Source organism: Limnobacter sp. (genome assembly GCF_043511195.1).
In the GTDB taxonomy this organism is placed as follows: Bacteria; Pseudomonadota; Gammaproteobacteria; order Burkholderiales; family Burkholderiaceae_B; genus Limnobacter.
Genome location: NZ_CP121330.1, coordinates 114521 through 229863 on the forward strand (window position 1 = coordinate 114521; position 115343 = coordinate 229863).

Here is a 115343-nt window from a genome sequence, read left to right on the forward strand (position 1 = left end):
ATCCAGCTCAAAATGACAGACCAAACCCCCGACATTCCGTTTCGCGACCAGCACATTAAAAGTTTTGTGAAACGTCGGGGGCATATTTCACGCGCCCAAGAACGTGCTGTAGAAGACGGCATGCCCAAATGGGGCATCGCCTACAGCGCACAGGCTCAAATTGATTTCAGCAAACAATGGGGCACCACCGGCCAGCCCAATTGGCTGGAAATTGGTTTTGGCATGGGCGAAACCACCGCCAAAATAGCCAAGGCACATCCCCATGTGAACTACCTGGGCGTAGAAATTTATACCGCTGGCGTAGGTTCGCTGATCAAGAAAATCGAAGAAGACGGCATTGAAAACATTCGCATCATTTCACACGATGTGGTCGATGTGTTGCGTGACATGATTCCCGACGCCAGCCTGGACAAAGTTCTGCTGTACTTCCCCGACCCTTGGCGCAAAGCCCGCCACCACAAACGGCGCCTGATTCAACCTGAGTTTGTCGCCAAGCTTGCAAAGAAAATGAAACCAGGTGGTGTTTTGCACTGCGCCACCGACTGGGAAAACTACGCCCACCACATGCACGATGTACTCAGTGTGGCGCCCGACTGGCAAAATATAGCTTCAACGCCTTTTGCACCACGCCCCGACGACAGGCCACTGACCAAGTTCGAAAACCGAGGTCTGAAATTGGGCCATGGCGTTTGGGACCTCCTGTACCGGGTACGCTGAAGCACAAACAGACCTCCCCTCTTGCGGTATGCCTTGCCGAGCCTGAATTTGCTTTAATCAGGCTCAACCTCGCAAATTCTATACGGCATGCTTTCATCGCAAAAAAACGGACTGGTGCGTGCATTCATCTCCAACAGCGCCGTCATATCGCTCAATTCACGCACGCTATTGGTTTGCGTCACCGCCTTGTTGGCCCTGTCGCTCTGCATTTACGCCATTTTGAACAATCAGTTCAGCGCACAGCATGCTGAACACATCGACCAATTACTCACGGCCAAAGCGCAAGCCATCGACCACAGCGACCACACAGGGCACGACCACGCCCTGGCCATGACACCGGTCTATTACCACTCCGGCAATCTTGAAGGTGCACAGGGTACGTCGCATTGGCCCAAAGGCTGCGAATTGGTGCCCACATTACCCGGGTCTGAAATTCGTCGTTTTCAATGCGGAAATGGCATCCGTCTGCATGCCCTTCAGGCCATGCTTCCGCCTGAACACGCGGCAGGCCAGGTCATCACCTTGTGGGCAACACACATTCCCAATGCCTCATTGTTGAACATGCAGCTGGAGGATCTCCTTGGTCTCGCCGCCCTGATGCTGGTCATCAGCACTTTGTGCAGTCGCTGGATCAGTCAATCCATAACCCAACCTTTGGGCGAAATTACCGCCAGTGCGCAACTGATGGCCGACGGTAACTACGATTGGCGGCTTTCCGAGAGCTCAATTGGCGAAATCAACCAACTGGCGTTCACATTCAACCACATGGCCAAAAGCCTGCAAGAACGCGACAAAGTCATTCGGCGAACCGCGTACAAAGACCAGCTGACCGGACTGGACAACCGCGCGTATTTGACGCTCGCATTAAGGGAACGAACACAAAGCGCCCGCGAGCCATTGAGTATTGTGATTTGGGGCATCGACAACCTGGACAATATCAATGAAGTGCTGGGACATGATGTTGCCGACAAAGTGTTAATCAAAGTGGCGCGCAAGGCCAGTCGCATTTGTCAGGAAAACCTGGTGATTGCACGGCTTGAAGGCAATATTTTCTGCATGTTGTTGCCGCGAGAGCTGCTTGAAAACATGTTGAAAAAGCACACCCTGAAACGCATGCTTCACGGTTCACTGCGGGTGCAAGACTACCAGCTGGATATTCAAAGCCACGCTGGCCTTGCGCATTACCCCGAGCACGGCCAATGCCCCGAGACACTGATGCGCAGGGCAGAAATCGCCCGCCAACTGGCCAAGAAAACACGCCAAACCAGCATTGTGTTCGAGGCCCGGCTTGAACAACGCTCAGCCAACCGCCTTGAGCTGATTGCCCAACTGCGCAGGGCCATCACCGACGACGAGTTTTGTCTGTACTTTCAGCCCAAGCTAAACCTTCGAACCAACAGCATCAATCAGGCGGAGGTGTTGTTGCGCTGGAATCACCCTACCCACGGTTTGATTGCGCCAGGCGCGTTTATCGAACTTGCAGAGCAAACAGGCATGATTCGCGACATTACCCGCCTGGTCCTCAAACAAACCTACGCCATCATCAATCTGTGCGCGAATCAAAACATCAGGCTGTCGGTGAACCTGTCCGCCATGGATCTGGAAGACTTCAGCCTGATTGATTTCATGCAACACATGCACAGCAAGCAACCCGACGCCTCACGCCATATTGTGCTGGAAATCACCGAAAGCGCTGCGATGCGAGACCCCGAGCAAGCGCTGGACATACTGAATCAACTGGCCGCCATGCATTTTCAGATTGCGGTAGACGACTTTGGCACGGGCTACTCCTCCCTGGCTTATTTGAAACGCTTTCCGGTGACTGAACTTAAAATTGATCGCTCCCTGGTACAGGGCGCAGACATTGATACCGATGGACAAATCATTCTTGAATCAACCATTGAAATGGGACACATCATGGGTCTGCTGGTGACGACCGAAGGCGTAGAGACACAAGCCGAATACGAACTGGTCAAAAAACTGGGGGCCGACTATGTTCAAGGCTTCTGGTTGTCCAAACCCATGTCATTTGACGAATTCAAATTGAAACACCTGATTGGCAATCACGATCAGATGGTTCATCAACTCTAAACGCTTCAAATAGCACCTCAAATCTGGCTGTATTTGACCCGAGCGCGCTCTGCTTCGATATGATGTTGACATGACAATTCACACACCCAAAGCATCACCGTGAAAATGAAACAGTTCGACGTCGCCATCATCGGCAGTGGTTTAGCAGGACTCACCACAGCCCTGCAATTGGCTGACAAACTCAAAGTGGCCATTATCTGCAAACGCTCGGTGTCTGACTCTGCCAGCCGCTGGGCACAGGGTGGCATTGCCGCTGTACGCGACCCCGCAGACAGCGTTGCCGAGCACGTGCAAGACACGCTGGTGGCAGGTGGCGGCCTGTGTGAACGTGATGCGGTGCAATTCATTCTTGAAAATGCATCGAAATCCATCGACTGGCTGGTGGAACAGGGCGTGCCTTTTTCTCGTGAAGATGAAGAAGGCCCGAGTAACACCGAACCCAACGGCTTTCACCTGACACGCGAAGGTGGCCACAGCCGCCGGCGAATTCTGCATGTGGCCGATGCCACAGGCGATGCCGTACAAACCACGCTGGAAGCCAAGGCACGCAACCACCCGAACATTCAATTGTTTGAACACCACATGGTGATCGACCTGATCACCGGAGACAGGTTGAGCGAGAAAAAAGCCGGCATTTTGGGTGCGTACATACTGGATGAGCAATCACAGCGCGTGCTCACCCTGACCTGCCCCTACATTGTGTTGGCCTGCGGTGGCGCGGGCAAGGTGTACAACTACACCACCAACCCCGACACGGCAACCGGCGACGGCATTGCCATGGCCTGGCGTGCTGGCTGCAGAATTTCCAACATGGAATTCATTCAGTTTCACCCCACCTGCCTGTACCACCCTTACGCCAAAAGCTTTTTGATCACCGAAGCAGTCCGTGGTGAGGGCGGCCTGTTGAAACTGCCCGACGGCACCCGTTTCATGCCTGAACACGATGAACGTGCTGAACTGGCACCGCGTGACGTAGTGGCCCGCGCCATCGACTTTGAAATGAAGAAACGCGGTCTGGATTGCGTGTACCTGGACATCAGCCACGAACCAGCCGATAAGCTGAAAAAGCACTTCCCGACCATTTACAAGCGCTGCCTTGAACTGGGCATCGACATCACCAAGCAAGGCATTCCTGTGGTGCCCGCCGCGCATTACACCTGCGGTGGCGTGGTCACCGACCACAACGCCCGCACCGACATTCCCGGCCTGTACGCCGTGGGCGAAACCGCCTACACCGGCCTGCACGGCGCCAACCGCCTGGCCAGCAATAGCTTGCTGGAATGTGTGGTGTTGGGGCAAGCCGCCGCCAACCACATTTTGACCAAACCCCACCGCGAAACCATGGGCTTGCCCGACTGGGACGAAAGCCGGGTGACCGACCCCGACGAAGAGGTGGTGATTTCCCACAATTGGGCAGAACTGCGCCAAACCATGTGGAACTACGTGGGTATTGTGAGAACCGACAAACGCCTGGAGCGCGCGCAGCACCGCATTCAATTGCTTCGCGAGGAAATTCTCGAGTTTTACAGCAATTTCCGGGTCAGCCGGGATTTGCTGGAACTGCGCAACCTGGTGGACGTGGCCGACCTGATTGTGACCAGCGCACTAAGCCGAAAGGAAAGCCGTGGTTTGCACTTCAGTGCCGATTATCCAGGCACATTGCCAAAAGCATTCCCCACGGTGTTGCAGCGACCCAAGAAAAAGTGAGTGCGGCAGCGACTGCTTGTCGCTTGCCGGGCTGCCGGTTTGGATCAACCGGCTCTTAATCCAGAACCCGCAACGAGTAATCCACCGCCGTCACGTCTTTCGTCAGCGATCCAATCGAAATGCGATCAACGCCTGTTTCTGCAATCGCGCGCACCGTGTGCTCATTCACTCCGCCCGAGGCTTCCAGAACAGCCCTGCCCTTGTTCAATTCAACCGCCACGCGCATGGCTTCAAGGCCAAAGTTGTCCAGCAGCACCGACTTGGCACCGGCCTGCAACGCCTCCTCAAGCTGCACCAAACTTTCCACTTCAATTTGCACACTTACATGCGGCGCACCCAGCGCGTCGGCACTCGCCAACACCTGTGAAATACCACCCGCTGCTGCAATGTGGTTTTCCTTGATCAAAATGCCATCGTACAAAGCCAGGCGCTGATTCAAACCGCCACCCACACGCACTGCATACTTCTGCGCCAAGCGCATGCCTGGCAGGGTTTTACGGGTGTCCAGAATGGACGCGTTGGTGCCCTCAATCAAATGTACAAAATGGCGGGTGCGGGTGGCCACGGCAGAAAGCAGCTGCAAATAATTCATCGCAGAACGCTCGGCCGTCAACAAAGGGCGGGCATGCGCATCAATTTCACACACCACCGTGCCAGCTTGCACCTCGTGCCCCTCTGGAACCTGCCAGCGCACCAAAGAATCCGGGCACAGCGCATTGAACACGCCATTGAACCAGTCTTGGCCACACACCACAGCCTTGTCGCGGCACAGCAGTTGCGCTTTGCAACGCTTTCCTTCGGGTACCAGCAAACCAGTCCAATCGGTGTTGCCCATGTCCTCGGCAATGGCATCGTGTACATTTTTCAGCAACGCCAGTTCAAGCGCGGGTCCAAAAGATTGAAACAATTCCGAACGACTCATGCTGGCCCCACTCCCTTGTGCGCCTGCTCAAGGCGGCCTTGGCCACGTGGCCCTGAAATACCATGTGTTTTGGCAAAATCCAGCATTCGGTCAATGCAACGGTAAGCTTGCTTGCCCAGTGCCAGGTCCACCTGCACCTCGCCCACACCACTATCAAACCCGGTTTTCAACACATCGCGCAGATTCTGCAAACCATTCATGGCCATCCACGGGCAGTGGGCGCAACTTTTACAGGTGGCTGAGTTGCCGGCAGTGGGCGCTTCGATCAAATGTTTACCTGGCGCAAACTGTCGCATTTTATGAAGAATGCCGTTGTCAGTGGCCACAATGTAAGTGTTCACACCCGGGGTTTGAGTGGCCTTGATCAGTTGCGTGGTGGAACCCACCACATCGGCCAGCGCAACCACGTCGGCTGGTGACTCTGGGTGCACCAACACCATGGCTTCGGGGTGCTGGGCCTTCAACAGTTTCAGTTCCTCCGCCTTGAATTCGTCGTGTACAAGGCACGAGCCCTGCCACAGCAACATGTCTGCCCCGGTCTGTTTTTGAATGTAATGGCCCAAATGCCGATCGGGTGCCCAAATCAGCTTTTGACCCTGCGCATGCAAGTGCCCAACAATGTCCAAAGCAATACTTGAGGTGACCATCCAGTCTGCGCGCGCTTTCACGGCTGCACTGGTGTTGGCGTACACCACCACCGTGCGATCGGGGTGCTGGTCGCAAAAAGCATTGAACTCATCCGAGGGACACCCCAGGTCGAGTGAGCATGTCGCATCCAGATCAGGCATGAATACCCGCTTCTCGGGATTCAAAATTTTGCTGGTTTCACCCATAAAACGCACACCAGCCACCACCAGGTTCTGCTGCTTGCTCTCGCGTCCAAAACGCGCCATTTCCAGCGAATCGGACACACAACCGCCGGTTTCTTCGGCCAAATCCTGCAGTTCAGCGTCCACATAATAATGCGCAACCAGCACGGCATCGCGCGCTTTGAGCAAAGCCTTGATTTCCGCTTTCAGTGCAGCCCTTTCTTCAGGCCCGGGCTGCTGGGGCACGCGGGCCCACGCTTGGGATGGTTTACAACTTGTGGCAGGGCTGGCCTGTGATGGCAAATCGAACTCAACAGGCTTGATGTCTACTTGATTCACGGAACGCTCGGTTGGTGACAAGGAAAGTCCATATTTTACTCCCTTGGCCCTCGAAAATCCTGTGAACCCAGAACGAAGGGCGATCTGAACTTTTAGGTAACCCCCGTCACTCAAAGGGAGCATTTTGATTAATGCGACAACGCTCGTCGCCCAACTGCCCGATCCCCGTTGTCTTTTCTAGCCCTCATCAATATTCCTGGAGCACTCTTCATGTTGAAGCAATCCCTAAAATCGTTATCCATTCTGGCTGCCTTGCTGTCCATGCACTCCGTTGCATCTGCCACCTGTCAAGGCAACGACTGTCAAGTTGAAATCGACGCCAACATTGACTTTGACAGCAGCTATTATTTGAGCGAAAACCACAACGGCATTTTCATTCAAAGCAACACCGGCACCAATGCTGCAATCGTTGACCTGCAAAACGTGGTCATGCGCGACAACGGCAATATCACAGGCTCCGCGCAAGCAGTGGGCAACAACATTGCCATTTCACTCAGCGCCTCCTCGACCGTGCCTGTTCGTCACGTCTCACAGAGCAATTACGGCGATCAACTGGCCTCCGTCAATGTGTCCCAGCGCAGCACCTCCAAAACTGGCGAAGTACTGATCGAAGCCGTTTCAATTGGCAACAACTTCAGCCTGAACCTGGACAATGCCAGCCTGGCTGAATTGTCAGTGGCCCAGTGCAACGTGAGCGACAACGTGGCTGTGGCCGAATACCGTTGGGACCCCACCCGCCTGACCGCTTCTGCTACAGCAGTAGGCAACAACATTTCAATTGGCAGCGCACGTCCTTAATTGAACTTTTTCCCCCAAGCGACAACCTACAGCCAAAGGTCGCTTGGGGTGAATTCCTACCCAAAGCCCCCTCAAGAAACCAAGGAACCACTCGAATGAAATTACTCAAAATCTGTATTGCCACACTGGCCTTCAGCTTTGGCGGCGCATTCGCCCAAACCTTTGAAGGCAACGTCAGCTCATTCGAAACACCCTATGGCATGCGCAGCGTAACCGACATTGACTCCCCCGCAGGCACCCGCCGCGACGCCAATTTCAACCGCACCCAAGTTGACTCTCCAGGCTGGGGATTCGCATCCACCGCCATTGGCAACCTGATCAATGTGCAAACCGAAGGCAACAACAACACCGTTGTCATTAATGCGACCCAAATCAACAATGGCTCTCAAAACGCCACGATTGACGGCGGTTTCTGAGAACCCACGTCACGCACTGATACTGAATAAACAAAGGCCCACTATGTTCTGCTACCCGCTTCCAAAATTTGCATTTATTTCGGTGCTTGCTGCATCGGCCAGTGCATGCACAACACTACCCTCCTTCAGTGAAGCGGAGTATGTCAGCCCCTTCGACGGCGCAAGCGTGGTGGAAAACACAACCCGCTACAGTCCCGCGCTTGAATGCCTCAAGCCCATGGTGGGCGGGCGCGGCCCCAATTCAAAACGATTCGCGGTTGGCCGGGTCAGCGACTTCACGGGCAAGGAAGATTTGGTCAACGGCAGGCGCATCACACAGGGCGCTGCCTTGATGGTCATTTCCGCTTTGGCAAAAACCGGGGTCCCAATCGTTGAACGATTCGACACCACCATCGCCGACATGGAACTGAAGTACGCCGACAACAAGTTGATTACAGACAACCCCGACAGCAAAGCACACCGGCAAATTTTTTCAGGCACCCTGCCGGGTTCGGATTATCACATTGTGGGAGGCATCACAGAAGTGAACTACAACATTCGCAGCGGAAGCGTTGAATCGTCCATTCGCTTCATTGGTGCCGCAGCCCGCTACTTTGTCATGAACGTGGCGGTCGACCTGCGCGTCGTGAATACAAAAACGCTTGAAGTTGTGAACATACAAAGTCTTCAGAAACAAATTATCGGCACAGAATTAAATGGCGGCTATTTCCGACTATTCAGTGATGGTTTGGTCGATATCAATTCAGCCGAGCGCACCCAAGAACCCATTCAAAAAGGCGTTCGCATGGTGATTGAACACGCGGTATTCAATATGCTGACCGAGATGAATAATTTGTCGGCGCAAAGTTGTGCGCGGCTAAGTACCGCTGAATCAACTGCCAAATCACCCACTAAATCACCCACTCAATCACGTGCGAACAACCCAATCGTACTTACCCCGCCACCGGCAGAAACATCATCAAAACAAGACCCCAACATTGTGATCGACCCATACACCGGGGAAATCATTCGCGAAGCGAGCAATCGCAACACCGCGGGCTCATCGCAAAGTGAAGTGACTGAATTGAAAGGCTTGTTTGGCAATGGCAACAACGCTGCAACCGCGCCACAAGAATCAACAAGCAACACCACCCGCGAAATGCAGGAAAAACTACTGTGGGGCAATCGCCCACAAATTCGATAGAAAAACACACACCCAACAAAAAAGCCTCAGCATGTGCTGAGGCTTTTTTGCTGTCGGCTTGGCGATCAGGCCGATTCGTCGGTTTGTTCTTCTTCGCGAATCGGTGAGGCCAAAATCTTGTCGATTCGCTTTTGGTCCATGTCCACCACTTCAAAACGCCAACCGTCCCAATCAACAGTGTCGCCGGTGGCAGGCAAACGCCCAGTCAACAGCATCACCATGCCACTCAAGGTGTGGTAGCGCCCCTTCTCTTCTTCCGGAACGCTCTTGATATTCAAGGTGTCTTTCAATTCCAAAATGGCAATTGCGCCGTCCAGCAGCCACGAGCCATCGTCTCGCAACACCGCCCACGAGTCTTCCTTGTTGTGCGGGGTAAATTCACCAGTCAGGGCTTCCATCAAATCGTGCAAGGTCACAATGCCTTCAAGTTCACCGTACTCGTCAATCACAAAGGCAATGTCCATGTTGTTGCTGCGGAACTGGGTCAACAGCTCCATACCCGTCAAGGTTTCAGGAACAAACACACATTGCTGCAAGTTGGTGGAGAAGTCAGGCATTTTGCCCTGTGCAGCATAAGCCAGCGCCTGCTTGGCATGAATGACACCAATCAGGTTGTCCAGGCTGCCATCCACCACGGGGAAGCGCGAGTACTCCGACTCAATAACTCGCTTCAGGTTCTCTTCCTGAGGCAGGCGAATGTCGAGGTACAGCACATCGGAACGGGGAATCATGAGTGAACCCAGCTGCCGGTCATCCAGACGGAATACGTTGCGCAGCATGGTGTGTTCGCTGCTTTCAATCACGCCAGAAACAGAGCCCTCATCGAGCATGGCATGAATTTCTTCCTCGGTGACGCCGTTGTCTGTGTTTTCCTTGACACCCATAATGCGCAGCAAACCACGGGTAGAAAAAGACAAAAACATCACGAAGGGGCGTGTGGCAATCGCCAGAATTTGCATGGGTCTTGCAACCAGGCGGGCAATCACCTCGGGGCTGATCTGCCCCAAACGCTTGGGCACCAGTTCGCCGACTACAATGGACACATATGTCACGCCCACCACCACAATGGCTGTGGAAACAACATCGGTCAGCGCCACTTCCAGTCCGAAAGTTTGCAGCCAAAGGGCGAGTGGCTTGGCCAATACGGCCTCGCCCACAATACCGCTCAACACGCCGATCGATGTAATGCCAATTTGAACGGTGGACAAAAATTTTGTGGGATCTTCAGACAACTTGAGCGCAACTGCAGCAGATTTGTCGCCTTCTGCTGCCAATTTCACCAAACGCGCCTTTCTGGCTGTCACCAGTGCGATCTCGGACATGGCAAACAAACCATTGGTCACGATCAAACCCAGCAGAATCAGCACTTCCATGAGGAATCTCCTTGACCCATAGGCGAAGCAAGGGCGGCAAACGCAAGGCTTGATCGAGCATTTTTAGGCTGGAAGGACTTGGAGAACTGGTGCGCTACATGCGCTTTGAAAAGGTTTGCCACTGACGGCGAGTTGAAGTTTGAACAACTTCGACAACTGGAACTATCCATAGACGGTCGGGAAAGGCCCGAGCACTCCTGTAATAAAAAAACACCGCCTAATCGTACAAAGACGACGGGGCGGTGTCAATTTATCTTTTAAAAATCAGGTCTTGTGGTAAATCTCAGACCCTTTCTTGATGAACTCGATGGATTTCTCTTCCATCCCCTTGCTCAGGGCGTCTTTTTCAGAAACACCCAGCTTTTCGGCGTATTCGCGTACGTCCTGGGTAATTTTCATGGAGCAGAAGTGCGGACCACACATGGAGCAGAAGTGCGCCACCTTCATGCTCTGTTTGGGCAAAGTTTCATCGTGATACTCACGAGCCGTGTCTGGGTCCAGACCCAAATTGAACTGATCGTCCCAGCGGAATTCGAAACGTGCTTTCGATAAGGCATTGTCCCGAATTTGAGCACCAGGGTGCCCCTTGGCCAAATCGGCGGCATGTGCAGCAATTTTGTAAGTGATGATGCCGTCTTTCACATCCTTCTTGTTTGGCAAGCCCAAGTGTTCTTTGGGCGTGACATAGCACAGCATGGCACAGCCATACCAACCAATTTGTGCCGCGCCAATGCCACTGGTGATGTGGTCGTAACCGGGTGCAATGTCAGTGGTCAATGGGCCCAGCGTGTAGAAAGGCGCCTCGTGGCATTCTTTCAACTGAATATCCATGTTTTCTTTGATCAGCTGCATGGGCACGTGGCCCGGGCCTTCAATCATCACCTGCACATCGTGCTTCCAGGCCACCTGGGTCAACTCGCCCAGAGTACGAAGCTCGCTCAATTGGGCCTCATCGTTGGCGTCCCACACGGAACCGGGGCGCAGACCATCGCCCAGCGAGAAGCTGACGTCGTAGGCCTTCATGATTTCGCAAATGTCTTCGAAGTGCTCGTACAAGAAGCTTTCTTTGTGGTGAGCCAGGCACCACTTCGCCATGATTGAACCACCGCGCGACACGATGCCGGTCATGCGGCTGGCTGTCATGGGCACATAGGCCAGGCGCACACCCGCGTGAATGGTGAAGTAGTCCACGCCCTGCTCCGCCTGTTCGATCAAGGTGTCGCGGAAAATTTCCCAGGTCAGGTCTTCAGCCTTGCCATTGACCTTTTCCAAGGCCTGGTAAATGGGCACGGTACCAATGGGCACGGGGCTGTTACGCAAAATCCATTCGCGGGTTTCATGAATGTGCTTGCCCGTGGACAAGTCCATGACCGTGTCACCGCCCCAGCGAATTGACCAGGTCATTTTTTCCACTTCCTCGCCGATCGAGGAAGAAACAGCCGAATTGCCAATGTTGGCGTTGATTTTCACCAGGAAATTTCGGCCAATGATCATGGGCTCAACTTCAGGGTGATTGATGTTCAAGGGGATAATGGCGCGGCCACGGGCAATTTCATCGCGCACAAATTCAGGCGTGATTTGCTCAGGAATCGAGGCACCAAACGATTCGCCTGGGTGTTGACGGGTCAGCAGGTCAACCATTTTGGCGCCAATTTTACCGCCAGCGTGTTTCAGGCTTTCAATGTATTCCTGGCGGCGCATGTTTTCGCGAATGGCCACGTATTCCATTTCAGGCGTAATAATGCCTTGGCGTGCGTAATGCATTTGCGTCACGTTCTTGCCAGCCATGGCTTTGCGGGGTTTGCGCTGCAAGTTAAAACGCAACTCGGTCAGCTTGGGGTCGTTCAAGCGCTCAATGCCGTATTCGGAACTTGGACCGTCCAGCATCTCGGTGTCACCGCGCTCGTCAATCCAGGCGTTGCGAATGGCCGGAAGACCTGAACGAATATCGATTTTTGCATCGGGGTCGGTGTAAATGCCCGAGCAGTCGTACACATAAATTGGCGGGTTCTTCTCGCCACCGAATGAGGTAGAGGTGTCGTCTTGCGAAATCTCACGCATCGGCACCTGAATGTCGGGTCGAGAACCCTGCACATAGACCTTGCGGGAATTGGGAAGTGGCTTGACCGCAGCTTGGTCAACCTTGGCGGTTGCGGCTAGAAAATCTGGATTGGCGCTCATGAATACTCCTGTTGGGCGTGTATCGTGTTCGTGCCGGGTGCATGATCATTCCACCCGACCACCCACAAGGAGAAAGGCCAGTGAAACGCTTCCTGCAAACAGCATTATCTGCACAGGTGTGAGGGTTTTTCTCACCCGGCAACAATTTGCCAGGACCCCTGCGTTAAACTCAAACAAGCTCAAAGTATAGGCCCGCGCCAGCAACACCTCAATACGCGGTTTGCACAAGACGCTCTTTTTGTTCAACTTTCTCGGATCACGCAATTTTATGGGCAACAGACTCAGTTCAATCACCACCCGCACCGGCGACGATGGCACCACTGGCTTGGCCGATGGCAGCCGTTTGGCCAAAAACGATCTTCGCGTTCATGCCATGGGCGATGTCGATGAACTGAACAGTCACATTGGCTTGATCTTGACCGAGGCGCTACCTGAACGCCTGGCCACAGAACTGACCCGCATTCAGCATGATTTGTTCGATTTGGGTGCAGCCCTGTGCATGCCCGGCTTTGATGTATTTCCGCAGCAAGCCGTGAGTAGGCTTGAAGACCTGATCAAGGAATTCAATGAACCCCTGCCCCGCCTTGAAGAATTTATTCTGCCTGGCGGCAGCAAAGCCTCTGCTTACGCCCACATTGCCCGCACGGTGTGCCGCAGGGCAGAGCGGGTGCTGGTGGATTTGAACCAGCAACAAAAACAGCCTGAAGACCTGCTGCTCTACATGAACCGCTTGTCCGATTTCCTGTTTGTGGCCTCACGCTGGATTCACCACAAAAAAGGCGTGCGGGATGTGCAATGGAAAAAAGGGTTTAACCGGCCTGAATCAGTTTAGTTGCCCGCGTCCGTAGACTGCTGATCGTCCACTGGGCCTACTTTCTTTGGTTTTGGCGGGAAGAAAAATGCGCCAGGATTTTTCAAAAAATAACCAGCAACCTTGCGCGTCAGCAGAAAGACCCCAAGGTGGTGAACGCCGCGCGCCTTCACCGCAGTGTATAAAGCAAGCGCAAAACTGACGGATAGATTACCCGCACCGATCAAGGCCACGCCGCCCAACGCAAATAACAAGCCATACACCCCATACTCAAATCCACCCGCCTGCATGGAATATCCCACCTGGGCTGAAGAAAACGCAAAGTGAGTGGTATCAATCGGCAAACCCAACAAAAAGCCGATAAAACCGAGAGAGCCCAACATGAGCCCTAAAAAGAGGCTTCCCATGATGGCTCCAAGGTTATGCTCCGCGTAGTCAGCGAGCCTCGCAAGTTTTTGTACACCCAATAGTTTTCGTAACCAGATTACTTTTCGAATGCGCAGGGGAACCCTTTCGTAAATACACAGGTTGTCATAATAACCAGAGACCACACCGGTTAAAAACAAGGCAATACCAGCCATGGCGGCATGAGGAATGGCCATAGACATGATCGGGTTAACCTGATGCAGAAAGAGCTCGCGCTTTTCTTCATCAATCGGTGGAGAGCCGAACAACATAGTCCACGCATATCCAATCAAGAGCGCTGTTGAAAATGCCAGCAACATATTTCCGGCAATCGCAATAAACTGAGTTCTTGCCACTTGAGCAATCAGATCCACCACGCTATCCATGGACCTCAAGCGCCCATTGCGTGAATCAATTGCGGAGGCTATTCGAGCCGCTGTCATAGCGGGCTGTTTGGTAGCCACGGTACCATGCAGCAAATGAATCACGACGAAACAGGCACCATAGTTCAAACTGAAGATCATGGCTTCCCAAAACGGGGGCAACTTAAGGGCAACCATCCACACTTTGATAAATGCAAATATTGCGATAACAAAGCCACCGATCACGGCTGCTTTTCCCATCTGCCAGTATTCGGCCGGGGATTCTGCTGTGTAGTGTTCTCCCGCTTTGCTGGCATGTTCTGTTATTCGCAAAGCCAGCTTGTCAGTTAAACCCTCCCACAAGTCAGCAATCGAATGCTTTCTATTTTCTTCCCGGGTCAGAGTACAAAAAAAGCCCACACAACTTTGCACCCGGTTCTCGGTGGGCAAGGCTCCAGTCAGCTGAAGTAATTTACGCATACGTGCGATTGACTGCTCCAGTCGAATCAAATGCATACTTAATGTGACCGAAATACCCAATACCTTGGCTTGTGCGTAAGCCCGCTTGATTTGGTCCGTGCATTGATCCAGCAACACATCCAGATGATCACCTAAATCCGCCAATGACTCGTGCTGGTTCAAGCGTTCGTGAGCCTGCGCTATCATGGCGCGGAGTTCCAGGTGCTGCTCGACGAATGGAGATGTATGGCGATCGGACATGCCAAGGCAGCGGACCACCTCGGCCTCAATGCCCAAAGCCGCAATCCGGACTGCGAGCATTTCCAGAGCCTCGAGCATTTCATGTTGAATTCGCAGCCAGATGGGCAACTTTGGATCAAGCCATTCAAGCAGAAAGAAGAGTCGCGTCCAGCTCTCGGTGCTTATGGACTCAAGCCATTCGTGGTCATCGGCTTTCGGGAACATTAAGTTGAGCGACTCTCGAACGGTCTTGTCGTCCACAGTGGCAGGCAAAAGGCGCTGAAAAATCCTGCTTTTCATCGCCTTGCCAAACGTCTCGCTTCCGAGGATACCCAGCTCCGCAAAGGTATAACGGTAACGGGATTCCTTCAGGAACTGCTCAACGTAGCCCTTGACCTGCACACGCAGGTCATTGGACTGCTCAAGCGCTTCCACCAGCATGGAAAATCGCCGCTCAATTTCGAAGTCGGAGCCGGGAGCCCCTTCTCTAAACCATTCCATAAGGTGGCACAGGTGGGCAATGTCCGCCTCGTGCTCGGTGTCTGGGCTCATCCCGTTCAGGATGGTCAGCAGCGCACCTCGAATGTTGTAATTTGGGTTCGTTGCCATATTCTGAATACCTAGTCCGAGGGCTAGTGTACCCGATGAATTGGCTATTTACTCCAACTGTCCTTCAGGGTGGTGGCCCGGTTAAACACCGGGTTTTCCAGAGTATGGTCTTTCAAATCGGGCACAAAGTAGCCATGGCGCTCGAATTGATACACCGTGCCTGACCACGCATCTTTCAAGCCCGCTTCCAGATAGGCTTTCACTTCGGTCAATGAATTGGGGTTCAGGCTGTCCATGAAGTTCTTGCCGCCAGAATCAGGATGCTCTTCGGTAAACAAACGATCGTAAAGGCGCACGGTTGCTGGCAGGCAATCCTCTGAATCGACCCAGTGAATATTGCCCTTTACCTTGTAAGTGTCGGCGCCGGGGGTACCCGATTTGCTGTCCAGAAACACCTGGGCGTGCACGGCAATCACCTTACCGTTTTCATCTTTGTCGCAGCCTGTGCACTCGATCACATAGCCATAACGCAGGCGCACCTTGTTGCCGGGGAACAAACGGAAAAACTTCTTCTCGGGATTCTCCTGAAAATCTTCCGCCTCAATCCACAAGCGCTTGCCAATCGTGAACTGGCGTGTGCCCCAATGCGGTTGGTGCGGGTGAACAGGTGCGGTGCATAAATCAGCCCAGTCATCGTCGACGTTGTCCAGAATCAACGGGATGGGGTCAAGTACCGCCACCGCACGGTGAGCCACGGGGTCGAGCGTGTCGCGCAAAGCGCCTTCCAGCACTGAGTAGTCAATCCAGGAGTCGGACTTGGACACACCAATGCGGGCGCAAAACAGCTGAATGGCCTCAGGCGTATAGCCACGGCGGCGCAAACCCACGATGGTGGGCATACGGGGGTCGTCCCAGCCACTGAGTTTGTTTTCAGTTACCAATTGCTGCAATTTGCGCTTGCTGGTCACCACATAACTCAAGTTCAAGCGGGCAAACTCCACTTGCTTGGGTAGCGGGTGGCTCAATATGGGTTTGATCAGGCTGCCATCCGCTGCCGTGTGCTCTGCCGCAAGATTGCGGAGAAGCCAGTCGTAGAACGGCCGCTGATCTTCAAACTCAAGCGTACAAAACGAGTGGGTAATGCGCTCAAGCGCGTCTTCAATGGGGTGCGCGAAGGTGTACATGGGGTAAATGCACCATTCATCGGCCGTGCGGTGGTGAAAAGCACGGCGAATGCGGTAAATGGCCGGGTCGCGCATGTTCATGTTCGGGCTGGCCATGTCAATTTTTGCACGCAGCACGGCGGCGCCATCGGGCAACTCGCCTGCACGCATGGCACGAAAGCGGGTCAGGCTTTCAGCCACAGGGCGATTGCGGAACGGAGAATCCACACCAGCTTGCGTTAACGTGCCACGATTGGCGCGCATGTCATCGGCATTTTGTTCGTCCACATAAGCCAAGCCAGCCTGAATCAGAAATTCAGCAGCCTGGTACATGAAATCGAAGTAATCGCTGGCGTAATACAGATTGTCGTCGCCGAAGTCTTCCCACCTGAAGCCAAGCCAATACACGGCATCCAGTATGGAATCGGCGAATTCTTCGCTTTCCTTCTCGGGGTTGGTGTCGTCAAACCGCATATGGCAGGCGCCGCCGTATTCTTTGGCCAAGCCAAAGTTCACGCAAATGGCTTTGGCATGGCCCACATGCAAGTAGCCATTGGGCTCGGGCGGAAAACGCAAGCGTATTGCTGCAGGGTCGGCAGGTGCGCCCTCATGTACGTCTGCACCACCTGGCTTACCAGCCCATGGGCGCGACTGATACTCGGGCTTTTTCAAGTCCGCATCAATGATGTTGCGAAGGAAATTGGAAGCTGGGGCGTTGTCAGCCCCGGCATTGGTGGTTTTGTTTGCAGAATCAGACATCAGCACATCCTGTTGGCGAATGCGCTGATGTTAGCAAAAACAAGCCTTAGGCAACGGCCAAGGCCTCGCCCTTCTTGGAAGAAATTCCAGTAAATGCGAAATCCAGCTCAGGCTGTTTGCCGTTCATGATTGAAGCAATTGAACGACCTGAGCCACAAGAGTGAGTCCAGCCGAGCGTGCCATGGCCAGTATTGAGGTACAGGTTTGAAATTTTGGACACGCCAATGTAGGGCACGTTGGATGGCGTAGCAGGGCGCAAACCGGTCCAGTACACGGCCTTCTCGGGGTCGGCCATGCCGGGGAACAGTTCCATGACGCGGCGGGTAATGGCCTTGCAACGCACATCGTTCAATTCCGTGCTGTAGCCATTCAATTCGGCGGTGCCGGCAATGCGCAACTTGTCGCCCAAACGGCTGAACACCAGCTTGTACTCGTCGTCGGTCAGGCTAACCTGGGGCGCCTTGCTCGCATCGTCGATCTGCAAAGTGGCTGAATATCCCTTGGCAGGGTAAATCAACAAATCCACGCCCAAGTCTTTTACCAGCATTGGGCTGTAACTGCCCATGCACAGCAAGTACTTGTCGGCTTTCAGTACTTGAACCTGACCATCAGCGCCGCGTACACGCACACCGCTGATTTGGCCACCTTCAGTGTCCAGGCCCAGAATGGCTGTGTCGTACTTGAACTCAACGCCTTTGGCTGCACACAGCTTGGACAGGTTTTGCGTAAACACGTGTGCATCGCCGCTTTCATCTGCATCGGTGAATGTTGCACCGGCAATTTTGTCTTTCACAGTGGCCAAGGCGGGCTCAAGGCGGACAGCTTCTTCAGCGCTGATCACTTTGCGATCACAGCCGAATTCACGCATGATTTCAGCAGGTTCCAGGGCATCATCAAATTCTTGCTGGTTGGTGTAAAAGTGCAGAATGCCCTTGGTCAGGCAGTTGTATTCAATACCAGTCTCGGTACGCAATTCTTGCAGGGTGTCGCGGCTGAAAGTGCCCAAATTCACCATTTGAATGATGTTGTGACGAGTTTTTTCAGGGGTACATTCGCGCAGAAACTGCATGCCCCAGCGCCATTGGCGCGCATCTGCGCGCAAACGGAACAGCAGCGGCGCATCTTCGCGCATTAGCCACTTCAGCACTTTTTTCGGCGCACCGGGGTTGGCCCAGGGCTCGGCATGAGAAACTGAAATTTGGCCGCCATTGGCAAAGGAAGTTTCCATGCCGGCTGCAGGCTGACGATCCACCACGGTGACGTCAAAACCTTCTTTTTTCAAAAACCAGGCGGAAGTAATGCCGGTAACACCAGCACCAAGAACAATAGCTTTCATGAGAATAGGCTCCACGAACAGTAAAAAGGGCTTTCGGCAAACCATTTGCCTTGTAGCCCCTCTCTGTCCGTTTGCCTGAAAGATTCACAACGGGTTGCGTTGCTTGCCTCTTCGGCGGCTGTACTTACGCGGCGATTGGCCGCGCACAGCGCTCTCCAGATTTGAATTTCTGAACCTGTACTGAAGCCTGAGCGTTCATGGGGATTGCGCCTTCGGCGAACCGGCAAACATACATGCCAGTTACTCTCCAGATTCAACCTTCGATTGTACTCCTGTGAATCTGGAGAAGCCAGTCTAAATTACTTCTTCAATGAGTCACGAATTTCACGCAACAACAGAACGTCCTCGGGCGTGGGGGGCGGTGCAGCAGGCGCTGCAGGCTCTTCTTTGGCCAAGGAAGCAGTGAGCTTGGCCACCTGACGTACCATCATGAAAATAATGAAAGCCAAAATGATGAAGTTGATCAATACAGACACAAAGTTGCCATACGCCAACACAGGAATACCAGCAGCTTTTACCGCAGCCAGTGTAGGCTCTACTCCCGCGGGCAGTTCTGTCAAGGGAAGGTACAAGTTTGAGAAATCAAGCTTGCCAAAAATACGCCCCACGATCGGCATGATTACGTCGTCGACCAGGCTTTTAACAATGCCGCTGAACGCCCCACCAATAATCACCGCCACGGCCAAATCAACCACATTGCCTTTTACTGCAAACGCCTTGAAGTCTTTGAGCAAACTCACGTTGCCTCCTGTTGAGTGTATACAAATGTAAAAGTCCAATACCCGCGCAGATTATCGCCGTGGATTCCTTTCAGGGCAATACGGCAGGTGCACGGTGGTGATAAAATCGCACCTCTTTGATTCAACAACAGAAAGTGAGCCATGGCAGGACACAGTAAATGGGCCAACATTCAGCACCGCAAAAACCGCCAAGATGAAAAGCGCGGCAAGGTGTGGACCAAAATCATTCGTGAAGTCAGCGTGGCAGCCCGAGTGGGCGGCGGCGATGTGGCCACGAACCCGCGTTTGCGCCTGGCCATGGAAAAAGCGGCTGACGCCAACATGCCCAAGGACAACGTGCAACGGGCGATTGCAAAAGCCACTGGTGAAGCCGAGGGCGTAAATTACGAGGAAATTCGCTACGAAGGTTATGGTGTGGGTGGCGCAGCCGTAATTATTGACTGCATGACCGACAACAAAGTACGCACCGTGGCCGAAGTTCGCCATGCGCTGACCAAGCACGGCGGCAATTTGGGCACCGACGGCTCGGTGTCGTTTATGTTCAAGCACTGTGGGCAATTCATTTTCGCGCCAGGCCACAGCGAAGACGCGATTATGGAAGTTGCTCTTGAAAACGGTGCTGACGACGTGGTGACATCAGAGGACGGTGTAATCGAAGTGACCTGCCCCGTGCCCGAGTTTCACACCCTGAAAACTGCATTTGAAGCCGCCGACATGAAGTTCGAAAACGCGGAACTGACCATGAAGCCAGCCAGCGAAACCGAGCTGGAAGGCGACGATGCAATTCGCATGCAGAAGATTATTGACATGCTGGAAGACCTGGACGACGTGCAGCAGGTTTACACCAACGTGATCATCAACGAATAAAAAGTACGGAGCACTACACACATGAAAATTTTGGTGATTGGATCAGGTGGCCGCGAACACGCCATGGCGTGGCGCATTTGCCAAACTCCCGGCGTAACGAAAGTATTTGTTGCTCCCGGCAATGGTGGCACTGCCCTTGAAGCCAAAATGGAAAATGTGGCCATCAGCGACCTGGCCGAACTGGCCGACTTCGCGACCAAAGAACAGGTACACCTGACCGTGGTGGGCCCGGAAGCCCCCTTGGCCGCGGGTGTGGTCGATTTGTTCCGCCAACGTGGTTTGCGTATTTTTGGCCCAGCCAAATTGGCCGCTCAACTGGAAAGCTCGAAGGACTACGCCAAGGCCTTCATGAAGCGGCACAAAATTCCCACCGCAGAATACGAAACATTCACCGAGGCGGCCAAGGCCCACGACTACGTGAACGCCAAGGGGGCACCCATTGTGATCAAAGCCGATGGTTTGGCTGCGGGCAAAGGCGTTGTTGTCGCCATGAGCCTGGAAGAAGCCCACCAGGCCATTGACGACATGTTGCTGGGCAACAGCATGGGCAGTGCCGGTTCACGCGTGGTGGTTGAGGAGTTTCTTGAAGGTGAAGAAGCCAGCTTCATCGTGATGGTCGACGGAGTGAACGCCTTGGCCATGGCCAGCAGCCAAGACCACAAACGCCTGCTCGATGGCGACCTGGGCCCCAACACGGGCGGTATGGGTGCTTACAGCCCAGCACCGGTGGTTACGCCCACCATGCACGCCCGCGTCATGCGCGAAGTCATTTACCCCACCATTGCCGGCATGAAAAAAGACGGCCTGGTGTACACCGGCTTTTTGTACGCCGGCCTGATGATCGACGACAAAAACGACATCAAAGTGCTGGAATTCAACTGCCGCATGGGCGACCCCGAAACCCAACCCATCATGATGCGCTTGAAAAGCGACTTCGTGAATTTGCTCGACCATGCCATTGATGGCACGCTCGACCAAGTGGAAGCCGAATGGGACCGCCGCACCGCGCTGGGCGTGGTGATTGCCGCCCACAACTACCCACAAACCCCGCGCGCAGGCGATGAAATCACCTTGCGTGCCGAAGCCAGCGACGAGGCCGTTGTATTCCATGCGGGCACCGTTGAGCAAAACGGGAAAGCGGTTACCTCCGGTGGTCGCGTGTTGTGCGCAACCGCATTGGGCGACACCGTGCGCCAAGCCCAGGCCAAAGCCTATGAACTGGTCGACACCATCAGTTTCGACGGCATGCAGTTCCGTAGCGACATCGGCTACCGGGCAATCAATCGCAAGTAATCAGGACTCACAACCATGACACCAGCTGAGCTGAATCAGGTGAAACAATACCTTCAAGGGCTTCAAGCCAGCATTGTTGAAGGCATTGGTCAGTTTGAAAGCAAGCCGTTTTTGAACGACTCCTGGGAACGTGCCGAGGGTGGTGGCGGTTGCAGCCGTGTACTGGAAGAAGGCAGTTTGCTTGAACGTGGTGGCGTTAACTTCAGCCACGTGATGGGCGACAAATTGCCCGGCTCGGCCACAGCCAGCCGCCAAGGCCTGGCGGGCGCCAGCTTTGAAGCCATGGGCGTTTCCCTGGTATTTCACCCCCGCAACCCATATGTACCCACCGTGCACATGAATGTACGCCTGTTTGCAGCCACCACAGTGGAAGGTGAATCGGTGTGGTGGTTCGGTGGCGGCATGGATTTGACCCCCTATTACGGCTTCGAGGAAGACGCAAAGCACTTTCACCAAAGTTGTAAAAATGCGCTCGATCCGTTCGGTGCGCATTACCACGCCAAATTCAAGAAATGGTGCGACGAATATTTTTACCTGAAACACCGCAAAGAACCGCGCGGCGTGGGTGGCGTGTTTTTCGATGACTTTTCCGAGCTGGGGTTCGAACAAAGTTTCACGATGACCCGCAGCGTAGGCGATGCCTTCCTGAAAGGCTACTTGCCCATTGTAGAGCGTCGCATGAACATGGCCTACGGCGAACGTGAACGCGACTTTCAGGCCTATCGCCGTGGTCGCTATGTGGAATTCAATTTGGTATTCGACCGGGGCACACTGTTTGGCCTGCAAAGCGGCGGGCGCACTGAATCCATTTTGATGAGCATGCCCCCACAAGTGAAATGGCGCTACGACTGGCAACCCGAAGCGGGTAGTGCTGAAGCAAGGCTGTACACCGATTTTTTGGTGGACAAAGACTGGTTGGTTGCCTGATCCATGGCCAGCCGGCAAATTTGCATCATCGGCGGCACGTTCAACCCCATCCACATGGGGCATTTGCAAATGGCACGCTCGGCGCAGGCCCAATGCATGGCAGACGAGGTGTGGTTCCTGCCCGCGGGCCAACCCTGGCAAAAGCCCAATTCTGACCTGGCCCCCGCAGATATTCGCAAACACTTGGTTGAACTTGCCATTGAAGGCGTGCATTCCTGGCGTGTAGAGCCTTTTGAGCTTGAACACCAGGGCCCCACCTACACGGTGGATACCTTGGAAAAGCTGTCTGACCTGCACCCCGATTGCAAATTCTCATTTGTGATTGGTGCCGACCAACTGGCCAACCTGACCAGCTGGAAGCACTGGCAAAGCCTGTTCGATTACGCCCGCATCGGCGTGGTGGACCGCACGCAATGGGGCGACTTTCAAGTGCCCGAGGCTTTAAAACGACACTTGCTTCAAGACCGTTTGTTTCGCATCCCCATGCCCAGCGTGAACATCAGTTCAACCCAAATTCGCCGGCAGTTTGAGCTTCTGCACTCAGGCAATACCGAGGTTCGAGAAACGGCAAGATTCAAATTAGAAGCCAGCCTGCCCACCGCCGTGTTCAAGTACCTGACACAGCACCCAGTTTATGGTCGCGCCCAACCCTGAAAGTTGTTAGAATTCAGGCAATTAACAAACCTTTGGAATTGCATGGAATTGCGTAAATTGCAGCGCGTGGTCATCGACGCGCTAGAAGACATCAAGGCACAAGATATCGCCATATTCGACACGACTCACCTCACCGGAGTTTTTGACCGGGTCATCATTGCATCAGCCTCATCAAACCGCCAAACACGTGCTTTGGCCAACAATGTGCGCGAAAAAACCAAGGAAGCAGGTGGTGAAGTGCTCAGCACCGAGGGCGAGGACACAGGTGAATGGGTACTGGTCGACCTGGGCGACGTGGCGGTTCACCTGATGCAACCCGCCATCCGCGAATACTACAATCTGGAAGAAATTTGGGGTGACAAGCCCGTGCGCGTGAAACTGAACCCGCACAGCTTGAGCAAGCCCATGCCTGGCGTGGACTACTTCCCGCAGCAGGCCGAAGCCTATTCAAGCCAGTACAACTAAGTCATTTAGGCTTTGAAAATCCACGTCATCGCCCTGTCTCACAAAATTGAGCCATGGGCGCAACAAGCGGTTGATCAGTTCCAGAAACGTTTCCCGAACGACTGGAAACTGACCATCAAAGAACTGAAACCTGAAGACCGTTCTGCGGGCAAGCCTGTGGACCAAATTCTCGCCAAGGAAGCCGAGCGCATTCGTGCGGCCATACCCGGCGGCGCCCGTGTGCTTGCGCTGGATGAAAGGGGCGAGCGCCACACCAGCAAGGCCCTGGCTGAGCAGCTTCAAAAATGGCACAACAGCAGCGAAACCCTGTGCCTGCTGATTGGCAGCGCCGATGGTCTGGACGAAACCCTGAAAAAACAATGCCAAGGCATGTGGCGGCTTTCCGACCTTACCCTGCCCCATGCACTGGCCCGTGTTTTATTGGTGGAAGCTTTGTACCGCGCATTTTCCATTACCATTGGGCATCCGTACCACCGCGAATAAATCCCACAATGAACACACCTGTTCGCCCCGAACACAGTGGCTTACCCGCCCAGGTTTGGCTTGCGTCACGCAGCCCCCGCCGCCTTGAATTGCTTCAAACACTCGGAATTCAGGTTGAGGTGTTTCTGGCCCAAAACACCCCGGAAGCCGAGGCACTTGAAGCGCCCTTCGAGAATGAAGACCCTTTGCTGTACGTGCAGCGTGTTACCCAATTAAAACTGGACACTGCATTGAACGCCATGCGCGAGCAGGGTTTGAGTGGATTGGTTTTAGCCGCTGATACCACTGTGGCGCTACACGGCGTCATTCTGGGCAAACCACAAGGCGCCGCCGAAGCATTCGACATGCTAAGCAGCCTTTCCAACACCACCCACGAAGTTCACACCGCGGTGGCGGGCGCCTGGCTTAATACGCACGGTGCCACTACAACAATGACAAACACCGTACAAACGTCCCACGTAGAGTTTTCAACACTTCCCGACACCTTCATCCAGGCCTACATTTCCAGTGGCGAACCTTTCGACAAAGCAGGTGCTTACGGCATTCAGGGGATCGCAGGGCAATACGTTCGTCACATTTCCGGCAGTCATTCTGGCATTATGGGTTTACCACTGTTTGAAACGAGCGAATTGATGCGCCATATCCAAACAGTGGCCCAGAAAAGCAACTGAGCTACAACAAGAATCGATTAATACCCAAGAAGCAAAAGATGATCAACGAACAAATACTGGTGAACGTGACACCGCAGGAAACGCGCGTGGCCATTGTTCAGCACGGTGCTGTGCAAGAACTTCACATTGAGCGAACTTCGACCCGCGGCATTGTGGGCAATGTGTACCTGGGCAAAGTGGTGCGCGTACTGCCCGGCATGCAATCGGCCTTTGTGGACATTGGCCTGGAACGCGCTGCGTTTTTGCACGTGGCTGATTTGTGGGAACACCGCACCTACAACCACCACCAATCCAAACAAAATGGCAACCCACCACCCGCCATTGAAAAAATGGTGTTCGAGGGGCAAACCATTATTGTGCAGGTGAGCAAAGACCCGCTGGGTACCAAAGGTGCACGGCTGACCACGCAAATCAGCCTGGCCGGCCGCATGCTGATGCACCTGCCACAAGACCCACACATTGGCGTTTCGCAGCGTATTGAAAACGAAGGCGAGCGAGAGGAATTGCGCGCCAAATTAACCCGCTTGCTGCCCGAAAACACCGGCGGCTTCATCATTCGGACCCACGCAGAAGAAGCCACCGATGAAGAGCTGACTGCAGATGTGAATTACCTGCGCACACGCTGGCGTGAAATGCTGGAGTTGACCCGCACCAAGCCAGCGCCCAGCCTGATCTATGAAGACCTGACCATGGCCCAACGCGTGGTGCGCGACCTGGTCAGCGTGGACACGCAGGCAATTTTGGTTGATTCGAAAGAAACGCTGAAAAACCTGCTTACCTTCGCTGAAACCTACGCACAGGAAACCAAAGACCGCCTGCAACTACACCAGGGCGAACGGCCACTGTTTGAGCTGTACAACATTGAAGACGAGTTGCAAAAGGCCCTTGGGCGACGGGTGGAATTGAAATCGGGCGGCTATGTGATCATTGATCAAACCGAAGCGCTCACCACCATCGACGTGAACACCGGCGGCTTTATTGGCGCACGCAATTTTGAAGAAACTGTTTTTAAAACCAATCTGGAAGCTGCACATGCCATTGCACGCCAACTGCGTCTGCGCAATTTGGGTGGCATTATCGTGATCGACTTCATCGACATGAGCACCGACGAACACAAAAAAGCGGTGCTGAACGAATTGCAAAAAGCGCTGGGCCGCGACCGTGCCCGCACCAGCGTCACCGACTTTTCTGCCCTGGGCCTGGTCGAAATGACCCGCAAACGCACCCGCGAAAGCCTGGCGCATTTGCTGTGTGAGCCCTGCCCCAGCTGCCAAGGCAAGGGGCAAGTTAAAACTGCACAAACTGTGGCTTACGAAATCATGCGGGAAATTGTGCGGGAAAGCCGCCAGTTCAACCCCAAAGAATTTCGCATTCTTGCCAGCCCTGCCGTGATCGACCTGTTTCTGGAAGAAGAGGCGCAACACCTGGGCATGCTTGAAGAATTTGTGGGCAAGCCGATTACCTTGCAAGTTGATAATCTGTTTGTGCAGGAACACTACGACATTATTTTGACCTGAACGCCGATGAACCTGAGCCAAGCCAGCCAACAACGCCTTGAACTTCTGGCCCAAGACAGCGGCAAGCGCGTGTTGCTGCCCTGCCCCATGGACCGACGTGCGCTCGACTTTTCCAGCAACGATTATTTGTGCCTGGCCCAGCGTGGCGACCTTGTAGAAGCTGGCCATGAATGTGCAAAGCAATACGGCGCGGGTGCAACAGGCTCGCGTTTGCTGTCAGGCAACCTGGAATGTTTTGAAGCACTGGAAGCTCAAGTGGCGCAATTCAAAAACGCCGAGGCAGCACTGGTGCTATCAAGCGGCTACCAAACCAATGCCAGCGGGCTTGCCGCCTTGCTGGACAAAAGCCTGTGGGGCGGCGTTGAACCCCTTGTTTTTACTGACCGCTTGAACCACGCCAGCCTGCACCACGCTTGCCAATTGGCAGGTGTGAAGCAAGTCCGGTTTCGTCACAACGACATGGCACACCTGGCTGAATTGCTGAACAAGCATGCCGACTCCACCCAACCCCGAATCATCGTGTCAGAAACAGTATTTGGCATGGAAGGCGATTTGCTGCCCGTAGAACAACTGGCTGAAATTGCCCTGCAACACAATGCGGTGGTTTATCTGGACGAAGCACACGCCACTGGCGTGTGGGGGCCACAAGGCCGCGGCCTGGGCGCACTGGCCCACCCGGCCATTGATGCACTGAAAACCATGGGGCACTGGGTGATCATGGGCACCTTCAGCAAAGCAGTGGGTGTGAGTGGCGCCTACATTGCATGCAGTGAAGTATTCAAACAGTACCTGGTGAACCGGTGCACAGGGTTTGTGTATTCCACCGCACCTTCGCCTTTCGTTGTTGGCGCAGTCGCGAAAGCTTTGGAAATCATTCCTGGCTTGAATGCCGAACGTGCAGCTTTGCAATCGGCGGCTGAAACACTGCGCAACCGAGTGCACCAACTCGGCTTCGACACCGGGCTTTCCAACACCCACATTGTGCCGCTGGTGGTGGGTAGCAACACCGCCTGCCTTGAACTAAAAAGCCATTTGCAACAGGCTGGAATCCGTACCTCTGCGGTGCGCCCCCCCACAGTGCCGCCCAATGCAGCCCGGGTTCGGCTTGCATTGAATACTGGGCACAGCCAAGCTGTATTTGATCAACTTCAGGAGGCCTTGGTCCGCTGGAAGGAGGCTGCATGAAGCAACCCGAAATTTCCCAAGTGCTATTGATGGCGCACGGCTGGGGCTACAACCACCGGTTCTTCAACGCCTTGCTGGACACACTACCCAAGCACACCCGTGAAACCACACTATTTGTGTGTTTCGAGGCAGGCTATTTTCCTGAACAAGGCAAACAAGGCCTGATGATCAATATACAGGGCGAGTGGGTGCACCACCCTGCGGAGGCTTTGCACAGCTTGGTTTTGGCACAAGCCAATGTGCCTTGGCTGGGTCTGGGGCATTCGCTGGGCTTTTCCAAATTACTCGACTTTTCTGTACGTTGGCACAGCCTGTACAGCCTGCACGGATTCACGCGTTTCACCAACAACCGGGTACTGGCGCGCATGATCCGAAAAGCCGAAGAAAACATGCCCGAGGTACTGGCAGACTTTCACAAGCGCTGCGGTCACATTGCCCCATGGAGCACCCTGGATGAACGCGCACTGCTGGCCGACTTGATCGGCATGCAAACTTTAAGCGCTGAACAAGAATTACAGCATGCCCTTTCCCATGGTGCCGAGTTGTACGCTTGGGCCAGCAGCGTCGATCAAATCGTACCCCTGGCTTTGGCACAGGCTTGTTTCGACAACACGCTGAAACTACAAGGCCGCACCTTGTTCATTCTGCCTTCCGAAGAACATGCAAGCATTGCCAATGCCCCTGCGCGTTATACTGATGCCTTGTTGCCCTTTCTTAGCCAGCATTAATTTCAACCCGCCTTGAAATGTCCGAACACGCTTTGCCGCGAAAACTGAATTCTGTCCAGGCCGCATCACGCCGCTTCTCCAATGCTGCCCGCGATTATGATCACCATGCACGCGTGCAAAAACATTCGGCACAGCATTTGTGTCAGTGGCTGGACCAAATGCTGCCCGCTGAATTTGACCCCAAGGCTTGCGTTGATGTGGGCAGTGGCACTGGCTTTCTCACTGAACACCTGCTGAACAAATTTCCGCAAAGCGCCGTGCACGCAGTCGATCTGGCGCAAGGCATGCTGACAGAATTGAAGCGCAAGTATCCCACCGAGCGCCTGCACACCCACTTGATCAACGGTGAAGAACTGGCGGTCGAACACCTTTGGATACCCAACCATTCCCTGCTCATATCCGGAATGTGCGCACAGTGGTTCGGCAATATCGAAGAGGCCATTCGACGCTGGCTTTCAGTGTCCAATACGGTGGCATTCAGTGTGCTGCTGGGTGGATCATTTCAAGCCTGGGAAGTGGCACACCAGGACACCGACCAAACCAGTGGGCTTCGACCGCTGCCCAGCGACGCCGATTTACAGGCTATTTTGAATGCGCTCGTGGCAGAAGGAATTGCAGCAAGCACCGCGCACCACACCAAGAACTTTCTGGACCATCACCCCGATGGCCTGTCGTTTGCGCGCAGCCTTCGCGCCATTGGCGCGGACCAACCCCGCTTGAACCACACCCCGGTGAATTTGCGCAAAGTGATTTCCGCCTTGGGTGAGGCTTGCACCATGAATTACCACATTGGTTTTTACTACCTGGAACGGCCGTGAAGCATTTGTTTGTAACAGGAACAGACACCGGCATCGGAAAAACAATTGTGAGCGCCTGGTTGTGCAAACACTGGGAAGCTGATTACTGGAAACCGGTTCAAAGTGGTCTGGAAGGAGGCAGTGACAGTGAATGGGTTGCCCGCTTAAGCCATGCCCGGATACATCCTGAAACCCATCGCTTAACCCAGCCTTTGTCGCCCCATCAGGCTGCGGAAATCGACGGCGTAAAAATTCAGCTGAGTGATTTCGAATTGCCACAAACCGAGAGGCTTGTTGTAGAAGGTGCAGGCGGCAGCCTTGTGCCCTTAAACTGGCGCGACACCATGCTCGACCTGATGAAACACTTGGGCAGCTGCGCCCTGCTGGTGGCCCGTAGCGGGCTTGGCACCATTAACCACACCTGCCTGTCACTGCAGGCATTGAAAGGCGCTGGTGTACCTGTTTTGGGCGTAATCCTGGTGGGCGAAGTAAATTCCGCCAACCGCGAGGCCATCGAGCATTTTGGTGAAGTGCCGGTTTTGGCTGAATTGCCGGTATTCAATGAAATAAGCGAACAGGCTCTGTCCGATTTTGGCATGCCCGAACGTTTGGTTCGCGCGTTGAACAGCCTGTAAGGGCGACCAGCCATGTCACAACTTTCCCACACCAAACTGCTTGAACTGGACGCCCAATACTGCTGGCACCCGTTTACGCAAATGCAAACCGCCGCCCCCCCTTGGCAGTTGTTCGTGGCGACGGCGAATTTCTGTTCGATGCCCACGGCAACAAGTACTTTGATGCAGTTTCAAGCTGGTGGGTCAACATTCATGGTCACAGCAACCCAACCATTGCACAAGCCATTGCCAACCAGGCCCTCGAGCTGGAGCACGTCATGTTTGCGGGCGTCACCCATCCACCCGCGGCATTGCTGGCTGAAAAACTGATTCAACACGCACCGGCTCCCATGGCCAAGGTGTTTTATTCCGACAATGGGTCTACAGCCATTGAAGTGGCCCTGAAAATGGCCTTTCAGTATTGGCAAAACAAAGGCATGGGTGCCAAAAAACGGGTTGTTGCGCTTGAAGGCGGCTACCACGGCGACACCTTCGGGGCCATGGCCGCTGGCAGGTCCAGCGGCTTTTACGACCCGTTCACCCCTTGGCTGTTTCAAGTGGACTTCATACCCACAGGCATTTGCGCCTGCACTGAAGAAGAAGCCTTGGCCGCCTTGGATCAGTTGTTGGCGACCAGTGCCGAAGAAATTGCTGCCTTGATTCTGGAACCCCTGATACAGGGCGCCAGCGGCATGCGCTTCATGCGCGCAGCGCACGTGGCCGAACTGTGCAAACGCTGCGAAGCCGCCGGGGTTTTGGTCATTTTCGATGAAGTGTTCACCGCCTTTGGCCGCACAGGCACCCTTTTTTCAGCAGACCAAGTGGCCCAGTTTGGCGGGCATGCCGACATTATTTGCATCTCCAAAGGGCTTACAGGGGGCTTTATGCCCATGGCGGCCACGCTCACCAGCCAAGCGGTGTACGACGCATTTTTAAGTGACCAGGTAGGCCATGCCTTGCTGCACGGTCATTCCTACACGGCGAACCCTTTGGGCTGCGCTGCAGCCTTGGCCAGCCTGGCGTTGTTCAATGAAGAAAGCACTTGGGCGAATATTCGGCACATCGAGGCCACTCACCAGCGCTGGCTACCCACCCTGGCTTGCCACCCCCTGATTGAAAACCCCCGAGTGTGCGGCACCGTGGCAGCCTTTGAGCTAAAATCCAGTCACAGTCAGTGTGGTCTGGGTTACGGTTCGAATGCGAGCCAGTGGATACGCCAAACGTTTCTGGAATTGGGCATTGTTGTTCGCCCCTTGGGCAACACCGTGTATTGGGTGCCGCCTTACTGCACCACACCAGAAACGCTCGAAAACGCCTACCAAACACTGATACAAGTATTACAACGCTGGGGCACCCTGATTGCACCTGGCCCCGGAAGCGAATTGTTCTGAAGGATGCACATGGAAAGCCAAATTACCTGGGTTGAAAACAAAAAGGCGGCCCCACCCGCCACCGAGAAACAGCGCTGTAGCATTGAGGCCATTGAAGCCCTGTTCGCCTTGCCATTTAACGACCTTATTTTCAAAGCACAACAAATACACCGCGAGCATTTCGATGCCAACACCGTGCAGTTATCCACCTTGCTGTCGATTAAAACGGGTGGTTGCCCTGAAGATTGTGGCTACTGCCCCCAATCGGCCAAGTACAACACGGGCGTAGAAGCTGAAAAGCTGATGCCCATCGACGAAGTACTTAAAGCAGCCCAAGCCGCCAAGGACAAAGGCGCCACACGTTTTTGTATGGGTGCCGCCTGGCGCAGCCCCAAAGACCACCAGGTTGAAGCAGTGGGCGAAATGATTTCCGCGGTCAAAGCCATGGGCCTGGAAACTTGTGTAACCCTGGGTATGTTGAAAGAAAGCCAAGCCAAGCAATTGCAAGAAGCCGGGCTGGACTACTACAACCACAACCTGGACACCTCACCCGACTTTTACGGTGACATTATCAGCACCCGCACCTACCAAGACCGCCTGGACACACTGGACCGCGTTCGCGATGCAGGCATCAAGGTGTGCTGTGGTGGCATTGTGGGACTTGGCGAAACAATTACACAACGCGCGGGTTTGATTGCCCAATTGGCCAATATGGCCGAGCCACCAGAAAGCGTGCCCATCAACAATTTGGTGAAAGTGGAAGGCACCCCACTGGCCGACAACGCCGAAATTGATCCCCTGGATTTTGTGCGCACCATTGCCGTGGCTCGCATCACCATGCCTGGCAGTTTTGTACGATTGTCCGCAGGCCGGGAAGACATGAGCGAGAGCACGCAGGCCCTGTGTTTTCTGGCGGGTGCCAATTCGATTTTCTACGGTGAAAAACTGTTGGTAACAGACAACCCCGAATTGGAGCGCGACACCAAGTTATTCGAAAAACTGGGCTTAAAGCGACTTGAGAATTAAGCGCTAAAACCCATTGTTTTTAATCAAAAATTCTCAAACAGCAGGTTCAAATACCTGAGTCAAATCAATGGTTTGGCGGGGTGAAGGCCAACCTTCTCCCGCTTTATCCACGCAGAAATAACGCGCATAATTAAAGCCTTGCATGCGAAACAGCTGAAATTGCTTGAATTGCAGCTGTTTGACAGGAATAAGAACATGAAAAAATCACTGCTATGCGTGTGCGTCACCTTGATGCCCGTACTGGCCAGCGCTCAAGCTGGTGGCGTTACATTGAACATTGACAATCAAAACCCCCTGAGCAAATGGGGTCGCTGGACCAGTTCGGAGAACGGTGGCTTGGGCTATGGCTTCAGACTGGGTCAAGACCGCAGCAAAGCCCCAATGGGCGCTCAATGGGGAACCGGCGACTGGGTATTCAAGCTAAGCCGCGAAGAAGGCAACAAATACCCGGATTTGTTCTTTGGTTTGAAGGTGTCTGAAAACCAGTTACAAACCACATCGCTGGGTTGCATGAGCAACAGTGGTAGTGCCACACGTTACAGCAGCACCCTGTGCGGCGTACAACTGGACATGAATTTGCAGTAACAGCCTGAACCGGGTTTGATTGAAAAAAGCACCTGAATAAAACCAGGTGCTTTTTTATTGGCCGAAACCTGTTCCTGAACCCTGAAATAGAAAAAGCCACCCGAAGGTGGCTTTTTCAAACTTTGCATTCAAACCAAGCTTAAGCTTGGCGTTGAATTAGAAGTTGTGACGCAGACCAATTGTGAAGTTGTCTGTATCTGTTTCTACGCCAGAAGCCTTAACTTCGTTGTTCAAGCGGTTGTAACCCACGTATGTACGTGTACGCTTGCTGAAGTCGTAGTAGTAAGCGATCTGAGCTTGTGTAACGTCGGCTGGAGCAGCCAAGTCATTGCGCTCAGAGTCAGCGTACATACCGAAAATGCCGCTGTTAGCAGCCAAAGGCACTGTACCGGAGATGGCGTATTCTGTGTTGCTGTCTTCGCCGTTAGCAGCGTTGGCAGCGTACAGATTCTTCTGGGCAACCAAACCGCCCAAAGTGAATGTGCCGAAGTTGTAAGAAACAACACCCTGAATCACTTGCTCAATGCCAGAAGTCGCGTTCAACGCGTTCTGTGTCACTTCCTGAGAATCGATTGACTGGAAACCACCACCGAAAGTCAACGCGCCAATTTTGTAAGTGGCTGCGATTTCAGTAGAACGTGTGTCGTTCTCTTTCAGACCAGTTGCAGTGTTGTTTGCCTGGTCGTTGGTACCATTGCTCAGTGCGTGACGGGCATTAATCTGCACGCCACCGAAGTTACCGGCATAACCGAAAGAGTTGCCCACGCGCTGTTCACGTGTGATGGCCTGACCAGTACCGGCGTTTGAAGAACCAACAGTTGTCAAAGGACCGCCATTGTTTGATACAGAGCCGATCAAAGAAGCCTGGTTGTACAGGGGAGCCTGAGAATCGTTACCACCGTCTTGTGAACCGATAACAGCCAGACCGTAAGCACCTTTCAAGCCCAAATAGGCGTGACGTGTGGTCATTGGAGCAGCAGACACTTCATCAGTGTTTACACCGAATTCGTAGGCGAAAATCGCGCTCAAACCACCGCCCAGATCTTCAGTACCACGCACGCCCAAGCGTGAAGATACGTCTTCAATTGCGAAGTTGCCGCCGCTTTCTGCGCCGGCTGTGTCTGAGGACTGGTGATCCAGAGCTTGGTGGATACGACCGTACAAAGTTACGTTTGATGAATCAGCAAATACTGGAGCGGCAAATGCCAGGCCCAGAGCAGCAGCTACTAGCTTCTTGTTCATATTTCACCCTTATTAGTGTTGGTTGAATCTTTGCCGCCATTTCTAGCGGCACGAGAGACAATGTACACGGGGACCCTTGGGCCGACCAACCAAATCGTGGTGCGAGAATGGGGAAACTGGCGTTTTTGTCGCTGACGTGCAACAGGGGAAACGCATCAAACCGATAGTTTTAGGCCATCACCAAAGCATCAAAATCGCCTTGTAACCCGCGAAAAGCCTTGTTAATGAAAAACTTAGGAATTCTGGTGAGCGCACACCGCGGCCAGAAGAGACCGAACGCGACAACGGCGTTCTAACTGTGACTTTTAACCAACAGGAGACGGTCAGAACGGCCCATTTCGCTACAAATTCGAGTGATTTTTTCTGAGTCACAAATCACCCGATCCGCGTAGGCAATCAGGCCCATGGCCTGGGGTAGGCCAACTTGAAGCCAGTCCGGTCGGCGATCAGTCATATACCGGGCAAGCAGGCGATTCTCGCCAACCACCACAGCGATCGTCAGGTGTGGCTTGTTACCCAGACCAAGAACACTGTTTTGAATTGCCTGCCACTGCAAATTCAGACTGGCTGGATCAGACGCCGGATAGAGCAAGGCCAACACCTTGCTTTGGCTTGGAAGTGCCTTGCGATAAAGTTGGGTTGCATAAGCCAAGGCTTGCGGCCCAGCCTGCAACAGGGGGCGTTCAATTTGAAGGAACGAGGACAGTTCTTGCTGAATTAGATGTCCGTCGATACCCAGCATTTTTTGAACATGCTGAAATTGCTCCACATCTGCTTGCTTGGCCTTGTGCACATCGACCAACACCGAAACCCCAAGGCAAAGGTCGAGTTGCAAACCGCGCAGCTTTTTGAACTGGGTGCGTTTTTCAAGATAATGAGAGAGGCGGGTTTGCGCGGGCCTGCGGGGCTCTAGTCCCTTCAGGGGAATATAGACAGGTACCCGCTCATCCATTTCAAACAAAAACAGGCTCTCGCGAGGGCCCAATATCACCCAGTCTGCGTCGGGATACTTTGCCTGCAACTGCCCCAACATGGCTCTGGCGGCCAGCGCGCATTCCAACCCCTGGCCAAACCACACGCCAATGCGTTTTGGCCCGACCATCAGGAGCGACCCAAGCGTGGTGTTTCAATGGTACCCACCAAGCCATCAATATTGCTTTGCTTGCCAAACTGGGCCAGTACCGCCTGCCTGCCTTGCGCTGCCATCTCCCGGGCTTTGTGAGGCTCGGCCAATACCTTACCCAGGGCCAGTACCCAGGCCTCGAGCGCAGCAGGCGCATGGGGTGCGGGACACACATACCCAGTGATGCCGCTTTGTACGGTTTCAGGCAAACCACCTACATTGCTGACCACCACAGGCACACCCAAGCCCAACGCTTCGATTTGACTCATGCCCAAAGGCTCGTAACTGGAAGGCATCACCAACACATCCGCACGTTTAATCAATGGCGCCACCGGGGTCAACATGCCCGGCAGTATCACATGCTTGCCCAAGCCCAAACGCTTTACCTCGGTTTCTATGGCTTGCCGGGTTTCTCCCTCGCCTGCCGCCACGTACAACAGGTTGGGAAACCTTGGCAGCAATGCTTTCACCACCTGCAACATAAAGCTATGCCCTTTTTCCACCCTGAACATGGCGGCATGTGCAATCACCGGGCGTTGCTGAAGATCGTTGAGACGGGTATCAAGCTCGGCGGGCAGACCAAGCACGGCAGCCGCAGCAATGCTTTCAAAGTCGATACCGGGGTACAGCACCCCTATTTTTTCAGGCAACACGCCACTGTTTTGCAGCAGTTGGTCTTTCAGTGCCTGGCTGGGCGTGAAAGTTTGATCAAACATTTGGTTGTAAGTGAACGCCTTGGCCGGACCGGGCTGGTAGGTGCGCATTCGAATCAGTGCGGGCCTGGGCGTGAGCAACCCCACCTTGGCCAACGCATGAACTGTAATGGAGCACAAATTGGCGTCGTGGCTGCTGTGACACACCACCGCCACAGGCTTGTGCTGCCGGAGCAAGTTGGCCACACGCAGCACGCTCGGTGGGTGTATGGCATTTCGAAATGCCACAAATTCAACGTTCAAACCCAGCTTACAGGCTTCTTGGGAAATTCGACTGCCAGGCCTGCACAGCACATAAGGTGTGTAACCCTTGGCTTTCAGTCCCACAGCCTGTTCCAGAAGCTGCAGTTCTTGACCACCAATGTTTTTGGAACTTTCAGAGAAAAAAATGCTGGTCATTTGGATTTGAAAACAAAAATTGGTTGAAGTCGCGGCCTATATTCGCTTTATATCCGCTCTGTCTCGTCAAGCAGTTTAATGCGCCACCGCAGGCACATGGGCGTGAATTCACTCTAATCAATACCAGGCTGAAATACTTTGCAAAAAATTTTGGTGATTAAATTAAGGCATCACGGCGATGTGCTGTTGACTACAGCCTTGTATCACGCATTACACGATCTGTTTCCCGACGTGCAAATAGACACACTGATCTACAAAGAAACCACCCCCCTGCTGCAAAACAATCCGCATTTAAACCGGGTACTTTGCATTGACCGAAAGCTGAAAGGTTTTGCTCGGCTCAAAGCTGAGCTTGGCCTTGTTTTTCAAGTGCGACGAACCCGCTACGACGCTGTCATTCATTTAACCGACCAGTGGATTGGTGCCTTGCTTGCACGGTTTTCAAATGCGCCGATGCGCGTGCAAATGGCATATGCCAAACGTGACAAGGGATTGTGGCATGCGTGTTTTACGCAAAAAATTACACTGCCACCGCGCGGGCGAGCGCATGCGGTGGAGTTGAATCTGCTGTGCCTTCAGGCCCTGGGGGTAAATCCGCGCAGCATTCGCGGTGAAATGGTGCTGCGCCCAAGCCCGGAGAATTTGGACAAAGCCGACAAACTGTTAACGCAACACCAGATAAACGGCCCATTTGTATTGATTCACCCCGCCGCACGTTGGCCATTCAAATGCTGGGAAGACCACAAGTTCGCCGATGTGGTTGTTCATTTGCTGAACAAGGGTTTGCATGTGGTGCTGACTTGTAGCCCCGACCCGGTGGAAGTGGCCATGACCGGGGAAATCGAAAGTTTGGCGCGCGCCAAATTGCAGAATGATTCAGTTCAACTGGTGAATGTGGGCGGCAAAATGAGTCTGCCCTTATTAGCTGCCTTGCTGAAACTGAGTAAATTTTATGTGGGTGTGGACTCGGCACCCATGCACATGGCCGCCGCGTTGAATGTGCCGCAAGTTGCGTTGTTCGGTCCCTCTTGGGTACAAGAGTGGCGTCCTTGGTCAGACAAAGCCACGGTGATTTATGCCGGCGATTTTGGGCCACTTCCCCACCCAGACAGCATTAACACCGACGACACCACGCGTTTGCTGGCAGCCATTCCCACCGAGGTGGTGATTCAGGCTGTGGACAAACTGGCGGATTAAGGTTGCAACGGGGTTTGCGATTGATTCTGAATTGAATGCAGGTAGTGGTACTTGCCCCGCGAGGACAAAAGCGCTTGGTGAGTACCCTGTTCAATCAACTTGCCCTGATCCAGCACGATGATGAAATCTGCTGTGGTCAGAGTGGACAATCTGTGAGCAATGACCAGCGTGGTTCGCCCATGGCGCAAACGTTCCATGTCTTCTTGAACCTCGCGTTCGGCTTCGGAATCGAGTGCCGAAGTGGCTTCATCAAGAATAAGAATCGGCGCATTTTTCAGAAAAGCCCGCGCAATGGAAATTCGCTGACGCTGGCCACCTGAGAGACGCAAGCCATTGTCGCCCAATACCGTGTCCAGCCCCTGCTCAAGTTTTTCAATAAACGGCAGGGCGTTGGCCATACGGGCTGCGTTCAAAATAGCCTCATCGCTTGCCCCTCGCATTTCACCGTAAGCAATATTGTTGCGCACGGTGTCGTTCAGCAAATGGCTTTCTTGAGTGACCACGGCAATTTGACGGCGCAAGCACTGCAGATCCCATTGTTTCAAATCCACGCTGTCTAGTTTGACCACACCGCTTGTGGGATCGAGAAAACGGGGCAACAAGTTGATCAAGGTAGACTTGCCACCGCCCGACACACCCACGATACCCACAGTTTGCCCAGGCTTCACCCACAAATTGATATCACTTAAGGTAGGCGCATCAGCCCCGGGAAAAGTAAGCCCTACTTGATTGAATTCAATGTAGCCCAGTGCGCGGTCTGTGGTGTGGGTGCCGCTGGAGTTCTCGACAGAGCGATCTACCACTCGAAATACGTTGTCAGCCGCAGCCAAACCCTTTTGCAATTGCTGGTTAATATTGGTGAGGCGCTTGACTGGGGCCAGTAACATCATCATGGCAGTCATGAACGAGGCGAAATCACCCGCGGTCATGCTATTGCTTTCAGCCAAAATACCGGCGAAATACACCACCGCGGCAACAGCTGCGGCGAGTATCCACTGAACAATTGCGGAGTTGGCAGCGCTGGTGGCCACCAACTTTACCCGCGACTTCATGATTTCATCGGCACTTTTCATGAAGCGCTCGGTTTCAACCTTTTGGGCACCGTAAATCTTGATGATTTTTTGAGCGCCGATCACCTCTGAAATGCTTTGCACCAAATCGGCATGGGAAGTTTGAGCGCTGTGCGCGAAGCGGTTCAAGCGCTTGGCAGCCACCGACACACCAATTGCAATCAACGGCAAGATACCAAAACAAATCAAGGTGAGTTGCCAGTTGGTGTAAAGCAATATCGCCATGAGGCCGATGACAATGGCACCGTCGCGAATCAGCACGGTAATGATGTTGAAGCCCGCCTCGGTCACCGCATCGACGTTGGTCGATACCGTGGAAATGATTTTTCCGGCGGGTTGCTCGACAAAATAGGAGTTCGGGAAACGCAAAATGCGGGAGAGCATGTCAAAGCGCAAGTCGTGAACCACAAGGCCTGCCAGCTTGGCACTGCAGTATTCATTGATGTAGGTCGCCAAGCCGCGAACCAGAAACAACACGATGATAATGACCGGCAACCACTTGGCCATTTCGGTTCGCTGACCCGAGAAATTCTCGTCAATCAGCGGCTTCATGAGGCTGGCGAACAGGGGTTCAGTAACGGCAGCAAACACCAAGGCCACCAGTGAAGTGGCGAACAATGGCCAGTAACGCAAACTGTAGGACAACAGGCGTTTGTAAAGACCTTTGGCGGTGTAGTCGGTGATTTCGGGCATGCAGCGTGAACGTGGATTGAATGCTCGAAGTTTACACGGTTGTGCGTTGCAAGCGGGTGCAACTCAAGCGTCGCGTGTTTGGGAGATTGGCCAACTGTGGTGCTTCGGCCAACTCGGCAGTGGGTTTGCCTGTTACGAACTTCAAGAAAACCGCCCCGTTTGGATTCATTCGCTGCGTTTGGCGATTAGCCAACACCGAGACTCGGCCAAACTGGCTGATCAATCAGCCAAACACCCACTTGGCATTGCCTTCACCCAGCCAACCCTGCATTTCAGTCAGCAAGTCCTCTTCCGGGCGAACTTTCCACTCGCTGCTCAATTGAGCCACACAGGCTGCATGGCCATTGTGATAGTCGATTTCTACCAAACAACCCCGCTCTGGATCTCGGAAAGGCTCCAGCATGGCGCGCAGCCTTTCCGCATCCGACTGCCCGTTCATGTTGAGTCGCAAACGGCTGACAAAATGCGCACGCGCACTGGCCAATGAATGCAAGTTTTCTGCAGAAATTCTCAAACCACCGGTGTAAGAATCTTCAGACACTTTGCCTTGCAGCACCAACAAGGAGTCCTCTTTCAGCAGGGTGCGGTTGGCTTCAAATTGTTCGTTGAAAATCGACAATTCCACCTGCGCGGTTGAATCGTCGAGCAACACAATTGCCATTTTTCCGCGCTTGGTCATCATGGTGCGAAGCGACGCAATGACACCCGCCATCCACACCAAATCACGCCCCGGCGAAAGGTCTTTCAGCTTCAATTTTACAAACTGACGCACCTTGTCTTCATCGGCCTTGAACAGATGTCCGCTGAAGTAATAGCCCAATGCAGCTTTTTCTTGTTGCAGTTTTTCCCGCTCGCTCCAGGTGGGCACATCCACCAGTTCAGGCGGGGCATCGCCGCCCAGGGCTTCACCAAACAAGCTGACCTGCGCTGCGGTTGCAGCCTGCTGGGCGGCCCACTCCATGGCCTGGCCCGAGCTGGCCAGCAATTTGGCCCGGTCGGGTTTCAGCGCATCGAATGCGCCTGCGCGGATCAGCGCCTCGATCACTCGGCGATTGATCTGCTTGCTGTCTACCCGCCGCACAAAATCAAACAAGTCGGAGAAAGGACCATTGGCATTGCGCTCGGCCACAATCGCTTCACAAGCTGCCTGGCCCGTGCCTTTCACCGCACCCAAACCATAACGAATGGCACTGGCGCGTTTTTCGCCGTCAATGCGCACCGCTGTGAACCGGAAGTTGGATTCGTTGACATCAGGCCCCAGCATGTTGACCGTGGTACCCGCCTTCTTTCCGGGCACCTGACACATGGCCATCGCGTCTTCAACAAAGATTTTCACCTTGTCGGTGTCGTCCATGTCGGAACTCATGGACGCAGCCATGAACTCTGCCGGGTAATGCGCTTTCAACCAAGCCGTGTGGTAGGCGATCAGCGCATAGGCTGCCGAGTGCGATTTGTTGAAACCGTATTCCGCAAACTTTTCCATCAAGTCGAAAAGCTGCTTGGCCACCGCCGGGTCCACGCCGCGCTCAGTGGCACCGGTCGTGAAAATTTCACGCTGCTTGGCCATTTCCTCGGGCTTCTTTTTACCCATGGCTCGCCGCAACAAGTCAGCGCCACCCAGGCTGTAACCCGCCAGAATCTGGGCAACCAGCATCACCTGCTCTTGGTAAACAATCACACCGTAGGTGCTTTTCAGGATGCCTTCCAGCTTGGGGTGGAAGTACCACTCGGCGCGCCCTTTGCCGGTTTTCGAGGTTTCTTTTTTACGCGCAATGAAGTCGTCCACCATGCCGGAACCCAAAGGGCCGGGGCGGTTTAGCGCCATCAAGGCAATAATGTCTTCGAAGTTGTCAGGCTTTAGTTTCTTCTCAAGGTCTTTCGCAGAACGCGATTCAGACTGAAACACAGCCGTGGTGTTGCCATCCGAGAACAACTGATACACCGCAGGATCGTCCAGCGGCAAATCTTCCAAGCGGAAGTCGCGCTGGTCTTCGTAATTTTCGCGCACCCAACGCACAGCCCAATCCAGAATGGTCAGGTTGCGCAAGCCCAAGAAGTCGAACTTCACCAGGCCCACAGCTTCCACGTCGTCTTTGTCGTACTGCGACACCACGGAATCGGTGGATCCATCGGCGCAATACAGGGGGCAGAAATCAGTCAGCTTGCCCGGTGCAATCAACACGCCACCAGCATGCATGCCCACGTTGCGGGTCAGGCCTTCAAGGGGTCGGGCCACCGCAATAATTTCCTTGGCTTCGTCTTCGTTTTCCACACGTTCTCGGAACGTGGGTTCATCGGCCATGGCGCGGTCAAGGTCCCAGGGGTCGGCTGGGGTTTGGGGAATCAGTTTCGACAAACCATCGCAGTACATGTAAGGCATGTCGAGCACACGGCCCGCATCGCGAATAACAGCTTTCGCACCCAAGGTACCAAAGGTGGCAATTTGGCTAACCGCATCACGCCCGTAATTCTGCTTTACATAATCAATTACGCGGTCGCGGTTGTCTTGGCAAAAATCGATGTCGAAGTCAGGCATTGAAACCCGTTCAGGGTTCAGAAAACGTTCGAACAGCAAGTCGTAACGCAGCGGATCCAGGTCGGTAATGCCCAGCGAATACGCAACCAGCGAACCTGCACCTGAACCCCGGCCAGGGCCCACGGGTACGCCATTGCTTTTGCCCCAATTAATAAAGTCTTGAACGATCAGGAAGTAACCAGGAAAGCCCATGCCGATGATGGTGTCGCATTCGATTTTCAAACGCGCTTCGTACTCGGGGCGCATTTTTTCCCGTTCCTCAATATTCGGGAACAGGTGCACCAGCCGCTTTTCTAGGCCTTCCTTGGACAAATGCACCAGGTAGTCGTCCAGCGTCATGCCATCGGGCGTGGGGAATGCGGGCAGTTTGGGCTTGCCCAATTCAAGCGTTAAGTTGCAGCGCTGGGCAATGCGTATGCTGTTGCGCACCGCGCTGGGAATGTCGGCAAACAGTTCTGCCATTTCCTGCGCAGTTTTGAAATACTGCTGCTCGGTAAACCGGCGCGGCCTGCGCGGGTTCGACAAAATTTCGCCCTGCGCAATGCAAACACGCGCCTCGTGGGCGCGGAAGTCTTCAGGCTTTAAAAATTGAATGGGGTGCGTGGCCACCACGGGCAATTGCAATTTGGCCGCCAATTGGCAGCTTAAGTTCACCAGGTTTTCCGCCTGTGTTGAGCCATCGCGTTGCAGCTCGATGTAGAAGCGGCCTTCAAAGTACTTAAGGAATTTGCGGGCAGAATCTTCTGCGCGGCCCATGTTGCCGCCCAGCAAGAATTGACCAATGTCAGAATGGGTAAAGCCTGAAACAGCGATCAGGCCATCGCAACCCACCTCATCAAACCACTCAAACTTCAGGGTGGCTTTGCCACGCTTCTGGTTGCGCAAAAAAGCACGGCTTAACAGCTCGCACAGCTGCAAATACCCTTTGTGATTTTGTACCAACAGCAGCACGCGGGCGGGTTGCTCTTCATCCCGGTCGCTTTCAATCCACACATCGCAGGCGGCAATCGGTTTAACACCGGCACCACGTGCCTTGCCATAAAACTTGATCAAGCCAAACAGGTTGGACAGGTCGGAAATGGCCAAAGCGGGCATGCCGCAGCCAGCAGCGGCCTTGACAGCCTCGCCCACACGCACCATGCCGTCGAGCACCGAGAATTCGGTGTGCATGCGCAGGTGTACAAATGTGGAAGGCAAAGAGGGGGATGAATTGGTCATCCCCTCATTTTATATTAGGCCAACAGCTTCTTGGCGAACTCTGCAACCCGTGCGCCGTAAATCTTGGCTGTTTCCAGATCAGATGCAGGTGGAGTCACGTCCGCAGGCGCGTTGTCAGATTGTGTCATCACCCCCACCCAGGAACCCACGCGGTTCAGTTCATTCACATCGCCCGGCTTTTGGGCACCGGGTGTGGCGCTGCCCACCCAAATCATGCCGTGCTGCATGGCGTAAGTTACAAAGTACTGAAGCGTGCTGAGCTTGTCGCCACTCATGGACATTGAATTGGTGAAACCACCCGCCACCTTGTTTTTCCAACCCTGGTTGAACCACACCTTGCTGGAGGCATCTGCAAACTTCTTGAAGTCCGCAGACGCACCGCCCATGTAAGTGGGCGAACCAAAAACAATGGCATCGGCCTTGGCCAACACGTCCCACGTTGCATCATTCACGTCGTTCACGGAAATCAGGTGTGTTTGAACACCCGCCACACCTGCTGCACCCTGCTCAACGGCTTGCGCCACTTTGGCTGTATGGCCATAACCACTGTGATAAACAATTGCTACTTGTGTCATTTTTAACTCCCTCGTTGTTATAACTATTAAGCTGGCAAATCGAAAAACAGCACTTCGGCTTGCTCGCTCACATCAAAATTCAATTCCCGCTCGTCGCTGATCAACAGCGCATCACCGGTTTGCAGCAGCACATCACCCACGGTCACTGAACCCGTGGCCACATGCAAATAGCCTTTGCGTGCGGGGTCTAGTTCACGGTGTACGCTTTGCTTGCTCAAGCGGCCTGCGTACATTTTCGCGTCCTGGTGAATCAAGGCGATGTTGTTGGTCTCGGCCTCGGCTTTGTCACCGGTCACAACCAAACCCAATTGGCCGGTGATACTGGCCACATCCAGGTCGTGGTCTTTGTAGCCAGGCTCAACACCGGTTACAGCAGGCTCAATCCAGATCTGCAACAGGTGCGCCACATCGGTTTTGTGGGCATTCATTTCAGAATGCCGAATACCGGTGCCTGCACTCATGCGCTGAATTTGATTGGGCTTGATGGCCGAGCCGCCGCCCAAACTGTCCCGGTGACTCAATTCACCGCCCAGCATGTAAGTAATAATTTCCATGTCGCGGTGGCCATGGGTACCAAAACCGGTCTGTGGCTGAACCCAGTCTTCATTGATCACACGCAGCGGGCCGAAACCCATGTGCTTGGGGTCGTAGTAGCTGGAAAACGAGAAGCTGTGATAGCTCTCAAGCCAACCGTGTTGTGCATAACCGCGTTCGCTGGATTTTCTGATCTGAAACATGTTCAACCTCCTGTTGAATGATGAATTCAGTGTAGGTGGTGCCATGCAGCCAAACAAGGCGTAGAATTTGACGAACTCATTCAAAAAAACTGAACCCGATGACCATCAACCTGGATAGCCTTGCACTGCTTGAACTGATTGAAGCGCGAGGCAGTTTTGCCGCTGCCGCAGTGGCCTTGAACAAGGCCCCGTCGGCCATCACTTACCAGCTTCGGCAACTGGAAGAAAGCCTGGACGTGCTGATTTACGACCGTTCAGGCCACAAGGCCAAGCTGACACCCGCAGGCAAAGCCCTGTTGGAGGAGGGACGCAAGCTACTCGAGAGCACCGAGGCGCTAACCAAACGCGTGAAAGCAGTGGCCAGCGGATGGGAGGCAGAATTGAGAATTGTGCTGGATTCTGTGGTGCCGTTCGAGCAGGCCATTCCTTGGATAGAGGCCTTTGACGCACTGGAAGGCCCTACACGCCTGCGCTTTTCCAGTGAAGTGCTGTCAGGTACTTGGGAGGCTTTGTATTCGGGCCGGGCAGACCTGCTGATTGGCAGCCGCCTGGATCAAAACCAGTTTGCCAGCGCCACAGGCCTGCACATTCAGGGATTTGGGCAACTGCTGTTTGTGTTCGCAGTATCGCCTAACCACCCACTGGCCAGCGAACCCGAGCCCGTATGCATTGATACCATTCGCCAGTACCGCGCTGTGGCCGTGGGTGATACGTCGCGCAATTTCAAACCGCTGACTTTCGGTTTGCAAAGTGGGCAGGCGGTGCTCACCGTCCCCAACCTTCAAACCAAAGTGAAAGCCCAACTGGCTGGCTTGGGTTGTGGCTGGTTGCCATGGAACCTGATCGAACAAGAGGTGGCCAACGGCGAATTGATTGTGAAGAAAACCGAAGACGCAACTCGCCAAAGCAGCTTGTGCTTTGCGTGGCAGCGCGGCAGCCAAGGCAAGGCGCTGGACTGGTGGACCAAACACTTGGCCACGGTACAGCTGAATTTTCAACCCAAAGATTGATTGCAACCGAATGCCCAAGCAAGCCCCCTACATTGGCCGTTTTGCCCCCTCGCCCACCGGGCCGCTGCACCTGGGTTCGCTGGCTGCGGCCGTGGGCAGTTTTCTGGATGCAAAAACGCACGGCGGCCATTGGCTTTTGCGCATTGAAGACATTGATGAAGGGCGCTGCGACACCGCCTCGGTTAAGCACATTGAGCACACATTGATACGCCACGGCCTTCAATGGCAAGGTGAAGTGTGGGTGCAATCAGAACGGCATTCGTTTTATGAAGCCGCTTTGAAGCGCTTAAGCATGTTGAACCTGACCTACCCCTGCGCCTGCACCCGCAAGGAAATTGACGAAGCCAATGCCTTGCGCGAGCCTGGCGAAAACCGCATTTACCCCGGGACTTGCCGGCACGGGATGCCGGCGGGCCGAGAGGCCAGGGCCATGCGTTTCCGCTGCCCGACCGAACCGGTTCAATGGCAAGACCACAGGATGGGCCACTTCATCGACGACTTGAACGCCAGCAGTGGTGATTTTGTATTGAGACGGGGTGATGGCTTTTGGGCCTACCATTTGGTGGTGGTAGTCGACGACCTGGCCAGCAAGGTAACCCACATTGTGCGCGGCGAAGACTTAACCGACACCACCGCCCGGCAAATTGCGCTGTGGAAGGCGTTGCAAGGCGGGATTGACGCCCGGGGTATTGTTCCACCTCCGGCCTATTGGCATTTGCCAGTGATCTTGGCCGAAGACGGTCAAAAGCTTTCCAAACAAACCGGGGCACAAGCGGTGCCGGAACATGACCCTGTGCTGAATTTAAACACCGTGTGGCAGCACTTTGGTTTGGACAAAATAAAAGCCACTACAACGAAGCAGTGGCTTGAATTGGCGGCCCCTGTTTGGGCCAACTACCGGGCAGCACAAGCCGCGCGGTAAGTCTCGGTTTCTAGCTCAGTTACGTGGATTGCCACCCAACAAAAACGCAACAGGTGCAGCATTCTTGTTTTTGGGTTTGTTACTGCCCACTGAAGACTGGCCCGACGCAGCGGCTTCAGCAGCAGCCTTGTCTTCTTTCGATTCCTGATAAGGCTGATTGAATAGCGAATCTTTCACACGTGTTTGTGCCAATTTGGCGCGCAAACGCTCGTATTCCGCATCACGGTGAATGGGCGCGTTGTCGTTAAAACGCGCACCTTGGTAGGAAGTGTCTCGTGAAGGGCGACGTTCACGCGCAGGTGCTGCTTCGTCTCCCGTGCGGGCGGGGCGGCGGTCTGAGCGTCCTTCGTAAGTACGCGAATCGCTGCGACCCTCGGTACGCCCTTCTGTCCTCGAACCGCTACGGCCATCGCGACCACCGCGTTCTTCACGCGGCGCACGTACACCCGGCACAAAGCCTTCCAGTTCTTCACGTACAAAGGCTTTGCCAATCAGTTTTTCAATGTCTTTCAATGCCCGTTCATCGCGCTTTACAACAAATGAATAGGCCGTTCCCTTGGCGCCAGCACGGCCCGTACGGCCAATTCGGTGCACGTAATCTTCAGGTGTGGTGGGCAAGTCGTAATTGATAACGCAAGGCAAATCGGCAATGTCCAAACCACGGGCAGCCACATCGGTGGCAACCAGCACGGTTACCTCGCCAGCCTTGAATGCTTCAAGCGACTTGGTGCGTTCTGCCTGGGTTTTGTCACCGTGAATTGCGGTGCTCGAAACGCCCTGCTTTTCAAGGTAAATCGCCAAACGAGCCGTGCCCAACTTGGTGTTGGAAAACACAATGCCCTGGCTCAGCGCCTTGCTTTTAATCAGGTGGCAAACGGCCATGCGCTTGTCTTCTTCACTGTCGAGCGCAAAAATAACCTGCTTGATGTTTTCAGAAGTCGCATTGCGGCGCGCCACTTCAATCAAAGTGGGCGACACCATGAAGCTTTTCGCCAACTTCTGGATTTCAGGTGAAAAAGTGGCTGAAAACAGCAAATTCTGGCGAGTTTTTGGCAATAAATTAATAATTCGCTGCAAATCGGGCAAGAAGCCCATGTCCAGCATGCGGTCGGCCTCGTCAAGCACCAACACCTGCACCTGGCCCAAATTGATACTTTTTTGCTGAACATGGTCCAGCAAGCGGCCAGGCGTGGCAATCACCAGTTCTACGCCACGGCGCAAGGCCTGAATTTGAGGATTGATATCGACGCCACCATACACCACGGTCGAGCGCAGCGGCGTGTGCTTGGCATAGGTAAATACGTTGGCAGCGACCTGGTCAGCCAGCTCACGGGTGGGTGTCAAAATCAGTGCGCGAACCGGGTGACGGGCTGGCGAGGTATTCTCGGTGGCCAGCGGCATCAATCGGTTCAGAATGGGCAATGAAAAGCCGGCGGTTTTACCCGTACCGGTTTGAGCAGCACCCATCACATCAATGCCGGTTAATACAACCGGAATGGCTTTGGCCTGAATCGGCGTAGGCTGGGTGTACCCCTGTTCGTCGATGGCTTTCTGGATACTGGGGTGCAGCGCGAAGTCTGCAAAGGTTACATTCGCGAGGGCGGCTTCTTCAGCTGCGCTGATGGTATTCGGTTCAGTTTGTGTCATGCACGCATTCTAAGCCTATTTGATGCTTATTATTTGTGCAATCGCTTTAAATTCATCTGCTGCACCGGCTGGGTGCAGCAAATGTACTTTTCATACAACAGCCAATTGCTGGCCCCTGCTTACAGGTTTTCAGCAATGAACTCGTCCACATGTTTAATGGCCAAACGTCCTGCATTGGCCTGCGAGCTTTCAGTACCCCAAGCCACGTGCGGCGTGATGATACAACGTGGGTGTTGCCACTTCACCATCAGGTGATCACGCGGAGGGGGTTCAACCTCCAGTACATCCAGCGCAGCACCACCCAAGTGACCACTCTCAATGGCCTGCTTCAACGCTTCAAACTGAACCAGTCCGCCGCGCGCGGTATTGATCAGAATTGCGCCTTTTTTCATCTTGGGAATGGTGTCGGGGCCAATCAAGCCCTTGGTTTGTTCATTCAACGGGCAATGCAGGCTCAGCACATCACTGTGGGCCAAACCTTGCTCGAAAGTCACATAACCTTCGCGCGGTTTGTCCACGCCCTGGCGCTCAATGTGCAAAATGGTCATGCCAAAAGCCTTGGCAAATTCAATCAACTTGCCACCAATTGCACCGCTGCCCAAAACACCCAGTGTTTGAGTGTTCAAACCACGCATGGGCAGTGTGTGCAGGCAGAAAAAGCGCGACGCGCTCCAGCTGCCATCGTGCACCAGCGCTTCCCACTCGGGTACACGGCGCGTTAGCTGCAAAATACAAGCCATGGCGTGCTCAGCCACTGATTCGGGGCCATAGTTCACGACATTGCTAACCTTGATGCCACGCTCGGCGCAGGCGGCCTTGTCCACGTTGTCGGTACCGGTGGCCACCAGTTGAATCATTTTCAGGTTGGGTGCAGCGTCAAGCTCGGCAGGGCCAATTTTGACTTTGTTGATGATCAGAATTTCGGCGTCCTTGATCCGCTCTTTCAACGTGTCTGCGGTGGTGAAAGGATATTCTGTCCAGGTGTGTGCGCAATTTGGGCGCGGCAACGAGGTTCGTACGGTTTCGCTTTCCAGCCAAACAATCTTCATGGTCGTGTGTCTCCGGTTGAGTTGCTAGAAGGCTAACGCCTAATTGCTGGCTTCGACACTGGGGCTAACCATGAAAATCGGCATGGCGTTACACTGGCGCATGACTGGAGGATAAATTGTGGCGGGCAAATACGAAGGCAAAATCAATATGGCCGTGGGCGTAACCAAACAAAAGCTGGGAGAGATCACGGGCAACAAGAAACTGCAACGGGAAGGTCAGTTTCAAAAACTGAAAGGCGCCACTCAGGATGCCGCTGAAACAGCAAAAACAACGGTGAAAAGCACAGGCAAAGCCTTGGGCAAAGAGGTCAACAAAGGCCTGAACCAGATACGCAACAAACTCAAACCTTGACAACCACATCTCGGACCTGGGGCTCACTGGCCACCCCTACGATCCGGTAACAATTCTTGCCTGCTTTCTTGGCTTGGTACATTTGCTCATCGCTGATTTCAAGCAATTCTTGAATGGAGTGCCCGTGCAAAGGGTGCATGGCTGCGCCAATGCTGCAAGACACAGTCAAACCGTGATTTTGGCGCACGCGCACCAACAATTTGTCGCAGGCAAAGGATTCAATAATTCGTTCAGCAATATTCTTGAGCAATTGGATATTGCAGCGAGCCACGATAATTGCAAACTCATCACCCCCCAAACGCGCCACATGATCCACATTGCGCGTGGCGCCTTTAAGCAGCGTTGCACTGGTCTTCAAAATTTGATCGCCCGCTTTGTGGCCCAAAGTGTCGTTTACCGCCTTGAAACCATCCAGGTCGAGAAACATAAGCCCCAATGTTTCACCGGGCAATAGCCTGGAAAGACGAGCCTCCAGAGTCATCTCAAAACCGCGACGATTCAGCACGCCAGTCAGTGGGTCACGCTCTACCTCGTTGCGCAAATCTTCCACGTTTTTGCGAATACTGACGTCATCGACAATCAAGACAGCATGTGCTCCCTGAATTTTGTCGTTGTAAACCGCAAACCGGAATTGCAGAACCCGACCATCGGTAAAATTCAACTCCACCGGCATCTCGTGGTTGCCAAAGTAGTCGGTGACCAAGTCTTTCAGGCGAATGCGCTGTTCTCGAACCACTCCAGCCCGAATCAATACCTGCTCCAGATTGGCCGATTGAGTATCCAACCCCTCGATTTTCAGCATCTTGGCCAACGCTTTGTTCATGTAGAGCAACTTGAAATGCTCATCCAGATAAGCAACGCCACTGGCCAGCGACGAAAGCAGCATGTCCAGCCGGTTTTTCTCTGAAACCGAACGTGCATGGCTCTCTTCCATGGCCTTCATTTGCAATTCAATGGCCTGAGCCATGCTGTTAAAGGCGGCCCCAAGGCAGGAAATTTCATCCCGCCCGGTGACCTCTATTCGCGATTGAATTTTCCCCGACTGCAATTCCATCGCTTTGGTTCGCAAGTCTTCCAGGCGGGCGGAAAGTGTATTGCTCAAGCCCAGCAAGATCATTGAACAGGCCAGCGCACTGAGCAGAAAAACACCGGCAAGATAAAACAACATATCGTTGCGGCTGCGATACACCTCGTCTTCATCAAACAAAATCATGAGTTGCTGCCCGGCACTGGGCAACTCAAAACTCGCCAGCATGGCTGGCTCTGACATCGATAAATTTTCCGGCACATCGCCCATGGCGTCAGTCAGCTGGCCATCCACGTTGACCCAGACTGCGGCTGGTTTGTAGCGGAAGTAGAAATCCCGGACAACGGAGGACAGGGTACTCAGTGAATGATTTTGATTGGCCAGGTGGGCTTGAAACAACTCAGCCTGAAAACTTTCCTGAATGCGATGCAAATCCCGCTCGGCCAAATTACCCATGTGCGTGTATTGAATGGACGTAAAAATGCCGCCCAGCAACAACTGAGCCACAAACGTAGTAAGCAACCATTTCCACTTGAAAGACATGCTGAACAAGCCCGTTTTGGAGAACATTCGCAGTCAGTATGCAGACTCATGTTGAAGCCAGTAATCCCACGAGAGGGGCACATTTCCGGCAATCGAAAAAAAAATGACTTATTTCTGCAAAGGGGTGTTGTGTTCAATATTGTTTTTTGCCATAATTGCGGGCTTGCCGAGGTGGCGGAATTGGTAGACGCGCTGGACTCAAAATCCAGTGTTAGAGATAACGTGCGGGTTCGATTCCCGCCCTCGGCACCAGCCCCCAGGACAACATGAGAGCAACCATGAAACTGTCCGAATTCGATTTCAATCTTCCAGAACAGCTCATTGCCCAACACCCACCTGAACACCGTGGCGAGTCGCGTTTGCTGGTTTGCGCTCAAAATAATCCAATCGAAGATCATCAGTTTCCCCATGTGCTGAATTTGCTTCAGCCCAACGATGTACTGGTCATCAACGACACCAAAGTGCTGAAAGCGCGCCTTGAAGGTCAAAAAGCAAGTGGTGGAAAAATTGAGGTCATGCTTGAGCGAATCCTTGATGACAAGCGCTTCACCGCCATGATTCGGGCCAGCAAATCCCCCAAACCGGGCAGTGAGGTGGTGTTGGCCGGCGTGGCAACAGCCCGGGTACTTGCCAAACACGACATGATGTACGAGCTGGAACTGCTTGAAAGTAGTTTAAGCCTGCCCGACCTGCTGGATGCACACGGTGCCTTGCCCTTGCCCCCTTACATCGAACACAGTGCCAACGCACAAGACGACGAACGCTACCAAACCGTGTTTGCGCGTGAGCCCGGTGCTGTAGCCGCCCCCACGGCCGGCCTGCATTTCACGGAAGAATTACTGCAACAGCTACAAGCGCGCGGCGTGAAACTGCTCAACCTGACACTGCATGTGGGCGCAGGCACCTTTTTGCCGGTTAAAACCGACAATGTGGAAGAACATGTCATGCACAGCGAACGCTATGCAATTTCAGGCAACGTGGTCGCCGCCTTGCGAAAGGTCAAACTGAACGGCGGTAAAGTAGTGGCAGGGGGCACCACTTCCTTGCGAGCACTGGAGGCCTGGGCGACCGAAACTGGCTGCAATTTAAACACCAGCGAAGGCCTGAACCAGGCTGCGCAGTTTGCCGAAACAGGCCATGCCGGAGACACCCAAATTTTCATCAAGCCTGGTTACCCATTCAAGGTGGTTGACCGGTTGATTACCAACTTCCATCTGCCAAAAAGCACATTGTTGATGCTGGTGTCCGCTTTTGCAGGGAAATCCAACATCTTCAAGGCGTACGAACACGCAATTGCGCAACAATACAGATTCTTCAGTTATGGCGACGCCATGTGGCTTGAACGCACCGAATGATCGAATCTGCTTATCCCATTGTTTCCCACGATGGCAGCGCCATCCAGATGATGCGCTGGTCGAATTCCGACAGCAAACCCAAACTGCACTGGGCACACGCCACCGGTTTTAACGCAAAAACCTACACCCCACTTCTGCGCGATCTGCTACCGCATTTTGATGTGCACACGTGGGACATGCGTGGCCACGGCGAAAGCCGATCTGCAGGAAATCCAAACACATTTCGGGGCTGGACCACCTACTACAAAGACCTGGTCGCCGTACTTGACCAAGCCACTGAACCCATGTGGCTGGCAGGCCACTCCATTGGCGCCACCACCAGCCTTGCTGCTGCGGCACAACGCCCTGAAAAAGTGAAGGGCCTTATTCTTGTAGAACCTGTACTACTCGACCCCAAACAGGGTTTTGCGCTTCGCTTGGCCAACTGGTTTGGCTTTGCAGACCGAATTGCCATGGCCACCGCAGCTGCCCGCAGGCGGGCGAGTTTCCCCACGCACCAAGACGCCTTTGAGAATTACCGCAACAAGAAAGCCTTTGGTACCTGGAGTGACGAATGGCTACAGGCTTATGTTGAACATGGTTTTGTGCCCGCACACAACAACGAAGTGGAGCTGGCCTGCCCGCCCCACTGGGAATCACTGACCTTTCAACACACCGAACCCAACGCTGCGCGCTGGATTCGCGACCCGGGCTGCCCGATTCATATTCTTGCGGCAGGAAAAGGTTCTACATTCCCGGCGACTGCGCATGCACGCATTCAAAAACGCTTACCCAAGGCACGCATTGAAGTAATCGCCGATGCCACCCACTTTTTGCCCATGGAGCACACCGGTCTTGTGGTGCAAAGAATTCGGGAATTGGCTGGGGTTTAAGCCCAGCCAGAAATAAAAAAAGCCCGGTGAATTCTCACCAGGCTTTCTCTATACACAACGATTGCATCGAATTTATTCGACCGCTTTCACCATGTCTTCAATCACTTTCTTGGCATCACCAAACACCATCATGGTTTTGTCCATGTAGAACAACTCGTTGTCCAAACCAGCATAACCCGCGTTCATGGAACGCTTGTTCACGATAATGGTTTTGGCCTTGTAGGCTTCCAGAATCGGCATGCCTGCAATGGGGCTCTTGGGGTCTTTCGCCGCGGGGTTCACCACGTCGTTTGCACCCAGCACCAATACCACGTCGGTTTGTGCAAATTCGCTGTTGATGTCTTCCATCTCGAACACTTGATCGTAGGGCACTTCAGCTTCAGCCAGCAACACGTTCATGTGGCCAGGCATACGGCCTGCCACAGGGTGAATCGCGTACTTCACTGTGACGCCCATGTGGGTCAGCTTCTCGCTCAGTTCCTTAAGCGCGTGCTGGGCACGTGCCACCGCCAAACCGTAACCGGGCACAATCACCACGGTTTCAGCGTTGGTCAGCAAGAAGGCCACGTCATCAGATGAACCGCTTTTCACGGTGCGCTGCTGGCCATCACCTGCTGCTGCCGCATCCGCCTCTCCACCGAAGCCACCCAGAATCACGTTAAAGAAACTGCGATTCATGGCCTTGCACATGATGTAGCTAAGAATTGCGCCTGACGAACCCACCAGCGAACCTGCCACGATCAACATGCTGTTGTTCAGCGAGAAACCAATGCCTGCCGCCGCCCAACCAGAGTAGCTGTTCAACATGGACACAACCACCGGCATGTCGGCACCACCGATTGGAATAATCAGCGTGACGCCCAGAATAAAGGCGGCTATGGTCATGATGATGAAGGGTGTCCAGCCTTGCGTAATCGCAAACCAGATACCGCAGCCAATCATCACGATACCCAAGATGGCGTTCAGCTGATGCTGGCCCGTAAAGCGCACAGGTGCACCCTGAAACAAACGGAACTTGTACTTGCCGCTCAGCTTGCCGAAAGCGATGACAGAACCCGAGAAGGTAATGGCACCCACGAAGGTACCAATGAACGACTCGATTTTGTTGCCCAGCGGAATGTCGAACATGCCTTTTGCAGTGATACCGAACGCATCAGGCTCGGCCACCGCTGCAATCGCGATCGCCACCGCAGCCAAACCGATCATGCTGTGCATGAACGCGACCAGTTCGGGCATTTTCGTCATTTCGACGCGCTTGGCCATCACCGTACCCAAACCACCGCCCACCACCAAACCGGCCAGCACCCAGCCAAGCCCGGTCGCCGCAGACTGGCCTGCGATTTCCGCCAGTTTGAAGATCAGACCAATTGTGGTGGCGATGGCAATTGCCATACCCACCATGCCGAAGGTGTTCCCCAAACGCGAGGTTGTAGGGTGTGAAAGGCCCTTCAAGGCCTGAATAAAACAGATTGACGCCACCAGGTACAACAGCGTCACTGCGTTGAAACTCAATTCCATAAATTTCTCCAGATCGCTGTTGGTTTATTTGTTCTTTTTCTTGAACATTTCAAGCATGCGACGGGTGACCAAAAAGCCACCGAACACATTCACGGCAGCCAGCGCTACGGCCAGCACCCCCATGAATTTGCCCAACGGTGTTACGGTCAGTGCAGCTGCCAACATGGCACCCACAATCACGATTGCGGAAATTGCGTTGGTCACCGCCATCAATGGGGTGTGCAGCGCGGGGGTTACGTTCCAAACCACGTGGTAACCCACGTAAATGGCCAGTACAAAAATAATCAGGTTGACCACGGTGGGGCTAATTGCGTCCATGTTGGCTCCTTCCTTAAGCGTTTTTGCGTTTGAGTTCGCCACCGGTGCACATCAGGCACGCAGCAACAATGTCGTCTTCCATGTCGATTTTGAAGGCGCCTTCCGTGTCGAAAACCAGCTTCAAAAAATCAATCACGTTGCGGGCATACAATGCGGATGAATCTGCAGCCACCATGGCCGGCAGGTTTGCATAACCCACAATTTTTACACCGTTGACGTCGACAATCTCGTTCAGTTTGGACAAGGGGCAATTGCCGCCCTGCTCCACGGCTAAGTCGATCACCACCGAACCGGGTTTCATGGCGCGCACGGTTTCTTCGTGCAACAGGGTCGGTGCCTTGCGGCCTGGGATCAATGCTGTGGTGATCACGATGTCGCTTTTGATTGCTTTCTCGTGCACTGCGGCGGCTTGGCGCTTCATCCAGCTTTCAGGCATTGGGCGGGCATAACCACCTACACCTTGAGCAATTTCGCGCTCTTCGTCGGATTCGAACGGCACGTCCACAAACTTCGCACCCAGCGATTCAACTTGTTCTTTGGTGGCAGGGCGCACATCGGATGCTTCAATAACAGCGCCCAAACGCTTGGCCGTTGCAATGGCCTGCAAGCCTGCAACACCCACACCCAGAATCAACACGCGTGCAGCTTTTACAGTACCCGCAGCGGTCATCAGCATGGGCATGAAGCGCTGGTATACGTTGGCCGCAATCATCACGGCCTTGTAACCGGCAATGTTGGCCTGTGAAGAAAGCACGTCCATGCTTTGAGCACGTGTAGTGCGTGGCGCAGCTTCCAGTGCAAATGCCGTCAGGCCAGCCTTGTTCATGCCTTCAAGTGCTGCATTGTCAAAAGGGTTCAACATGCCGACAACAACCTGACCCGCACGATAGGCAGACAGTTCGTTTTCAGCGGGAGCCCGCACCTTGAGGATCATGTCACAGCCGCCGATTACATCCATTGCACGATCAACGATTGTTGCGCCCACATCAATGTAGGCCTGATCGGTGATCGAGCTGGCAATACCTGCACCTGCTTGAACAAACACTTCGTGTTTTTGAGAAATGAGCTTCTTCACCGTTTCAGGTGTGGCGGCTACACGCGTTTCTCCGGACCTTGTCTCGGCCGGGATTCCGATTTTCATGGAACTTCTCCTTGTGGGAAAGCGCTTTTATTTGATGTTTAAGAACTGCAAATACACTGCTGGTGCGGACTATAGCACGGTAGTATCGCCCAATCTAAGGGAATACCACAACCCAGTATCTGACAATAATTCTTGTCAGATTATAATAAAACCGCCTCAAATTGTGTTGAGTCCGAGATCTAAACATCAAATCAGAAAATTGATAAGCAAAGGGCTGCTTCTGCTTTAAAAATCAGCATTCAGATTAATGAAAAACGCCCGACCAATTTCCGGGTAAATCCCGTTCGGACCGAACTGCGTTCTGTAGTATTGCTTGTCGAATACATTCTGAACCTGAAACACCACGCTGTAACTGTCTTGCCTGTAGCGCCAATTCAGGTCGAGCACACCAAAACCGGGGATCTGTAGATCCGTATTTGCAGCAGACCGTTGATCGGATTGCATGTTCACAATCGCTTCCGTTGATACGCGTGATGTCCAGTCATATTCAGTGGCAACCTTCAAGTTGTGGGCTGCAACCAGTGGTACGCGACTGCCGCTGAGCGAACCTGACCGAAACTCAGCATCCAGATACTGATAAGCCGCGACCATTCTCAAGTCTTTGCGCAAGCTTCCATTCCATTTCAATTCAAGGCCTTTTCTGCGCAACTCGTCCAGGTTGCTGTTCAAACCATTGATGAACAATGCAGGGTCTACGATCGTAGGATCAAAAAACAACTCATTCTCAACGTCCATCACGAACAGCGTGCTGCTGAACTCACCTGTCCACATTGCAGTTTTCAAACCCACCTCCACTTCATCTGCAATTTGAGGGTTCAAAAACGGCACACGGGTTGTCCCCACGCCTGCAAAGCCATTTTCATTGGCATTCGGAATGCGGAAGCTGCGGGCGACTTTCGAAAAGACAGTGAGGTTCTCGGCTGCCTTCCAGGATGCGCCCAACTGATGTGCGACCAGCGAGTAATCCCGTGTTTCGCCGCTGGCTTTCTGTTGTTCGGACCGTTCGTAACGGCTGCCTGCATTCACACGCAACACATCGTTCACGGTCCAGTCGTCTTCAATGAAAATCGCATTGGATTCAAGCGTGCCTGCGTCAAACCCACGCAAAGCGGCTTTTTCAATGTCGTAACCGACACGAATAACATGCGCACCTGCGCCATGCGGCAATGTAAAGGTGAGGTAAGGACTAATCTGGTCTTGTTCATACTCTGACCGGGCGTTAAACACAAAACCACCCCCAAAGTCGAAAGATCCCAATGCTTCATGAGTACGACGACTTACACGGACACCCGTTCCCCAATTGCCATAATCAGCCGAGCCATAGAAACGGAAGGTATTTCGTTCGAACGATCCAAAATCGTTTGGACTATTTGTTTGCTTTGGGTTTTGCTCAAACTGCGCACGATTCAGTGAACCAGGAAATCTGGATTTTGAACCCTCGGCGGAAAATGACGCACCCGCGCTGAACACATCGCCTTGCCAATCCAGCGCCAAACTACCCAAATCGCGGCTGGCTTCGCTGTTGTCTCGGTATCCATTGGTGAATTCCTTGGAACCATTGAACACCAACGAAAAACCGTTAGCGCCGCCAAACAGGGTGGCGCCCAATTCCTTGGTGTCGTAAGAGCCATAAGACGCAAATACATCACCACCCACACCGTCGCGACCACGGCCTTTTTTGGTCGTGATCCGAATAACACCACCACTGGCTCCGCTACCGTAAGCAACCGAACTGCCGCCGCGAATAACCTCGATTGTTTCAATGCTGCTGACCGGAATACTGCCATAGCGGGGAGTGACGCCTTCGTTGTCATTCAACTTCACGCCGTCCACCACAAACACCACATTGGCAGACGCGGTTTCACCAAAACCACGCAAGTCAACGGATGCACTTCGGCTTCCGTCTAGCGGGGTACGAACATTGACCAAAGCCAGTTTAGACAACACATCGCGCACGGTGGTATAGCCAGACTGACGAATTTGCTCAGCCGTAATGACCGTGGTCGAAAATGGCTGGTCCTTCTCAAGGACTGCAGTTTGAGTAGAGGACACAAACACTGGGGGAAGCGCATAAAACGCGAGTTCCTCTTGAGCCTGTGCGGGCAAAGCCGCCAACAAACAAACGATTGGTAATTTTTTGAAATGAATGAACACCTTGAACTCCAGTAAACTGCACCCACCGTGCGGCAATCAATTAACTGGAGAAGACAACACAGGCGAAAGAACCACGCGCGCAAGCAAGCCAAGGACACAACAGCCCTGGAAGTCACGGAGAAAAGTTCGGTAAAAAACAATTGGCCGCCTGCGTGCTGCCTCCCCGCAGCACCAGTCGCTCGCCTGAATGGGACAGGCTGAACGGTCAAGGCCGGTATCCGGGCTTGTAAGTTTTGATGTGTCGCCTTCCCAGTTGCTGCGTTTAGAGCAGCTTTACTACCAGTGGCAAAATGACACACCCGCACTTACGTACCGTTGCGGGGGCAGCGCAGGCTTGAACCTGCTTCCCGTTTAACTTCGCTCAAAAAATGAGCACAAGCACCTTAACCCTGCTATTCTAACGTGTTTTTTTAACACCCAAACACCGGGCGCATGCCGTTTAGGTAGTGCGATTGAAAAGCCATGTCAGAAGTCTGGAAACCCAGCGTCACAGTAGCCGCCATTGTCGAGCATCAGGGCAAATTCCTGATCGTGGAAGAACACACCACCGATGGCATCAAACTGAACCAACCCGCAGGCCACCTGGATCCAGGTGAAACGCCACAGTTTGGTGCTGCCCGCGAAGCACTGGAAGAATCAGCCTGGGAGGTGAGCCCGGTGGGTTTGCTGGGCATCTACATGAGTCGCTACACAAGCTCACGCACGCAGGAAGATGTTACTTATCTGCGCTTTGCCTTTGCAGCCGAGGTGGTGAAACACCACAGTGATCGCGCATTGGACGAAGGCATTATCCGCACACTGTGGATGACCGTTGAGGAGTTGCGCGCCAGCCAAGACCAGCACCGTAGCCCCTTGGTGATGCGTTGCGTTGAAGACTTCCTGAACTGGAAGGCTGGCAAACAGCCCATCATGCCGCTTGAGCACGTGTACACGCACCCCAGCGTGCTTGCTGGGCCAATGCCTCCCGGCGTATCTTAAATATCATGGCTAAAACAGTGGTTATTGGCATGTCGGGCGGGGTAGATTCCTCGGTGTCGGCATGGCTGCTCAAACAACAGGGTTACAACGTCATTGGTCTTTTCATGAAAAACTGGGAAGACGATGACGACTCGGAGTATTGCTCGAGCCGACAAGACTGGCTGGACGCGGCCAGCGTGGCCGACCTGGTGGGTGTAGACATTGAGGCGGTGAACTTCGCCAGTGAATACAAAGACCGGGTGTTCTCTGTGTTCCTGAGTGAGTACTCAGCAGGCCGCACCCCCAACCCGGACATTCTTTGCAACAGCGAAATCAAGTTCAAAGCCTTTCTGGACCATGCCTACTGCCTGGGAGCTGACTACATTGCCACAGGCCACTATGCCCGCGTGCGGGAAGTGAATGGTGAATTCCAGCTGCTAAAAGCAATCGACCACAGCAAAGATCAATCGTATTTTCTGCACCGGCTGAACCAGGCGCAACTCAGCAAAACCCTGTTCCCACTGGGCGAAATACAAAAAACCGAAGTTCGCAAAATTGCACTTGAACTGGGGCTTTCCAACGCCACCAAAAAAGACAGCACTGGCATTTGCTTCATTGGCGAACGCCCGTTTCGGGAATTCCTGAATCGCTACCTGCCCACCGCGCCCGGCCCCATTCTGAATGACGAAGGTCAACAAATTGGTGAACACGTGGGCCTGAGCTTTTACACGCTGGGTCAGCGCAAAGGCATTGGCATTGGCGGCCAAAAAGAAGGCAATGGCGAACCCTGGTTTGTTGCCCGCAAAGATTTGAAAAACAACACGCTGTATGTGGTGCAAGGGCACGACCACCCCTGGCTGCACCAGAAAGTACTGACTGCCGAACAGGTACATTACATTTCAGGCCATACCCCAAGCGATGCGCACATGGCTTGCAAAGCCCGTTACCGCCAAGAAGATTCATCCTGTGATTTCAAACAGACGGAACAAGGGTTCGAATTGAACTTTGAAGAAAGCCAGTTTGCGGTCACCCCGGGGCAAAGCGCCGTGCTCTATCAAGGCGAGGTTTGCTTGGGCGGCGGCGTTATTGCCTGAAACACGGCATAAAAAAAGCCCCGACCAATTCGGGGCTTTTTTCTTTGGTGCATTCAGCTGAGTTACTCAGGCTTGGTGTCTTCAAAACTGGGGCGACAAGCCAGGCGCTCGGAATATTCATTCAGTTCCGGATACAGTTCACGCCACTTCAAATCGGGCATGCGGAAATCAAGATAAAACAAGGCACAACCTACAGTGATATCGGCCAGGCTGAATTGCTCAGTCAGGTAAAAACCTGGGGTGGTTTTAATGCGATGGGAAACCCATGCCAGGCCATTGTGAATTTTCTGGGTTTGACGGTCAATCCAGGGTTGGCTGACGTTGTCGCCCTCGTGGAATTTCTTTTCCAGAATGATATCCACGGCCGCCTGACTCAAACCCTGCCCCAACGATTCCATTGTGCGAACCAAGGCACGGTTATTGGGGTTGGTTGGCAACAGGGGCACCGTTGGCATCATGTATTCCAGCATGCCCGAGATAACCAGTGAATCAAATACGGTTTGACCACCATCCAAAATCAGGCAAGGCACCTTGCCCAGAGGATTGTGATCGCTGATGCGGGTGTTTTCGTCCCACACATTTTCAAGTACAAATTCGTACGGAATTTCTTTTTCTTGAAGCTGAACGCGAATTTTGCGCACGAAGGGGCTAGTCAGGGATCCCACTAGTTTCATCACAGTTCTCCTAAATACAATCCTGGATGAGATTGCGTCTTGTTTTTTACGACCTGAAAGTGTCTAACAGTTTTACAAATTGAACAAGCAGAATTCCAAAATACCGCCGAGGACACCACTCCTCCCGAATAGTTTCCAGCGAGACAGGTTACAATACAAGGCCTTGAAAAACCTCAATTTTTACCATTCGCATGATCTCTTCAGACTCTTTAAGCACATTAACCGCAATCAGCCCGCTTGACGGCCGTTATCAGTCCAAAGTGGCCAATTTGCGCCCCCTGCTCTCTGAAGCCGGGTTCATGCATCACCGCGTTATCGTTGAAATTGAATGGCTCAAGGCGTTGGCCAACGCAGGCTTTTCTGAATTGCCCGCCTTCTCAGCACAAGCACTGGCCAAACTCGACGCCATCAAAACTGAATTTTCAGAGGCCGATGCACAACGCATCAAAGAATTCGAAGCCACCACCAACCACGATGTGAAGGCTGTTGAATATTTTATTAAAGAAAAGTTTCAGGCCGATGAAGAACTGAAAAAATCGGCTGAATTCGTTCACTTTGCCTGTACTTCTGAGGACATCAACAACATGAGCCATGCCCTCATGTTGAAAGCAACGCGTGAACAGGTGATTTTGCCGACACTGGATCGCATGGTCACCACCCTGCGCAATTACGCCCACCAGTTTGCCGACTTGCCCATGATGTGCCGCCCCCATGGCCAGCCTGCCAGCCCCAGCACCATGGGCAAAGAATTTGCCAACGTAGTGCACCGCCTGGAGCGCGCCATTGTTGCCATCAAGGCTGTGGAATTACCCGCCAAAATGAACGGTGCGGTGGGCAACTTCAATGCCCATTTGTCAGCCTACCCAGAATTCGACTGGGAAAAGCTGAGCCGCGATTTGATTGAAAGCCTGGGACTTACCTTCAACCCCTACACCATTCAAATCGAACCACACGACGGCATTGCCGCCCTGATGGACGCCATTGCACGCACCAACACCATTTTGATCGACCTAAGCCGCGATATTTGGGGTTATATTTCTTTGGGCTACTTCAAACAGAAGCTGAAAGCCGGTGAAGTGGGTTCGTCCACCATGCCACACAAGGTCAATCCAATTGATTTCGAAAATGCCGAGGGCAATTTGGGCATGGCCAACGCGGTGCTAAAGCACTTGTCTGAGAAATTGCCCGTGTCTCGCTGGCAGCGCGATTTGACTGACTCCACAGTGCTGCGCAATTTGGGCGTGGGCATTGGTTACGCGATCCTGGCCTACGAAAGCTGCCTGCGTGGCTTAGGCAAACTGGAAGTGAACGAAGCTGCAATTGCAGCCGACATCGACAACGCTTGGGAATTACTGGCTGAGCCAGTACAAACGGTGATGCGCCGCTACGGCCTGCCCAACCCATACGAGCAACTCAAGGAGCTAACCCGCGGCAGAGGCATTACTCAAGCGGGCCTGCAACAGTTCATCGCCCAACTGGATTTGCCCCAATCTGAAAAAGATCGCCTTCTGGCAATGACCCCAGCCAGCTACATCGGCAAGGCCGCTGAACTGGCCAAGCGCATTTAATAATCTTCCCCGAGGCAAATTGTCACCGTTTGTAAGTACCCTGCCTCGGGGATGATCAGCTCAAAATACCCACGCATACTCAAGCACATAGAGTCATTTTTGGTGTTTGACCATGCGTGCGGGCCTCGGATTTACCTTGATTGAACTGACATTTGCAATCGCAATTGTTGGTGTGCTCGCCACCCTGAGCTACGCAGGCTATGAAGCATCGTGGGAAAAATCGAACTTCCGCTCCATGCGGGAATTCGGCGTGGAGCTGGCGCTAAGCCAGCAACTGCACAGGCAACGCTATGGCCGCTACGCACAAAATGTCTCAAGCAGTGGCACGCCAAATGCAAATCGCTTGGTTCTGCCCTCGTCGGGCAACTACAACGTGGTTGTCTCAAATTCCGACTTTCGTGGTTACCGGGCTGAAGTCAAACCGAGCGTCAACGCGCCGCTTAGGCTACCCGAATCCTGCAGAACACTGATTGTTGAAAGCGACATGGGCATTCAACGCTTTGGCGCCCGGTCTGCCGCCAATCAAAACACCTCTGACAGGTGCGTTCCTCATGGCTAAGCGCATTGCAGGTTTCACCTTAATCGAGATATTGATTGGCATGGCAGTGGTCGGTGTACTGGCCATTGCAGTCATTCCCAGCATGAACTCGGTGCTGAACAAACAGACCTTGAAGGTCAAAGTTTCGCGCCTGGACACCTATGTCGATCAAGCGCGCAACCTGGCAGCGATTACAGAATGCCCTGTCGAGATGAACCTGCAGCCCGGCAACAGTGCAGTGAACGTGAATGTGGCCGTTCAACATGACCGTTTCATGAAAGGCTGTAGCGCCTGGTACTCCCAAACCAACAATCAGAATAGTCGGGGTTTCTCCGCAACGCTTCGGGATGTCACGCTGACCAACGCCACCAACCTTCATTTCAAGGCAGTGTCGGGCCTGCTGGATACACAAAACCAAACACAACTAACCCTCAATTACAGAGACAAGCGCGCAGAAATCACTTACCTGGGTATTGGCAACGGGGTGGTGAGCTATGAATAACAAAACCAGGCCTTATTACGGCGCGTCCTCGGTCAGCCTGCTGATTGGCATGGCCTTGCTGACCATTAGCATTACCGGTGCACTCAAGTTGATGGGGGTCAGCATACGCGCACAAAATGACCTGAATACCGAGAATCTGGTCGATCAGGTCAATCGAATTGGTGAAATTATTACAGTTCACCTGAACAGGGGCGGCAGCTACCAAAACCCCGATGTTGAAGCCAAGGGCATACAGTTGTGCAGCCTGCAAAACCAATCCATGCAATGCAATGGCTACCAGTCCACAAACCGAAACTTCTGCCTGAGCATTCCAACACGCGTTAGTCGCAGCGGCAATGATGTCATCAACCTGACTGGCTTTCGATTGTTCAATGGAGTACTCGCCCAACGCGAATTGGCAGGTGCAAACATGGCGCAATTTGACCATGGGGCATTTTGCGGCAACAACCCAGCCTGGCTTGATTTGAACAATGTGCGTGACTTTGAGTTTACCAACATCCGGTTCTGCAGGTTTCAGGCCAACACGCCCGGGCAGGTTACCCAGAATTATGAGCAGAATTGCAACTCGGTCATCGAGAACAATCCCGAGTCCAATATGTTCTGGATCGCCATGTTCAAAGCACGGATTGGCGATAACGTAACCGAGGGGCAGTACGAAGAAGCCAGGATTATCCACCTTCTCAACACCACACGGGTAAGGATGGGATCATGAACAAGTGGCTGCGCATGCGAAAAAAATTCCAGTCGGGTGCCCTTGGTGTATTTGTATGTGTGGTGCTGGTGATTGTGTTTGGGTTGATCAGCGTGCAAAACGTAACAACCACCAGCCTGGATCTGTATTTGTCAAATTCCAAGCAACACATTGAGGAAGCACGCCAACTGGCCTACGCGGGTCTGCGCCATTACACCCACAATTTTGGAAATGATGCTGCCATTCAGAAACTAATCGATGATTACAAAGGCAACACCGCCATTATCGGGGAGTGCTCTTTGACTGTTGCGCTGCCAGAAACACTGGACCCACAAATACAAGTGGCCAGTCCGAACACGCCAGACAACAACCGACAAGACATTGTAATTCGCGGCATGATCGTGCCCTATAACTGCGACCATGCCATTTCAGATGAAAACTACCGGGCCACTTTTGAAATAGTGGCCAGTGTGAACTGCGTGGGCAGCCAGGGCGTGCAATCGGGCTGTGTGAAACGGTCATTTGTATTCAATCGCGAAGACAGCAATGGGCGTCCGTACAATCCCATTCAAATACCTCCGCCACCACCGCCGCCACCCAGGCCACCCGACCCGAATCCGCCGCCGCCACCTCCACCGCCGCCACCCGTTCAATCCCCGCGTCCGTCAGAGCCGCCGCCCAGGGAAGAACCCAGGCCACCACCACCGAGATCACAGGGTAAACATGAAGTGGGATTCTAGAAAAAACGGATTTTCAATGGTCGATGCATTGATCGCCATCCTGGTGCTGTCCGTTGGATTGGTGCTGTATGCCAAGAACTGGACAGCCAACTTCGGTGCCAAAAACTCGACCCATGTGCGATCGATCGCGGCAACACAGGTCGCCGAGATCGGCAATGTGTTGCTGGCCAATATTTCGGACCTGGATCGGGACACGCCACGTGGGCAAATTATTTCTCGTATGCAACAGTTCTCGGGGCAGCTTGAGAACCACTTGAACGGCTACGCTGGCGCAAGAGGCTACGAATGCACGAGCAATGGGCCCCGGGCCTTGGGATCAACCAACAATTCAATTAATTTGAACGACGCCACACTGCCCCGGGCATGGGCGCAAGGTGCGGCTTCATGTGTCAGCATTCAACCATTGCCCAACCTGAACACTCAAACAAACGGAGTGTGGGTGCACATTGAGGCCAGCTGGATTGACGCACACACGCGAGACAACCAGAGGGAAAACGTGAGTGTTTATACTTTGGTCAGCCCGCTTTGATATTACTTTGAATACAACTGGGGACCCAGGCGATGAATTAACCGATCACTCACAAACGCGTGAATGACCGCAAATTGTTCGTCACTCAATGACCTCAATGCAAAACCGTAGCTTGAGGAAGCGGGGCCGGAGTCGCGCGGCTTGGAAACCACGTCTGCATCACATTCAATCACATACTTTCTGTCATCGAGAATGATTTGAAAAGCAATTGAAATCGTTTGTCCAATTTTCAGTGAAACAGCCTTGGCAAACAACAGTTCAACGCCGCCCGTGGAGATGTTGTCGATCACGGCCGCGGTGGGCTCGGCATCACCACTTTTAGGCTCCGCCAAACGTATGCTTGCCGGAAGATCACAATTGACACGTCGTGCCCGACGAATGGCCTGTGACTCCAAGTGAGTTTCGTGCGGCCACGACATCACGATCAGTGGGTGCGGTGACAGCAACACCTTCTCGATCATTGAGCTAAAACGGTAAATCGACAAACCATAAGTGGCTTGAAACTCCCAGACCTGCCCTTCTTTGGTGAACACACACTTGCCGTCTCGCATGGGGTGCGTAATCAAAATGGCGGCCTGCGGAATACTGCCAATCAAACGCACATGAAACGGATCTTTCGCCTGAGCGGGCGCAAACATTTTCAGCTGACTACCGGTTTCAAAGGGGTCTTCGAAGGCCTGCTTTGCAGGAAGCATTCTAGGCAAAGTGCTGGAGTCGATTTGTTGCTTGCCGGGTTGAATGACAAACTTGGTCGCCCACCTGGGGTTGTGGTAAAGACCCTTGGCAGCCAGTTCATCCAGCTGTTTCTGGCTGGTCACCGCTTGCCCTTCTGCGAGCAGCAACACCCCGCCTCGATCAAAAATGGCGAATGGCAGCGCCTTGCCTATTTCAACGTCGCCCTTGGCCAATGGCGACAGGTCTTTGGGATTGTCCACGCTGCCTCGCTTGCTAACCCCGCTTTACGGAGTCTCAAATTCTTTGTCTTTCTTTACAGGCTTAACCAAATCTTCTCGAGTCAGCCCCATCCACATCAACATGGGACTTGCAACCAACACCGAGGAGTAAATACCGAACAGAATACCGATGGTCAGCGCCAAAGCAAAGCCGTGCAAGGTTGGGCCGCCAAAGAACAACATCGAACACACCATGATCTGGGTAGAGCCGTGGGTAATGATGGTGCGAGAAATTGTGCGGGTAATCGCACTGTCGATCGTCTCAGGCACTGACATTTTGCGGACTTTCTTGAACGTCTCACGAATTCGATCGAACACCACCACCGATTCGTTCACGGAATAACCCAGCACCGCGAGCACGGCAGCCAATACAGAAAGGGAAAACTCCCAACTGAAGAAGGCGAAGAAGCCGAGAATAATCACCACATCGTGCAGGTTGGCAACAATGGCAGAGACCGCAAATTTCCATTCAAAACGCAGTGCCAGGTAAATCATGATGCCGATGATCACCACCATGAGCGCGATCACACCGTTTTCAGCCAGCTCACGACCCACCTGCGGCCCCACGAACTCAACCCGCATCAACTGAACGTCGGGACCTCCCAGATTCAGCACCTGCTCCGTCATGGCCTGTTGGTTCAACTTGCCATCTACGCCCAAAACTCCGGACTGCAGGTCTTTCACAGCCAACCGCACCAACACATCTCGGGCCGTACCAAAGTTTTGTACCTGCGGTTCGCCAATGCCGGTGGCACGTAGCCCTTCCCGAATTTTCTCGAGTTCGGCAGGTTGGGAGTAACGAGCCTCGACTAACACACCGCCGGTAAATTCCACACTCAGATTCAAGCCTTTGGTGGACAGGAAGAAAACCGCTGCCGCAAAAGTCAGGAACGAGATGATGTTGAAAATCTTGGCATGCCGCATGAACGGGATGTCGTTTTTAATTCTGAATAATTCCATTTCTTCTTACTCTGTTCGTTGGTGGTCAGGCTTTTTTGGCCACGGCTGTGTTGCTATCAGGGCGCCAAATTTGCCCAATGCTCACAGAGTCCAGTTTTTTCTTTCGGCCATACCACAGGTTAACCACGCCACGCGATACCACGACCGCGCTGAATATGGAAGTCAGGATACCCAGGCAGTGCACCACGGCAAAACCACGCACAGGGCCCGAGCCAAAAATCAACAAAGCCAAACCAGCAATCAGGGTGGTAATGTTCGAATCCAGAATGGTGGCCCATGCGCGCTCGTAACCCGCTGCAATGGCCTGCTGGGGCGCAGCGCCCTCGCGGAGTTCTTCGCGGATACGCTCGTTGATCAACACGTTGGCATCAATCGCCATACCCAAAGTCAGTGCGACAGCGGCCAAACCGGGCAGGGTCAAGGTGGCCTGCAGCACCGACAACAGCGCAAACAGCAGCAACACGTTCACCGCCAGGGCAAAGACCGAGAAGACACCAAACAACAGGTAGTAGGCCATCATGAAGATGCCTAAGACAACGAACCCGTACAAGGTGGAATTGATACCCTTGTCGATGTTGTCAGCACCCAGGCTTGGGCCAATGGTGCGCTCTTCGATAATATCCATGGGCGCAGCAAGTGAACCGGCACGCAGCAGCAAAGCCAGGTCAGCTGACTCCACAGTATTCATGCTGCCGGAAATTTGAACGCGACCGCCGCCAATTTCCCCGCGAATGACAGGCGCAGTCACGACCTCGCCCTTGCCTTTCTCGATCAACACGATCGCCATGCGCTTGCCAATGCTTTCAGCGGTTACCGTCCTGAAAATACGGGAACCCTGGCTGTCCAAAGTCAGGTGCACCGCGGGTTCCTGGGTTTGATTGTCAAAGCCGGCTTGCGCATCGGTCAGGTTGTCCCCGGTCAAAATCACTTCTGATTTCAACAACAGTTCGCGCCCACCACGCTCGGTGTAGCGCTCCAGCCCAAAGGGCACGATACCGCTGGCCAAAGCGGATTGGGCCTCGGGGCTGTCGTCCACCATTCGCACTTGCAGCGTGGCTGTACGACCCAGAATGTCTTTGGCCTTGGCTGTATCCTGAACACCCGGCAATTGGACCACAATGCGATCCGCACCCTGGCGTTGAATGACGGGCTCGGCCACGCCCAATTCGTTGATTCGGTTGTGCAGCGTTGTCATGTTCTGGCGCAACGCATATTCGCGAGCCTGCTGCTCCACCTGCGGTGCCAAGCTTACGTTCAAGATGAATTCAGTACTGTTCTCAGGTGCAAGCAATTGCAGATCGGGCGAGTCTTTCGCCAATGCCGCCTGGGCCTTGCTGTGGGTCTCGGCGTCGCGGAAGGTCAGACTAAAGCCGGCAGGGGTGCGCGTGGCACTGGCGTAGCGCAGGTCTTCTTCGCGCAGGGTTTGCTTGGCACTGCCCAGCAAGGCGTCTTTGCGCTTCTCAAGCGCCGCATCCATGTCCACCTGCAACAAGAAGTGCACGCCACCGCGCAAATCCAGACCCAAATACATGGGTAGCGCATTGATGTTGGTCAGCCAGTCAGGTGAGCGGGACAACAAATTAAGGGCAACAATGTACCCCGGGTCGTTCGGGTCAGGATTAAGCTGGTTTTGAAGAAAATCACGCGCCTTCAATTGCGCTTCAGACGATTTGAACCTGAATTTCAGTGTTCCACCACCCAGCGTTTCTTCGAAAAACACCCCGTCGGGCTTGATACCTTGCGCCTCAAGCTGACTGGACAATCGCTCAGCCAGATCGGGTGACACTTTCAAAGTGGATTTTCCACTTGAAACCTGCACGGCAGGCGCTTCGCCATAAAAATTGGGCAGGGTGTATAACACACCCAACACCAACACAATGGCGATCATCAGGTACTTCCAGACAGGGTATCGATTCATGACAGCAGATTAACGAGTTTCTTTCAGGGTGCCGCGAGGCAGCAGGCTTTGTACAGCAGCGCGTTGCAGCACAACTTCAACAGGTTTGTCACCCATTTCAGCCACTTCCAGCGTGATGTACGATTCGTTGATTTTGCTGATTTTTCCCAGCAAACCACCCGAGGCGATCACTTCATCGCCCTTCTGCAGGGTTTCAACCATGGCTTTGTGTTCTTTCTGACGCTTCATTTGGGGACGAATGGCCAAAAAATAAAGTACGCCAAACATCAAAATGAGGGGCAGGAAGCTTAAAAGGCCACTTTCCGGGCCAGCGGCTGCGGATTGCGCAAACGCGGATGAAATCACAGTCATCTCCTTAAAGTTGTGATGGGTTCGCGCCGAGTATACAACGCTTGACACTTAAAATTCAGACCAAAAGGCTTGACTTGGGTTCCACTTAAAGATTCACTTGGTGATTGTGGGAACAATAAAAACAGGCTTTGATCTATGTCGAGCAAGATAGAACAGGCAACCCTGGGCGGGGGTTGTTTCTGGTGTACGGAAGCTGTTTTCCGGCAACTCAAGGGAATTGAGCTTTGCGAATCGGGTTACAGCGGCGGTAGCGACCCCAACCCCAATTACGACAAGGTGTGCGGTGGACGTACCGGCCACGCCGAAGTTATTCGGCTGCACTTTGATCCGGAATTGATTTCATTCCGTAAAATTCTGGCGGTATTTTTTGCCATTCACGACCCCACCACCTTGAACCGACAAGGCAACGACGTGGGCACGCAGTACCGGTCTGTGATCTTTTTCCACAGCCCAGAGCAACATGACACTGCCGTGGCGTTTGTGGAAGACCTGGAGAAGCGAAAAATTTTTCGCGACAAGGTTGTCACCGAAATATCACCCTTGCTGAATTACTTCCCCGCGGAGAAGTACCACCAGGAATATTTCGAGAACAACCCCATGCAGCCTTATTGTGCTTATGTGGTGGCTCCCAAGGTTGAAAAGGCAGAAGACCTGTTCGGCGACATGTTCAAGCGTTAACTTGCCTTGTATTTGCCCATGCAGTGCGAAATGGCCCAAGCGGCCATTTGCATGCCCATGGTGGCGGTCACGGTAACCACTGAGCCATAACCTGCACAGTTCAAGCCAGCAGACGGCTCGCAGGCCTCACTGCGCTTGACCTGCTCTGCTGAATAAAACACAGACACACCCAGTTTTTTCTTGGGGTCTTTGGCATAACCATGTTCACGGCGCAGTGTGTAACGCACTTTGGCCAGCAGGGGGTCGTTGGTGGTGTCGCGCAAGTCGGCTGGTTGCACCAGCCAAGGCTTTGTTTTTCCGCCAGCACTGCCCGACAACACCACAGAAATATTCAAACGCGCGGCCACTAGCGCCATGGCGACTTTGGCACGCACATTGTCGCAACAATCCAGCAACACCTTGTACTTACCGGGCGTGGCCGAAAATTCCGTCAACAATGTTTGGGCATTGTCCGGTTCCAGAAATGCGTCCACCAAGGTGATTTGGCACTGCGGGAAATAGCTGTGAATGTGATCGGCCAGCGCTTTGATTTTCTCTTGGCCCAGTGTTGTGTCGCAGGCCTGAATTTGCCGGTTGATATTGCTTTCAGCCACATGATCCATGTCGACCAGCGTAATCCGCCCAATACCGCTACGAGCCAAAGCCTCGGCAGCCCACGAACCCACACCACCCACGCCAACCACCATGGCGTGAACATCTTGATTGAGAAAGGCATGGGCGCCATCGCCATACAGGCGATTCAATCCACCAAAGCGACGGCTCAAATCCGGATCGTCGTTCATCAACGCGCTTCCAGATCAACGATACTCACCGCCACTTCACGGGTGTCGTTGCCACGCATCACCAACAAATTTGCGGTGCCGCCCACACCAATTGCTTCCAGCGCCTTGGAAAGCTGCAACACATTGGCCACAGGTTTGCGGTCCACGGCAATAATGATGTCGCCGACCACACCCGCTTGCAAATCAAACGGTTTCAAACCAGCCTTTGCAGCCGGCGAGGCTGGCTCAATGCCCATCACGGCAACACCGCGAATACCCAGGCGGCGGGCCAGCGACTCGTCGGCTACAGCAATACCAATGCCGGGGCGCGGCAAAGTGCCCCGCTCGATTAGCTGGGGCACAATTTGATTGACCAAATCCACCGGAATGGCAAACCCGACCCCCGCGGAGGAACCACTTTGCGAGAGTATCGCCGTGTTCACACCAATCAAACGCCCAGCGGAATCGAGCAAAGGCCCACCCGAATTACCCGGATTAATTGCGGCATCGGTTTGAATGACATCTGGAATTTCACGCCCATTGCTGACAGGCAGGGTTCGCCCCAAGGCGCTGACAATGCCTGCGGTCAGGGTTTTGGACAAACCAAAGGGGTTACCAATCGCAAACACCGACTGGCCCACTAGCAGGTCACCAGAAACACCCACAGGAATGGGGCGAAGATTGGCAGGCTTGTTAACCAGGCGAATCACGGCAAGGTCATAGGAAGGTGCAATACCCACCAAGCGAGCAGGCAGGGGCTCAGAATCATCAAGCTGCACGCGAATGCGGCTGGCTCCCTCCACCACATGGGCATTGGTCACAATGTGCCCGGCATCGTCCCAAATAAAACCGGAACCAGTGCCTTCAGCGACACGCCTGAAAAACAGTTGACCTTGCACACTCTCGGTAAAAATGTAGGCCACAGAAGCCTTGGACACCTCAAACAGTTCCACCACGCTTTTTTCACCTGCGGCGAGATCACCCCGCGCCTCGACCACACGCGGTGTGACATTTTCCGGGCGACTTGTGAACAGGTTTTCGATACTTGACTGGTTGTACAGCACATAGAGCAAAGCCACGAACAACACAAAGGCTAGCAATGCTGTGGCTGAAGCACCGCGTTGATTCTGGTTCGGTTTCACGAATTTGGATCCTGCTGGTTAACTTCGGGATTCGGGTTGAATTGAAAACGCCGGGCCACTGCATTCGAATCAATTTGTATTAATTTGAAGGTGCAAGTGCGCTGACCGGTGGAGGTCTTTTTGTCACGCCGCAATTTGGTGCGTGCGGCGATCAAGGAGTCGGGATCGCAGTCGGGAACAGCCCAGCAGGCCTGGTGAACAAGTTCACCACCGCTTTCTTGAAGCCCGGCAGCGAGCAAGTCCATGTCATTGCTGTGCAACAGGCCAATGCCTTGCTCGCCTTCAATCAATACCCTGCCCTGTTCATCCTGATACATGGCCAAAGGCCACCCCACCAGGCCGGTGTGCGTGCTTAACATTAAGTCGCCTTGTGCCAAGGGGTGGATTCGATACACCCAAGGCGTGTAGGCCAAATGCACGTAAGCCTTTTGAGGACCATTTTGAAAATAAAAACGACCGTCAGGTTCGCAGCCGTAATTGCGGGCCATGAAATTCAAAATACGCGGATGGCTAATTGTTAACCCTTCCGGTGCCGGCCCGGTAAGCAGCCAGTCGCCCTGCAAGTTCAGTTTGAGCCAACCTGCGATAGCCGGCACATTGGGCCAGCGCGCCAGTGCCTTTTCTACAAGATCATCCACCGCTCACTCCCGTGTGTGGTCCAGTGTGTTGCGCAAAGAAAGCATCGCACTGCTTGGGTAACCAGTCCAGCCCCAAACGCAAATTGCGACCATCGGCAAAGCCCACATGCCCGCCATGATCGGTGAACAGGCAGTTCACCAGCGGCGACACCTCATGCGGCCCGGGCAAATGCTGCCCGTTCATGAAAGGATCATTTTTGGCGTGAATCATCAAAGTGGGTACCGCAATGTGTTTCAGCAAGGGCTTCGCTGATGACACTGCATAGTAATGCTCGGCATCCCGAAACCCATGCCAAGGGGCGGTTACACGGTTGTCAAAATCGAAAAAGTCTTTGCAAGCAGCAATGTCTTCAATCTTTCCCAATTCAGGAAATCGTTTGATTTTCTCAATTGATTTTGGAATCAAGGTATTTAAAAACATGCGGGTGTAGACCCGATTAAATCCTTTGGCCAAGGAGTTTGCACCTGCGAGTAAATCCACGGGTGCGCTTACAGACACCGCAGAACTGATCACTTCTCCAGCTTGCTTTTCTTGCTCGCCCAGCCACTTTAGCAGCACATTGCCACCCAACGAAACACCGGTGACATGCATGCGGTCAACAGCAGGAAATTCGCTGCGCAGTCGGCGCAATATCCAGTCCATTTCAGCCGAATCACCTGAATGATAAGCACGTGGCATTCGATTATTTTCGCCGGAACATCCCCGAAAATGCACAACCACACCCACAGCCCCTGCCATGCGGGCCTGGTTCATCACCGCAAGGCTGTAGTGGCTGCGCGAGCAACCCTCGAGACCATGAAACAACACCCACAGCGTGTGGTGTTTTACAGCTTGTGCAGGGGGTTCGGTGAAATCGAGGTCGATGAAGTCGCCATCGGGCGTGTTCCAGCGCACACGGTGATAATGCACGCTGGGTTTGTTGGCCCAGCGGGCTGCCAGAATGGTTTGGGAATGGCCCTCGGGAAGCCACCAGGGCGGACGGTACACCATACTGCCTCAGTGCCCTTAGTGCAGCGTGGGCTGCGGGTCGAAGTCGGACAAATCATCCTCAACCATTTCTTCAGCGTCCATGGCCGGGCTTGCGTGATGCATCACGATTTTCCAACCGTTCGGCCCCTTGTGATACACATTGGTCGCATTCACCTGCACCACATGGGGCTCACCGCGTGAGCTGCTCATCATCACCTGTTCAACAATGTTGTGCACCGAGACCATGACACCTTCCACACGGTGCACCGGCACCACGCGAATTTGAAGCGCGCCTGCCGAAAGAATTTCTTTCCAGGAGTCGCGCACGTCGTGATAACCCTCCACGCGGGGACCACCCGGGTGAATACACACCACATGCTCATCATCTGCCCACAGGTCCATCAGGGCTTCCAGATCGGCTGCTTCCAGTGCCTCGTAAAAGGCTTGCTCGATGTCTTGCGGGGAGGAATGAATAACTTTGGCTCGGGACATTCAACGCACTCCAATCGGTATTAATGTGTTTTGAATGGGACTCACTGAAACACCACGGTTTTTGATCCGTTCAGAACTACACGGTGCTCACAGTGCCATTTCACAGCGCGGGCCAACACCATGCATTCGGTATCACGGCCACGGGCAGTTAGTTCTTCAGGTGTTAAGGAATGGTCTACGCGGGCCACATCCTGCTCAATAATCGGACCTTCATCCAGATCGGAAGTCACATAATGCGCAGTGGCGCCGATCAGCTTGACCCCTCGATCGAAAGCTTGTTGATAAGGCTTGGCACCTTTGAAGCTTGGCAAAAAGCTGTGGTGAATATTGATCACCCTGCCCAACATGTCGCGGCACAATTCAGGCGACAAAATTTGCATGTAGCGGGCAAGCACCACCAGGTCAATTTTTTCGCGCTCAATAATTTGGCGAATTTGTATTTCCTGCAGTTCTTTCGCCTCGGTCTTCACGGGCAGGTGATAAAACGGAACCCCGTACGACGCAGCCAGCAAAGCAAAGTCCTGATGATTCGATACGATGGCAGGAATTTCACAGGGCAGTTGCCCGCTTTTCCAGCGAAACAACAGGTCGTTCAGGCAATGGCCAAACTTGGACACCATCAGCAACACGCGTGGCTTTACCCGCGCATCAAAAAACTGATATCTCATGGCGAACGGCTCTGCAACCTTCGCAAAATTGGCCTGTAACTCGACTTCAGTCAGCTTGCTTTCAAGGGGCAATGAAAAATGCACGCGCAAGAAAAAAAGGTTGGTTGATTCGTCGCCAAACTGGGCGGAATCCAGAATGTTGCACTGTTGGTCAAACAAAAATTTGCTGACGTTGTACACAATACCCGTGGTGTCTGGGCAAGAAATAGTCAGGATGTAATCACGCATGGTAAGGCCAGGGTGCATTGAAAATGGGCTTGTAAGATCATACTCCCTGAGAAGCAGGCACCAACTGATCCGACACCATTTTCGGGTCGAGCTTTTTCAGGCAATCGGTGTGGCCCAGCGGGCATTCTCGCTGGAAACAGGGGCTGCACTCCAGCTGCAGGTAATACACCTTGGCCTTGTTGCTCAAGGGTGGGGTGTGGTGCGGGCTGCTGGAACCGAACACCGCATGCACCTGCACATTCAATGCTGCAGCCACATGCATTAATCCAGAATCGTTGGTCAGCAACTGGCTGGCTGCTGACATCAGTGCCATTGCTTGGGCCAAACTTGTTTTGCCTGCAAGGCTTTCAGCGCGGGACTGCAAGTCTACCGGCAACAGGCTGAGAATTTCAGCACAAAAAGCGGTGTCTTTCGGACCGCCGAACAACACGACCTGCTGCAAGGGATTGCGCAGCAAAAACTCAATGGCCACCGCCGCAAAGTGCTCAGCGGGCCAGCGCTTGGCCGGACCGAACTCGGCACCAGGCGCCAAAGCCAGGAACCCTGGCAGCAAGCCGAACTCGGTGCAGGCAGCAGTGCCCATGCCCGCCTCAACATTCAACACCGGGAACTCAAGCAACTCGCCTGAATAAGCACCAAGCTGGCCGTACCACTCGATCATGGGTGGTTTGGCTTTCTTGGATGGCTTTGGCAAAGCGTGGGTAAGCACAGCAGTACGAAGCTCGCCGCTGTAACCCACCCGCTTTGGAATGCCTGCAAACCAGGGAACCAGCGCCGACTTCAGTGAATTGGGCAACACCACGGCCATGTCAAACCCACGGCCAGCAAGCGATGCGCCAACCTGCCTGCGCAAGCCCCATTGCAACTTACCGTGAGAAAAAGGTTCGACCTGTACTGCACGCACTGCGTGACTGAACTGGTATACCGGCGCTGTGACCGGGGGAGCCAATACGTGAATTTCGCAAGGCCTGCCGTCTGCAGACCGCAATGTGTTGTCTTGGTGCAAAGCCTGGATCAGCGACAGGCTCATGACCGCATCGCCAATCCAGTTGGGGGCAACAATCAAAACCTTCAATGTGCGTGTACTTTTGCACCAGGTTTCAAGGTGTACACCGTGCCGCAGTAAGGGCAGGTGGCCTTGCCTGTTTTGGTGACATCCAGATAAACCTTCGGATGCGTGTTCCACACCGGCATGGCCGGGTTGGGACAAAATGCAGGCAGTTGATCACCATCAAGCTGCACTGTTTCATGTTTTGCTTTTTTGTCACTGATCATGATGAATTACACCCGTGTCAGCCAGTGTTCATACTTTTCATTTCGACCATACACCACGTCGAAATAACGCTTTTGAAGCTCTTCGGTAATCGGGCCGCGAGTGCCCGCGCCAATGGTTCGGTTGTCCAGCTCACGAACAGGCGTCACTTCGGCCGCAGTACCAGTGAAAAAACACTCATCGGCAATGTAAATGTCATCACGCGTCAAGCGCTTGCTTTTCACTTCCATGCCCATTTCACGGGCCAGGGAGATGATGGTGGAGCGGGTAATACCTACCAAGGCCGATGCAATTTCAGGCTCATAGATGCAACCGTCTTTGATCACGAACACGTTCTCGCCTGCACCCTCAGCCACGAAACCGTCCACGTCGAGCAACAGGGCTTCATCGTAACCATCTTGAATGGCTTCGGTATTGGCCAAAATGGAATTGGCGTAGGTGGCAGCAAATTTGGCACGGGCCATGGTTACATTCACATGGTGGCGAGCATAAGAGGAGGTTTTTACCCGAATTCCCTTTTGCAACCCTTCTTCGCCCAAATAGGCACCCCAAGGCCAAGCGGCGATGGCCACGTGGGTTGCTGCCCCCTTGGGTGACACACCCATTTTTTCCGAGCCATAAAAGGCGATCGGGCGGATATAGCAGGAATCAAGATTGTTGGCACGCACCACTTCGCAACAGGCGTCCATGATCTGCTCACGCGTGTACGGCATGTTCATGCGGTAAATGTGGGCAGAGTTGAACAGGCGGTCTGTGTGCTCTTTCAACCTGAAAATGGCTGGGCCCTTGTCAGTTTTGTAGGCACGCTCGCCTTCGAACACCGACAAACCGTAGTGCAAACTGTGTGTGAGCACGTGAATTTGCGCTTCACGCCACGGCACAAGCTTGCCGTCAAACCAGATAAAGCCATCGCGATCGGCCATTGACATGCTGAATTCTCCGAAATTCCAAGATTTACCAAACCGACATATTCTACAACCCAACAAGCACCGAATTGAGCGCACTACGTTGACTCGGTGAAGAATGAACCACTATAGTGCAATCAACCACCATAAAAAAAGAAGTACACCTATGAAGCAATGTCTGGCGAATGCTCAACCCCGTTGGACGCGTAGAAAACAAGAGCGCCCACAAGAACTACTCGATGCCGCACTGACCATTTTCAGCGAAAAAGGATTTGCCGGTGCCCGCCTTGAAGATGTAGCCAAAAGCGCAGGCGTGAGCAAAGGCACCGTTTACCTGTATTACTCCAACAAGGAAGAGCTGTTGAAAGCAGTGGTGAAAGAACATGTTTCACCCATTGTTGAAGAAGCCAAAAGCCTGCTGGAACCCGACAAAAGCTCAGCCAACCTGATTCGCGAAGCAATCCACCTGTGGTGGCTGAAGTACGGCTCGACCAAGCTGAGCAGCATCACAAAAATTGTACTTTCAGAAGCCAATGCCTTTCCCGAACTGGGCCGCTTCTTCTATGACGAAGTGGTTCGGCCCTGGTGGGACTATCTCGAATCTGTGCTCAAACGTGGCATTTCCCGCGGAGAATTCGCCGACATCGACACCGAGTACGCCGCCCAGGTGTTGTGCGCACCGCTGGTTACCCTTGGTTTGTGGAAACGGACCATGGATGGTTGCTGTGGCGTGGAAACCAACCCCATGCGTTACATAGAAGCGCACATTCAAATGGTGCTGAATGGTTTGACCTGCCCGCAAACATCGCGTGTCGCATAAAATTTGCTAAAATAGCGAGTTACCCATTTCCCCACGCGAGAACCCGCCATGGACTTCGAGAAAGCCCGCTTCAACATGATTGAACAACAAATCCGCCCCTGGAACGTGTTGAACCAGAAGGTGCTTGATTTGCTTGAACTCATCAAACGCGAGAATTTTGTGTGCTCCGGTCTGGAAAAACTGGCATTCACCGACTGCGACCTTCCAATCCGTGTGAGTGGCGCAGACACCGGCGAGGCCATGTTCAGCCCCAAAATGGAGGCGCGCATTCTTCAGGAAATCGAGTTGGGTACCCATGAAAAAGTGCTTGAAATTGGCACGGGCACAGGTTACATGGCTGCGCTGATGGCACAGCAATGTGCCCACGTTACCACCATTGAATTGAACCCGGCCATTGCTGAACTGGCCCGTAGCAACCTGAAAAAAAATGGCATTACCCGCGTGAAAGTGCTTGATGGTTGTGGCTTTCAATTGGCCCCTACACTTGGCCAGTTTGACGCCATTGTGCTGTCGGGCGCCACGCCGATCATGCCGGCAGGCCTGCTGGAGGCAGTCAACCCACTGGGGCGCCTGATGGCCGTTGTTGGCCGGGCACCCGCCATGCAGCTGGTGTTGGCCCGGAAGTCCCGCGATGGCCAATTGATTACCACCCCGTTGTTTGAAACCATGACCAAGGTGTTGATCAACGCACCCAAGGCCAGCGAATTCGTATTCTAAGGACACGGGACTCATGACCCAGCCCGATCAAACCGTACCCCTGCGACACGTATCGGGCTTCAAACAGTGTTTATTAATGGCCTTGCTGGGTTTGGTGTTTGCGGGCCACGCGGCGTGGGGGCAAACAGCAGCGCCCCAAAATCTGCTCAAGTTATACAACCTGGCCAAGCAAAATGACCCCACCTTTCAGGCAGCGGCCTCGCAATTGCGGGCCGACCTTGAAACTGAAAACCAGGCTTTTTCAGCCTTGCTGCCCAACATTAATTTTGGGGCACGCATTGAAAAGCAGGACAACACCTACGATGCATTCGGCATGTCGATCGAAGCAAGCCGCAATCCCGGCACTTACAGCCTGGTACTGAATCAAGCCCTGTTTCGCCCCCAAGCCTGGGAAACTTACAAACAAAGCCAGTTGAGCGGAGAAGTCGCCAAACTGCAGTTTCAACAAGCCGAGCAAGAACTGGTTTTGCGACTGACACGCGCCTACTTTGATTTACTGACAGCGCAAAACGACCTGTCCAGCATTCGCGATCAGAAAGCAGCCATTGCCGAGCAACTGGCACTGGCCAAAGCCAATTTTGAAGTGGGCAGCGCCACTGTCACCGACCAGCAAGAAGCCCAAGCCCGGTTCGATCTGGCTGTGGCCCAAGAACTGGCCGCAGAAAACCAATTGGCGCAGCGCAAACTGCAACTGGAAACAATTGTGGGCATGCCGGTAGACAAGCTGGCCACACTTGCCCCATCAACCCAACTAAGCGCCCCATCTCCGAACACAACCGAGGCCTGGGCTGAACAGTCCCGAAACAACAACCTGATCGCGCAGCAGGCGCGACTTGCCAAACTGATCGCCAAAGGCGAAAGCAACAAAGCCAAATATGGCCACTTGCCCACCTTGGACCTGACGGCGCAAATGGTTGAAACCGAGCAGCAAATTTTTGACGGCAACACGGGGCGACCTTTTGACTTGGGCGTTGACAGCACCACCATTGGCTTGGTCATGAACATACCGATTTTTAGTGGGGGCGGCACCCAAAGCCAGGTGCGCCAGCAGGCAGCCCTGCTGGAAAAAGCAATGAACAATGTAGAACTGGCGAACCGGAATGCCACACAGGCTGCGAAATCGGCTTTTCTGGGGGTACAAACCAGCTTGGCCCAGGTCAAGGCATTGGAAACAGCGCTGGCCTCGAGTGAACTGGCCCTAAAATCGAACAAAACCGCCTATGAGGTGGGAGTCCGAATCAATGTCGATGTATTAAATGCCCAGCAACAATTCAATGCCACTCAACGTGACCTGTCCAAAGCCAAGTACGCAAGCTTGATCAATATGTTGGAACTTCAGGCCGTGGCCGGGCAATTAAACGTGGAATCGGTTCAGCAGATCAATCAGCTTTTGGTTCAATAGCGGCCCTGGTTCAGTACATCGAAGCTGCGCTGGGTTGCGCCACGATGCCCCCGAGCATAGGCAAAGGCGGCTTTCTTGGCCTCGTCATTGCCCCGAAAACCACTCAGGTAAAACTCACATGCCGCCAGCAAATGCTCAAATCGGCGAGCCGCACTCGCGGCCAATGCATCGTCTGCGGCCTTGGCAAAATTGAATGTATTGGGCCCCATCCACACGGGGCAACCGTAGGCGCAGGCTTCAATCAGGTTTTGCCCACCAAAAGGCAACCAGGAGCCGCCCAGCAAAGCCAGATCAGCCACGCTGTAATACGCAGGCATTTCACCCATGGAATCGCCCAACACCAGCCGCGCCTGGCCAAACCCCGCCAGTGCAATATTGCTGCCCGCATTGAACGAGGCACTTCTGCGCACTGGGCGCGCAACACCCATTCGTGTCGCGGCCTCGGCCATTAAAGCAAACACTTCATCAAAGCGCTGGGGGTGGCGCGGCACAATCCACACACTGGCTTTGGGCATGCGCTTGAAAAACTGACATCGGTTTAAGGCGTCCAGGAGCAAGGCCTCTTCACCTTCCCGGCTACTGGCAAACAACACCACTTGCTCGGCCTGGGTTGCCTCTCGCCAAACACGCCCCATTGTGACCAGCTCGGGTTTTAGGGCCACATCAAACTTCAGGTTGCCACACACCGCGTTCACAGGTCGACCAAGGTTCTGAAAAACATTGGCGTCAGCCTGGGTTTGGGCAATCAAGGTGCCAAGGCTTTGCAACACGGGTTTACTGATCGCGCCAAATTGAGCCAATCGCTTCCCGGTGGTGGGCGAAACACGTGCATTGAGCAAGGCGGTGTGAACCCCTTCCTTGGCAGCGCCCAAGAGTAAATTGGGCCAAAGCTCGGTTTCAACCACCCAAAGTGCATGCGCCTGCACCTGCTTTAATGTGCGGGTAACCAAGTAGGGCAAATCGTAGGGCAGGTAAAAAAACCGAACATTGTTCAATGCGGAATACAGCTGCTGACAAGTGGCCAAACCGGTGGGTGTGGTGCAAGAAACAGCCCATTCGTGCTGCGGATAAACCTTGGCCCAATGCTGGACCAAAGGGGACACGGCATGGGCCTCGCCCACCGACACGGCATGCACCCAAATCCGCTTTTGCCCAGCGGGCACAGGCTTGAATTCAGGCAGGCGCGCCAAAAAACGCTGGCCCCACGCTTGCCTGTATTCGGGCTGCCGAATGCCGCGTTTGAGCAAATACAAAGCCAAAACTGGCTGAAGCAAAAAAAGAATCAGGCTGTAAAACCACAAAAAGATGCGAGCAGACACACTCAAAGTTTATTTCCCCGTAGCAAACGCGTTGCCGCTTCAAACACTTCGCCTACCGCTGGTTCTCGCCCCACATCGCCCAAACTAATGGCATGCGGGTTAAACCGTGGCGCGAATCGCCAGGCCGGCGTGGCAAAAAACAAAGCGACCATGGGTAAATAATGCGCGGCAGCCAAATGCGTTATACCGGTATCCACACCAATAACCAGGCCAGCCTTTTCAAGGCGCACGCGTAACTCGCCCAAAGCCAAGCGGGGCATGACCTCGACCCGGGAAATGCCAGCGGCTATTTTTTCCGCCTGCTGGTGCTCGGTATCGCTGCCCCAAGGCAGTTTGACCGCATAACCAAGATCAGAGAAACGATGTGCCAACTCACGCCATTTGACGATTGGCCATTTTTTTTCGTCGCGAGCGGTGGCATGTAAAAACCAGATTTCAGCACCGCGGGGAACGGCAGGAAGCACTTTTTGCGGAGCAATGTCATAGAAAACTGGTTTGCCAAGCAAACGATAACCCAACAGCCCAGCCGCTAACTCCCGCAGACGCTCGACTGCATGCGCTTGCGGATCCCACCCTGCCCGCTTCGCGTAGAAGAGGCAAGCCAGACTTTCCTTGGCATAGGAAAAACCAGGACCCATCAGAGTGCCCTTCGCGGCCCGGGCCAAGACTGCGCTTTTGATCAAACCCTGTAGGTCAATGATCGCGTCGTATTGCCTGTCTGCCAAACGGCCCCTTAGCAACTTCCATTGCTGCCAGGTGTAACGAATTCCCTGTTTGCGCCACTTGCGCAAATTAACCGGAACTACCTCGTGAACATGGCGACTGCCGCGCACCAGGTCAGCAAATGGCTCTTCTACCATCCAGTCGATCTGGACAGCAGGGTCGTGGGCGTGAATATCATTCAAAACCGGCAAGGCATGAATGACATCTCCCATGGAAGTGGTCTTAACAATTAATATACGCTTCATCTAGCGCTTAGGTTGATCGCAACCGCATCATTGTAAGCGGCAAGCGAGCAACCATTCCGAATCCGCTCAGCCAAGGAACGATAAATCTGAACACAGCAGCCAACAACCGCATTGCATTGTCCGCCGTGCTGATCACATTGAATGCGGGCAAACAGATTGCCGCTGCCCTGGAGAGCCTGCAATTTTGCGCAGACCTTGTGGTGGTTGACTCCAACAGCAGCGACGACACAGTTGAAATCGCCCAGAAATTCGGCGCCCGGGTTGTGCAGCAAGACTGGCTCGGCTTTGGTCCACAAAAACAATTCGCGGTGGCCCAAGCCACCCACGACTGGGTGCTATGCCTGGACGCAGACGAACGCGTGACGCCCGAACTGGAGCGCAGCATTCGTGCGGTGATTCAGCAAGCTGAACATGGTCTGTTGCCAGCAGATGTTGCCGGTTTTGACATGCCACGTTGCAACTTTTTTCTGGGCCGATACCTGCGCCATGGTGAAGGTTATCCCGACTACTCACGCAGACTGTTCAATCGACGTGATGCGAACTGGAGCGATGACGCGGTGCATGAAAAGGTAGAAAGTGCCTTGACCAACGTTCGCTTTGAAAAACTGGAAGGTGATTTGTTGCATGAATCAGCGGAAAGCCTTGAAAGCTATTTGTCTAAACAAAACCGCTACACGAGCATTCAGGCACACGCCTTGGCGACAAGTGGCAAGTGGCCAGGCCTTGGCAAGCTGGTGTTGTCACCCGTGGTGCGCTTTATCAAGTTTTACCTGGTTCGCAAAGGCTTTCTGGATGGTTGGCCTGGCTTGGTACACATCGCAATTGGGTGCTTTAACAGCTTTATGAAATACGCGAAAACACGCGAGTTGATGCAACAGAAACGCGAGCGCTGATTGGCATGCAGCGTGCGGGAATATTATCCCAGCCCCCGAACCTTGCAAGCCCCGTTTGCTTGAAGGCCCAAAAGAGAAGGGATCATCCCTTGCTTTGGGAACCGGAGGACCAACTCGCGCTGCGCACTCAGGCAGGTCCGTCCGGGGTCCTTCGGACCATCCCAAAGCCGCGAGCTGACAAAGCATGTGGGCCTTCTTGAATCGCAAACTGCGGATTGCGCAGGTTCAGGGGCTTAGTGGGAATTCTTCTAAGATCACCGACGTTAATAGTCGGCATTGAAATAAAGTGCTGCCAGAGCACCAGCCCCGGCAGCATAAGACGCTGGATCAGTGACCCAGAATTTTTGAGAGGAACAACTGCGCACGTTCAGAGCGCGGAGTACCAAAGAAATCTTCCTTGGTGCAGTCTTCCACGATATTGCCTTGATCCATGAAAATAACCCGGTCTGCCACCTTGCGTGCAAAGCCCATTTCATGGGTGACACACATCATGGTCATGCCTTCATGTGCCAACTCGACCATCACATCAAGAACTTCATTAATCATTTCAGGGTCAAGCGCCGATGTAGGCTCATCAAACAACATGCAAATTGGGTCCATGGACAGGGCACGTGCAATCGCTACACGTTGCTGCTGACCCCCAGACAGTTGACCGGGAAACTTCTCTGCCTGGGCCTTCAAGCCCACGCGATCCAGCAAACCCAGGCCTTTGGCTGTGGCTTCTTCCTTGGAGCGACCCAGCACCTTGATTTGCGCGAGGGTCAGGTTCTCGGTAATGGTCAGGTGCGGAAACAACTCAAAGTTCTGGAACACCATACCCACACGTGAACGCAACTTGGGCAGATCTGTACCTTTGGCCCCCACGGAAATTCCGTCTACGGTGATAGTGCCTTCTTGAAAAGGCTCCAGCATGTTCACGGTTTTAATCAAGGTTGATTTGCCAGAACCCGATGGGCCACACACCACCACCACTTCCCCTTTTTTTACTGAGGTTGTGCAATTGGTGAGCACCTTGAAACTGCCGTACCACTTACTTACTTTATTAATTTCAATCACAGTGCTCTCCTGCTATCGAATGATTTGAGTTTTTTTCTGAAGCGCCTTCACCAGCATGGACATGCTGAAACAGATCGCCAGATAGACCAAGGCCACGAATGTGTACATTTCAACCAAGGCGCTGTCGCGCTGTGCAATTTTCGACGCGGCCCCCAGGAAGTCAGTTACAGACAGCACATACACCAATGAAGTGTCTTGGAACAAAATAATGGTTTGAGTCAACAACACGGGAAGCATGTTGCGGAAAGCCTGCGGCAATACAATTTTCGCCATGGTCAAACGGTAATTCAGGCCCAGCGCCTGTGCTGCTGCAACTTGCCCTTTCGGAATACTTTGAATACCCGCCCGCATAATCTCGCAGAAAAAAGCTGCTTCAAACATGATGAAAGTGATGTAGGCCGACCGGTCCGGACCAACTTGTGGCGGACGCTCGTACCCCATGATCGATTGCAAAACAATGGGTACAAGAAAGTAGAACCAGAAAATGACCAGAATCAATGGAATGGAACGCATCAGGTTCACGTAACCCGCTGCGATCATCGCCAATGGTTTGATGCCAGACAAACGCGCCAAAGCCAAAAGCGTGCCAAAAAAGATGCCACCCAAACAGGCCACCACGGTAAGCTGCACCGTGTAGCCAAGGCCTTGCATCAGATAGGGTAGCGACGTGCTGATTGCACTGAAGTCGAAGTCGTTCATTATTTACCCCCCGTGATGTAACCGGGCACCGCAGTTCGGCGCTCGACCATTGCCATCACCCTGTTCACGGACATTGCTACGATCACATACAACACCGTAGCGGCAATGTAGGCCTCGAAGAATGCAAAGGTGACTTCGCCCATTTCCCGGGTTCTGAAGGTGAGTTCGGTCAAACCGATTGTCAGTGCCACCGAGGAGTTCTTGATCAGGTTCATGGCCTCGGATGTCATTGGCGGCACAATGATTCGATACGCCATGGGCAACAACACGAAACGATATGTTTGGCCTTCGGTCAAACCCAGGGCATAACCTGCAGCCCGTTGCCCCCGTGACAGCGACAAAATACCCGACTTGACTTGCTCAGCCACCCGCGAAGCGGTGAACAAACCGAGACAAACCACGGATGCCAGGAATTGTACGAAAGTGGGGTCTTGCTCAATCGACCATTCTTTCAGGGCCGGGATGAATTCTGGCACCACGAAATACCAGAGAAAAAATTGAACAATCAGTGGGATGTTGCGGAAAATCTCCACGTATGTGTTGCCCAGAAAAGCCAGTGGCTTACTGGAGGCAGTGCGCAACACACCCATCAAAGAACCCACAGTGAAGGCAATGACGCCCGCAACTGCGGATGTGGCAAGGGTCCACAGCAGGCCGGAAAACAGCATTTCCCACCACACCAGGGTTTCACCTTCCACGATCGGCTGAAAAAACAACAGCCAATTCAGGTCGCTATTCATTTTGGATACTCCCGAGTCAATATTCTCGGCCAATATAAGTAAAAGGCCGGCTCACGTTTGAAACGCTCAGCCGGCCCGTGACTAACTAGGGCAGATTATTTAACGCCTTTGTCGTTTGGATTCGCGAATGCTTCCTTCAACAAGGAAGACATCGGGAAATTCAGGTTCACGTTTTTCGGAGGAATGGGATTCATGAACCACTTGGTATACAGCTTTTCAGCCTCACCAGACTTGATCATGCCGTTCACGGATTCGTCGAGCAAAGCCTTGAACTGTGGATCATCCTTGCGCAGCATGATGCCGTAAGGCTCTGTACGCAGAATTTCCGGCAGGAACATGAAGTCGTCAGGATTCTTGCTTTGAGCAACCAGACCGGCAATCAGAATGTCGTCCATCACGAACGCTTTGGCGCGATCGTTGGCCACCAACAAGAAGCTTTCAGCGTGATCTTTGCCGTAAATTTCTTTGAAGTTGATGTTTGCACCTTTCTCGTTTTGCTTGATCAGCTGAACGGAAGTGGTACCGGAAGTCGTCGCAATGGGCTGACCATCGAGATCGGCCAGGGAGTGAATACCACTGTTTTTCTTCACGACAACTTTCACGCTGGTGATGAAGGTGCTGTTTGCAAATGAAACCTGTTCCTGACGGGCCACGGAGTTGGTGGTGGAACCACATTCCATGTCGATCGTGCCGTTTTGCAGCAAAGGAATGCGGTTTGCAGAATTTACGGGCTGCAATTGCACATTCAAGTTCGGCATTTTCATCTTGGCTTTGACTGCCTCGACCACGTTGTTACACATGTCCATGTGGTAGCCGATGGGCTTCTGATTGTTGTCCAGGTATGAAAACGGAACAGAGGACTCACGGTAACCAACAACAATCGTTTTGGTTTCGGAAATCTTTTTCAAAGTACCCGTGAGATCTTGGGCAACTGCGGGCTGAACAGCGGCTACACTGGCCACGGCCAACGCTGCTGCGAGGAGATTCCTTTTCATTTTTGCTCCTTGAATGAAAAAAATTAAGCACGAACTGTGCACACACCCTGCGCCATACGAACCAGGTTCGTGACGGTACTAAAGTTTTATTCTCCGAGGACGGGTGAGAACCTCGGGCCTGAGTATTTCATTCAACTGCTGCTCTGACAGCAAGCCTTTTTCAAGAACAAGCTCGGAAACCTTCCGGCCGGTTTTCAATGCAGTTTTTGCAATCTCAGATGCTTGATCATAGCCTATGTAAGGGTTCAGTGAGGTGGCCAAACTGGCTGATTCCTCGACCCTTTGACGCAAAAGTGACTCATTTGCGGTAATCCCTAATACGCAATTTTTCGTGAGCGTTTTACAGGCGGCGGTTAAGTGATAAATACTCTTGAACAGACTCCATGCAATGATGGGCTCAAATGCGTTGAGTTGCAGCTGCCCTGCCTCGGCCGCCATGGTCACGGTAACGTCGTTTCCGATCACCTCAAATGCCACTTGGTTCACCACTTCCGGGATAACCGGATTGACCTTGCCCGGCATGATGGACGAACCCGCAGCACGCGGCGGCAGGTTAATTTCGTTCAGACCCGCCTGGGGGCCTGAAGACAGCAGGCGCAAATCGTTACACATCTTGGACAACTTCACCGCCACGCGCTTGAGCACACCAGAAAGCTGGACAAATGAGCCTGTGTCCTGAGTGGCCTCGACCAGATCTGCGGCGGTAACCAGGCCCAGCTGGGTAATTTCCTCGAGGTAGTGGCGTGCACGTGCCGCGTATTCCGGGTCGGTGTTGATGCCAGTGCCAATGGCCGTAGCACCCAGATTGATCTCGGAAATCAGGCTGGTGGCTTCGCGAAGGCGAGCCATGTCTTCACCCAACATGACCGAGAACGTTGCGAACTCCTGACCCAGGGTCATGGGCACAGCGTCTTGCAACTGCGTGCGGCCAATTTTCAGGATTTTCCGGAATTCAAAGGCCTTTTCGCCAAATGCCTCTTTCAGTTCTTCCATGGCCACCAGCAAGCCAGAGATGGCATTGATCAAGCCAATTTTTACGGCAGTGGGGTACACGTCGTTGGTACTTTGCGAGGCATTCACGTGCTCGATGGGGTGCACCACCTTGTAATCGCCCTTTACTCCGCCCAGTATTTCAATGGCGCGGTTGGCGATCACTTCGTTGGCGTTCATGTTGGTGGAAGTGCCCGCACCGCCCTGAATAACATCCACCACAAACTGGTCGTGCAACTTGCCGGTACGAATTTCCTTGCAGGCTTGGGTAATGGCTTTGGCCAAATCAAGGGGTATGGTGTCCAGGTCGGCATTGGCCTTGGTGGCAGCCCATTTCACTGCAGCCAGTGCATTAATGAGTTCAGGCGCGTTGTAGAGGGGAAAACCGGTGATTTGATAATTGTCGAGGGCACGACTGGTGTGCACACCCCAGTAGGCTTCAGCGGGAATTTTCTTCTCTCCGAGAAGATCTTTTTCCACGCGATGCTCTGAGTGCTGCTTGACCATGCCATCCCCTAACTAATTTTGAATGTGGGCCATGCTAAATCTTTAGTGCCCCGCACTCCAATACTTAATCAGCATTAAACCATGCATTTCCCGCATATCCAAAGAAACCCTAATAAGGGTTATCCACACTGAGGGGTATTAATCTGGCCAGTAATGCCAAATCAATTCGACCTGCTCATGGGCAACCGAGTTCTCGGTGTGCCGATGGATTCGACGGTACAGCCGAACTTCCATGTCAGTGAAATAAGGACCAGGAATTTTGCACAGACCAGAACCCTCGGCCACGGCACTTTCGGGCAGCCAGGCCACCCCCAAACCAGCCTCGCACATCGACTTCAGGCTTTCAGACATGTCGGTTTCGAACAGCGATTTTTTCAGGAAAAGCGGTCCCCCCTCCATGGCGATGTCTGTCATCTTTGACAGGTAAGCATGCTTGGAATACGACAAATAAGGCACTGGTAAGGGCGCCAGGGGGTCCAGCGAATACCTGGGGCCGCCTTCAGCGTTGACAGCGCTGTAGGGCTCAAACCGCTCAACACCCAATATTCGCACCTCAAATTTGCTGGGATCAAGCTCAATCGGTTCACGGCTATGGTGGTAACACACCAAAAAATCGCTTGCACCGTCGGTGAAATAAAGCACAGCATCATGCACATTGCTTGCGGTCAGCTGAAAGCTGAGGTCGGGCAGTCGGTCGGCAAGCTTGGCTTTCAAACTGCTGACCCAGTGTGGCGCTTTGCTGCAGGCCAAGGTGTGCGGTACCACAAGCCGAATGGGTTGGCGGCTTTGTAAACTACCGCCCCGAACAATGGTGCGGGCCTGGCGGATTTGCTCGAGCATGGTGAGCGCCTGCTCGTAAAACACCTCGCCTTGAGGGCTCAGGCGTGTGGGGTATGAGCCCCGGTCGATCAGTTCGCAGCCCAGCCACCCCTCTAGCGCCTGTATGCGCCGCGAAAAAGCAGGTTGTGTAACACATCTCAAGTTGGCCGCTTTTGAGAAATTCTTGGTTTGAGCCAGCGTGATGAAATCTTCAAGCCATTTGGTTTCCATGGGCAGACGCGTTGGGTTGACTGTGCTGTTGAATCAGCCACATTCGGGCGTATTCACCGTTCTTGTCAAGTAATGATTCATGGCTGCCACTTTCAATCACCTCACCCTGACTAATCACGAGGATCTGATTGGCATGAACCACTGTGCTCAAGCGATGCGCGATGATCAAGGTAGTGCGGTTGCGCGACAACATTTGCAGCTCTTGCTGAATGGCGCGTTCGGACTTGGAATCAAGCGCAGAGGTCGCCTCGTCAAAAATGAGAATCGCCGGATTTTTCAGAATTGTTCGAGCAATGGCCACTCGCTGCTTTTCACCACCGGAAAGCTTCAAACCGCGCTCACCCACTTGGGTGTTATACCCATCGGGCTGATTCACAATGAACTCGTGAATATGGGCTGCTTTGGCGGCAGCTTCAATTTCTGCCTGGGTTGCCTCGGGCCGACCATAGGCAATGTTGTAAGCGATGGTGTCGTTGAACAGCACGGTGTCTTGAGGAACAATGCCAATGTTTTTGCGCAGCGAAATTTGTGCAATATCCCGAATGTCTTGCCCATCGATCAGAATTGCACCGTCGGTGACTTCATAAAAACGGTACAGCAAACGCGACAAGGTGGATTTACCGGCACCACTGTGCCCAACCACCGCCACTGTGTGGCCTGCTGGCACGGTGAATGACATTTTTTTAAGCACCATGCGGCGTTCATCGTACGCAAAATTTACATTGCGAAACTGGATTGCCCCACCTTTCACATGCAAGTCGGGCGCATCGGGTTTGTCCTTCACTTCCAGGTTTTCATCCATCAAACCAAACATGCGTTCAATGTCAGCCAGGGCTTGTTTGATTTCACGGTAAATCACGCCGAGAAAATTCAGCGGGATGTACAACTGGATCATGAAAGCATTGACCAACACCAGGTCGCCCAGAGTCATGGAACCATCCAGCACACCGGCAGTGGCACGCCACAACACCAAGGTAACAGCCACGGCGATAATTGCACTTTGTCCGGTGTTCAACAGGGTCAGCGACTTCTGGGATCGAATGGCAGCCTCTTGCCATGCCGCCATGCTTTTGTTGTATCGCTTGGACTCAAAACGTTCGTTGCCAAAGTACTTCACTGTTTCATAATTGATCAGAGAATCGACCGCCCGCACATTGGCTTTGGAGTCGAGATCATTCATGGTGCGGCGAAAATGAAGCCGCCACTCGGTAATTTTGACCGTGAAGAATATGTACAGTGACAAAGCCACCGCAGTGATGGCGGAGAACCAGATGTCGTAGTTAATAAACAAATAGCCAACCACCAAAACAATTTCAATCAGCGTGGGCAAGATGCTGTACAGGGTGTAGCTGACCAGGCTGGAAATGGCCCGGGACCCCCGCTCGATATCACGGGTCACACCACCGGTTTGCCTGTTCAGGTGAAAACGCAGGGACAGCGCATGCAAATAGTCAAACACCTGTATGGCAATGGCACGAACCGCATTTTGGGTGACCCGTGCAAATAAAAACTCGCGCAGCTCAGTGAATACGGTGGTGGATAGCCGCAACAAACCATAGGCCACCAACAGCACAATCGGCATGGAAGCAGCCGCCAGCAGGGCATTGCTTTGTAACAACGGGGTTAGTGCGTCAATGATTTCCTTGAGCACCAAGGGCACACCCATATTGGCCACTTTGGCTAGCACCAAACAGGCAATGGCAAAAATAACCCGCCATTTGTATTCCCAAAGGTAGGGCAAAAGCTGGGCAATGGTGCCCCAGTCGCTTCGTTTTCGGGGTCTTGGCGGGGCGGACTCCACCGGTGCGGTTCTGCGCATGCGATACTTCTCGGTACAAAAATAATAGGCGATGTGGGCAATGCTACCACCCGCCTTTCCGAACAGGTTACACACCACGCAGGAGACAAATTCAAATGGCTAATATTCAAAACAAAGTGATTGTAATTACCGGTGCATCCGAGGGCATTGGTGCCGCCTTGGCAATTCAGTTGGCCCCCGGCAACAAGCTGGTTTTGGCTGCACGCCGCCTTGAAAAATTGCAAGAAGTGGGCAAACAGGTTGAAGCCGCTGGAGGACAGGTCCATTGCGTGGCCTGCGATGTGATGGAACAGGATCAGTGCGAAAACCTGGTGGAAGAATCGGTGAAAGCCTTTGGTGGCATTGACATGATTGTGAACAATGCCGGGGTTTCAATGCATGCATGGTTCGAGGACATTACCGATTTGGGCACATTCGAGCGGCTGTTCCGCGTGAATGTCATGAGCATGGTGTGGATTACCCACAAGGCCCTGCCCCGCATCAAGAAATCCAAAGGGTTGATTGTCGGCGTTTCAAGCCTGGCAGGCAAAACAGGTGTGCCAGCGCGCACCACCTATTGCACCAGCAAGTTCGCCATGAGCGGTTTTATGGAAGCACTGCGTATTGAACTGATGGGCACGGGTGTAGACGTGTGTGCCATTTTCCCCGGCGTGGTTGACACTGAAATTCGTCGCAACGGACTGAACCCCAATGGCCAACGTGCCGGGGTGTCTGGCCTGCGCGAGAAAGGCGCCATGACCGTTGAACAGTGCGTCAATGAAATAGTGGACGCCATGGCCGAGCGCAAACGCGAATGGGTGATGACAGCCAAGGGCCGCCTGGGCTTGAAGCTAAAGCCTTTCGTACCGGCTGTGATCGACAAAAAGGCCAAAGACGCGCTGGACGATGAACACGGCGGAAAACAATCTGCTTGATTGAATTCGCGTGGCGTCAGGCACCAAATAAAATAACAGCCTGAACCACGCCCGCCACCAAAGCCAGCGCCAAGGCAACACCCAGCACAGTCACAGCTTTTCTGTTGGCTTCAATTTGTGCGACCAGTTGGGTGTTCTGGCTCGCCAATTCCTTGATCACTTCAGCGGACTGAACCACTTGGGTCTGCAAATCTGAAATTGTTTGCTCAGCGGCATGCAAGCGGTGCTCCAGTTTCTCGACCGCCTCGGGGTCGCTGGCCAAAATAACATCGCTTACTTCGCTGCCTGTTTCATCGTAGACCTTTTTCTTGGACACGCTGTTCCACAGCTTGACTGCACCGTCTGCCACTTTCGGCGCATTTTTGATCACTTCGCCCCAAGGCACCATTTGCAACACTGTTACCCAACCTGCCGGCATTGTTCCCTCAATTCATGGACTCACTAAAGCACCATTATCGTCGGTTTCACGAATTCGGGTTGGTAGCGTGCACCTAGAATGAAATGCGGACTCTAGGCGCTCGGCGTTACAATTGTGACCCGAACCAACAACAAAGCACCTGCACATGACCACACCCAAGCCAATTTTGCTGCCAGTTGACCGTGAACCCGTGATTCGGGTGATTCCAATGCCCAAAGACTCCAATGCGTCGGGTGACGTATTTGGCGGCTGGATTATGGCGCAGGTGGACTTGGCGGGTTCAGTGCCCGCTACAGCATATGCCAAAGGCAGGATAGTCACCGTGGCGGTGAACGAATTCATTTTCAAAGAACCCGTGTTTGTGGGCGATTTGTGCAGCTTTTACGCCGAGGTGGTCAAAGTTGGCAGAACTTCCATGCAGATTTACGTGGAAGTTTTTGCCCAACGCCGCTTGAAACCCGATGATGTGGCCAAGGTGACAGAGGCCTATGTGACTTATGTTGCAGTGGACGAGAATCGAAATTCTCGGCCTGTGGATCCGCTGAAATAAGGCGTTCGCTTTAGAAGTGAGTGAGGTCCTGTTGATGCATCTCGAATGCGAACTCGACCTCGTTCACGTGCTGCCATGAGCTTTGGCCCTTGGCCTGTTTGCGCGACAACTCAATGCGGTAATCGTAGCGATCAGGGCGATACAGACCTTTGAGTACTTGCACGGGCCTGCCGTTTTCATCGTAAGCCACCCTTGAAATGGCCAGCAACGGAGCGCCCACTGGCACACCCAAAGCATAGGCCACAGACGCATCGGCCAGACGCGCAGAAATGGTTTGCCGGGCTTTGGCGACCTTAACGCCCGCTTCTTCCAGCAGGACCAGAATGGGAAACTCGCGCAGCCGTCGGCGACAAATTCGACCTGACAGATCCTGAGGGATAAAACTGGTGAGGTGCGCCACGGGCTGGCCATCAAGCTGACGAATGCGGATAAGCTTTTCAACAATCGCGTCGCTTGGCAGGTGCAGCAGTGTTGCAATGTCGGGGGGAGGCAGAATTCGTTTCGATGTGATGAGCTGCAAATCGGAAGAGTCGCCACTGGCTTGCAAACGCATGGCCGAAGCACTCAACAACTGGCTTTGCCCCACCGAGGAATTGCGAGACTCGGTGCGCGGTTTTACAAAGGTGCCCTTGCCACGCCCCCGCGCGACCAAGCCCTCTTTGACCAGGTCTTGCAGTGCGCGACGCATGGTAACCCTGGACACGTTGAATTGCTCAGCCAAAACCAACTCGCCAGGCAAAGGCTTGGTGTCGTAGTGGCCTTCGATAATCCGCTCGCGCAAGATCAGGTAAATTTGGTGGTATAGAGGAACAACTTGATTCGGGTCTAGTTTGCTGTCACCGAAATTGGATTCTTCTTGAGAGGCGGAGGGAAACTGACTATCCATTCGTACTGTCCAAATGCTTCAGAGCTACGATTGGATAATACAACACAATGCAACACAATTCATACTGTATGCACGCCTGAAAGACACAAGGGCCACTGAAACAACGCTTCAATGGCCCTTGGGCAACAACATATTTGCAAGAACTTATTCCTCGTGGAATGCCTCTTCGCGCTTCTTGCGAATGGAAGGCAGGAACACCACGATCAGGGCAATTGCTGCAATGGCCAGCATGGTTGCACTGATTGGTCGTGTCACAAGCACCGAGAAATCACCACGCGAGAGCAACAAGGCCCTGCGCAGGTACTCTTCCATCATTGGGCCAAGAATGAAGCCGAGCAACAAGGGCGCGGGCTCACACTTTAGCTTGGAGAAGATATAACCCAACACCCCGAAACCGGCCAGTAGATACACATCAAACAACTTGTTGCCCAAACTGAACACGCCGATGCAGCAGAACACGAGAATCATCGGGTACAAGAAGTGGTAAGGCACGGAAATCATTTTGACCCAGATGCCGATTAAAGGCAGGTTCAAAATCACGAGGAACAGGTTGCCGATCCACATGGACACAATAATGCCCCAGAACAAGCCGGGTTGCTCGGTCATGACCGCCGGCCCCGGAGTAATGCCCTGAATGATCATGGCGCCGATCACCAAGGCCATGACTGGATTGGACGGAATGCCCAGCGTGAGCAATGGGATAAACGAAGTTTGCGCACCCGCATTGTTGGCAGACTCTGGACCCGCAACACCTTCGATCGCCCCTTTGCCAAAACGCTCTGGCGTTTTCGAGATTTTCTTTTCAATGGAGTAAGAAGCAAACGAAGCCAACATGGCACCACCACCAGGCAAAATTCCCAGCAATGAACCGAGCCCGGTGCCACGGACGATTGGCCACGCCATGCGCTTGAGATCGTCTTTGTTGGGCATCAAACCCTCGACCTTGCTGACCATTGCAGAGCGCAGGTGCTCTTCTTCGAGGTTCTTGATGATTTCACCAAGACCGAACATGCCCATGGCCAAAATCACGAAGTTGATGCCTTCCGCCATGTAGGGTGTGTCGAAGGTGTAACGCTCCATGCCGGAGTTCACGTCAGTACCCGCCATGGCCAGCAATAAACCCAGCACGATCATGCCGAATGCTTGCAACAGGGAACCGCTGGCCAGCACCACTGAGGCCACCAGACCAACCACCATCAGTGAAAAATATTCAGCCGCACCAAATTGCAAGGCAATGTCAGCCAAAGGTGGCGCAAACAATGCCAGCAAAACGGTTGCGAAAGTACCGGCAACGAAAGAGCCGATTGCAGCCGTAGCCAGGGCTTTGCCCGCCTTGCCCTGACGAGCCATTTGATAACCATCAAGCGCGGTAACCACCGACGAGGATTCGCCTGGCAGGTTAACAAGAATGGCTGTTGTGGAGCCACCATACTGCGCGCCATAGTAAATACCAGACAGCATGATGAGTGATGACACTGGCGGCAGGCCAAAGGTGATTGGCAACAACATGGCAATGGTTGCCGTGGGGCCCAAGCCGGGTAGCACGCCAATTGCAGTGCCCAGAAAAACACCGATCAGGCAGAACAACAGGTTATGGATCGTGAAGGCTGTTTCAAGACCCAGTGAAAGATTAGCGAGAAGTTCCATGATTACATTCCAAACCAAGACCCAAAAATGGGCAGCGGAATACCCAAGCCTTTGACAAACACAAGGCTACAAAAAATAGCTGCGCCAAAAGCGATACCCAGGGTGAACTTCCAATTGAAGAATTTGCTGGCCATTGCAGAAATACCAAATAGCGTCATCACCGCAATTGCCAAACCTGCGCCTTCCACCAGCAAGGCAAATGCAATGATGGAGACAGTCACATAAATAATTTTTGCAAAAGGAAAACCTTCAAGAGGTTCACCTTGAACAAAGAAGGAACGAATGAGTGAAGCGGTTCCGATCAATATGAGCAAACCACTGAGCACTTTGGGGAAATAACCGGGGCCCATGCTGATGGCTGCGCCCATTTCATAGTCAGCAGCCATGTACAAAGCTGCTGCACCGATAATCAGGTACAGCAGCCCGGCCCAAAAGTCACGTAAATCTTTTGGCATTTTGAGTCTCAGTTATTGATCAGTCAGCGTACTGACCAGCTTTGTCGATAATTGGCTTCCAGCGGGCAATTTCTGCATCCAGATGCTTGCGGTGTGCTGCAGGCGTGGCTCGCTCAGCGCTCACTGGCTCAGTTCCCAATTCGGCAAAACGGGAAATCACGTTGGGGTCTTTCAGCGCAACATTCAGTGCTTTGTTCAAACGGTCAATGATGGGCTTGGGTGTGCCTTTGGGCGCATACAAACCGTGCCAAACGGCCACTTCAAAGCCTGGCAAACCGGCTTTGTCCAGCGTTGGCAAGTCGGACAATGAAGCCACTGGAGTTTTGGTGGTGACTGCATAACCCTTGATTTTTCCGCCCTTGATTTGGCTGGTCGTGTTGGTGGTTTGGTCACACATAAAGTCAACCTGACCGCCCAACAAATCATTCATGGCTGGGCCTGTGCCCTTGTAAGGTACTGTTGTAAGGTCTACACCCACAGCAGTCTGGAACAACATGCCGCACAGGTGCGAAGCTGAACCGATACCTGCGTTGGCGTAAGTTACTTTGTCTTTGTTTGCTTTGATGTAAGCCAAGAGCTCTTGCATGTTTTTGGCAGGCATGTTGCCGCGAGCCACAATGGTCATGGGCACATCGGTGACCAAGCCAATGGTTTCGAAATCAGAAGAAGCGTTGTAAGACAATTTGCGGTACAGCGAAGGTGCTGTGGATTGACCAATGTGATGCAGGAAAACATTGTAACCATCGGGTGCAGAGCGTGCTGCTTTGCCAGCTGCCAGCGTACCGCCAGCACCACCCAGGTTTTCAACAATCACTTGCTGACCAAGGTCTTTGGACATGGACTGTGCGATCAGACGACCAACCGTGTCAGTTGGGCCACCCGCTGCAAACGGAATCAGCATGGTGATGACTTTGGATGGGTAAGCATCTTGTGCCTGAACAGAACCCATCAAGCCCAACAGGGCCACTGCCAATACGGATTTAATCGATTTCTTCACGGAACTCTCCTTGTGATTGGTATCAGAATGTCAACTGCGAAAGCTGTTTTTCTTATTGAATTTCCACACATATTTGCGCAGGTGGATGGAGTATCAGCATGCCCGTGATGCGCAGCAATTGTGGTTTTCCATATACGCAGAAACCGCAGCATTAGCCAATCTGGGGGAAGTTTCAATCAAATAATGCAAGGCGACAAACATCACCAATCGATTAAGATTTACTAAGTGAATCAATAAAGAAACTTAAACGAATATTTTTGAGTTTTTTGCGGGAAGGTCTTTAGCCAATCGATACGACTTCGATTGGAAAAAATAAATTGACGGTTCGGCCAGAATGAGACCGAACGAGCGGGGAAGCATGAAGTTCAGCAGAGTTTATTTTTTGGCCTGACCCGCCAACCATTCATTCAAGGCTGTGGCCACCACCTGATTAACCCCTTCTTCTTGGCTGACTGCATATTCGCGCAGGCGACTCACCAGTTCCGCAGGCAGCCTGTAATTGACCGGCACCAGCTTGCTTGCAGGAATGTCCGCTGCGCGTTCGCGCTTGTTGGATGAGGCCTTGGCGGCTTGACCAAAGCGATCTGGCAGACTCTCTGATTTAAGTGAGCCATCAAGTTTTTTGGCCATGTTTTTGGCCATGTCGGTGGATTTGAGCGCCATGAGGATCCTTCTTTAGGCTGGGCAGGTCGGGCTCGCAGTATAGCGCCAAACCAGACTGCCCAGTTGATCAACTTCGGACTCGCTTACGCCCTTTTTACGAGGCGAATCAACATGAGAAGGACAATTGCACCAATTGTGGCTACAACAATGCTGCCGATCAGGCCACTTCCGCCAGACACTCCGAAAAAATTGAACAGGAAGCCGCCGAGGAAAGCGCCAACTACACCCACCACCAGGTCACCGACCAGTCCGAATCCACCGCCTCGGACGAGTTGTCCAGCAAGCCAGCCGGCGATCAGCCCCACGATTAGAAATACCAATAAACTCATACGATTTCTCCTTGGATGAACAGGGCCATCCCCGTTCGAGTGAACTGAGTCAGGCCAACTTGGTCTGAGTTGAAACGAAATCGGAATTGATTAGAATCTGGGCTGACGCGTCGTATTCGGCAATCAATGTGCAGGCCAAATCAAAATCCTCTGGCGCGACAAACACATTGGCGAACCCGCTGGGGCAAAGATCACCCACAGCACCTTGCAAAAAATGTCCCCCGACGTAAGTCTGGATGTCGCATGCGTTTAACATGCCTGCGACGATGTGCGCCTCAATGATGTTGCCGGCTTTGAATACAATCTTCATGGCGTTTCCCCTTACCTCCCAGACTAGCCTAAAAAAGCGTTACTGGGTGATAAGACGTTGCCTGCATCGTTGTGGGAATTGGGCTTACCGGGCACTCACGCGAAGCACCTTGCCGTCCGAGCTGTCGGTCAGCAGATAGATGGCGCCGTCCGGACCGGTGCGAATGTCACGAAAACGGGCACCGACCTCTTTGAACAACACTTCTTCCTCCGAAGCCTTGTTGCCTTTCAAGACCACACGGCTGACCTGTTGTGCCTTCAATGCGCCCACCAGCAAGTTGCCTTTCCACTGGGGAAACATATCGCCGTTGTAAACAGTCATGCCAGAGGGTGCAATGGACGGCACCCAATAAATTGCAGGTTGTTGGGTTCCTTCGTATTCTTTGAAGGGTGAAATTTGTGCGCCGGTGTAATCAATGCCATAGGTGGCTTTGGGCCAACCGTAATTGGTGCCGGGGGTGATCACATTCACCTCGTCGCCACCACGTGGGCCATGCTCATGCGCAATCAAGCGCTTGTTGGCTGTGTCGTAGGCCAGCCCCTGCACATTGCGGTGACCATAGCTGTAAATTTCGGGCCGTGCGCCTTGCTTGCCCACGAAAGGATTGTCCTTGGGCACCGAACCATCGGCATTGATACGAACAATTTTTCCAAGGTGGTTCGACAGGTTCTGCGCTTCTTCGCGGTAGCTGTAGCCGTCACCCAGCGTCACAATCAATGTGTTATCGGGTAGCCAGGCCATGCGACCACCGTAATGCGCACTGCCGGACTTGGCCATTTGGGAGCGGAAAATTTCTTTCACGTTCTCGAGACTATTGGTGCCGAGCTTTGCACTGGAGACACAAAGATGGTTTGCACTGCGGGTGCCGCAGGCATAGCTCAGGAAAATTTGCTGGTTTTGCGCGAAATCACTGGCAGGCAACACGTCGAACAAACCTGCCTGCCCGCTGTAAAACACCTGTGGTACGCCATCCAATGGTTTGCTCATTGCTTTGCCGTCTGCCCCGACCAAGCGCAACTGGCCTGGCTTTTCCGTGATCAATGCACGACCATCCGGCAAAAACGCCATGGACCAGGGACTATCCAAGCCATCAACAAAGGTTTCGATCTTGTAAGACTTACCTGCTTGAGCAAGCACATCGCCGGGCGGCAATGCAAAACCTGCAACCAACAAGACAGCCAAAGCCGGGCCTGCCGACAACTTGCGAGTCGATAATTTCGAGAACAAGGCACCCGACACTGCAGCGGCAGCAAGCATGGAGAGCATGCCGCCAGCGGTGCGGGTGGATGAAATCAGTATTGGCATTGGTGCAATCATGTCGACCACTTTAAAAGTTACCCACAGGCCCAAGGCAGCACCGAACACACACCAAAAAGTATGCCATGCAGTGCCGGTGAAGCGCGTAAACAGCAATGCGACGACCTGAGACACCGCAAAACTACACCCGAAAATGACCGCATAAACCGGCGAGAAGTTCCCAAGATCATGAATTGTGGTGTGAAGGCGGGTATCCAACGGAATACTGACACCCAGGTTTTGCAAGGCATTCAAATTGATTTGAGACTGGACCAGTGTGCCCAGTACAGAACCCACCAACCAGACCAAAAGCCAAACCAGGACAATGGAGAACCGTTTGTTTGTGTGACTCACGAATGCGCTTCCTGCAATCAACCGTAAACCGCCACCACCTGATAGCCCAGCGAGGCCAATTCGCCATTCGGAGTCCACAGCTTGGCACTTTGATTCACGTAACCGTCAGCACCTGCTTTGGTTTCCATGTCGATTTGGAACCAACCTTCGCTGTCGATGTTGGCGGGCATGGGCGGCAATTCAAGCGACCAGCTCACAGAGCTGGCCATGACGGGCCCTTTGAAGTGACTTAAGCATGGCGTGGGTGGGCCATCACTGAGCATCACAATCAGTACTTCCGGACTGAGATTTTTGTCGGTGGCGCGAATGTAAATGCCACTTTCCCAAAAGGGTGTGCCCATGTAAGGAATGCTGCCCACTGCCCAGCGCATTTCAACATGCTGCAAAAAGTTGGGCGTAATTTTGGGAATGAAGGGCAAGGCAGGAATGTTTTCAACCGCCTTGGGAAGCGGCTTGTGCTCGGGTGTCAACACTGGCAGTGCTGTTTCACGCGGAGCACCGAACACGCCGACCACGAGGCCAGCCAGTGTTTCGTCGCTGTAAATTTCACATTGCACCTGACTGACACTTTTGCCTTGCCGAAGCAGTCGCGTGCGGTACACCACATCACCGGCGGGTACGGGGCCCACAAAGTTGGTTTGCAAGGCACGCAATGGCATGTCAATGCCCAGGGTGTCGCGCATGGCCACCACAGCCAATGCGGACAAAAAGCCACCAAACATGGTACGGCCCTGCATCCAGTCTTCCGTGGCCTGGAAGGTGACGGTGTCACCACTCAAGCGGCGGCTGGATAAAATTTCGGAGAGTGCGACGGTCATGCTGGGCCCTTGGTGCTTATTGAATTAATGTTCGAATTGCTTGAAATTGGGAGCGCGTTTTTCGCCAAACGCTTTGAATGCCTCTTGCGCTGGCGCTTGCGGAATCATGCTCATGAACAAGTGCCCTTCTTCGGCCATTTTTTCTGAAATGGCAGCCTTGGTCACCGACTTCATCAGGCGCTTGGTGGTCAACAAACTGGTCAGTGGCAAGTCGAGCAGTTTTTTCACTTGCGCCTGCACGTGTGCATCCAGTGTTTCCGGTTCAAGTACGTCGGAAACAATGCCGGTGTCGTAGGCTTTCAATGCAGTGAATAGATCGCCGAGCAGCAGCAATTCAGCGGCTTTCTGATAGCCCGCGGAAATGGGCAGCAAAAGGCTCGATGCCGCTTCAGGGCACAAACCCAGTTTTACGAAAGGCATGGAAAATTTTGCCGTGCTTGCAGCGTAGACCAAGTCGCAGTGCAACAGTACGGTGGTGCCAATGCCAATGGCCAAACCTTGAACCTGCGCCACCACGGGCTTGGGGAACATGGAGATCATGCGCAGGAAACGGAACACGGGTGCATCAAGATCGGTCGGTGGGTTGTTCAAGAAATCGCCAAGATCGTTGCCTGCGGAAAAGCAGCCTTCATGCCCTTTAAGCAACACCACTTTTACGCCACTGCTGTGGGTGGCATCACGAAACGCATCGGCCAGCGCGGTGTACATGGCGTTGGTGAATGAGTTTTTACGCTCGGGCCGATTGATGGTGATGGTCATCAGCCCGTTGCTGATTTCTGTTTGAATGTCCACTGCCGTATTCCCTGTCAGTTAAAAAAACGGGTGAAGGTTTGCACCCACACCCGCTTTTGTTCGCGCTGAAATTACACGCGTTCGAAGATGCCTGCTGCACCCATGCCGGTGCCGATACACATGGTGACCATACCGTATTTCAGGTTGTGTCTGCGCAGTGCATGCACCACAGTGGCTGCACGAATTGCACCGGTTGCGCCCAGCGGGTGGCCCAAGGCGATCGCACCGCCCATGGGGTTCACCTTGCTTGGGTCCAGCTCCAGGTCTTTCATCACGGCCAGCGATTGTGCGGCAAACGCTTCGTTCAATTCAAACCAGTCGATGTCGCTGGTTTTCAAACCAGCTGTTTTCAACGCGGCAGGAATTGCTTCCTTGGGGCCAATGCCCATGATTTCCGGGGGTACACCGCGCACCGCAAAACCACGCCATTTGGCCAGCGGAGTCAGGTTGTAGCGCTTCACAGCTTCTTCAGAAGCCAGAATCAGTGCGCCTGCGCCGTCGCTCATCTGCGAGCTGTTACCGGCTGTTACAGAGCCTTTGGCAGCAAACACGGGGCGCAGTTTGGTGAGGCCTTCGATGGACGAGTCGGCACGGGGGCCTTCGTCCAGCTTCACTTCTTTGCTGGAAGTTTTGATTTCACCAGTGGCCAAATCGGGCGTGGCTTTGACCACGGTGAAGGGCGTAATTTCGTCGTTGAACTCGCCAGCCTGTTGGGCTGCGATTGCCTTTTTGTGGCTATTCAGTGCGAACTCGTCTTGCGCGTCGCGGCTGATACCCCACTGCTGGGCAACCTTTTCAGCGGTCATGCCCATGCCATACGCAATGCCCAGGTTCTCGTCTTTCTGGAAAATCGCATTGTTGAAGCTGGGCTTGTTGCCGCTCATGGGCACCATGCTCATGCTTTCTGCACCGGCAGCGATCATGACTTCAGCTTCGCCCATGGCGATTGCATTGGCGGCCATGGAAACAGCCGTGATACCAGATGCGCAGAAGCGGTTGATGGTAACGCCACCCACGGTGTTGGGCAGGCCTGCCAGCAACACAGCGATACGGGCCATGTTCATGCCCTGCTCGCCTTCGGGGAATGCACAACCTACGATTGCATCGTTGATTGAAGCGGGGTCGAGCGTGGGCACCTGGGCCATGGCGCTGGCAATGGCGTGCACCAGCAGGTCATCGGGGCGGGTGTCTTTGAACATGCCGCGTGGAGCCTTGCCGATTGGTGTGCGCGTTGCTGCGACAATGTAAACATCTTTACAAGTTTGAGCCATGTTTGCTCTCCTTAGTTACGTACGGGTTTGCCGGTTTGCAGCATGCCCATGATTCGTTCTTGTGTCTTGGGGTTGTCGAGCAACTTCACGAAGTGCTTGCGTTCCAGATTCAGGAACCACTCTTCATCCACCAAGGAGCCAGTTTCAATTTCGCCACCACACACCACTTCGGCGATGACACAGCCCAAGTGGAAGTCGTAGGCGGAGATGAAACCACCGTCGCGCATGTTGACCAGTTGCGCCTTGATTGTGGCGTAACCAGACTTGCCAGCGGCGGGCACACCCTTGATTTTGTGGGGTGGGCGATAGCCGCCATCGAACATGGCGCGTGCACGTGAAATTGCGACGTACAGCAGTTCATGGCTGTTGAAGACGATGGTGTCGGATTCCTTGATGAAGCCCAGGTCGCGACATTCCATGGCCGATGTGCCCACCTTGGCAGTGGCAGCGGTCATGAAGCCGTCTTTCAGGAAAGCCAATACGTCGGCAGAACCGGCTTTTTGAGCAGCCAGACCAGCGTTTACAGCGATCTCTTTCAAACCACCACCGCCGGGAATCAGACCAACGCCCACTTCCACCAGACCCATGTAGCTTTCCAGGTTTGCAACACGTGCAGCACAGTGAATTGCGAATTCACACCCACCACCCAAAGCCAAGCCGGTTACGGCGGCCACGGTTGGAACTTGTGCGTATTTCAGTGCGGCTGTGCCCTTCTGGAATTCTGCAACCATGGGTTCGATGGCCTTGCCACCGCCTTGCATGAATGCGGGCAACATGGCCTGCAAATCGGCACCAGCGGAGAACGGTTCATCCGGGCTCCAGAGCACCAAGCCTTTGTAGCTTTTCTCAGCCAAGGCAATGGCTTCGTGGGTGCCGGTGATGACATCGGGGCCAATGGCGTGCATTTTTGTTTTGATGGACAAAACAAGCACGTCGTCATGGCCGGGTGCCGTCCAAATGCGAACCGCGTCGTTTTCCTTGATGGTTGTGCCGCCGTTGTGACCAGTGACTGTTGTTTCGCCCAATACTTTGGCGCGGAAAACTTGGCGCTGGTACACAGGCAAATCTTTGCGGGGCACGAAGGAATTCGAGGCTGGGCTGAATGCACCAGCTGTGCTGTACACGCCGCCGTTGTCTGCCACTGGGCCTTCAAAAACCCAAGCTGGCAACGGTGCATTGCACAGTGCTTCGCCGGCATCAATGTCCGCTTTTACCCATTCAGCAACCTGTTTCCAGCCTGCAGCTTGCCAGGTTTCGAATGGACCTTCTGTCCAGCCGTAACCCCAGCGCAGCGAGAAGTCCACTTCACGTGCGGTGTCGGCAATTTCGTTCAAGTGGAAGGCGATGTAGTGGAATGCATCGCGGAAAATGGCCCACAGGAATTTGGCTTGCGGGTGCTCGGAAGCGCGCAGTGCCGCCATGCGCTCGGCCACGTTGCGGTTTTTCAAGATCTTCAACACAGCTTCGTCGGCCTTGCCTTCAGAAGGTACGTAGCCGCTGGTGTTTGCATCAAACACCATGATCTGCTTGCCTTCTTTCTTGAAGAAGCCACCTTTGGTTTTCTGGCCCAAGGCACCTTTTTCAACCAAGGCCTTCAATACGGCGGGTGTGGCGTAGCTGGGTGCAAACGGATCGTTGGGCAGTGTGTTTTGCATGGTTGCAATCACGTGGCCCATGGTGTCCAGACCCACCACGTCGGCAGTGCGGAATGTGGCGGACTTTGCACGACCCAATTTAGAGCCGGTCAGCTGATCAACGATGTCGAATGGAATACCGTACTTCTGTGCTTCGGCCATGGTGGCCAGCATGCCGGCCACGCCCACGCGGTTGGCCACGAAGTTGGGCGTGTCTTTGGCTGTAATAATGCCCTTGCCCAAAGTGGTGGTCAGGAACGTTTCCAGATTGTCGAGAATGTCCTGGCGCGTGGTGCTCAATGGAATGAGTTCGCACAGGTGCATGTAGCGGGGCGGATTGAAGAAGTGAACGCCACAAAAGCGGCTTTTCAGTTCAGCATCAAAACCTTCGCTGAGCTTGGAAATGCTCAAGCCCGAGGTGTTGGTTGCAAAAATTGCGGTGGCATTGATGTGCGGCGCAACTTTTTTGTATAGATCGTGTTTCCAATCCATGCGTTCAGCAATCGCTTCGATCACCAGGTCGCAACCTTGCAACAGCTCCAGGTGCTCTTCGTAGTTGGCAGCTTGCACATATTGCGCAACGTCTTTAGCGCCAAACGGGGCAGGCTTCAGCTTGGTCAGGTTCAAGATGGCTTTGTCAACGATGCCATTCTTGGGGCCTTCCTTGGCGGGCAAATCAAACAGCACCACTGGCACTTTGGCATTGGCACAGTGGGCAGCAATTTGAGCACCCATCACGCCAGCGCCGAGCACGGCGACTTTGCGAACGATGAAATTGGACACGCGTGTCTCCTTCGAGTTAATTGGTTTGAACGCCCGTGGTAATTAAACACCACGGGGTACTGCGGGACAGATTGATTAGAACAGGTCGGCTTCCATTTCCATCAGGCTGCTGGAACCTGCACGCGCCTTGCGAATCAGCATGGCGGTTTCGGGCAGCATTTTCTGGAAGTAGAAACGGGCCGTGTGCAGCTTGGCGGTGTAGAACTTGTCACCACTGGCTTGTTTTTCAAGCGCGATTTTTGCAGCTTGTGCGAAGAAGTAGCCATAGAACAAGTGGCCCACTACGCGCAGGTAATCCACAGCAGCGGCACCCACTTCATCCGGGTTTTGCATGGCCTTGCCACCAATTTCCATGGTCAGCTTGCTGACCTTGTCGCCCAAGTCGGCCAAGGGCTCTACAAACTCTTTCATGGCTGGGTTGTTGGCCTCAGCTTCGCACAAAGCACGAACCATTTTGCCGAACTTCATCAACTTGGCGCCGCCATCGCCCAACACTTTGCGACCCAGCAGGTCGAGTGATTGAATGGTGTTGGTGCCTTCGTAAATCATGTTGATGCGGCTGTCGCGCACATACTGTTCCATGCCCCATTCGGCGATGTAACCATGGCCGCCATACACCTGCATGCAGTGTGAAGTGGCTTCCCATGCATTGTCGGTAATAAAGGCTTTCACAATGGGGGTGGCCAGGGCAACCATGTCGGAAGCTTCCTTGCGAACTGCTTCGTCTGGGTGGTTCAGTTCTTTGTCCAGCTCAAGCGCAGTCCACAGGCACAATGCCCGGCCACCTTCGGCATAGGCGCGGGTGGTCAACAGCATTTTGCGAACATCGGGGTGAACAATAATGGCATCTGCAGGTTTGTCTGCTGATTTGGGGCCGGTCAATGAACGGCCTTGAATACGGTCTTTGGCGTACACCACGGCGTTTTGATAAGCCACTTCGGTCAGGCCCAGTGACTGCATGCCCACGCCCAGGCGGGCTGCGTTCATCATCACGAACATGGCAGCCAAACCGCGGTGAGGCTGGCCGATCAACCAACCGCTTGCGCCGTCCAGGTTCATTTGGCATGTTGCATTGCCGTGAATGCCCATTTTGTGTTCAATGGCGCCGCAGAAAATCGGGTTGCGTTCGCCCAGGGTTCCATCTGCATTGGGAACAAACTTGGGAACAAGGAACAGCGAAATGCCCTTGGTGCCCACAGGTGCGTCGGGCAGGCGTGCCAACACCAGGTGAATGATGTTCTCGGCCATGTCGTGTTCACCACTGCTGATGAAAATTTTCGCACCGGTAATTTTGTAGCTGCCATCAGCTTGTGGCTCGGCCTTGCTGCGCAACATACCCAGGTCGGTACCGCAATGGGGCTCGGTCAGGCACATGGTGCCAGTCCATTCACCGCTGGTCAGCTTGGGCAAATACAGGTCTTTTTGTTCCTGACTACCGTGCTCGTGCAGACAATCGTAGGCACCGTGGGTCAGGCCGGGGTACATGGTCCAGGCCTGATTGGCGCTGTTCATCATTTCATAGAAAGTCTGGTTCACAGTAACCGGCAAGCCTTGACCACCGTAGTTGGGGTCGCAGCTGAGCGAAGCCCAACCGGCCTCAACGAACTGTTGATAGGCTTCTTTGAAGCCTGTTGGCGTTTTCAGGGAATGATCGGCCTTGTTCAAGGTACAACCTTCGGAATCGCCCACGGCGTTCAGCGGTTGCAATACTTCCGCGCAGAACTTGCCGCCTTCTTCCATGATCTGATTCATGGTGTCAGCGTCAATTTCCGCAAAGGCGGGAATGCTTTTGAAAGTGGCTTCCGCATTGAACATTTCGTGCAGTACAAATTGCATGTCGCGGACTGGGGGCGTGTATTGGCTCATTGAAGTGTCTCCTGGTACTACTGGCTCAGAATTTCTGACTGGGTTTGCTGGTAATGCTGAATCATGCGTTCAAAGCCTTGGCTTGCCCGCCTCACAGACAAAGTGTCACCCATAAGGCGACCTTGCTGGTGGGCTGCCAGAATCAGGCCAACCATCTCGAAAACGAGCTGGTCCGCATGCGCCTGATTGGCCGGTAAATGATTTTCTTCGATGGCCTGTGCCGTGGCACGGTGCATTTCTTTTTGCCAGTCGCGATGCATTTTCACCAGGACATCGCGAACCGCCCCTGGCCTGTCATCGTATTCTGTCGCGCCTGAAATATAGATGCAACCACTGTCGATTTCTTTGCCAATTCGATCAAGCCAGCGCATGAAGATTGCACGCAAACGCGGCAGTCCACGGGGCTCTTTCAGGCAGGGAAACAATACGGCATCGATGAATTGTGTTTCGTACTCTTGCAGTACTGCGATTTGAAGTTCTTCACGCGAGCCAAAATGGGCGAACACACCACTTTTGCTCATGGTCATTTTTTCTGCGATAGAACCAATGGTTAAACCCTCGAGTCCTTGCGTGGACGCGATTTCTAGCGCCGCCTCTACGATGGCGGCTCGGGTTTGTTCACCTTTGCGCATATAAAAATAGACCGAACGTTCGTTTTTTTATGAGTGTACGCTATTTCTTTGGGAAAAAGGGAATGGCCCAGGTTAGAGAAATTCCTCTACAGCCCCATGGGTGTAATTCATTTATTCAAAATATTTGAACAAACACTGCGAAAAACGCCACTCGATTTTTAACAATCGAACGCGCAAGATTCAACCATCGATTCAGTGAATCGCAAACCCAATACGGAGAATTGAAATGACTACAGCAAATGCAACACACACTGGGACCAATGTAGTAGACAGTGCCTTGAACAACTCAGCGCCCACAATCGCCCTGCTTGGCCGGGTTTTGCTTGCGACCATGTTCGTACTGGCTGGTTTCAGCAAAATTGGTGGGTTCGAAGGCACAGCGGGCTACATCGGTTCCGTGGGCTTGCCCTTTCCAGAGCTGCTGACCGTGCTCACAATTGCGGTTGAAATTGGCGCAGGCCTGGCTTTGATTGTTGGCTTCCAGGTGCGTATTGCAGCCTTGCTGCTGGCAGGTTTCACTTTGGCGGCATCGGTGCTGTTTCACAACTACTGGACCATGCCAGCCGATCAAGCCTATGTGCAGCAGTTGATGTTCATGAAAAACATCAGCGTAGCTGGCGGTTTGTTGATGATTGTGGCCTTGGGTGGTGGAAAGCTGGGCCTGAGCAAAGGCAAGTAAGGCGCGCCTGGTCAGTGATTAAACCACTGGAAATACGGCCTCACCGACCTGGGGATTGACTTGATAACCACCGGTGAACGCACCAAATGAAGGCAGTATCAATTGATCTGACTTAAGGTAGAAGCAAGGCAAACGCGCCCTGCTTCTGCCTTTTCCATTGAGCACCACCACTGGGTGTTCGTGCCCGGCCAACACCAAGGCACCTGGCACGGTGTGCAGGTGATGACACAAAGCAAAACCACCCAACACAAAAGGCTCTTCCACCACCGTGATATTCAGGGTTGCTGGAGGGTCGCCCGCCTTGCTGTCGTGATTGCCGCGAATCAGTGTCATGTCGATATCAGCGTGCTGCAAACGCCAGGCGTGCAGTTTTTCAAGCAGGTCTTTGTTGTGCGCTGCCTTGGCATGCAACAGGTCACCGAGGAAATAAATGGCATGTGGCTGGTGGTCGGCAATGGCCAAGGACAAGCGATCGAGATTTTCCTGCGTGGTCCCGGCTGGCACTGGCACGCCAAGGCTTCGAAAGGTGGCTGCTTTGCCCAAATGAACATCTGCGACAAAAAGCGCCTTCAACACAGGTGAATAAGCTACGCGCCGGGCTGACAGCACCAATTCACCCGCCTGCGTGCTCAATGGCCAGCCCGACTCCCCGCTTTGCAGTACTTTCATCCCACCCATTGCATTGCCCACGCTGAACCAGACCGGAGTGTAACAAGATAAAAAGCTTATTTTTTCCGAACCATTCGAAGCTGAATGCCACCGAACTTTTTCAACAAAAAAACCGGAGAAATAAAGATGGGATGGTTCAACAACACACTTACAGCCAATCGTGTGCACAACACAGCAACGATTTTGACCTGCGCAGCCTTGCTCGAGGCCAATCAAACTGTCCTTCAGGGGGTACAACAATTTTCAACAGAACAAGTGAATCGTGGAAACCGACTTTCTGCACAGGCATTTTCCATCCAGGGTGCGAGTAGCAATTTGGGCTTGCAGCTGCAGCAAGCGGTGGGCGAGTTGAATACGTTTAAAAGAGAGGCCAACGGATTGAACTCAGAACTTGGGGAACACACAGAATATTTCACAGCCTTGGTGGAACAATTCAGCATCCCAAGAGCCGCCCGCCAGCTCAATTTATCAGGCAAGGAAATGACAGAAGTGGCTACACACATTACCGCGGCATCACTGGCTAATTTGGCAGCGTTGCGAGCCAATCGCCAAGACAAAATTGCCCAGAGCGTTGCAACAATCGACCGGGCGGATGAAACATTGAATCCCGGTACACACACACGGGCATCTCTCGCATTACCGGAAATGGCATTCCGCAACAATTGATCATGCGTCGGTGCGCATGGCGGCCGTCTCCAATTGTGCCACCATGCGAGCCACGCGATCACTGAGTTTTTCTGTGCTCACTGTCTCGCGCAACCGTTCAATCAACAAGGGAAACGCGAATGGCGAGGGTTTATCGATTGATTGATAAACCAGTGTTTTGGATTGAATGGAGTTCAGTGCCTGCACCATGCGCGCCAAATCAAGTTCCTGCTCAAGGGCTTCCCGTTGCGCCTGATCCAGCAGCAAATTACCTTGATCGTATTTTCTAAAAACCTCGAAGAACAAGCCGCTGGAGGCCTGCAATTGCTTGGCACTTTTACCGGCACCCGGATACCCCTGAAACACCAAACCGGCAATTCGCGCAATTTCGCGAAACCGGCGCTGGGCCAGTTCAGATGCATTCAGGCATGCCCGTACATCCTCGAATAAATTCTCAGTGGAAAAAAGCGCAGACTCTGACAAACCATCCTTGAACCATTCATGCCAGTTGATGGGCTCGGCACTGAGCAACTCAAAACCATAATCATTCATGGCAATTGAAAATGTGCCCGGCTTGTGTCTTGATGCGCGCCACGCCAAAAGACTTGCCAAACCAATGTGCACAGTGCGCCCCTCGAAGGGATACACGAACAGGTGGTGACCTTCCTTGCTGTGAAGTTCTTCGACCAATAAATTGACGGTGTTGGGCAATGCGCTCCAGCGCATTTGCAAAGCCAGCAAACTTTCAAGTGCGCGTAATTCGGGCAGGGCTGGTTTTTTACCGGTCGAAATGGCTTGGTGCGCAAGCTCCAGCATTTGCAGGGAAGCATGGGCAAGCTCGCTGCTCAATGGCATTTTTCCGCCCTGCCACTGCGGCACGGTCGCCTTTTTGCGGTTGGCTTTTCGAACGTAGGCTGTCATGTCACGCACCTTCACCAGCTCGAGCACCCGGCCAGCAAAACTGAAACAATCACCGGTTTTCAGGCGTGCAATAAAGCCCTCCTCGATGGTGCCCAAACGCCCGCCGGTCATCCATGCCACTTGCATGGCGGCATCGGAGACAATGGTGCCCACCGACATGGCGTGCCTGCGTGCTATGTCGCGGCGGGGCACGCGGTAAATGCCTTCGTCGCCTGCTGCAACGCGCTGGTAATCGGGATATGCAGCCAAACTTTCTCCCCCCTTCTCCACAAAAGCCAAAGCCCAGTCAAACTGGGCGCGGGTCAAATTGGCATAGGCGTTGGTGGTTCGAACTTCTGAAAACAGTTCATCGGGTTTAAAACCACTGCCCATCGCAATGGTGACCAAGTGCTGAACCAGTACGTCCAGTGGTGCCTGGGGGCTGAAACGCGATTCGATCTGCTTGTGTTCTGCTGCATACCGGGCCGCAGCAGCCTCGACCAGCTCCAGTGCATGCGTGGGCACCACGGTAATCCGCGAGGGGCGACCCGGTGCATGCCCCGAACGACCTGCGCGTTGAAGCAAACGGGCGACGCCCTTGGGCGAACCGATTTGAATAACACGCTCGACAGGTAAAAAATCAACGCCCAAGTCAAGGGACGATGTGCACACCACCGCCTTCAAACTGCCGCTTTTCAAACCCTGCTCCACCCAATCGCGCACTGTTTTGTCGAGCGACCCATGGTGCAAAGCCAGCGCACCTGCGTAATCGGGCCGGGCTTCCAGCAAGGCTTGGTACCAAATTTCTGCCTGGGAACGCGTGTTGGTGAAGATCAGCGTGGAGGCTGACTGATCAATTTCTCTGGCAACAAATTCCAATTGATTCAAACCCAAATGCCCGCCCCAAGGGAAGCGTTCAAAAGTGTCGGGAATCAGGCTGTCGATAATCAGCTGCTTGGGCAACTTGCCTTGAACCAAAGTTGACTTGCTGTGCTGGCGAACAGGCCAAAGCAGAACATCTGTGGCCACTTGCAAATTGCCCAAGGTGGCACTTAAGCCCCACACCTGCAAACCCGGGTTGATGCGGGCCAAACGCGCAATCGCCAACTGCAACTGCACGCCGCGTTTGTTGCCGATCAACTCATGCCATTCATCGACCACCAACACTTGCAGCTTGCTTAAATTGGGCTGACTGCTGGCGCGTGTGAACATCAAGGTGAGGCTTTCCGGTGTGGTCACCAACGCGAAAGGTGGTTTGCGCAAGATGGCTGCACGCGCTGCGGAATCGGTATCGCCGGTTTGAAGTGCCACGCTACAATCACCCACCAATGCAGCCAGCGATTTTTGCAAAGCCTTGGTGCTGTCAGCCGCCAGGGCACGCATGGGTGTGATCCACATGATTTGTGTGGCTGCACCGCGAGGCCGGGGCAATTGCGCCAAACGCAACAATGCCCCCAACCACACAGCCAGTGTTTTACCTGCACCAGTGGTGGCATGCAGCAAACCGCTGTGCCCCTTCTGGAAGGCTTGCCACACCTGTGTTTGATACTCGAACGGTTCCCAGCCTTGCGCACGGAACCATGCTTGAACATTTGCCAAGGTGAGTTCTGACAAAGGTGCCGTGTTCATCGGCAACGCTGGCGCAGACAACACCTGTTGGGTGGATTCTTGCAGCGCTGCAGATTTGTCTGCTGCTTTTTTCTTGCGGCGCAAAGCCTTCAGCTGTGTACCTACATTGGGACCGGGAGGAATGCCTCGAAATTCAGACATGGTGTACTGCCAGGAAACAACGATGCCTGATTGTGCCATGGGAAATGCACAAAAATTGGCTTAAACCCGGGCAATCAATTCAATGTTGCCGCCCGCCGCTGCGGTGTTGGTACACACAAGCTGTTCACAGACCAAGCGATAGGCTGGGTACGTGCCATCTGAATTCGCGAGTACCAAGGGAATGATGCGCTGCGAGTGCGCTGCCAGTGCGCGAGCCACTTCGTGTGCGCGTTGTGGTGTGTGTTCACAGACTGCGGCATCAATGTATTCCAATTGAATTTCATCCGTCCACTCGACACCCTGTTTGTGCCATCGATTGAACACCCCCGTTTCAACAACAGCAATATTGCCCGTGGCCAATACCGCATCAATTTGCTGCCGCAGTTGCACTGCATCACGTGCTGTGCACCACACGCGACCACGGGGCCGGCAACGGTAACTATTTTGTTCGCCCGTGGGGCCTGGCAATATTTCACCCCCCAGGTTTTCAAACTGGGCAAGGCGCATCAAGGTGGGCAAGTAATGCGGCCCCCCTGCCTTGGGTCCTGTTCCGGATTTGCCATGACCGCCAAACGGTTGGCTGCCCACCACGGCCCCGACCATGTTCCGGTTCACGTACACGTTACCCGCTTCAATGGTGTTGCAGGCCAGCTCAATGGTGGATTGAATTCGACTGTGGATGCCAAAGGTAAGGGCATAACCAGTGGCATTCAATTCATGCAACACCGCAGGCAACTGATCTGCATTGAAACGCACAATGTGCAGCACCGGGCCAAACACCTCCCGCTGTAATTCATGCAACTGCTGCAGTTCAATCAACGTGGGGGCAATGAAATGTCCTTGTGCGGAATTGTCGAAGCGTGTGGCCTGAAACACCGGAAAACTTTTTGCTTTCATGCGTTCAATGTGATCATGCACAAGCTGCCATGCGTCCTGATCAATCAAGGGGCCCAAATCGGTGGAAAAACTCGCCGGGTCGCCTACCTGAAGTTCTTGCATTGCTGCTTTCAGCAGGGCGATCAACCTGGCGGCAATGTCATCTTGCACGCACAATACGCGCAGGGCTGAGCAACGTTGCCCTGCACTTCCAAAGGCCGACTCAAGTGAATCGCTCACCACTTGTTCCAGCAATGCAGATGAATCGACCACCATGGCATTTTGCCCGCCTGTTTCAGCGATCAGCAAAGCGGGGAGATGCGACGCATCGCGTTTCAGCACGCTGGCTTGAATGTGTTTTGCGGCGGCATTGGAACCAGTGAACAACACAGTACTGACCGCCGGAAAACTGGTCAGCCAGGAACCCACTTCAGAGTCGCCATACACCAGTTGTAACACGGCAGCAGGCACGCCCGCTTCATGCAACAAGTGCGCCGCACTGCGTGCGATTTGTGGCGTTTGTTCAGCTGGCTTGGCCACCACAGCATGCCCGCTGGCCAAAGCCCCCACAAGCTGCCCCATGAATATTGCCAGTGGAAAATTCCAGGGGCTGATGCACACTGCCAAACGCGGGGAAAACCCGGTTTTGTACCAAGGCAATGCACAAATTTGAGCTGCATAATAGCGGCAAAAATCCACTGCCTCACGCACTTCCAGGTGTGCATTTGGAACGGTTTTTTTTGCCTCATGCACCAGGAGGTTGATCAGTTGAAGTTGATGTACTTCCAGCAATTTGGCGGCCTGCAACAAGCAAGCAGCCCGGTGTTCCGGCCCTTTTTCAAACCAGTCGCGGCTTATCTCGTGTGAACGCAAAGCCATGCTCAATGCATCTTGCACTTGGGTTTGTGTGCTGTAAGCAATAGGCGGCAACGCCGACAGGGAACTGTTGTCCACAGACTGCTGGAGACACCGCACGGTGTGCTTGCAGTACAGATCAAACCCCATTGAATTCAGGCGATTCGCACCAAACAAATGCGGCGCGGGCGTACAGGCGGGGTTGGGGCGAATGCCGTGCTTGCGCAACCTGGCCACAGGGTGTTCTACCAATGCATTCATATCCACATCGGGATCCATGATCTGGTTGACAAACGATGTATTGGCACCATTTTCAAGCAAGCGACGAACCAGATAAGGAAGCAATGTTTGATGGGTGCCCACAGGTGCATAAATTCTGCATCGCCGGTAAAGCCCTTCCCCCATGCCATGCAAACACTGCATTTCGACATTGCGCACGCCAAGCTGCGCAGCCAGGTGTTGAACGGCTGCATAGGTGTGGGCATTGTGGGTGGCAAACTGGGGGTAAATAAAACTGGCATTGCGCAACATCAATTCTGCACAACACAAGTAAGAAAGATCCGTGTGCACCTTCTGCGTAAACACCGGGAAGTGCGCCAACCCCTGAGTTTGGCAACGTTTGATCTCGCTGTCCCAATAGGCACCTTTCACCAACCGAACCTGAATGACCCGTTCACTGGTGCGTGCCAAGGCAGCAACAAACTCAATCACCGCCGTGGCACGGGTTTGGTAAGCCTGTACCGCCAAACCCAAACCGTTCCAATGCTTCAGTTCAGGCTCAAAAGCAAGTCGTGTGAACAGATCAAGCGACAAATCCAGGCGCTCACTTTCCTCTGCGTCCACATTGAATGCAATGTTGCGCTGTTTGGCCGAAAGCGCAAGCCTGTAAAGCCGCGGATACAGTTCAGCGCATACGCGTTTTTCCTGCCACAGCGTGTAGCGCGGGTGTAGGGCTGACAATTTCACCGAAATGCCATTGCCCTCAATAACACCGTGGGTGTTGTCGCGTCCGATGACGTCAATGGCGTGAGCATAACTGTCGAAGTAGGTCTGCGCATCGGCTTCGCACATTGCCGCCTCGCCCAGCATGTCAAATGAAAAGGTGTGACCCTGTGCCACGCTTGCACGGCTGTTGCGCAAGGCCTCCTCAATGGTTTGAGCAGCAACAAACTGTTG

At 53.5% G+C, this 115343-nt stretch carries 109 protein-coding genes, 1 tRNA gene and 2 riboswitches (2 of these 112 running past the window's edge); of the genes, 47 read left to right on the forward strand and 63 right to left on the reverse strand.

Features of this window, described 5'->3' with window-relative positions; genetic code table 11:
- From P0D43_RS00580 to nadB, 4 genes are all read left to right on the forward strand, one after another.
- Positions 1 to 16: the 3' end of a thiazole synthase gene (locus P0D43_RS00580; RefSeq protein ID WP_159568871.1), read on the forward strand. 788 nt of this gene lie to the left of the window's left edge; 16 of the gene's 804 nt are visible here — the last part of the coding sequence; its start codon lies beyond the left edge, outside the window; its stop codon occupies positions 14 to 16.
- On the forward strand, positions 13 to 717 hold the full coding sequence (gene trmB, locus P0D43_RS00585) for a tRNA (guanosine(46)-N7)-methyltransferase TrmB (RefSeq protein WP_394672979.1): 705 nt from the start codon (positions 13 to 15) through the stop codon (positions 715 to 717). The genes P0D43_RS00580 and trmB overlap by 4 nt, the downstream gene beginning before the upstream one ends.
- 87 nt (positions 718 to 804) lie before the next feature.
- The gene (locus P0D43_RS00590) at positions 805 to 2808 is read left to right on the forward strand and encodes a putative bifunctional diguanylate cyclase/phosphodiesterase (RefSeq protein ID WP_394672980.1); all 2004 of its coding nucleotides are present in this window, start codon (positions 805 to 807) and stop codon (positions 2806 to 2808) included.
- A 105-nt stretch (positions 2809 to 2913) separates the two neighbouring features.
- Positions 2914 to 4515 carry an L-aspartate oxidase gene (gene nadB / locus P0D43_RS00595; RefSeq protein ID WP_159568874.1) on the forward strand — a complete coding sequence of 534 codons (1602 nt, stop codon included), beginning with the start codon at positions 2914 to 2916 and terminating at the stop codon, positions 4513 to 4515.
- A 55-nt stretch (positions 4516 to 4570) separates the two neighbouring features.
- On the opposite strand, the gene nadC is transcribed toward nadB, so the two are convergent.
- Together nadC and nadA are read right to left on the reverse strand one after the other, a co-directional pair.
- Positions 4571 to 5437: a carboxylating nicotinate-nucleotide diphosphorylase gene (gene nadC, locus P0D43_RS00600; protein WP_159568875.1), complete on the reverse strand. Its 867-nt coding sequence runs from the start codon at positions 5435 to 5437 to the stop codon at positions 4571 to 4573.
- Positions 5434 to 6585 carry a quinolinate synthase NadA gene (gene nadA, locus P0D43_RS00605; protein ID WP_394672981.1) on the reverse strand — a complete coding sequence of 384 codons (1152 nt, stop codon included), beginning with the start codon at positions 6583 to 6585 and terminating at the stop codon, positions 5434 to 5436. Before nadA ends, nadC begins: the two co-directional genes overlap by 4 nt.
- A 210-nt stretch (positions 6586 to 6795) precedes the next feature.
- On the opposite strand from nadA, the gene P0D43_RS00610 reads away from it, so the two are divergent.
- The 3 genes from P0D43_RS00610 (at position 6796) to P0D43_RS00620 (ending at position 8982) form a co-directional block, all read left to right on the forward strand.
- Positions 6796 to 7383, forward strand: a complete 588-nt coding sequence (locus P0D43_RS00610; protein ID WP_341237648.1) for a hypothetical protein — start codon at positions 6796 to 6798, stop codon at positions 7381 to 7383.
- A gap of 95 nt (positions 7384 to 7478) precedes the next feature.
- The gene (locus P0D43_RS00615) at positions 7479 to 7799 is read left to right on the forward strand and encodes a hypothetical protein (protein WP_159568877.1); all 321 of its coding nucleotides are present in this window, start codon (positions 7479 to 7481) and stop codon (positions 7797 to 7799) included.
- Positions 7800 to 7881: 82 nt separating this feature from the next.
- Entirely contained in the window at positions 7882 to 8982 is a 1101-nt protein-coding gene (locus P0D43_RS00620) for a CsgG/HfaB family protein (RefSeq protein WP_394672982.1), read from the forward strand.
- Positions 8983 to 9047: 65 nt separating this feature from the next.
- Here the strand turns inward: P0D43_RS00620 and P0D43_RS00625 are convergent, their stop codons facing one another.
- Both P0D43_RS00625 and thiC read right to left on the reverse strand, forming a co-directional pair.
- Positions 9048 to 10355, reverse strand: a complete 1308-nt coding sequence (locus P0D43_RS00625; protein ID WP_159568879.1) for a hemolysin family protein — start codon at positions 10353 to 10355, stop codon at positions 9048 to 9050.
- 264 nt (positions 10356 to 10619) lie between these two features.
- A complete protein-coding gene (gene thiC / locus P0D43_RS00630) occupies positions 10620 to 12536 on the reverse strand; it encodes a phosphomethylpyrimidine synthase ThiC (protein WP_394672983.1) in 1917 nt (638 codons plus the stop codon).
- A 268-nt stretch (positions 12537 to 12804) separates the two neighbouring features.
- Between thiC and P0D43_RS00635 the strand changes: the two genes are divergently transcribed.
- Entirely contained in the window at positions 12805 to 13368 is a 564-nt protein-coding gene (locus tag P0D43_RS00635; protein WP_341237652.1) for a cob(I)yrinic acid a,c-diamide adenosyltransferase, read from the forward strand.
- On the opposite strand, the gene P0D43_RS00640 is transcribed toward P0D43_RS00635, so the two are convergent.
- The 4 genes from P0D43_RS00640 to mscL all read right to left on the reverse strand — a co-directional run bounded on the left by P0D43_RS00640 (position 13365) and on the right by mscL (position 19360).
- Positions 13365 to 15422 (reverse strand): site-specific recombinase, encoded by a 2058-nt coding sequence (locus tag P0D43_RS00640; RefSeq protein WP_394672984.1) that lies wholly within the window; start codon positions 15420 to 15422, stop codon positions 13365 to 13367. The two genes, P0D43_RS00635 and P0D43_RS00640, sit on opposite strands and share 4 nt — an antisense overlap.
- A gap of 44 nt (positions 15423 to 15466) precedes the next feature.
- Positions 15467 to 17284 carry a glutamine--tRNA ligase/YqeY domain fusion protein gene (locus P0D43_RS00645; RefSeq protein WP_159568883.1) on the reverse strand — a complete coding sequence of 606 codons (1818 nt, stop codon included), beginning with the start codon at positions 17282 to 17284 and terminating at the stop codon, positions 15467 to 15469.
- A gap of 46 nt (positions 17285 to 17330) precedes the next feature.
- A complete protein-coding gene (locus tag P0D43_RS00650) occupies positions 17331 to 18620 on the reverse strand; it encodes a D-amino acid dehydrogenase (RefSeq protein ID WP_159568884.1) in 1290 nt (429 codons plus the stop codon).
- Positions 18621 to 18673: 53 nt separating this feature from the next.
- Positions 18674 to 18789: riboswitch (glycine riboswitch) on the reverse strand.
- A 130-nt stretch (positions 18790 to 18919) separates the two neighbouring features.
- Entirely contained in the window at positions 18920 to 19360 is a 441-nt protein-coding gene (mscL, locus tag P0D43_RS00655; RefSeq protein ID WP_394672985.1) for a large conductance mechanosensitive channel protein MscL, read from the reverse strand.
- Positions 19361 to 19501: 141 nt separating this feature from the next.
- Between mscL and P0D43_RS00660 the strand changes: the two genes are divergently transcribed.
- From P0D43_RS00660 to P0D43_RS00730, 15 genes are all read left to right on the forward strand, one after another.
- Entirely contained in the window at positions 19502 to 20227 is a 726-nt protein-coding gene (locus P0D43_RS00660; protein WP_394672986.1) for a YebC/PmpR family DNA-binding transcriptional regulator, read from the forward strand.
- Positions 20228 to 20248: 21 nt separating this feature from the next.
- Positions 20249 to 21520 carry a phosphoribosylamine--glycine ligase gene (gene purD, locus P0D43_RS00665; RefSeq protein WP_394672987.1) on the forward strand — a complete coding sequence of 424 codons (1272 nt, stop codon included), beginning with the start codon at positions 20249 to 20251 and terminating at the stop codon, positions 21518 to 21520.
- Between the two features lie 15 nt (positions 21521 to 21535).
- Positions 21536 to 22447 (forward strand): oxygen-dependent coproporphyrinogen oxidase, encoded by a 912-nt coding sequence (hemF, locus tag P0D43_RS00670; RefSeq protein ID WP_394672988.1) that lies wholly within the window; start codon positions 21536 to 21538, stop codon positions 22445 to 22447.
- Between the two features lie 3 nt (positions 22448 to 22450).
- Positions 22451 to 23101: a nicotinate-nucleotide adenylyltransferase gene (gene nadD, locus P0D43_RS00675; protein ID WP_394672989.1), complete on the forward strand. Its 651-nt coding sequence runs from the start codon at positions 22451 to 22453 to the stop codon at positions 23099 to 23101.
- A gap of 42 nt (positions 23102 to 23143) precedes the next feature.
- A complete protein-coding gene (gene rsfS, locus P0D43_RS00680) occupies positions 23144 to 23566 on the forward strand; it encodes a ribosome silencing factor (protein ID WP_394672990.1) in 423 nt (140 codons plus the stop codon).
- A gap of 12 nt (positions 23567 to 23578) precedes the next feature.
- A complete protein-coding gene (gene rlmH / locus P0D43_RS00685) occupies positions 23579 to 24049 on the forward strand; it encodes a 23S rRNA (pseudouridine(1915)-N(3))-methyltransferase RlmH (RefSeq protein WP_159568891.1) in 471 nt (156 codons plus the stop codon).
- Between the two features lie 8 nt (positions 24050 to 24057).
- Positions 24058 to 24720, forward strand: coding sequence for a Maf family protein (locus P0D43_RS00690; protein WP_394672991.1), 663 nt, complete (start codon positions 24058 to 24060; stop codon positions 24718 to 24720).
- Positions 24721 to 24761: 41 nt separating this feature from the next.
- Positions 24762 to 26237 carry a ribonuclease G gene (gene rng / locus P0D43_RS00695; protein ID WP_394673690.1) on the forward strand — a complete coding sequence of 492 codons (1476 nt, stop codon included), beginning with the start codon at positions 24762 to 24764 and terminating at the stop codon, positions 26235 to 26237.
- A 6-nt stretch (positions 26238 to 26243) separates the two neighbouring features.
- Positions 26244 to 27422, forward strand: coding sequence for an aminotransferase class I/II-fold pyridoxal phosphate-dependent enzyme (locus tag P0D43_RS00700; protein WP_394672992.1), 1179 nt, complete (start codon positions 26244 to 26246; stop codon positions 27420 to 27422).
- Positions 27419 to 28150 carry a hypothetical protein gene (locus P0D43_RS00705; RefSeq protein WP_394672993.1) on the forward strand — a complete coding sequence of 244 codons (732 nt, stop codon included), beginning with the start codon at positions 27419 to 27421 and terminating at the stop codon, positions 28148 to 28150. The genes P0D43_RS00700 and P0D43_RS00705 overlap by 4 nt, the downstream gene beginning before the upstream one ends.
- Before the next feature lie 17 nt (positions 28151 to 28167).
- The gene (locus P0D43_RS00710; RefSeq protein WP_394672994.1) at positions 28168 to 28968 is read left to right on the forward strand and encodes a methyltransferase domain-containing protein; all 801 of its coding nucleotides are present in this window, start codon (positions 28168 to 28170) and stop codon (positions 28966 to 28968) included.
- Entirely contained in the window at positions 28965 to 29582 is a 618-nt protein-coding gene (gene bioD / locus P0D43_RS00715; protein WP_394672995.1) for a dethiobiotin synthase, read from the forward strand. Before P0D43_RS00710 ends, bioD begins: the two co-directional genes overlap by 4 nt.
- A 62-nt stretch (positions 29583 to 29644) precedes the next feature.
- A complete protein-coding gene (gene bioA, locus P0D43_RS00720) occupies positions 29645 to 30952 on the forward strand; it encodes an adenosylmethionine--8-amino-7-oxononanoate transaminase (protein WP_394673691.1) in 1308 nt (435 codons plus the stop codon).
- Positions 30953 to 30955: 3 nt separating this feature from the next.
- A complete protein-coding gene (gene bioB / locus P0D43_RS00725; RefSeq protein ID WP_394672996.1) occupies positions 30956 to 31957 on the forward strand; it encodes a biotin synthase BioB in 1002 nt (333 codons plus the stop codon).
- Positions 31958 to 32152: 195 nt separating this feature from the next.
- Positions 32153 to 32542, forward strand: coding sequence for a hypothetical protein (locus P0D43_RS00730; protein ID WP_159568900.1), 390 nt, complete (start codon positions 32153 to 32155; stop codon positions 32540 to 32542).
- Between the two features lie 156 nt (positions 32543 to 32698).
- Here P0D43_RS00730 and P0D43_RS00735 read toward each other — a convergent pair whose 3' ends face one another.
- The 3 genes from P0D43_RS00735 to P0D43_RS00745 all read right to left on the reverse strand — a co-directional run bounded on the left by P0D43_RS00735 (position 32699) and on the right by P0D43_RS00745 (position 36019).
- On the reverse strand, positions 32699 to 33784 hold the full coding sequence (locus P0D43_RS00735; protein ID WP_394672997.1) for a porin: 1086 nt from the start codon (positions 33782 to 33784) through the stop codon (positions 32699 to 32701).
- 292 nt (positions 33785 to 34076) lie between these two features.
- Positions 34077 to 34886 carry a hypothetical protein gene (locus P0D43_RS00740; protein WP_394672998.1) on the reverse strand — a complete coding sequence of 270 codons (810 nt, stop codon included), beginning with the start codon at positions 34884 to 34886 and terminating at the stop codon, positions 34077 to 34079.
- Positions 34886 to 36019, reverse strand: coding sequence for a glycosyltransferase family 4 protein (locus P0D43_RS00745; protein ID WP_394672999.1), 1134 nt, complete (start codon positions 36017 to 36019; stop codon positions 34886 to 34888). Before P0D43_RS00745 ends, P0D43_RS00740 begins: the two co-directional genes overlap by 1 nt.
- Before the next feature lie 153 nt (positions 36020 to 36172).
- Between P0D43_RS00745 and rfaQ the strand changes: the two genes are divergently transcribed.
- On the forward strand, positions 36173 to 37216 hold the full coding sequence (rfaQ, locus tag P0D43_RS00750) for a putative lipopolysaccharide heptosyltransferase III (protein WP_394673692.1): 1044 nt from the start codon (positions 36173 to 36175) through the stop codon (positions 37214 to 37216).
- Here rfaQ and msbA read toward each other — a convergent pair.
- From msbA to P0D43_RS00770, 4 genes are all read right to left on the reverse strand, one after another.
- Complete coding sequence (gene msbA, locus P0D43_RS00755; protein ID WP_159568905.1) at positions 37213 to 38979, reverse strand: lipid A export permease/ATP-binding protein MsbA; 1767 nt, start codon at positions 38977 to 38979, stop codon at positions 37213 to 37215. The two genes, rfaQ and msbA, sit on opposite strands and share 4 nt — an antisense overlap.
- 223 nt (positions 38980 to 39202) lie before the next feature.
- Entirely contained in the window at positions 39203 to 42733 is a 3531-nt protein-coding gene (gene dnaE, locus P0D43_RS00760) for a DNA polymerase III subunit alpha (RefSeq protein WP_394673000.1), read from the reverse strand.
- 14 nt (positions 42734 to 42747) lie between these two features.
- Positions 42748 to 43308 carry a flavodoxin family protein gene (locus P0D43_RS00765; protein ID WP_394673001.1) on the reverse strand — a complete coding sequence of 187 codons (561 nt, stop codon included), beginning with the start codon at positions 43306 to 43308 and terminating at the stop codon, positions 42748 to 42750.
- A gap of 26 nt (positions 43309 to 43334) precedes the next feature.
- Positions 43335 to 44045 carry a pirin family protein gene (locus tag P0D43_RS00770; protein WP_394673002.1) on the reverse strand — a complete coding sequence of 237 codons (711 nt, stop codon included), beginning with the start codon at positions 44043 to 44045 and terminating at the stop codon, positions 43335 to 43337.
- A gap of 98 nt (positions 44046 to 44143) precedes the next feature.
- Between P0D43_RS00770 and P0D43_RS00775 the strand changes: the two genes are divergently transcribed.
- Positions 44144 to 45055, forward strand: a complete 912-nt coding sequence (locus tag P0D43_RS00775; protein WP_394673003.1) for a LysR substrate-binding domain-containing protein — start codon at positions 44144 to 44146, stop codon at positions 45053 to 45055.
- Positions 45056 to 45065: 10 nt separating this feature from the next.
- Complete coding sequence (gene gluQRS, locus P0D43_RS00780; protein ID WP_394673004.1) at positions 45066 to 45977, forward strand: tRNA glutamyl-Q(34) synthetase GluQRS; 912 nt, start codon at positions 45066 to 45068, stop codon at positions 45975 to 45977.
- A 15-nt stretch (positions 45978 to 45992) separates the two neighbouring features.
- On the opposite strand, the gene P0D43_RS00785 is transcribed toward gluQRS, so the two are convergent.
- Entirely contained in the window at positions 45993 to 47624 is a 1632-nt protein-coding gene (locus tag P0D43_RS00785; protein WP_394673005.1) for a DEAD/DEAH box helicase, read from the reverse strand.
- Positions 47625 to 47743: 119 nt separating this feature from the next.
- Entirely contained in the window at positions 47744 to 48673 is a 930-nt protein-coding gene (locus P0D43_RS00790) for an NAD(P)-dependent oxidoreductase (RefSeq protein ID WP_394673006.1), read from the reverse strand.
- A 118-nt stretch (positions 48674 to 48791) separates the two neighbouring features.
- Here P0D43_RS00790 and P0D43_RS00795 point away from each other — a divergent pair, with 118 nt between their 5' ends.
- Positions 48792 to 49025, forward strand: coding sequence for a CsbD family protein (locus P0D43_RS00795; RefSeq protein WP_159568913.1), 234 nt, complete (start codon positions 48792 to 48794; stop codon positions 49023 to 49025).
- On the opposite strand, the gene P0D43_RS00800 is transcribed toward P0D43_RS00795, so the two are convergent.
- The gene (locus P0D43_RS00800; RefSeq protein ID WP_394673007.1) at positions 49015 to 50622 is read right to left on the reverse strand and encodes a diguanylate cyclase domain-containing protein; all 1608 of its coding nucleotides are present in this window, start codon (positions 50620 to 50622) and stop codon (positions 49015 to 49017) included. The genes P0D43_RS00795 and P0D43_RS00800 overlap by 11 nt on opposite strands.
- Before the next feature lie 138 nt (positions 50623 to 50760).
- Between P0D43_RS00800 and P0D43_RS00805 the strand changes: the two genes are divergently transcribed.
- The 3 genes from P0D43_RS00805 (at position 50761) to P0D43_RS00815 (ending at position 52822) form a co-directional block, all read left to right on the forward strand.
- Positions 50761 to 50847 (forward strand) — tRNA-Leu (locus tag P0D43_RS00805).
- 14 nt (positions 50848 to 50861) lie between these two features.
- A complete protein-coding gene (gene queA / locus P0D43_RS00810; RefSeq protein ID WP_394673008.1) occupies positions 50862 to 51950 on the forward strand; it encodes a tRNA preQ1(34) S-adenosylmethionine ribosyltransferase-isomerase QueA in 1089 nt (362 codons plus the stop codon).
- Complete coding sequence (locus tag P0D43_RS00815; protein WP_394673009.1) at positions 51947 to 52822, forward strand: alpha/beta fold hydrolase; 876 nt, start codon at positions 51947 to 51949, stop codon at positions 52820 to 52822. Before queA ends, P0D43_RS00815 begins: the two co-directional genes overlap by 4 nt.
- A 72-nt stretch (positions 52823 to 52894) precedes the next feature.
- Here the strand turns inward: P0D43_RS00815 and P0D43_RS00820 are convergent, their stop codons facing one another.
- From P0D43_RS00820 to P0D43_RS00835, 4 genes are all read right to left on the reverse strand, one after another.
- Positions 52895 to 54340: an NAD(P)(+) transhydrogenase (Re/Si-specific) subunit beta gene (locus tag P0D43_RS00820; protein WP_394673010.1), complete on the reverse strand. Its 1446-nt coding sequence runs from the start codon at positions 54338 to 54340 to the stop codon at positions 52895 to 52897.
- A gap of 24 nt (positions 54341 to 54364) precedes the next feature.
- Positions 54365 to 54658: an NAD(P) transhydrogenase subunit alpha gene (locus tag P0D43_RS00825; protein WP_008249635.1), complete on the reverse strand. Its 294-nt coding sequence runs from the start codon at positions 54656 to 54658 to the stop codon at positions 54365 to 54367.
- Between the two features lie 13 nt (positions 54659 to 54671).
- Positions 54672 to 55799, reverse strand: coding sequence for a Re/Si-specific NAD(P)(+) transhydrogenase subunit alpha (locus P0D43_RS00830; protein ID WP_159568918.1), 1128 nt, complete (start codon positions 55797 to 55799; stop codon positions 54672 to 54674).
- Positions 55800 to 56024: 225 nt separating this feature from the next.
- A complete protein-coding gene (locus P0D43_RS00835; RefSeq protein ID WP_394673011.1) occupies positions 56025 to 57953 on the reverse strand; it encodes a TonB-dependent receptor in 1929 nt (642 codons plus the stop codon).
- 191 nt (positions 57954 to 58144) lie between these two features.
- Positions 58145 to 58354, reverse strand: a riboswitch (cobalamin riboswitch).
- 61 nt (positions 58355 to 58415) lie between these two features.
- Between P0D43_RS00835 and P0D43_RS00840 the strand changes: the two genes are divergently transcribed.
- Together P0D43_RS00840 and mnmA are read left to right on the forward strand one after the other, a co-directional pair.
- Positions 58416 to 58931, forward strand: a complete 516-nt coding sequence (locus P0D43_RS00840; protein WP_394673012.1) for an NUDIX hydrolase — start codon at positions 58416 to 58418, stop codon at positions 58929 to 58931.
- 5 nt (positions 58932 to 58936) lie between these two features.
- Positions 58937 to 60004 carry a tRNA 2-thiouridine(34) synthase MnmA gene (mnmA, locus tag P0D43_RS00845; RefSeq protein ID WP_394673013.1) on the forward strand — a complete coding sequence of 356 codons (1068 nt, stop codon included), beginning with the start codon at positions 58937 to 58939 and terminating at the stop codon, positions 60002 to 60004.
- A gap of 62 nt (positions 60005 to 60066) precedes the next feature.
- Here mnmA and P0D43_RS00850 read toward each other — a convergent pair whose 3' ends face one another.
- The gene (locus P0D43_RS00850; protein ID WP_394673014.1) at positions 60067 to 60678 is read right to left on the reverse strand and encodes a glutathione S-transferase C-terminal domain-containing protein; all 612 of its coding nucleotides are present in this window, start codon (positions 60676 to 60678) and stop codon (positions 60067 to 60069) included.
- 191 nt (positions 60679 to 60869) lie between these two features.
- On the opposite strand from P0D43_RS00850, the gene purB reads away from it, so the two are divergent.
- The 6 genes from purB (at position 60870) to P0D43_RS00880 (ending at position 65246) form a co-directional block, all read left to right on the forward strand.
- Positions 60870 to 62246 (forward strand): adenylosuccinate lyase, encoded by a 1377-nt coding sequence (purB, locus tag P0D43_RS00855; RefSeq protein WP_394673015.1) that lies wholly within the window; start codon positions 60870 to 60872, stop codon positions 62244 to 62246.
- A 112-nt stretch (positions 62247 to 62358) separates the two neighbouring features.
- Positions 62359 to 62805, forward strand: a complete 447-nt coding sequence (locus tag P0D43_RS00860; RefSeq protein WP_159568923.1) for a type IV pilin protein — start codon at positions 62359 to 62361, stop codon at positions 62803 to 62805.
- Positions 62798 to 63286, forward strand: a complete 489-nt coding sequence (locus P0D43_RS00865; RefSeq protein ID WP_159568924.1) for a Tfp pilus assembly protein FimT/FimU — start codon at positions 62798 to 62800, stop codon at positions 63284 to 63286. The genes P0D43_RS00860 and P0D43_RS00865 overlap by 8 nt, the downstream gene beginning before the upstream one ends.
- Positions 63279 to 63998, forward strand: a complete 720-nt coding sequence (locus P0D43_RS00870) for a hypothetical protein (RefSeq protein ID WP_159568925.1) — start codon at positions 63279 to 63281, stop codon at positions 63996 to 63998. Before P0D43_RS00865 ends, P0D43_RS00870 begins: the two co-directional genes overlap by 8 nt.
- Positions 63995 to 64717, forward strand: a complete 723-nt coding sequence (locus tag P0D43_RS00875; RefSeq protein ID WP_394673016.1) for a hypothetical protein — start codon at positions 63995 to 63997, stop codon at positions 64715 to 64717. Before P0D43_RS00870 ends, P0D43_RS00875 begins: the two co-directional genes overlap by 4 nt.
- Positions 64701 to 65246, forward strand: a complete 546-nt coding sequence (locus P0D43_RS00880; protein ID WP_236550808.1) for a hypothetical protein — start codon at positions 64701 to 64703, stop codon at positions 65244 to 65246. The genes P0D43_RS00875 and P0D43_RS00880 overlap by 17 nt, the downstream gene beginning before the upstream one ends.
- 2 nt (positions 65247 to 65248) lie before the next feature.
- Here P0D43_RS00880 and P0D43_RS00885 read toward each other — a convergent pair whose 3' ends face one another.
- Genes P0D43_RS00885 through yajC form a run of 4 tightly spaced genes read right to left on the reverse strand, consistent with a single transcriptional unit; the run spans position 65249 to position 69428 of the window.
- A complete protein-coding gene (locus tag P0D43_RS00885; protein ID WP_394673017.1) occupies positions 65249 to 66181 on the reverse strand; it encodes a flagellar brake protein in 933 nt (310 codons plus the stop codon).
- A 24-nt stretch (positions 66182 to 66205) separates the two neighbouring features.
- The gene (secF, locus tag P0D43_RS00890; protein ID WP_159568929.1) at positions 66206 to 67159 is read right to left on the reverse strand and encodes a protein translocase subunit SecF; all 954 of its coding nucleotides are present in this window, start codon (positions 67157 to 67159) and stop codon (positions 66206 to 66208) included.
- Positions 67160 to 67184: 25 nt separating this feature from the next.
- Positions 67185 to 69077 carry a protein translocase subunit SecD gene (gene secD, locus P0D43_RS00895; RefSeq protein ID WP_394673018.1) on the reverse strand — a complete coding sequence of 631 codons (1893 nt, stop codon included), beginning with the start codon at positions 69075 to 69077 and terminating at the stop codon, positions 67185 to 67187.
- Between the two features lie 9 nt (positions 69078 to 69086).
- Complete coding sequence (gene yajC / locus P0D43_RS00900) at positions 69087 to 69428, reverse strand: preprotein translocase subunit YajC (protein WP_159568931.1); 342 nt, start codon at positions 69426 to 69428, stop codon at positions 69087 to 69089.
- Positions 69429 to 69563: 135 nt separating this feature from the next.
- Here yajC and msrA point away from each other — a divergent pair, with 135 nt between their 5' ends.
- Positions 69564 to 70106, forward strand: coding sequence for a peptide-methionine (S)-S-oxide reductase MsrA (gene msrA, locus P0D43_RS00905; protein WP_159568932.1), 543 nt, complete (start codon positions 69564 to 69566; stop codon positions 70104 to 70106).
- Here the strand turns inward: msrA and P0D43_RS00910 are convergent.
- Genes P0D43_RS00910 through P0D43_RS00950 form a run of 9 tightly spaced genes read right to left on the reverse strand, consistent with a single transcriptional unit; the run spans position 70103 to position 77207 of the window.
- Entirely contained in the window at positions 70103 to 70888 is a 786-nt protein-coding gene (locus P0D43_RS00910) for a ThiF family adenylyltransferase (protein ID WP_159568933.1), read from the reverse strand. The genes msrA and P0D43_RS00910 overlap by 4 nt on opposite strands.
- Positions 70888 to 72009 (reverse strand): S1C family serine protease, encoded by a 1122-nt coding sequence (locus P0D43_RS00915; protein ID WP_394673019.1) that lies wholly within the window; start codon positions 72007 to 72009, stop codon positions 70888 to 70890. The genes P0D43_RS00910 and P0D43_RS00915 overlap by 1 nt, the downstream gene beginning before the upstream one ends.
- Positions 72006 to 72647: a DUF2946 family protein gene (locus P0D43_RS00920; RefSeq protein WP_341237557.1), complete on the reverse strand. Its 642-nt coding sequence runs from the start codon at positions 72645 to 72647 to the stop codon at positions 72006 to 72008. The genes P0D43_RS00915 and P0D43_RS00920 overlap by 4 nt, the downstream gene beginning before the upstream one ends.
- Positions 72640 to 73638 (reverse strand): hydrolase, encoded by a 999-nt coding sequence (locus P0D43_RS00925; RefSeq protein ID WP_394673020.1) that lies wholly within the window; start codon positions 73636 to 73638, stop codon positions 72640 to 72642. Before P0D43_RS00925 ends, P0D43_RS00920 begins: the two co-directional genes overlap by 8 nt.
- Positions 73639 to 73653: 15 nt before the next feature.
- A complete protein-coding gene (locus P0D43_RS00930) occupies positions 73654 to 74109 on the reverse strand; it encodes a nuclear transport factor 2 family protein (protein WP_105028166.1) in 456 nt (151 codons plus the stop codon).
- 41 nt (positions 74110 to 74150) lie between these two features.
- Complete coding sequence (purU, locus tag P0D43_RS00935) at positions 74151 to 75005, reverse strand: formyltetrahydrofolate deformylase (protein WP_159568937.1); 855 nt, start codon at positions 75003 to 75005, stop codon at positions 74151 to 74153.
- A gap of 37 nt (positions 75006 to 75042) precedes the next feature.
- The gene (waaF, locus tag P0D43_RS00940; protein WP_341237555.1) at positions 75043 to 76080 is read right to left on the reverse strand and encodes a lipopolysaccharide heptosyltransferase II; all 1038 of its coding nucleotides are present in this window, start codon (positions 76078 to 76080) and stop codon (positions 75043 to 75045) included.
- Positions 76077 to 76280 (reverse strand): zinc-finger domain-containing protein, encoded by a 204-nt coding sequence (locus P0D43_RS00945; RefSeq protein ID WP_008249601.1) that lies wholly within the window; start codon positions 76278 to 76280, stop codon positions 76077 to 76079. Before P0D43_RS00945 ends, waaF begins: the two co-directional genes overlap by 4 nt.
- A gap of 6 nt (positions 76281 to 76286) precedes the next feature.
- Positions 76287 to 77207 carry a branched-chain amino acid transaminase gene (locus tag P0D43_RS00950; RefSeq protein ID WP_341237554.1) on the reverse strand — a complete coding sequence of 307 codons (921 nt, stop codon included), beginning with the start codon at positions 77205 to 77207 and terminating at the stop codon, positions 76287 to 76289.
- A gap of 142 nt (positions 77208 to 77349) precedes the next feature.
- Between P0D43_RS00950 and P0D43_RS00955 the strand changes: the two genes are divergently transcribed.
- Genes P0D43_RS00955 through P0D43_RS00965 form a run of 3 tightly spaced genes read left to right on the forward strand, consistent with a single transcriptional unit; the run spans position 77350 to position 80122 of the window.
- On the forward strand, positions 77350 to 78003 hold the full coding sequence (locus P0D43_RS00955; RefSeq protein ID WP_159568940.1) for a TetR/AcrR family transcriptional regulator: 654 nt from the start codon (positions 77350 to 77352) through the stop codon (positions 78001 to 78003).
- A gap of 48 nt (positions 78004 to 78051) precedes the next feature.
- Positions 78052 to 78720: a protein-L-isoaspartate O-methyltransferase gene (locus P0D43_RS00960; protein WP_159568941.1), complete on the forward strand. Its 669-nt coding sequence runs from the start codon at positions 78052 to 78054 to the stop codon at positions 78718 to 78720.
- A gap of 13 nt (positions 78721 to 78733) precedes the next feature.
- Entirely contained in the window at positions 78734 to 80122 is a 1389-nt protein-coding gene (locus P0D43_RS00965; RefSeq protein ID WP_394673021.1) for a TolC family outer membrane protein, read from the forward strand.
- On the opposite strand, the gene P0D43_RS00970 is transcribed toward P0D43_RS00965, so the two are convergent.
- Together P0D43_RS00970 and waaC are read right to left on the reverse strand one after the other, a co-directional pair.
- Positions 80116 to 81441 carry a 3-deoxy-D-manno-octulosonic acid transferase gene (locus P0D43_RS00970; protein WP_394673022.1) on the reverse strand — a complete coding sequence of 442 codons (1326 nt, stop codon included), beginning with the start codon at positions 81439 to 81441 and terminating at the stop codon, positions 80116 to 80118. The genes P0D43_RS00965 and P0D43_RS00970 overlap by 7 nt on opposite strands.
- Positions 81442 to 81443: 2 nt before the next feature.
- Entirely contained in the window at positions 81444 to 82409 is a 966-nt protein-coding gene (gene waaC / locus P0D43_RS00975; RefSeq protein ID WP_394673023.1) for a lipopolysaccharide heptosyltransferase I, read from the reverse strand.
- A 125-nt stretch (positions 82410 to 82534) separates the two neighbouring features.
- Between waaC and P0D43_RS00980 the strand changes: the two genes are divergently transcribed.
- Positions 82535 to 83302: a glycosyltransferase family 2 protein gene (locus P0D43_RS00980; RefSeq protein WP_394673024.1), complete on the forward strand. Its 768-nt coding sequence runs from the start codon at positions 82535 to 82537 to the stop codon at positions 83300 to 83302.
- Positions 83303 to 83629: 327 nt separating this feature from the next.
- Here the strand turns inward: P0D43_RS00980 and P0D43_RS00985 are convergent, their stop codons facing one another.
- From P0D43_RS00985 to P0D43_RS01015, 7 genes are all read right to left on the reverse strand, one after another.
- Positions 83630 to 84358 carry an amino acid ABC transporter ATP-binding protein gene (locus P0D43_RS00985; RefSeq protein ID WP_394673025.1) on the reverse strand — a complete coding sequence of 243 codons (729 nt, stop codon included), beginning with the start codon at positions 84356 to 84358 and terminating at the stop codon, positions 83630 to 83632.
- Between the two features lie 12 nt (positions 84359 to 84370).
- Complete coding sequence (locus P0D43_RS00990; RefSeq protein ID WP_159568947.1) at positions 84371 to 85057, reverse strand: amino acid ABC transporter permease; 687 nt, start codon at positions 85055 to 85057, stop codon at positions 84371 to 84373.
- Complete coding sequence (locus P0D43_RS00995) at positions 85057 to 85797, reverse strand: amino acid ABC transporter permease (protein WP_159568948.1); 741 nt, start codon at positions 85795 to 85797, stop codon at positions 85057 to 85059. The genes P0D43_RS00990 and P0D43_RS00995 overlap by 1 nt, the downstream gene beginning before the upstream one ends.
- 95 nt (positions 85798 to 85892) lie before the next feature.
- Positions 85893 to 86792 (reverse strand): transporter substrate-binding domain-containing protein, encoded by a 900-nt coding sequence (locus tag P0D43_RS01000; RefSeq protein WP_394673026.1) that lies wholly within the window; start codon positions 86790 to 86792, stop codon positions 85893 to 85895.
- A 78-nt stretch (positions 86793 to 86870) separates the two neighbouring features.
- A complete protein-coding gene (gene aspA / locus P0D43_RS01005) occupies positions 86871 to 88289 on the reverse strand; it encodes an aspartate ammonia-lyase (protein ID WP_159568950.1) in 1419 nt (472 codons plus the stop codon).
- Positions 88290 to 88427: 138 nt separating this feature from the next.
- Complete coding sequence (locus tag P0D43_RS01010; RefSeq protein ID WP_159568951.1) at positions 88428 to 89339, reverse strand: LysR family transcriptional regulator; 912 nt, start codon at positions 89337 to 89339, stop codon at positions 88428 to 88430.
- Positions 89320 to 91158: an ABCB family ABC transporter ATP-binding protein/permease gene (locus tag P0D43_RS01015; RefSeq protein WP_394673027.1), complete on the reverse strand. Its 1839-nt coding sequence runs from the start codon at positions 91156 to 91158 to the stop codon at positions 89320 to 89322. Before P0D43_RS01015 ends, P0D43_RS01010 begins: the two co-directional genes overlap by 20 nt.
- Before the next feature lie 95 nt (positions 91159 to 91253).
- Between P0D43_RS01015 and P0D43_RS01020 the strand changes: the two genes are divergently transcribed.
- Positions 91254 to 92072, forward strand: coding sequence for an SDR family oxidoreductase (locus tag P0D43_RS01020; protein ID WP_394673028.1), 819 nt, complete (start codon positions 91254 to 91256; stop codon positions 92070 to 92072).
- A gap of 16 nt (positions 92073 to 92088) precedes the next feature.
- On the opposite strand, the gene P0D43_RS01025 is transcribed toward P0D43_RS01020, so the two are convergent.
- Complete coding sequence (locus P0D43_RS01025) at positions 92089 to 92490, reverse strand: hypothetical protein (RefSeq protein WP_159568954.1); 402 nt, start codon at positions 92488 to 92490, stop codon at positions 92089 to 92091.
- A 145-nt stretch (positions 92491 to 92635) separates the two neighbouring features.
- On the opposite strand from P0D43_RS01025, the gene P0D43_RS01030 reads away from it, so the two are divergent.
- Positions 92636 to 93040 (forward strand): acyl-CoA thioesterase, encoded by a 405-nt coding sequence (locus tag P0D43_RS01030; RefSeq protein WP_394673029.1) that lies wholly within the window; start codon positions 92636 to 92638, stop codon positions 93038 to 93040.
- Positions 93041 to 93050: 10 nt separating this feature from the next.
- On the opposite strand, the gene P0D43_RS01035 is transcribed toward P0D43_RS01030, so the two are convergent.
- From P0D43_RS01035 to P0D43_RS01100, 14 genes are all read right to left on the reverse strand, one after another.
- Positions 93051 to 93926, reverse strand: coding sequence for a GntR family transcriptional regulator (locus P0D43_RS01035; RefSeq protein ID WP_159568956.1), 876 nt, complete (start codon positions 93924 to 93926; stop codon positions 93051 to 93053).
- A 144-nt stretch (positions 93927 to 94070) separates the two neighbouring features.
- The gene (locus tag P0D43_RS01040; protein ID WP_394673030.1) at positions 94071 to 95573 is read right to left on the reverse strand and encodes a tripartite tricarboxylate transporter permease; all 1503 of its coding nucleotides are present in this window, start codon (positions 95571 to 95573) and stop codon (positions 94071 to 94073) included.
- 2 nt (positions 95574 to 95575) lie between these two features.
- The gene (locus P0D43_RS01045) at positions 95576 to 96028 is read right to left on the reverse strand and encodes a tripartite tricarboxylate transporter TctB family protein (RefSeq protein ID WP_341236881.1); all 453 of its coding nucleotides are present in this window, start codon (positions 96026 to 96028) and stop codon (positions 95576 to 95578) included.
- A 19-nt stretch (positions 96029 to 96047) separates the two neighbouring features.
- Complete coding sequence (locus tag P0D43_RS01050; RefSeq protein ID WP_159569686.1) at positions 96048 to 96977, reverse strand: tripartite tricarboxylate transporter substrate binding protein BugD; 930 nt, start codon at positions 96975 to 96977, stop codon at positions 96048 to 96050.
- Between the two features lie 423 nt (positions 96978 to 97400).
- Positions 97401 to 97688 carry a hypothetical protein gene (locus P0D43_RS01055; protein WP_159568959.1) on the reverse strand — a complete coding sequence of 96 codons (288 nt, stop codon included), beginning with the start codon at positions 97686 to 97688 and terminating at the stop codon, positions 97401 to 97403.
- A gap of 83 nt (positions 97689 to 97771) precedes the next feature.
- The gene (locus P0D43_RS01060) at positions 97772 to 98017 is read right to left on the reverse strand and encodes a GlsB/YeaQ/YmgE family stress response membrane protein (protein ID WP_159568960.1); all 246 of its coding nucleotides are present in this window, start codon (positions 98015 to 98017) and stop codon (positions 97772 to 97774) included.
- Positions 98018 to 98066: 49 nt separating this feature from the next.
- Complete coding sequence (locus tag P0D43_RS01065; protein WP_341236882.1) at positions 98067 to 98327, reverse strand: DUF2007 domain-containing protein; 261 nt, start codon at positions 98325 to 98327, stop codon at positions 98067 to 98069.
- Positions 98328 to 98411: 84 nt separating this feature from the next.
- Positions 98412 to 99977: a PQQ-dependent sugar dehydrogenase gene (locus tag P0D43_RS01070; protein ID WP_341236883.1), complete on the reverse strand. Its 1566-nt coding sequence runs from the start codon at positions 99975 to 99977 to the stop codon at positions 98412 to 98414.
- Positions 99978 to 99994: 17 nt separating this feature from the next.
- Complete coding sequence (locus P0D43_RS01075) at positions 99995 to 100795, reverse strand: acyl-CoA thioesterase II (protein ID WP_159568962.1); 801 nt, start codon at positions 100793 to 100795, stop codon at positions 99995 to 99997.
- A gap of 24 nt (positions 100796 to 100819) precedes the next feature.
- Entirely contained in the window at positions 100820 to 101587 is a 768-nt protein-coding gene (locus P0D43_RS01080) for an enoyl-CoA hydratase (protein ID WP_159568963.1), read from the reverse strand.
- 71 nt (positions 101588 to 101658) lie between these two features.
- On the reverse strand, positions 101659 to 102858 hold the full coding sequence (locus P0D43_RS01085) for an acetyl-CoA C-acyltransferase (RefSeq protein ID WP_394673031.1): 1200 nt from the start codon (positions 102856 to 102858) through the stop codon (positions 101659 to 101661).
- 11 nt (positions 102859 to 102869) lie between these two features.
- Positions 102870 to 105275 carry a 3-hydroxyacyl-CoA dehydrogenase/enoyl-CoA hydratase family protein gene (locus P0D43_RS01090; protein WP_394673032.1) on the reverse strand — a complete coding sequence of 802 codons (2406 nt, stop codon included), beginning with the start codon at positions 105273 to 105275 and terminating at the stop codon, positions 102870 to 102872.
- Between the two features lie 75 nt (positions 105276 to 105350).
- Positions 105351 to 107141 carry an acyl-CoA dehydrogenase C-terminal domain-containing protein gene (locus P0D43_RS01095; protein WP_159568966.1) on the reverse strand — a complete coding sequence of 597 codons (1791 nt, stop codon included), beginning with the start codon at positions 107139 to 107141 and terminating at the stop codon, positions 105351 to 105353.
- Between the two features lie 17 nt (positions 107142 to 107158).
- On the reverse strand, positions 107159 to 107773 hold the full coding sequence (locus P0D43_RS01100) for a TetR/AcrR family transcriptional regulator (protein ID WP_341236886.1): 615 nt from the start codon (positions 107771 to 107773) through the stop codon (positions 107159 to 107161).
- A gap of 226 nt (positions 107774 to 107999) precedes the next feature.
- On the opposite strand from P0D43_RS01100, the gene P0D43_RS01105 reads away from it, so the two are divergent.
- Positions 108000 to 108452 (forward strand): DoxX family protein, encoded by a 453-nt coding sequence (locus tag P0D43_RS01105; protein WP_394673033.1) that lies wholly within the window; start codon positions 108000 to 108002, stop codon positions 108450 to 108452.
- 18 nt (positions 108453 to 108470) lie between these two features.
- Here the strand turns inward: P0D43_RS01105 and pdeM are convergent, their stop codons facing one another.
- Complete coding sequence (gene pdeM, locus P0D43_RS01110) at positions 108471 to 109121, reverse strand: ligase-associated DNA damage response endonuclease PdeM (protein ID WP_394673034.1); 651 nt, start codon at positions 109119 to 109121, stop codon at positions 108471 to 108473.
- 126 nt (positions 109122 to 109247) lie between these two features.
- Here pdeM and P0D43_RS01115 point away from each other — a divergent pair, with 126 nt between their 5' ends.
- Entirely contained in the window at positions 109248 to 109787 is a 540-nt protein-coding gene (locus P0D43_RS01115; protein ID WP_341236889.1) for a hypothetical protein, read from the forward strand.
- Here the strand turns inward: P0D43_RS01115 and P0D43_RS01120 are convergent, their stop codons facing one another.
- Positions 109788 to 112436: a ligase-associated DNA damage response DEXH box helicase gene (locus P0D43_RS01120; protein WP_394673035.1), complete on the reverse strand. Its 2649-nt coding sequence runs from the start codon at positions 112434 to 112436 to the stop codon at positions 109788 to 109790. It lies immediately after the preceding gene.
- 60 nt (positions 112437 to 112496) lie between these two features.
- Positions 112497 to 115343, reverse strand: partial view of a bifunctional proline dehydrogenase/L-glutamate gamma-semialdehyde dehydrogenase PutA gene (gene putA, locus P0D43_RS01125; RefSeq protein ID WP_394673036.1) — the 3' portion only. It continues 540 nt past the right edge of the window; 2847 of the gene's 3387 nt are visible here — the last part of the coding sequence; its start codon lies beyond the right edge, outside the window — the gene reads right to left on this strand; it ends in the stop codon at positions 112497 to 112499.

What these genes read in the sequence shown, in the direction of transcription:
- P0D43_RS01015 (WP_394673027.1), bottom strand. Translation starts at nt 91,158, where the DNA reads ATGCGCAGAACCGCACCGGTGGAGTCCGCCCCGCCAAGACCCCGAAAA.
- P0D43_RS01010 (WP_159568951.1), bottom strand. Translation starts at nt 89,339, where the DNA reads ATGGAAACCAAATGGCTTGAAGATTTCATCACGCTGGCTCAAACCAAG.
- purB (WP_394673015.1), top strand. Translation starts at nt 60,870, where the DNA reads ATGATCTCTTCAGACTCTTTAAGCACATTAACCGCAATCAGCCCGCTT.
- aspA (WP_159568950.1), bottom strand. Translation starts at nt 88,289, where the DNA reads ATGGTCAAGCAGCACTCAGAGCATCGCGTGGAAAAAGATCTTCTCGGA.
- P0D43_RS00880 (WP_236550808.1), top strand. Translation starts at nt 64,701, where the DNA reads ATGAAGTGGGATTCTAGAAAAAACGGATTTTCAATGGTCGATGCATTG.
- secD (WP_394673018.1), bottom strand. Translation starts at nt 69,077, where the DNA reads ATGAATCGATACCCTGTCTGGAAGTACCTGATGATCGCCATTGTGTTG.
- P0D43_RS01050 (WP_159569686.1), bottom strand. Translation starts at nt 96,977, where the DNA reads ATGGGTTCTGTTCAGGCACAAGATGCTTACCCATCCAAAGTCATCACC.
- P0D43_RS00840 (WP_394673012.1), top strand. Translation starts at nt 58,416, where the DNA reads ATGTCAGAAGTCTGGAAACCCAGCGTCACAGTAGCCGCCATTGTCGAG.
- P0D43_RS00640 (WP_394672984.1), bottom strand. Translation starts at nt 15,422, where the DNA reads ATGGCAACGAACCCAAATTACAACATTCGAGGTGCGCTGCTGACCATC.
- P0D43_RS00745 (WP_394672999.1), bottom strand. Translation starts at nt 36,019, where the DNA reads ATGACCAGCATTTTTTTCTCTGAAAGTTCCAAAAACATTGGTGGTCAA.
- P0D43_RS01100 (WP_341236886.1), bottom strand. Translation starts at nt 107,773, where the DNA reads ATGCGCAAAGGTGAACAAACCCGAGCCGCCATCGTAGAGGCGGCGCTA.
- P0D43_RS00820 (WP_394673010.1), bottom strand. Translation starts at nt 54,340, where the DNA reads ATGGAATTGAGTTTCAACGCAGTGACGCTGTTGTACCTGGTGGCGTCA.
- P0D43_RS00770 (WP_394673002.1), bottom strand. Translation starts at nt 44,045, where the DNA reads ATGTTTCAGATCAGAAAATCCAGCGAACGCGGTTATGCACAACACGGT.
- nadB (WP_159568874.1), top strand. Translation starts at nt 2,914, where the DNA reads ATGAAACAGTTCGACGTCGCCATCATCGGCAGTGGTTTAGCAGGACTC.
- pdeM (WP_394673034.1), bottom strand. Translation starts at nt 109,121, where the DNA reads ATGAAAGTACTGCAAAGCGGGGAGTCGGGCTGGCCATTGAGCACGCAG.
- P0D43_RS00960 (WP_159568941.1), top strand. Translation starts at nt 78,052, where the DNA reads ATGGACTTCGAGAAAGCCCGCTTCAACATGATTGAACAACAAATCCGC.
- P0D43_RS00635 (WP_341237652.1), top strand. Translation starts at nt 12,805, where the DNA reads ATGGGCAACAGACTCAGTTCAATCACCACCCGCACCGGCGACGATGGC.
- bioB (WP_394672996.1), top strand. Translation starts at nt 30,956, where the DNA reads ATGCACATGGAAAGCCAAATTACCTGGGTTGAAAACAAAAAGGCGGCC.
- queA (WP_394673008.1), top strand. Translation starts at nt 50,862, where the DNA reads ATGAGAGCAACCATGAAACTGTCCGAATTCGATTTCAATCTTCCAGAA.
- nadC (WP_159568875.1), bottom strand. Translation starts at nt 5,437, where the DNA reads ATGAGTCGTTCGGAATTGTTTCAATCTTTTGGACCCGCGCTTGAACTG.
- P0D43_RS00645 (WP_159568883.1), bottom strand. Translation starts at nt 17,284, where the DNA reads ATGTCTGATTCTGCAAACAAAACCACCAATGCCGGGGCTGACAACGCC.
- P0D43_RS00730 (WP_159568900.1), top strand. Translation starts at nt 32,153, where the DNA reads ATGAAAAAATCACTGCTATGCGTGTGCGTCACCTTGATGCCCGTACTG.
- msrA (WP_159568932.1), top strand. Translation starts at nt 69,564, where the DNA reads ATGTCGAGCAAGATAGAACAGGCAACCCTGGGCGGGGGTTGTTTCTGG.
- P0D43_RS00650 (WP_159568884.1), bottom strand. Translation starts at nt 18,620, where the DNA reads ATGAAAGCTATTGTTCTTGGTGCTGGTGTTACCGGCATTACTTCCGCC.
- P0D43_RS00615 (WP_159568877.1), top strand. Translation starts at nt 7,479, where the DNA reads ATGAAATTACTCAAAATCTGTATTGCCACACTGGCCTTCAGCTTTGGC.
- P0D43_RS00910 (WP_159568933.1), bottom strand. Translation starts at nt 70,888, where the DNA reads ATGAACGACGATCCGGATTTGAGCCGTCGCTTTGGTGGATTGAATCGC.
- gluQRS (WP_394673004.1), top strand. Translation starts at nt 45,066, where the DNA reads ATGCCCAAGCAAGCCCCCTACATTGGCCGTTTTGCCCCCTCGCCCACC.
- P0D43_RS00610 (WP_341237648.1), top strand. Translation starts at nt 6,796, where the DNA reads ATGTTGAAGCAATCCCTAAAATCGTTATCCATTCTGGCTGCCTTGCTG.
- P0D43_RS01060 (WP_159568960.1), bottom strand. Translation starts at nt 98,017, where the DNA reads ATGAGTTTATTGGTATTTCTAATCGTGGGGCTGATCGCCGGCTGGCTT.
- P0D43_RS00930 (WP_105028166.1), bottom strand. Translation starts at nt 74,109, where the DNA reads ATGTCCCGAGCCAAAGTTATTCATTCCTCCCCGCAAGACATCGAGCAA.
- P0D43_RS01045 (WP_341236881.1), bottom strand. Translation starts at nt 96,028, where the DNA reads ATGCCAAAAGATTTACGTGACTTTTGGGCCGGGCTGCTGTACCTGATT.
- purU (WP_159568937.1), bottom strand. Translation starts at nt 75,005, where the DNA reads ATGCGTGATTACATCCTGACTATTTCTTGCCCAGACACCACGGGTATT.
- P0D43_RS00710 (WP_394672994.1), top strand. Translation starts at nt 28,168, where the DNA reads ATGTCCGAACACGCTTTGCCGCGAAAACTGAATTCTGTCCAGGCCGCA.
- waaC (WP_394673023.1), bottom strand. Translation starts at nt 82,409, where the DNA reads ATGAAGCGTATATTAATTGTTAAGACCACTTCCATGGGAGATGTCATT.
- P0D43_RS00785 (WP_394673005.1), bottom strand. Translation starts at nt 47,624, where the DNA reads ATGACACAAACTGAACCGAATACCATCAGCGCAGCTGAAGAAGCCGCC.
- P0D43_RS01105 (WP_394673033.1), top strand. Translation starts at nt 108,000, where the DNA reads ATGACTACAGCAAATGCAACACACACTGGGACCAATGTAGTAGACAGT.
- mnmA (WP_394673013.1), top strand. Translation starts at nt 58,937, where the DNA reads ATGGCTAAAACAGTGGTTATTGGCATGTCGGGCGGGGTAGATTCCTCG.
- P0D43_RS00775 (WP_394673003.1), top strand. Translation starts at nt 44,144, where the DNA reads ATGACCATCAACCTGGATAGCCTTGCACTGCTTGAACTGATTGAAGCG.
- P0D43_RS00850 (WP_394673014.1), bottom strand. Translation starts at nt 60,678, where the DNA reads ATGAAACTAGTGGGATCCCTGACTAGCCCCTTCGTGCGCAAAATTCGC.
- P0D43_RS00790 (WP_394673006.1), bottom strand. Translation starts at nt 48,673, where the DNA reads ATGAAGATTGTTTGGCTGGAAAGCGAAACCGTACGAACCTCGTTGCCG.
- rsfS (WP_394672990.1), top strand. Translation starts at nt 23,144, where the DNA reads ATGGAATTGCGTAAATTGCAGCGCGTGGTCATCGACGCGCTAGAAGAC.
- P0D43_RS01115 (WP_341236889.1), top strand. Translation starts at nt 109,248, where the DNA reads ATGGGATGGTTCAACAACACACTTACAGCCAATCGTGTGCACAACACA.
- P0D43_RS01065 (WP_341236882.1), bottom strand. Translation starts at nt 98,327, where the DNA reads ATGAAGATTGTATTCAAAGCCGGCAACATCATTGAGGCGCACATCGTC.
- hemF (WP_394672988.1), top strand. Translation starts at nt 21,536, where the DNA reads ATGACACCAGCTGAGCTGAATCAGGTGAAACAATACCTTCAAGGGCTT.
- P0D43_RS00945 (WP_008249601.1), bottom strand. Translation starts at nt 76,280, where the DNA reads ATGATCAGTGACAAAAAAGCAAAACATGAAACAGTGCAGCTTGATGGT.
- P0D43_RS00950 (WP_341237554.1), bottom strand. Translation starts at nt 77,207, where the DNA reads ATGTCAATGGCCGATCGCGATGGCTTTATCTGGTTTGACGGCAAGCTT.
- P0D43_RS00860 (WP_159568923.1), top strand. Translation starts at nt 62,359, where the DNA reads ATGCGTGCGGGCCTCGGATTTACCTTGATTGAACTGACATTTGCAATC.
- P0D43_RS00955 (WP_159568940.1), top strand. Translation starts at nt 77,350, where the DNA reads ATGAAGCAATGTCTGGCGAATGCTCAACCCCGTTGGACGCGTAGAAAA.
- P0D43_RS00590 (WP_394672980.1), top strand. Translation starts at nt 805, where the DNA reads ATGCTTTCATCGCAAAAAAACGGACTGGTGCGTGCATTCATCTCCAAC.
- purD (WP_394672987.1), top strand. Translation starts at nt 20,249, where the DNA reads ATGAAAATTTTGGTGATTGGATCAGGTGGCCGCGAACACGCCATGGCG.
- P0D43_RS01040 (WP_394673030.1), bottom strand. Translation starts at nt 95,573, where the DNA reads ATGGAACTTCTCGCTAATCTTTCACTGGGTCTTGAAACAGCCTTCACG.
- P0D43_RS01055 (WP_159568959.1), bottom strand. Translation starts at nt 97,688, where the DNA reads ATGGCGCTCAAATCCACCGACATGGCCAAAAACATGGCCAAAAAACTT.
- secF (WP_159568929.1), bottom strand. Translation starts at nt 67,159, where the DNA reads ATGGAATTATTCAGAATTAAAAACGACATCCCGTTCATGCGGCATGCC.
- P0D43_RS01020 (WP_394673028.1), top strand. Translation starts at nt 91,254, where the DNA reads ATGGCTAATATTCAAAACAAAGTGATTGTAATTACCGGTGCATCCGAG.
- P0D43_RS01075 (WP_159568962.1), bottom strand. Translation starts at nt 100,795, where the DNA reads ATGACCGTCGCACTCTCCGAAATTTTATCCAGCCGCCGCTTGAGTGGT.
- P0D43_RS00830 (WP_159568918.1), bottom strand. Translation starts at nt 55,799, where the DNA reads ATGAAAATCGGAATCCCGGCCGAGACAAGGTCCGGAGAAACGCGTGTA.
- dnaE (WP_394673000.1), bottom strand. Translation starts at nt 42,733, where the DNA reads ATGACCAATTCATCCCCCTCTTTGCCTTCCACATTTGTACACCTGCGC.
- P0D43_RS00995 (WP_159568948.1), bottom strand. Translation starts at nt 85,797, where the DNA reads ATGAATAGCGACCTGAATTGGCTGTTGTTTTTTCAGCCGATCGTGGAA.
- P0D43_RS00690 (WP_394672991.1), top strand. Translation starts at nt 24,058, where the DNA reads ATGAACACACCTGTTCGCCCCGAACACAGTGGCTTACCCGCCCAGGTT.
- P0D43_RS00875 (WP_394673016.1), top strand. Translation starts at nt 63,995, where the DNA reads ATGAACAAGTGGCTGCGCATGCGAAAAAAATTCCAGTCGGGTGCCCTT.
- msbA (WP_159568905.1), bottom strand. Translation starts at nt 38,979, where the DNA reads ATGCCCGAAATCACCGACTACACCGCCAAAGGTCTTTACAAACGCCTG.
- P0D43_RS00965 (WP_394673021.1), top strand. Translation starts at nt 78,734, where the DNA reads ATGACCCAGCCCGATCAAACCGTACCCCTGCGACACGTATCGGGCTTC.
- P0D43_RS01095 (WP_159568966.1), bottom strand. Translation starts at nt 107,141, where the DNA reads ATGAGCCAATACACGCCCCCAGTCCGCGACATGCAATTTGTACTGCAC.
- P0D43_RS00870 (WP_159568925.1), top strand. Translation starts at nt 63,279, where the DNA reads ATGAATAACAAAACCAGGCCTTATTACGGCGCGTCCTCGGTCAGCCTG.
- P0D43_RS00700 (WP_394672992.1), top strand. Translation starts at nt 26,244, where the DNA reads ATGAACCTGAGCCAAGCCAGCCAACAACGCCTTGAACTTCTGGCCCAA.
- yajC (WP_159568931.1), bottom strand. Translation starts at nt 69,428, where the DNA reads ATGACTGTGATTTCATCCGCGTTTGCGCAATCCGCAGCCGCTGGCCCG.
- P0D43_RS01120 (WP_394673035.1), bottom strand. Translation starts at nt 112,436, where the DNA reads ATGTCTGAATTTCGAGGCATTCCTCCCGGTCCCAATGTAGGTACACAG.
- thiC (WP_394672983.1), bottom strand. Translation starts at nt 12,536, where the DNA reads ATGAGCGCCAATCCAGATTTTCTAGCCGCAACCGCCAAGGTTGACCAA.
- nadD (WP_394672989.1), top strand. Translation starts at nt 22,451, where the DNA reads ATGGCCAGCCGGCAAATTTGCATCATCGGCGGCACGTTCAACCCCATC.
- P0D43_RS00660 (WP_394672986.1), top strand. Translation starts at nt 19,502, where the DNA reads ATGGCAGGACACAGTAAATGGGCCAACATTCAGCACCGCAAAAACCGC.
- P0D43_RS01030 (WP_394673029.1), top strand. Translation starts at nt 92,636, where the DNA reads ATGACCACACCCAAGCCAATTTTGCTGCCAGTTGACCGTGAACCCGTG.
- P0D43_RS00925 (WP_394673020.1), bottom strand. Translation starts at nt 73,638, where the DNA reads ATGGTGTACCGTCCGCCCTGGTGGCTTCCCGAGGGCCATTCCCAAACC.
- P0D43_RS01085 (WP_394673031.1), bottom strand. Translation starts at nt 102,858, where the DNA reads ATGGCTCAAACTTGTAAAGATGTTTACATTGTCGCAGCAACGCGCACA.
- P0D43_RS00735 (WP_394672997.1), bottom strand. Translation starts at nt 33,784, where the DNA reads ATGAACAAGAAGCTAGTAGCTGCTGCTCTGGGCCTGGCATTTGCCGCT.
- P0D43_RS00990 (WP_159568947.1), bottom strand. Translation starts at nt 85,057, where the DNA reads ATGAACGACTTCGACTTCAGTGCAATCAGCACGTCGCTACCCTATCTG.
- P0D43_RS00740 (WP_394672998.1), bottom strand. Translation starts at nt 34,886, where the DNA reads ATGGTCGGGCCAAAACGCATTGGCGTGTGGTTTGGCCAGGGGTTGGAA.
- P0D43_RS00625 (WP_159568879.1), bottom strand. Translation starts at nt 10,355, where the DNA reads ATGGAAGTGCTGATTCTGCTGGGTTTGATCGTGACCAATGGTTTGTTT.
- P0D43_RS00815 (WP_394673009.1), top strand. Translation starts at nt 51,947, where the DNA reads ATGATCGAATCTGCTTATCCCATTGTTTCCCACGATGGCAGCGCCATC.
- trmB (WP_394672979.1), top strand. Translation starts at nt 13, where the DNA reads ATGACAGACCAAACCCCCGACATTCCGTTTCGCGACCAGCACATTAAA.
- P0D43_RS00865 (WP_159568924.1), top strand. Translation starts at nt 62,798, where the DNA reads ATGGCTAAGCGCATTGCAGGTTTCACCTTAATCGAGATATTGATTGGC.
- P0D43_RS01035 (WP_159568956.1), bottom strand. Translation starts at nt 93,926, where the DNA reads ATGGATAGTCAGTTTCCCTCCGCCTCTCAAGAAGAATCCAATTTCGGT.
- P0D43_RS00765 (WP_394673001.1), bottom strand. Translation starts at nt 43,308, where the DNA reads ATGACACAAGTAGCAATTGTTTATCACAGTGGTTATGGCCATACAGCC.
- P0D43_RS01000 (WP_394673026.1), bottom strand. Translation starts at nt 86,792, where the DNA reads ATGAAAAGGAATCTCCTCGCAGCAGCGTTGGCCGTGGCCAGTGTAGCC.
- P0D43_RS01025 (WP_159568954.1), bottom strand. Translation starts at nt 92,490, where the DNA reads ATGCCGGCAGGTTGGGTAACAGTGTTGCAAATGGTGCCTTGGGGCGAA.
- P0D43_RS00825 (WP_008249635.1), bottom strand. Translation starts at nt 54,658, where the DNA reads ATGGACGCAATTAGCCCCACCGTGGTCAACCTGATTATTTTTGTACTG.
- P0D43_RS00705 (WP_394672993.1), top strand. Translation starts at nt 27,419, where the DNA reads ATGAAGCAACCCGAAATTTCCCAAGTGCTATTGATGGCGCACGGCTGG.
- P0D43_RS00800 (WP_394673007.1), bottom strand. Translation starts at nt 50,622, where the DNA reads ATGTTCTCCAAAACGGGCTTGTTCAGCATGTCTTTCAAGTGGAAATGG.